Genomic DNA, 111,399 nt, shown 5'->3' with positions numbered 1-111,399 from the left:
GGCTTGTGTTCGATCACCAGCCGCTCAAGCACGTCGTTGTCGATACCCGCGGGCGTGCGCGGCACGCCCAGCACGATCAGGCCGCCGAGTTGAAGGATCTGCAGCAAGTTGCAATAACCCGGATCTTCGACAATGACCGTATCGCCGGGACGCAGCAGCGTGCGCACGATCAGGTCGAGCGCCTGCGTGGCCCCGGCGGTCAGCAACACGTTCGTGGCGGGATCAGCGGGCAGTCCGTGGCGATCCAGTTGCTCGGCAATCCGCTCGCGCAACGGCGCAAAACCGTACGGGTGCCCGTAGTCGGCCATGCGTGCAGCCGGCACGCGGCTGATCGCGCGCAACGCATGATGCAGGCCGCCTTCGTTGACCCATTCGTTGGGCAGCCAGCCGCAGCCGGCCTTGATCGGCACGGAATGATCGGCGAATACGTCGGACAGGAGCCAGGTCGCGGTGAGGCTCGGCGGTTGCCACGCCACGGCGCGCTTGTGGGCTGCCTGGGCCCGCGCCGCCACGCGATACCCCGAGCCGCGCCGCGCGACCACGAGCCCCATGGACACAAGACGTCCATATGCTTCCGTTACCGTGAAGGTGCTTAGCCGCTCGGCCTGCGCGAGCTGGCGCACCGAGGGCAGCAACGCGCCCGCACGCAGCGCCTGCTGCTCGATGGCGCCCGAAAACGCCCGCACGAGTTGTTCGACGAGCGTGGCTTGCGCGCGGTCACGGTCCAGTTGAAGTTCGATCATGAGTCGTCGGAAGGAGGATCATCGGGTTAGCTGGCCAAGCATAAGACCAATACAGTTTGCACCATTTTGCCAGCACGGTTCTCTGCGTGACAGGACAACTGTCTATGCCGCGGGTTTTTATCGAGGGCTACATTGCGTGTTCTAACAGGAGATTTCCCCATGACTTCGCGCCCCGTCATCGACGACCTCTCGTCGTTCTGGATGCCCTTCACCGCCAACCGGCAGTTCAAAGCTGCACCGCGCCTGATCGAGGGCGCCAAGGGCATGTATTACCGCGCGACCGATGGCCGCGAGATTCTGGACGCCTGCGCCGGCCTCTGGTGCGTGAACGCTGGCCATTGCCGCGATGAAATCGTCGCCGCGATCCAGCAGCAAGCCGCCACGCTAGACTTCGCGCCGACCTTCCAGATGGGCCACCCGCTCGCGTTCGAAGCGGCGTCGAAGGTGGCTGCGATCATGCCGGACGGGCTCGATCGCATCTTCTTCACCAACTCGGGATCCGAATCCGTCGACACCGCGCTGAAAATCGCCCTGGCCTACCATCGGGCACGCGGCGAAGGCCAGCGCACGCGGCTGATCGGGCGCGAACGCGGCTATCACGGCGTGGGTTTTGGCGGCATTTCAGTCGGCGGCATTGCGCCGAACCGCAAGACGTTCTCGGGCGCGTTGCTGCCAAGCGTCGATCATCTGCCGCACACGCACGCACCTGAACACAACGCGTTCACGAAAGGCCAACCGGCATGGGGCGCGCATCTCGCCGATGAACTCGAGCGCATCGTCGCACTGCACGATTCGTCGACGATCGCGGCCGTCATCGTTGAACCGCTGGCGGGATCTACCGGTGTGCTCGTGCCGCCGCAGGGTTATCTGCAAAAGCTGCGCGAGATCTGCACGAAGCACGGCATCCTGCTGATCTTCGATGAAGTCATTACAGGCTTCGGGCGGCTGGGCAAAGCGACGGCAGCCGAATATTTCGGCGTGACGCCGGACCTGATGACGCTGGCAAAGGCCATCAACAACGCCGCCATTCCGATGGGCGCAGTGGCCGCGCATCGCAACGTGCATGACACGATCGTCAATGCAGGTGCGGCGAACGGCATCGAGTTGTTCCACGGCTACACGTACTCGGCGCATCCGATGGCGGCCGCTGCTGCCATCGCCACACTCGACCTGTACGCACGCGAGCAACTGTTTGAACGGGCAGCGTCGAAGGCATCGAAGTTCGAAGCTGCTGCCCACGCGTTGCGCGACGCGCCTTACGTGAAGGACGTGCGCAATCTCGGCATGGTGGCCGGCATCGAGCTGGAATCGCGCGATGGCGCACCGGGCGCGCGGGCGTATGAAGCGTTCGTGAAGTGCTTCGAGGCGGGCGTTCTGGTGCGCTATACAAGCGATATTCTTGCGTTCTCGCCGCCGCTGATCATTGAAGACGACCAGATCGAGCAGATTTTCAGCACGGTGCGCAAAGTGCTCGAAACGGTTAAATAACGCGGTTTCGACCGCAGCGTACAGTCATTGGCGTACTAGCAAGAAGGCCGTTCTGGAGTCATCCGGAACGGCCTTCTTTCATTGAAGCTGCAAGCAACCGCACCGCGATCTAGCGCGCGTGCCGCACCGCTCCCGCCTTGGATGCCGCCTTCCTGCGCGTCTGCCAGCCCTTCTTGGCGGACGCCGACCGGTCAGCCGCGGAACGCCGGCTTGCACTTGCATGCGCCTGCTTCGAGAGCGACTTGTGCGAAGCGGCCTTGGTGCCCTCGCGTTTCAGAACACGCGTGGACGTGGCGGAGCGCGTCAACTTCGATTCCGTGCTCGCGCTGCGTTGAGTCTTGTGCTTGCCCGCCTGAGTGTCCTTCCCGGCTTTCTTGCGAGTGGTAGCGGATGCCGTGCCCTTCTTCGGCGCCTTCACGCCAACACCCGCCCTGCGTGCCTCCGACAAGCCGATCGCGATCGCCTGCCTGGCGGACTTCGCGCCGTGCTTGCCTTCGCGAATGTGATCGATCTGCTCCTTGACGAACGCGCCGGCCTGCGTGCTGGACGACTTCCCTGCGCGCCTGGCCGCCTGCGCGCGTTCGATGGTTTTCTTCTCAGCCATGATGACTCTCCTTTGAGAGAACGTCGTGGGTGTTGCACTAACTCGCTCAGCAACGGCCGTGCCAAATGTCCTGATCAAGCGGCAACTACGCTTCGACTTGCACCGACCGTTCATCGACATCAAGCTGTTCCTTCAATCCGGCCCATCCCTTCGGCGTGACCTGAACGGCACGCGAGGACTTTGAACGCCGGACCCATCCGATCGCGCAAAGCCGGCTCAGCAATTCGATGCCCAGCGGCCCGGCCAGATGATGCCGCCGCTCGGTCCAGTCGAGGCATTGCCGCGCAAGCCCGCGCCGGGTCGGCTTCAACGCAGCCACGTCCAGGCCCATCGCGCTGAACCATTCCATGCCGGCCTGCGTCACTTCGAACTGTTTATCCGCTGCGGCAACAATAAACGTGCGTTCCTGCAATGCCTGCGTCACCGCTACGCCGAGACTGCCGGCGAGATGGTCATAGCAGCATCGCGCGAACTGCAATTCCTGGGCTTCCCTGCTGCGCGGCATTCGACGCACCGCTGCACCTGGCGCAATCGATGCAAGATTTTCAAGCGCCAGCGCAACGTGCGATCCGGCAAGCCGGTAGTACCGATGCCGCCCCTCCGTCTCCACCGACAACAGCCCTCCGGCCAGCAGCTTCGCGAGATGCGAACTGGCTGTCTGCGCCGTCACGCCGGCCGCGTAGGCAAGCTCGCCGGCGGGTTGCGCGCGGCCATCGGCCAAAGCCATGAGCATGGTCGCTCGAGTGGGATCGGAGATAAGAAAAGCGGCCGACGAAACCGCGGGATGACGCGACATACGAACTCTCCGTTCATGACCTCGCCATGATAGTCCGCCCGCCTGTCCGCATGCTTCGATACGCGTCGAAGCATGCGGCATGCAGACGCCCCTACACTGAACTTTCCGCCTCACTGCAAACATTCCCCTGTGCCCAATACCCGAACGCTTCAGCGCCGTGTCCTCGCCGCGACCAGCATCAGCTATGTCGTGGTTATCCTCGATACATCCATCGTCAATGTCGCGCTGGGCAGCATCGCCGATGCGCTCGCGACCGATACGGCAGGCCTTCAGTGGGTCGTCAGCGCCTACACGCTGAGCTTCGCGAGCTTGCTGTTGACGGGCGGCGCGCTGGGCGACCGACTGGGCGCGAAGAACGTTTATTTCGCCGGCCTCGCTGTGTTCACGCTGGCCTCCGCGCTCTGCGGCCTTGCCCCCAATCTGGCTGCGCTGACCGGTGCTCGCGTGTTGCAGGGGATCGGTGCGTCGATGCTGGTGCCGTGTTCGCTGATGCTCATCAACCGCGCTTATACCGATCCGGGCGAACGCAGCCGCGCTATCGGCCTATGGGCAGGCTGCGGCGGCGCGGCGATGGCCGGCGGTCCCTTGGTCGGCGGTTTCCTGATCCATGTGTTCGGCTGGCGCAGCATCTTCCTGGCGAATCTGCCGATCGGGTTGATCGGCTTGTGGCTGACGTCGCGGGTTGCCCGGCATGAACGAGCGCTGGTGACGCGGCATCTCGATCTCGCCGGTCAGGCGACGGCCATCGTTGCACTCGGTACATTGATCGCGGTACTGATAGAAGGGCATTCGTTTGGATGGCGGTCGCCGTGGATCTTGAGCGGGATCGCTGTGAGCGTGCTTGCAGGAGGAGGCTTCGTCGCGATTGAATCGAAGCGATCGCAACCCATGCTGCCCCTGTCCCTGTTCGAGAACCGGGTCTTTTCCGGTGCCGCGTTCGTCTCCATGGTGTCGGCGCTGAGCTTCTATGGCTTGATCTTCACGCTCAGCCTTTATTTCCAGCAAGTTCGGGCTTACTCGCCATTGATGACCGGCCTCGCCTTCTTGCCCCTGACCGCGCTGGTGACGGCGGGCAGCATGTCGGCGGCGCGTGTTGTCAGGGTTTGGGGTCCGCGTTGGCCGATCTGCGTTGCGCTGGGTTTCTACACGACGGGTTTTCTCGCGATGCTGATGTCGACGGACACTTCGCCGTACTGGCTCATCGCGCTGCCCATGCCGGCGATCGGATTTTTCGCCGGCCTGATTACGCCGATGGCGACAAGCTCGCTGATGGATACCGTCGATAAAAACCGCGCAGGCATTGCGGCCGGTGTTCTGAACTCGGCGCGGCAAACGGGCGCGGCGTTGGGCGTCGCGGTTTTCGGCACGATGATCGCGTCCTTGCATCGCTTTGAAAGCGGCATGCATACCGCGATGGCAATGGCCGCCGCCGTATCGCTGACGGCGGCGATGGTGTGGTGGTTTGCATCGAAGGGGATGGCGCGGGAGCGAATTCGTCGGGCGATTTAGTTCGATCGCGGCGGGGTGGGATTGCTGGCGAATGTGGGCTTCCCGCGCGGTCTGTGGGGCGGCAAAATCCAGTCTTACACTTCCGGTGCGGACAGAAAAAACCTTGCCGCCGCCAGAACCCGCCGAGCAACCCCCTAGTGCGAACTCTCCTTTCAATGACGCTCAATCCATCCCGCACTGCAGCACCCATCGATTTCGCCGCGCCTTCCGAACATGTCGCGCGTCGCCTGATCGGCGCGATGTTCACCGTCGATGGCGTCGGCGGCAGGATTGTCGAAACCGAAGCCTATGATCGCGAAGATCCGGCATCGCATAGTTTTTCCGGACCCACCCCTCGCAACGCCGTCATGTTCGGCCCGCCCGCGCACGTGTACGTGTATCGCTCATACGGAATCCACTGGTGCCTGAACTTCGTTTGCCGCGAAGAAGGCCACGGCGCGGGAGTGCTGATCCGCGCAATCGAACCGCTGACGGGTCTTGATGCAATGCGTCAACGACGCGGCCTCGAACCAGCAAGGCTGCTGTGCTCGGGGCCGGGACGCGTCGCGCAGGCTTTGGGCATCACGCATGGGAACAACGGCATGTCGCTGCTTGAAGCGCCGTTTTACATCGAAAGGCCGGAAGAGGAATATGCGCTGATGAGCGGACCACGAATCGGCATCTCAAAGGCGATGGACGTGCCCTGGCGCTTCGGGCTCGCCGGATCAAAATTTCTCAGCAAGCCATTTCCAGCAGGAACTTAACCGGGCGTTATTTCCTGAATAGCACCTTCATTTACGCCCTCCCTGCTTTTTACGCCAAGAGTTGGCGTCTCCCGATACTGCGGCATCCTTATTGCTCCACCGGAACAGACTCGCCATCCCGTACCCGACCGCCGGCCCCACATGCTTGAGAAAGGGGAATGCACATGAAACACCCGTATCCTCCAGATCGTCTCTTCGCGGTGCTGCTCGTGGTTGTACTTGCCGGATGCAGCGGCGGCGGTGGCGATTCGGCCACCAACGCTGCTGCTACGTCCGGTGGCGCCAGTCCCGCCAGTGCATCCACTCCTGCATCCGGCACTACGGCAGCCTCGGGCACGACCACTACGCCCTCGGGAACAACGACTTCTTCCGGCACGGGCACGGGCTCAACGTCGGGCACGGGCACAGCGGTCATCAATGTGGCCGACGTCACGACCTACCACAACGACATCGGGCGCACTGGCCAGCATCTCAGCGAGACCGCATTGACCCCGGCCACGGTGAACTCCACGACGTTCGGCAAACTCGGGTTTTACTCAGTGGACGGCCTGGTCGACGCGGAGCCGTTGTATCTCGCGAGCATGACCATTGCGGGCGGCACGCACAACGTGCTCTACGTCGCGACTGAGAACGCGAGCGTTTATGCATTCGACGCCGATACGGGCACGGTATTATGGAAAAGGACCACGCTCGCTACGGGCGAAACGCCCAGCGACAGCCTCGGTTGTTTCCAGATTTCTCCGACCATCGGCGTGACCGCGACGCCCGTTATCGATCGTTCGCGCGGCCCGAATGGTGCGATATATGTAGTCGGCATGTCAAAGGACTCGGGGGGCGCATATCACCAGAGGATTCATGCGCTGGACGTGACAACTGGTGCGGAATTGTTCGGCGGTCCTACGGAGATCACGGCGTCGTATCCGGGCACCGGCGCGAACAGCTCGAATGGGCGGGTTATCTTCGATCCGAAACAATATGCCGAGCGGCAATCCCTGCTGTTGCTGAACGGCGTGATCTACACGGGCTGGACATCGCATTGCGATATCCAGCCTTACACGGGCTGGGTCATCGCGTACAGCGCCGACACACTCAAACAAACCAGCGTGCTGAATCTCACGCCGAACGGTTCCGGCGGAGCGATCTGGATGAGCGGCGCGGGCATGGCCTCGGACGGCAGCTCGATCTATCTGCTCGATGCAAACGGCAGCTTCGATGCCACGGTCAACGCGGCAGGGGTGCAGATATCCGGCGATTACGGCAATGCGTTCCTGAAGCTGGGCACGACGACGGGCCTGACGGTAGCCGATTACTTCGAAGCGTCGAATACGATCCAGGAATCGAATGCCGACGAGGACCTGGGTTCAGGCGGAGCGCTCGTGCTGCCCGATCTCACCGATGCCAACGGCACCGTTCATCATCTCGCGCTTGGCGCGGGCAAGGACTCGATCATCTACGTGGTCAACCGCGATTCGATGGGCAAGTACAACCCCGTGGCGGACGCCATTTACCAGGAGCTGGCCGGGCAAATCAGCGGACCGGTCTTCAGCATGCCGGCGTACTTCAACAACACCGTCTACTTCGGCGCCTGGGGCGACAAGATCAAGGCGTTTGCGATCAGCGGGGCGCGCCTGTCGACGGCGCCGGTCAACCAGACATCGAACACTTTCGGCACGCCCGGCGCGACACCGAGCATCTCGGCCAACGGGACGTCGAACGGCATTGTGTGGGCAGCGGAAAACGGCAATATTGCCGCGCTGCACGCGTACGATGCGACCAACCTCGCGAAGGAGTTGTACAACAGCAATCAGGCGGGTTCGCGCGACCAGTTCGGTCCGGGCAACAAGTTCATCACGCCCATGATCGCGAACGGGAAAGTGTATGTGGGGACGTCGACTGGCGTAGCGGTGTTCGGATTGCTCGGCGCGCATTGAACATCGTGTTCGCGTTCACATGGGCGCCGGGCATTCGTTGGTATTAGCCCTGCATTAATTGTGCGAGCGCTGTGAGTTGCAAGCCATCGGGTTTGGCCAGGTCATAGAGCACGGAAAAATGGTCCGCACCCGGCAACGGCACGTAGACCACGCGCTCGCCGGCGTCAACGCATGCCTGTGCGTAGTCATGCGAATGGCGGATGAGTTCGGGCCGTTCGGCGTCGCCCACGCTGACGACCATCGGTGCACCGTGGGTGATATGGCGGATTGGACTGCAGCGCGCGATTTCTTCCTCCGACAACCGCAGCTTGGTGTTCAATCGGCCCGCGCTGATGGGCTCGAGATCGAAGAGACCGCTGACGGGCAGCGCGTGCCTGACCGCCGGATGAGCGCGATGCATGGCCGTGAGATGACCGCCGGCGGAATGGCCGCCCAGCACGAGCGTCGAGTGGCCGCGTTCGGCGAGAAAGTCGAGCAGCAGTCCAATCTCTCCGACAATCTGTGTCATCGACACATCCGGCGCCAGTGTGTATTCCGCGATGACCACGTTCATGCCGAGCCCGAGTGGCCCTTCCGCCACGAACGCGCAGAGTTCTTTATCGCAGCTTTGCCAGTAACCGCCATGGACGAAGACAAAGGTCGGTGTGTGCGTCCGGTCGCCCTTGTTTGCCGGGAAAAAATCGTAGCGCTGGCGCGGGGCGGGTCCATATCTCACATCGAGTTCGCCGTGATGCGCTGCGTAGAATGCGGCGCCGCGCGTCTTGAAGTCCGTCGGCGGATCGCCGTTGTCATAAGCCGCGTCGAGGGTCGCGCGATCCATGTTGCGCCACGAAGGATTCATGCATTTATCTCCGGTTTTTTCGTTCGCACTCGGGGGTGATGCCGGGTTGCTGCTACCCAGGCTTGTGGTCATTATATTTTGGCTGATTTCTTTATCACGATTAGCCACTGTGCGCGGCGGCCAGCCCCGACCAATCCAGTGCGAACAAAAAAGCAAAAGGGCCACCAACCCTCGGCAGCCCCAAAAAACCAAAAAAACAAAATATTCTAAGTAAAAAACAGCAGCGGGTCCTGCGGCCACACCATCCATCGATGGTCCTCGGGGTCACCGGCCCGCTACTGCCCTAAGCAGCCTGTGCAATCAGGCTTTCTGTGCGCGGCTGTAACATCGTCGCGTTTTCGAGTACCGTCGGTTCCGGCACTTCGTTAGTCATTGCCATACTCAACTCCACCAGCGCGGTCTCCTGGCTCGCCTGACGGGCGGCCGCCGCTTTCTTGGTCTTCCCCGCGCGTGACGGCGGCTGGCAGGCCCCGCACACCACGTTTTCTTGCAAATCATGTTTGTGCGCTATGAACTTTCCAGTGCAGCGGCAGCATTTCGTGAGCTGCAGCATGCCCGCGTCGAAAAAGCGCACAAGGGTCCAGGCCCGTGTCAAATCAAGTACCGCCTCGACATCGCTATTCCTGCAATGTTCGAGATACAGCCGATACCCCTTCGTCAGGGCATCGAGGTGCGAGCAAGCCGCTTCTTTCTTCAAGAACACATAGGTGTTGTAGAAGAGCGAAGCATGGATGTTCGCGAGCCACGTCATATACCAGTCAGCCGAGAACGGCAGCATGCCCTTCGGCGGCGATACGCCCTTCACCTCGCGATACAACCGGATCATCCGGTCACGCGACAGTGTCAGTTCACTTTCGAGCACCTGCATCCGCGCCCCGAGTTCGATCAATGCGATCGCGCGGAAAACTTCCTGTGCATCTTCGGTGAGGCTCTTCTTAAGCATGGCGCGCTCTCGTGCTTAGAGGAACTGTTCCGCTGGCTGGCCGGCCAGCAAAATGGCTGCATGTGTCGGCGCGATATCCGCATGCTTCGCGGGCGACGTCAGTGCGGCCAGCATGGTGTGATCGTTGAACCGGAAAAAGCACAGCAACTGGTCGGAAGCCGCCAGCTTGACGACCTGCGCGAGCGTCAGCCCGGACAGAAGGTCGGCGAGTTCCTTAGACAAACCCAGTCGAAACATCCCGATAGCACGGTCCTCTCGCAGCATGCGCTGCGCGAGCATGATGTACGACAAGTTGATTTCTCGAATCGAGTCCAGCGTTTCGCGACCGTTCATGATGTTCCTGCGTTCGATATAAACCCCGAGCACCACGCCGGCATTTTTACCGGCTATCTTTTTTTGCCTAGCCAAACGTTTGTTCTGTTCGGCTACGTTTAAACTTTGTTTCAGTGAGTTACATCTTGTAACAACACTGTGAAACGGATTGTAAGTACGGCGGAGCGGGAAATCAAGAACATCTCAATAATAAATTTCCATAAAACAACAGAGAGAAACGGTAATTTTTTCCCGAAGTTGTAACAGGAAAGTGTTGCCGCTTTTTGGCGTTGTTTTTGGAGCGATGCGGAGAACCCCGATCGGTAGAAGCTGCGCTTGACGGTTGATTTGCTAGGGGAAAAACGGATGGAGCTGAAACTCGGTTGACACGCTCCGGCGAATTAGCCGGATTGCGAAGATGGAGTAGTTGTAACAGCGCCGCAGTGAACTTTACGGTATTGAGGCGATGGAAAACCCTCGGATAAAACTGTCATTTTGCTTTCATTTTTATACGGAAATTCGACCGGCTGCGGAGACAAATAAAGCTCCATCGGAATATGTTGCATCCAGTTGTAACGGCTGTAACCAGACTATCGAAATCATCAGGTCAATAGCAAATCAATGGGCCACGCAATCCATCGGTACCGCCAGTCTTCCCTGCGAGCGCGCCAAGGCGGAAGACCGGTGGCCGGATTCACGACGGCAATCGTTAGCGTTGCGGCACGCCTTCGCGCCACTCACTCCAGTGCGTTGCAATGTCCTGCACCAGCGGATTGCCCGCGCGATACAAATTTTCGATAGCCGGGGTGAAGCCGCCCTGAGCCGCGTAGTTGAGCAGGTTATCGGAGGCGGATTGCCCGTCGTAAGGCCGATCGAAATCCGAACCCGCACGCACCGCGGCCACCCGGTTCAGGTCCACTCGATGCGCACTCGCCGCGCGTTTCAATGCCTCATAGGTCGCGTTGTCCTCTTGCTGCGTCGTGCAATAGACACCCTTGCCATCGGTCAACAACTTCGTCCAGGCACGCGCCCGCTCGCCAATGTATTTCCCCGACCACCACGTATCGCCCGCCAGCGTGTCGCACTGGATCACTTTCGGCGCCTGGTTCGCCGGCGCATAGCTGAATTTGGCGCGCGCGGCCTGGGCTTCGGGGCTGTCGGAAAGCACTACGTTCTTCGACAACGCATAAGCCGCGTCGGCCAGATCCGGGTTCAACTGAAACACCTCGGTCCTGTAGTCGAGCGGCGGTTTATCGTCCGGGCTTTTCGTATTGATGCCGAGAAAACCGCTCGGCCAGCTATCGGGTTTTTCGCGAGCATCGAGTTCCCACTGGATGCCGAAATCGACGAGATACTTCGCCCACGCCGCGGATCCGAGCGTGCCTTGCATCGGGTCGATGCCCGCAATCCCCGCGATCATGAAATAGGTGCGGCGCAACTCGAATTTATCGGAGAACGTGAGGGCCATCAGCGACGCTGCCGCGTTCGAGTGCCCCATGCCCGTGGTCATCACGCAGATTTCCTGCCGGTTGCAGTTCACGACCGGATAATCCGGCGAAAGTCCGGTCACGCGGATGGCCTTCCACGGTCCGAGCTTGTCGAGCCAGACCTGGCCTTCGGGGCCGAACATGGAAATAATCATGACCTTGACGGGCTGGCCTCCGCCATCGCCGCTGCGGAAGCTGTCGGAGTCCTGCGCAAACGTTGGCGCACAGGCGCTGAAAGCGAGCGTCGCCGCTGCGGTGGCCAGGCTCAATGCAGGGATTCGTGCGGGAATTCTGGTAGGAATTTTGGCAGGGATGCGAGCGGAACGAAGGAACAGGTCGAGCGAGGAACGGACGATTGATTTCATCTTGGCGGCACCGTAAGTGGAAGGGGAACGCGAGGTGAAACACACGGCATGACGCACGACTCAACACACGATCCAACCCGCCGATACAAGCTGGCGGACGTTCATGCGTTGAGCGCATTATAAAGGGGCAAAAGACGTCTTTGTAAGGAACAAAAAATGTCCCGGTAATAGCCACCAAGCACTAATCTTGCTGTCTTGCCGGTTACGTCCACTTGTCTGCAAGGCGCCCATGTCCGCCACCGCCGCTTCAAGAATGATCGATGCGTTTCACGCCAGCCGTGTCGAGGACCGGCAGCACGTCGAGATGTGGATCGAGGCGACCGGCGACTGCGCCGTCGCGCTCGAGGCCTTGTGGTCCGAGGGCGAGCATCATCGGGGACATGCGCGGGCGGCAATGGAACGGCTGGTTGCGCTGGCGGACCTGCACGGTGTCATGCTCTCGCTCGTGCCACGGCCGCTCACGCGACAAGGGCAAGGCATGGCTGTGCCTTCCATCGATGACACCGCACCCGACAGCACGGCGCTCGAAGCGTTTTACGTGCGGCTGGGTTTCGAGCGCTCGGGCGGCAAGTTCGAAGGCTCGCCGGTAATGGTGCGCTCGCCGCGTTGATCCGGCTCGCTCGTGTGTGAACCACCGTCGCGCTGATCCGTCTTTATCGCTACAGCCAACTCGCCCTCGCCGCCTTTCACGATCAGGAAACTGCGCTGCGGATTGGCGATCTCGATGCCGCGTTCAGTGAAGCGATCGACAACACGCCGGTTGAACTCGCGCTGAACGCCCCAGCGCGCGGTATCGCGGCACTGCATCTGACCGGCGAGCGTGACCGTCGAACCATCCATCGCGTCCACGCCCCACAGGGCGAAGTCCGAGAGAATGCCGTCCTTGAATGCATCGTCTTCACGCAACGATGCCCCGATCTCCTTGAGCGTATCCGCCGCCAGATTCACGTCCTGCCCGAGCGCAATGCTCACGCGCACCGCGGCATTGCCAAGGCCGCGATTCGTGTTATTCACCGTCGATACCGAACTGAACGGCACCGTGAACAGCGAACCGTCGCTGCCTCGCAAACGCACCGTACGGATCGACAGATACTCCACCGTTCCCGACACCCCCGCGAGCGTGACGGAGTCGCCGACTTGCATCGCGTTCTCCATCAGCAGGAAGATGCCGGTGATCAGGTCCTGCACGAGCTTTTGGGAACCGAAACCCAGCGCCACGCCGAAGATACTCGCGCTCGCCAGCAGCGGCCCGGTGTTCACGCCGATCTCGCTCAACCCCGTCAACACGACGACCATCGCGATCACGATAAACAGCGCGCTGCGCATCATCGGCAGCAGGGTTCGAAGGCGCGCGGCACGCAAGAGGTCGCCGCTCGACGTCCACCTTTCCAGCCGCTGCTCGACCATCACGTTTGCGCCTTCCCATACGATCACGGCGAACGCAGCGGCGACCCCGATGGTGACAAGCGCGGACGCAAGCCGATGCCCAACGCCGCCCGACGAGAACAGCGTGAAGACGTGAAGCCCCCAGAGTTGCAACAGCGCGAGCAACGTGACCACGATGATCGCCGTACGGATCACGCGCCGCAGCAGCGGGTAATAGCGGTAGGCATGCCGATGCACGATCGACTTGTCCGACAGATCGCCCTTTCCGCCCGCCGTATGAAAGAGCCGGCCGAGCGCACCGAACGCGACGATAGCCACCACGCGCGCGGCCACCAGCACAAGCACGGTGACGCTGAACAGATGGAACAGCGTGCGATAACCGTTGCGTACATCGAGCGCCCAGACGAACCACAGCGCCAGAATAAGAAACACCGAAAGCCCGGCCCAGACATCGGCGATCCAGTTGCCCAGCAGCACGAACGGGCGGCGCCCCTGCATGTTCTCGCGAATCCAGGCCGCGACCGGCACGCGGCATTTGAGGATCACGATCGCGATCAGCACATGCACGACCAGCGCGATGGCCTTCAGGAGCGAATCGTGGGCGGTGTCGGTCAGACCCAGCGGCGCTGCGGCTTCAGCGAGCGCCGCGCCCGCCCCCGCCACGCACACGATGCGCACCAGCCAGCCGTGCGCGAAGCGGGCGGCATCGTCGTGCATCTGAAGCAGGCGCAGCCCCGGAGCACGAGGCGCGAGAAAAAATCCGCTCGCGATCACAATGCCGCGGCACACCAGGTACACGTCGATCAGCGCACCGACGGAACGGCCCTGCGGCGTGTTCTCGTCGACGAAAATGGACATCAGCACCGCTGTCACGATCATGAACACGACCAGCGGCAGCAAGGCGAACAAGCCGTGCAAGACGGCGCTTGGCAGCCGCTGCAGCAAGGTCCAGTGACGCGCTGCATGGTGCACGCCACGCGCGGTTTCGGTCTTGCGTTCAGCGACATCGATGGCCGCCTCGTTGCCCGAACGCTCGGCCACGGCCTCGGCGTGCGCCGCCGCCTCTTCGTTCTTCGCGAGTTCAGGCTGGGTCGCGTCGATATCCACGATCCCGCGCGCCGCGATCCGCGCGCGCGGCCGGCGCGCCCATCGCGCCGTCAGGTATTCGAGCACCAGCGCGGGCAACAACGAGATCGCAATCGACCAGATCATCTGACCGATCAGCTCGCGACCGCTGGCGGTTACGGTGCGCTGGCGCCACCACTGCACGACCGAGCCGTAATCGAGCAGCGCGGCGACGGAACGGCGCAAGCCGCCGCTCATCTGCACGAGCCAGTAACTCGCCTCATGCGAGATCTGCGACGCGAGGCCGTTGCTCGTCAGCGACTTCGCCAGCACGCTCGCCGCACCCGATGCGCCGCTCGCGGCCGAGGCGGTCAATGCCGAGCTGCCCGATGCCGCCTGCACGGGCGCAGCGAGTGCTCCAGCGGCCGCGACGGCGCGCAGCGTGTCCTCAATCTGACTGCGGCGCGCGGGATCGTTGAGGACGGCCAGCGCGGCACGTGCCTGTTCAGGGGTAAGCGTGACGGATGATGGATTAGTGACCGGACTGGCTGCGCCGGAGGCGGCGTTCGTGGCAGACGGAAGCGTGCTGCTCAGGACGCTCAGGACAAAAAGAAAGAGGACGAGAACAATTTTGCGCATGGGCGGAGATGAGGAACTCGGTTAGGGATTCCGCAACGGACGCGCTTGGGGCCACAGCGCGATGAACCAGCGGTGATCACTCTCAAGCTGAACAAGCTGGAATGGTTGATGCATCAAACGTCTGATCAAAAACAACCGGACATGGGCATGCACATCCAAATTACGACACCGGAATCGAATCAACGCGATGTCGTGCAGTTTAGTGGAACGCGTATTCGTGGTTAAGCGCTTGGTTAAGCGCCCGTCTCGGCCGCGCGGGGAATATCCGGCTCGAAGAATACCCAGCGCGCTTCGGGAAACGCACGCTGCAGATCGGCTTCGATCACGTTGATTGCATCGACCATCGCGCGGCCGCTGTCGTATTCCACCATTTCGGCCTGCACAGCCACGACGATCTGCTTGCCCCACTGCAACGTAATCAGGTTGATCACGCGAACAATTTCCGGGCGTGCGCGCAAGTGAGCGTCGATAGCTCGGCGCACTTCCGGACTCGCCGATTCCCCGACGATCATCGACTTCACTTCGCGTGCGACGATGTACGCGATCACCATCAGCAGCACACCGACGCCGATCGAACCCGCTGCATCGTAGACGGGATTGCCGGTGATCATGGTCATGAGCACAGCGCAGAACGCGATAGCGAGACCAGCCAGCGCAGCGACATCTTCGCCTGTGACCACGATCAGTTCGGATTCCCGTGTCTCACGAAACCAGCGCCACAGCGACTTATTCCCCGATGACTTGCGAATCTCACGCAACGCACCGGCCAAGGAAAACGCTTCGAGCACAACCGACACCCCGAGCACCACCAGCGCGACGACCGGATTGCTGACCTCCTCATGCCGGGCGAGCCGATGCACGCCTTCATAGACCGAAAACGCGCCGCCGACAAAGAACAGCAGCAACGCGACGAGCATGGAATAGAAGTAGATCTCCCGGCCCGAGCCGAGCGGATGCAAAACGTCGGCGGGAGCCTGTGAACGCTTGAGACCGAACAGCAGCAAGAGTTGATTGCCGCAGTCGGCGGTGGAGTGGATCGCTTCGGCGAACATGGAGCCGGAACCCGTAAACGCGGCCGCTCCAAACTTGCAGACGGCGATGCCGAAATTGGCTGCAAGCGCGTAGAAAATGGCCTTCGGCGATTCTTCTTTCATCGTGCTCCTGGCGGGAATGAATCAGGGACGCGCTAAACGACTTCGACGCGGCTCGCGCCATCGATCATTTCACCGATCACAGCGGCGTCGTCAAAACCGTCCGCGCGGAAGATGGCGAGCACTTCATCCACCGCTTCGGGCGCGCAGGAGACCAGCAGGCCGCCCGAAGTCTGGGGGTCGGTGAGCAGCGTTCGTGCCACGTCGTGCAACGACGAGGCCAGCACGATGTCGTGCCCGTATGCCGTCCAGTTGCGACCAGAGGCGCCTGTGAACACGCCCGCCTTGGCAAAGTCCTGGACGCCGGGCAGCCACGGCAAGTCGGCGTATCGAAGGCGTGCGGTCAGTTTGGCACCGCGGCTGAGTTCAAGGGTATGGCCGAGCAGGCCGAAACCGGTCACGTCGGTGAGGGCGTGCACGGCGTCGAGCGCGGCGAGGTCCGTGCCGGGCCGGTTGAGCTTCGTGGTGGCAGCGATCATCGCGGCGTAGCCGGTGGCATCGAGTTGATCCTTCTTTAGCGCCGCCGACAACACACCCACGCCCAGCGGCTTGCCGAGGATCAGCACATCGCCCGGACGCGCGGCTGCATTACGTTTCACGCGTAGCGGATGCACGATGCCAAGCGCCGCGAGGCCGTAGATAGGCTCAACCGAATCGATGGAGTGGCCGCCCGCAACCGGGATGCCCGCCTCGGCGCAGATCGACTCGCCGCCCTTCAGCACGGCCGCGATCACCTCGTGCGGCAGCACGTTGATCGGCATGCCGACCAGCGCGAGCGCGAGGATCGGCTTGCCGCCCATCGCGTAGACATCGGACAGCGCGTTGGCCGCGGCGATGCGGCCGAAGTCGAACGGGTCGTCGACGATCGGCATGAAGAAGTCCGTGGTCGCGACAATCGCCTGCTCGTCGTTCAGGCGATACACCGCCGCGTCGTCGGCGGTGTCGTTGCCGACCAGCAGATCGGGGAACAGGGGTAAGGGAACATTGCGCTTCAGCAAATCCGCGAGGATGCCCGGGGCGATCTTGCAGCCACAGCCGCCGCCGTGAGACAGGCTCGTCAAACGTGGCGACGGGTTCGAATTCAGCTTGAGTTCAGTCATTCGGGAACGATCCGGCAAAGTAGCGATGACCGATATTATGAGGGGATGAGGGTTTCACGTGGTCCCACGGTATACTTTCTCCCGTCTGCGGCTCCGCTCGCAGGCCACCTCCTCCCGTGAATTGAAAATCGTCTGCATGAAAAACTCAATTCGACCCCTGCCGCACTACTTGCTCTACTGCTTGTCGCATCGTTTTATCAGTTAGGCCACGCGCAGGAAACCCCGGACCCGTCGCAGGAAGACTACGCCTACCTCAAGCGCATGCATGTGTCGGACCCGGTGATCCGCTGCGTCGCCGCGTTTGACCGCTGGGTTGCGCTCACGCCGAAGTACGACACCTTCATCGTGCCCGACCGGCGTGTGCTGAGCGCGAAAGTCGATGGCGACACCACCATCTTCAGCGCCGGCAATCCCATTCCAGTGGATGAAGTGATCATCATGCGCGCCTTCGCCAAAGCTCGCGGCCAGTCGCAGTGGACCCGCGTGGACAGCCGCTGCGGTGTGCGCGATGGCCGCGTTGTAGGGGTCTCGCTCACGCCAAATGTAAGGCCGAAGATCGTTCGGTAACAGCGCACGGCACACAAGCCTTCGCCGCCTTTGCCGAATATTTCGGCACACACGTTTCCTTACAAACGCAAACGGCTTGTCATTTACCTAATCGCTACATTGATTTCACGGATTTCACTTGGAGAAACCGATGAAACGATTAGCGATTCTCGCCACGCTCGCAGTGCTTCTCGGCAGCGCCCTCGGTGGTTGCATCATCGTGCCGGAGGGCGGCGGATACCACCATCACGACTATTACGGCCGCTATTAAGCCCGCCAATAACACCGTGATCGACAGCCGATGATGCACAGCGATCAAGCGGCAAACCGACAAAACAAACGCGAAGGAAACCATCATGTTGACAGTCAGGAAAGTGTTGGCAGCCGCATCGCTTGCGGCTGCGGCAGCGATGAGTCTCGGCTTCACGAATACCGCATCCGCCGACGACCGTTACCACCCCGGCTACGTTCACGCAGAGAGCCGCGGCTGGCACGGCGACCGGTATTACGACGGGCATCGCTACTGGGAACGGCGCGAGTGGGAACGCCATCACGCGCCACGCTATGACGGGCCGGTGCACCGGGGCTATTGATCGTTCCTGACCGGTCGCGCAGGCGTTAAAAAACGAAAAAGCCAGGGACGTCCCTGGCTTTTTCGTTTTTGCTGGTTTTAAACCTTGCGCTTTAAACCTTCATCACGCGCTCGCTGACTCGCGCCATTTGCGGGTATCGCGTAATGGCGGCGCGCCGAACAACCGGCTGTACTCGCGGCTGAATTGCGACGCGCTCTCATAGCCCACGCGATGCGCCGCCGTCGCTGCATCGGTCATGTCGATCAGCATCAGCCGGCGCGCTTCCTGAAGCCGCAACTGCTTCTGGTATTGCAGCGGGCTCATCGCCGTGACCGCCTTGAAATGATGATGGAGCGATGACACGCTCATATGCACGTCGCGTGCGATCGACTCCACGCGCAACGGCTGATCGAAGTGCTGGCGCAGCAGCATGATCGCCTTCGCGATGCGCTGCGTCTGGCTGTCCTGCAGCGCGATCTGACGCAAGCGCGCGCCCGGACCGTTCATCAGCAGCCGATACAAGATCTCGCGCTTGACCAGCGGCGCGAGAATCGGAATGTCCTCGGGTGTATCGAGCAGGCGCAGCAGCCGCAACACGGCATCGAGCAGCGACGTGCCCAGCCGGTTGACATACAGGCCGCGTGACGCATCGGCAGGAGTCGATGGCGGCAGGCTTTCGTCGCGAATCAACTTGGTGATTTCCTCCACATCGAGATCGAGGCGCACGCCGAGATACGGCTTGTCCTCGGTCGCGCCAGTCACCTGCCCCATCACCGGCAAGTCCACTGACGAAACGAGATAGTGCATGGGATCGTAGACATACAGCTCGTCGCCGACCATGATCCGCTTCGAGCCTTGCGCGATTACGCCGAGCGCAGGCGTCTGGATGCCGTGGCTCGGGCCGCCGCAATGCGTGATCCGGTGCAGGAACAAACCCTGCACCGCAGTCGCGCACGTGCCCGCGGTATCGGCGGTAAAGCGGTCCAGCAACGCGACGAGATCGAGCCGGGCATGGTCGAGGCCGGGATCGAGCGGCGTTGATGCGCCATTGATAGCGTGGTTCGAAGGATCGATGGCGGAATCCGCCGTCTCATTCAGGGCCATGATTCGCAGTCAGTGAGTTTGCGTGTCTGTCGCCCGATGAACCGGCCGCAGCCTTGCAAGGATGGAGAAGGGTTGCCGTCAGCCAGGTGAGCGCGTGCTGTCGGCGAATTCCAGTTAGCTTACTCGCGCGCGAGTATTTTCGCCCATAGGCGCGCGCGGCCTTTGCAGAATCGGGCAATGATCCGACAGGATCAGGCTAGCCCGGCGAAGCGGCGCAGGCAGATACTGCTTGATCGCGGTGTCGCTGAAACATCGAACGGGCGTTCGATAGTCCCGCCGCGCGGCGGTTTGCTTCGATCGGGCAAACCACTGACTGAAGCACGAATTCTAAGGAACCCAGCATGCGTAACAGAAAATTCGGCAATACCGGTTTGTTCGTCTCGGAACTCTGTCTCGGCACGATGACCTTCGGCGAAGGCGGCATCTGGACCAATATTGGCGGGCTGCAACAGGCGGACGCGGACAAGCTCGTCGGCCGGGCGCTGGATGCAGGCATCAACTTCATCGATACCGCCGACGTCTACGCCGACGGCACCTCGGAGATCATGACCGGCCAGGCGCTCAAGAACCTGAAAGTACCACGCGAAAACGTGGTGATCGCGACCAAGATCCACGGCGAAACCGGCACGAAGGGCATCAATTCGCGCGGGGCGTCTCGGTATCACATCATCGACGGCGTGAAGGCGAGTTTGAAACGCCTGCAACTCGATCACATCGATCTGTATCAGTTGCATGGTTTCGATCAGGCCACGCCAATGGAAGAAGCGTTGCGGGCGCTCGACACGCTCGTGCAACATGGCCATGTGCGTTATATCGGCGTATCGAACTGGGCGGCGTGGCAGATCGCCAAGGCGCTCGGCATTTCGGCGCGCCTCGGCCTCGCGCGTTTCGAGTCGCTACAGGCGTATTACACGATTGCCGGGCGCGATCTCGAACGTGAAATCGTGCCAATGCTGAAGAGCGAAAACGTCGGCTTGATGGTGTGGAGTCCGCTCGCGGGCGGTTTGCTCAGCGGCAAATACAAGCGCGACGGCAGTTCGAGCGAGCAAGGCCGCCGCACGAACTTCCAGTTCCCGCCGGTGAACATGGATCGCGCGTATGACTGTATCGACGCCATGACGAAGATGGCCGAAGCCAAGGGCGCGACCGTCGCGCAGATCGCGCTCGCGTGGTTGCTGCATCAGAAGGTGGTGACCAGCGTGATTATCGGGGCGAAACGCGTCGAGCAACTCGATGACAATATCGCCGCGACGCAAGTGAAGCTGAACGACGACGAGCTCGCCGCACTCGATGAAGTCAGTCAGCTCGCCAGCGAATATCCGGGCTGGATGTTCGCGCGCCAGGGCGAGTACCGGGCAAATCAACTGCGGGAATCGAGCGGCGGTTAGTCGCTTAATTTAGCTGCTTGGATTAGCTACTTAGTCAGTTTGAGCGGCAGGGTCGAACGGCAAGGTCATGAGCAGCGAGTCATGATACTTGCCGTCGATTTTCAGCGAACGCGGTTCACGCGCGTACTCGACGAAACCCGCTGCGCGATACAGCTTCTGCGCTGCTTCGTTGTGCGGTGCGACCGTCAGCTGGATTTCCTCCACGATGGTGCGTGCGTGGCTTATGACAGCCTGCACAATGGCCGCCGCCATGCCCGTTCCACGAGCGCTCGGCCGCACGTACATCCCCATCAGCACGCCCTTGTGCCGGAGTTTCGCGCCTTGCGGCACGATCAGGCCCGCCACGCCCGCCAGGTCGTTTTCATCGTTTAGAAAACCGCCGAACACGGCGGCGTTTGCGATCCGTTGCTCAAACGATGCAAGCGGTTGTTCGACCTCATCTTCCCACGCCGAACCGAAGCCGTCAGGGTGCAGGGCGAGACCTTCGAGCCTGATGTCGCGATAGGCGGAAGCATCGGCGGGAGTGAGACGGCGAATGGTGAAAGGCGTGGGCATGAGCATGGGCGTTTGAGCAGCGCGTGGTGCCCGGTAACCTGAAAACGCCAGTTTCGCACGCACAGCGCGTCTGCTCCAAGCAGGACGGCCCGTGGCAACTACGCTTCCAAACTCCAACGCCACGCCAGTACCTTTATCCAAATTCAGAATACGACGTATCCACGGTATCGCGTTGCGCGATACCCAGCCCATGCGCAAGACTGTGTCCACAAAATCAACACGCATTCCGGAGACATTCATGCGTACACAAGTCGGCATTATCGGTGCGGGCCCTGCGGGCCTCCTGCTCTCTCATCTGCTCCATCTTCGCGGTATCGAATCGGTCGTGCTCGAGGCACGCAGCCGCGGCGATATCGAATCCACCATCCGTGCCGGCGTTCTCGAACAAGGCACCATGGACCTGCTTAACGAAGCCGGACTCGGTGCACGGATGCTGGCCGAAGGCGCGGTGCATCACGGTTTCGAACTCGCCTTCGAAGGACAACGCCGGCGCATCGCGCTGACCGAACTTACCGGCCATTCGATCACCGTCTACGCACAGCACGAAGTCATCAAGGATCTGGTCGCCGCACGCGTAGCGGCCGACGGCGCACTGAAATTCGGCGTCACCGACGTGTCGCTGCACAATTTCGACGACGCCCCCGGCTCCGCCCGACCTAGCATCCGGTATAAGCACGAAGGCTTCGAGCACGAACTGGAGTGCGACTTCATCATCGGTTGCGACGGGTCGCAAGGCGTCGCACGCGGGTCGATGCCCCAGGCTGTGAGGCACGACTATCAGCGCATCTATCCGTTCGGCTGGTTCGGGATTCTGGTCGATGCGCCGCCTTCAGCACACGAACTCATTTACGCTCGCCACGATCGCGGTTTTGCGCTCATCAGCACGCGCTCGCCGAACGTGCAGCGCATGTACTTCCAATGCGACCCGAAGGACTCGGTCGATGCCTGGTCCGACGACCGCATCTGGTCCGAACTCCACGCACGCGTAGACACGCTCGACGGCTGGCAGATCACCGAAGGCCGGATTTTCCAGAAGAACATTGTCGGCATGCGCAGCTTCGTTTCCACGCCGATGCAAGCCGGCAAGCTGTTCCTCGCCGGCGACGCCGCGCATATTGTCCCGCCCACCGGCGCAAAAGGCATGAACCTGGCGGTATCCGACGTCCGTGTGCTGACCGCGGCGCTGCAAGCGTTCTACGAAGAAGGCGCGAGCGACAAACTGGACCGCTACACCGAAACCGCCTTGAAGCGCGTGTGGCGCGCCGAGCATTTCTCGTGGTGGATGACCCGGATGCTGCACAAACTCGACGACACCTCGCCGTTCGAACAACGCCTGCAAGTGGCCGAGCTCGAACACGTGACCACCTCGCGCGCCGCCGCCACGGCGCTGGCCGAAAACTACGTCGGCAGCGTCGCGGTTTAAGCGGTGGCGGTGGCGGTGGCGGTGGCGGTCGTGGCTCTTACGGTGCGTTCAAAGCACCGCCACTACCCGGATATCGCCTTCGATGGACGGCACAACCTGCCCGCCCACGCGCCGGAAGGTAATGGACACGGTCTTGTTGCCCACCCGCAGTTCGCCGATTTCGAGCCAGTCGATACCATCGGGCAACTGCGGCCGGTCGATCCGCACTTCCTCGTGCTCGGCATCGATTGTGATCCCGAGACAGGCCTCCAGGATCATGAACGGCGATCCGGCCGCCCACGCTTGCGGCAAACACGCGACCGGATACCCGATCGGCCGCTCGCCACGTTGCCGGGTGAAACCGCAGAACAACTCGGGCAGGCGCATGTCGAAGGTGACGGCCGCTTCGAATAGCGCCTGCAACAAACGCACCGCGCCGCCGCGATCGCCATAACGCGCGAGTCCGCGAGCGCACATGGCGCTGTCGTGCGGCCACACGGAGCCGTTGTGGTACGACATCGGATTGAAGCGTGGCTGGCCTGCTGCCAACGTGCGCACGCCCCAGCCGGTGTTGAACAAGGTCGATTCGAGTTGGCGCGCGACCGCTTCGCCGCGGCTGCGCTCGACCAGATCGAAGGCCAGCAAGTGTCCCGCATTCGACGCCAACACCTTGCACAACTCGCCCTTGCCGTCGAGTGCGATGCCGTAGAACTCCGACTCAGGCATCCAGAACATCGTCTCCACGCGCTCGCGGATGTTTTGCGCGCGCAGCTCGAAAGCCAGCGCTTGCTCGGGTGCTTTGCGTTGTCTGGCGAAGCGGGCCATGGTGGAGAACGCGGTCGATGCATACGCCTGGACTTCGACCAGCGAGATCGGCCCGACCGGGAAACTGCCGTCGGCATGAAACACGGAGTCGCCGCTGTCTTTCCAGCCCTGGTTGGCCAAGCCTGCTTCGGTTGCGCGCTGGTAGCTCAGCAAGCCGAATTCGTTTTTATCGCAGTGACGCGCGATCCATTGGCCAGCCAGTTGCAGCGCGGGCCACAATTCGTCGATAAGCGCGGAGTCGCCCGTTCGCTCGGCGTACGCGCCGGCCAGCGCGACGAACAACGGAGTGCTGTCGACGCCGCCGTAGTACATCGCGAACGGCACTTCGCCCGTTGCGGCCATTTCGCTATTGCGCGTCTCATGCATGATCTTGCCGACTTCCGCGTCGCGAAACGCCGAATCCTCGCGAGCCTGGTGCGCCGCGAGAAAACGCAGCACACCGCGGGCAAGCGACGGATCGATCCACAACATCTGCAAGGACGTAATGATGGCGTCCCGGCCAAAAGCCGTTGAAAACCACGGGATTCCCGCGTACGGATACGGTCCCGTTTCAAGATCCGTAGTCAGCAAGCCAAGGTCGGCGAGCGAACGGTCGATCCATTCGCTAAACAACGGATTGCTGGACCGCACTCGCGCCACGGACCGCCGCCGCTCGCGCATGCGCCGGTGGGCATCGACGAGCGCTTCACGAATGGCCGGGCGGCCCGACTCCGGTGCGCATTCGGCGCCTTCCTCGGCAATCTTCTTGCTCTCCGCGCTAGCCTCGCTCAATGCATGTGTCACCGCCGTGATCGACAAGTAGATCGACATGGCGGTTTCCGACTGGATCCGCAGCACGTAATCCGCGCGATTGACCGAGAGCGAATGGGGTGCGGGCGAAAACTGGATGCGCGCGGTCCGCTCCACTTCATCGAGACCCGTATAGCGCAACACCACCTCGCCATCTTCGATACACGGCTCGCGCATCTCCCCGCGTTTCGGACGGGTAGACCCACGCACTTCGAACATGTCGTGGAAGTCGGCGGCGAAGTTGATGGAAAGCGGCACAGTGGCCGGTTCCGTGCCGTAGTTGGTCAGCACGATCGCTTCGTGCAGCACGTGCCGCGACAACACCCGCCGACGCTCGACGTGGATCACGCCTTCGGGCGTGGTCGCGCCGCCGATGGGCGGCAGCGGCCGGTTGGTCAGATGCGCGGTGAAGACGGCGTTGTCGCTCGACACGCTGCCGGACAGGAGCGACGGCGAGCGTCCGCCGAAGGTCAGGCGCAACTGCGACAACACACGTGTGTCGTTGACGAAAAGGCCGTCGTCATTGCCGCGGATGTCGCCGTTTGCGTCGTTGACGACGAAGGTATTGCCCGCCTTGAGCACGAACTGGCGCTCGTTCGCGTAGTTCGTATGCTCGGTCGCGATAAACGCGCCATCCGTGACTGCGACGGGCGTCGACGGAGGAACCTCGCGAACGCCGGCCGTGCTGCGAATCGGATCGGGCAGGTCGTCATGAGCGGGGCCGTGGGCAGCTTCGCGAGCAATATCACGGTCCTCTCGGTCCTTGAGCGCCTGCTTTGCTTGCTGTTGTTCCTTCGTTTCCATTACACCTTCCTGAAAGAGTTGCCTGGACACCCGGCCGATTGTACGGCCGGAGCCTGCGAATCAATTTGCACGATCCGGAAGCAAGCGCACCGCGGACCCGCTATCATCGACCGTTTTTCGACCGACGCTCACTCAACCGGTTCTCCGCGCCGCATGCCTTTTCCACACATCGACTTACTTTATTCAGCATCCGGCCTGGCCGTCGGCTTCCTCGTGGGCCTGACCGGCGTAGGCGGCGGCTCGCTGATGACGCCGTTGCTCGTGCTCCTGTTCGGCATCCACCCTGCCACCGCGGTGGGCACGGACTTGCTCTACGCGGCCGCGACCAAGGCGACCGGCACGCTGGTCCACGGCATCAAGGGTTCCGTGGACTGGCGTATCACCGGCCGGCTCGCGGCCGGAAGCATACCGGCGGCGGCAATCACCCTGGTCTTGCTCAACCGGTACGGTTTGAACACGCCCGCCGCGGCCCGCGTAATCCAGCTCGTATTGGGCTCCGCGCTGCTCGTCACCGCGGTCTCGCTCGTGTTCCGGCCGCAGCTCGCCCGCTTTGCGTACAAGACCGGCATGGCCCGCGAGGCAAGCGGAAAATTGGACGCGGCAAGCCGCGAGACCCGCACGGCGGCCTGGACGGTGCTCACCGGCGCAATCCTCGGCGTGCTGGTGTCCATTACCTCGGTCGGCGCGGGCGCCATTGGCGTGACCGTGCTCTTGCTGCTTTACCCGCGTTTGCCGACCGCGCGGATAGTCGGCTCCGATATTGCGCACGCTGTTCCGCTTACCCTGATTGCGGGGACCGGCCATTGGCTGCTCGGTTCCGTCAATTGGGACCTGCTGCTGTCCCTGCTCGTGGGCTCGCTGCCGGGTATCGTGCTGGGCAGCCTGCTCTCCACCCGGGCGCCGGAAGTGCTGCTGCGCAACGTGCTGGCCGCGACGCTCGTGATTGTCGGCGTGAAACTGGTGCTCAGTTGATTCTCGGGCAGTTCGAACGATAGTAGTCGCCCAGCGTGACGCTTTCCAGTAGACCAAAAGGCATAGGAGGTCTGGGCAGACGCGTTTTTGGGCGCATAGGCCGTTCGGTCAGCTATCCGGAGCCGACGTTTTCGCGCAGGATTCAGGTGGACGAATGTTGATGAAGTAGCGCATACACGCACTTGCCCGCTACGGAGCGGGTAGCGTCTCGCGCTTTGATTCGCTTTCGTGCTTGATTCACAATGGTTAGCCACGAGATATCCAGGAGCCGCGTATGAGCCACACCGACGATCCCCGCGACGAAGACGAACTGCCCGCCTCCGACCTGCCCCACGATCCCGTGCGCCGTCGCCTGCTCGCGGCTGGCGTTGGTCTGGCTGGCCTGACTGGATTGTCGCTGAGCGGCTGTAATCTCTTCGATTCGCGTCCCACCACGCCCAAGACCACCGCTGACATCGCGCTCGACCGGACGCTGCAGGCCAAGGTGCGGCATATCGTTGTGATCTACGCGGAAAATCGCAGCTTCAGCAACCTGTGGGTCAATTATCCCGGCGTGCAATATCCGCTCGAGGGCGTGCCCGCATCGCGCTATGTGCAACTGGATCGCGACGGCCGCACACCCCTGCCTGTCCTGCCAAAAATCTGGGGCGGGCTCGTGCCGCAGGCGCAGGAAGTGGACGGCAAGCGCTACATGATCTCTGAGAAACAGATCGACAAAGTGCCTAACGGACCGTTCCACCTTGTCGACGCGGAAGGACAGCCCTTGCCGAACGGTGTCATCACGCGTGACCTCGTGCACCGTTTCTATCAGAACCAGATGCAGATCAACGCGGGACGCAACAACCAGTTCGCCGCATGGGGCGATTCCGGCGGGCTGGTCATGGGGCATTACCGCAATTCGGCTGAATCGCTGAAGCTCTGGAACATCGCGCGGCAAAACGTGCTGTGCGACAACTTCTTCATGGCTGCGTTCGGCGGTTCCTGGCTCAATCACATCTTCTTGATTTCGGCACAGACCCCGCTTTATCCAGACGCGCACAGCGGCCCCGCGAAAAAGCTCCTGTCCGTGCTGGACGGCGAGGATCCGCTCGGCACGCGCCTGAAGCCCGCGGCCGACTCCCCGGCGTCGGCACTCGACGGACCGCCGTCCTACGTCAACGACGGTGCGCTCACAGCCGACGGCTACGCGGTCAACACAATGGCGCCGCCCTATCAGCCAAGCAACGTGCGCCCCGCGGAAGGCGGCGATCCGGCGCTGGCGGACCCGTCGAATTATCGCGTGCTGCCGCCGCAGACTTACGCAACCATCGGCGACCGGTTGTCGGATAAAGGCGTGGACTGGGCGTGGTACAGCGGCGGCTGGGACTATGCGCTCACGCATCGCGACACCGGCATGGTTCCCGATTTCCAGTATCACCATCAACCGTTCAACTATTTCCGCAGCTTTGCTCCTGGCACGCAGGCGCGCACTCAACACTTGCGCGACGCCGGTCTCGGCGACGATCCGTCGATCAACAAGTTCATTGCGGATATCGACGCCGGGCGGCTACCGGCTGTGACGTTCTACAAGCCGCAAGGAAATCTGAACATGCATGCGGGTTACGCCGATGTCGAATCGGGCGACCGGCATCTTGCCAACGTGGTCGAGCGGATCCAGCGCGGACCGCAATGGGAAAACACGGTCGTGATCATCACGCACGACGAAAACGGCGGCTGGTGGGATCACGTGCCGCCGCCCCGGGGCGATCGATGGGGACCGGGATCGCGGGTTCCCGCACTGGTGATCGCGCCCTTCGCGAAGAAGGGCATCGTCGACCATACGGTCTACGATACGGCCTCGATCCTGCGATTCATCACGCGCGTCCACGACCTGGTGCCGCTCGACGGCGTTATCGCGAGGGACCGGGCATTCGCGGCAAACGGCGAAGCGCCGCTGGGGGATTTGACGGCAGCGCTCGATCTGGCCTGAGCCACGAACTCGGGCCACGAGTCGCACGTCGCGAGGTCCGCTAAGGCGCTAAGAAGCGCGCGAGCCGTCCATCCGGCCTGCGCGTGCATCGGCGGCATCGGACGCTTCCTGTCGCCATTCGCGCCGCGAACGCAGCATCTTGCGCACCGCGAGCCGCGCCATTTTCAGATAGCCAAATGGCCGCGGATCGGCCAGCATGCTCAGCGCCCTCGCGTAGTCGAGCGTCAGGCCAGGTGTCCAGGCCATCGTGGCGGCGCGTTTGCGGATCTGCGCGGCGACCCACAACTCCGGCGTCACGATCAGACGCAGGAACGCCCGCCAGCCGGCATCGTGACCGTGAAAGGTGCCTACCGTCCCTTCCAGCGCCGCTTCCAGCGCCTTGGACACGGTGCTCGAACAATTCCGGTAGGTCAGGTTATAGGTCGGATCCTGCCGGTATTTCTCCCAGAACGCCTTCAGCCGTTCCGGCCGGTAGTTGCGAATGCGCACGCGAGTCGTGGACTCGCACCATGCCTTCGATTCCGTCAGGTAGTCAGGCTGGAACGTGCCCGGCACATTGTTCTCGCGGGTCGCACGCAGGATGCGTCCGAACTCGTCCGGCGAACGGTCGATTTCCACGCCCGGATACAAGCTGATGTAAATGCCCTCGGGCGACTCCAGCGCCGCGTGGCCCGTCGAGATGACGCCGTTGGCATCAATGGCGGCAATGTAGCGGTCAACGATCAGACGCCGATGCGCCTGCGCCCGCGCGGACCCGACCGGTGTCCACACGTGAACGGTGAGCGCTTTTTCATCGGCGGCGGGTGGGCCGTCCCATTCGAAAGGCCCGTCGGCCTCTATCGCTGCCGCACCGGCGACGGCTTGCGCTGCCGCGGTTTTTTCGGCATGAGCGGGATCGGCGATCACGTCATCGGAAAGCGCCAGGGTCTTTTCGTTTTCCGGCGGCAGGCTTTCCATGCGACGCACGCGAAATGCGATCCACAGCATGTTCCAGCCGCCGAACGCGAGTCCGAGCCCAACTGCGTAGGGTGCCGTGCCGACGTAATGCGTCGGATACGGTTCGAAGAAAAAAATCGCAAGCAGGATTTCGACAATAGCCAGTGCCAGCACGATCCTCCATCGGCTGTAGCGCACGACGACAGCCGACACCGTCTGCAGCAAGCCATCGGCGAGAAAAATCGTACCGAAGATCATCGACAGCACAAAGTTGCCGTGATGATTGCCCGCCATGATCAGCAGCGCAGCGAGCGTGAACGCGCCGCCTTTCACATAACGCAACGTGCGCTGCCCGCCCACGCCAATATTCGCTATAGCGAGAGTCGCGAGACCTTCGGCGAGCAGCAGCCAGGCGAAGACGTGGATGGGAAAATAGAGAACACCGTCGAGGGCATCGATGAAAACCGAGATTCCGATCACCAGCCAGATGCCGCCCACCACGGCCAGCGTGCGCCAACGGCGGCGCAGGTAGTCCACACCTAGCAGAAGCATCACGAGATGGATCATCAGGTTACCTGCGAGAACACGCGACCCTGCCATGATAAAAGCGATGCCGCGTTACGCCAACGGCTTCGGGCTCCCGACGCACGGGCAAACGCTCAACCCTCCGCCACCCAGGCCCGCGCCGCTATTTCCAGCAAATAACCATAATGCAGCGCGCCGACGGGAACGACCGCACGCGCCGGTTTCCAGTCGCCGAAATGTCGCGCGTAGATCTCATTGAAAGTCTTCCAGTGATCCACGCCGACGAGGTAAACCGTCACTTCGATGACGTCCTTCAACCCCGCGCCGGCTGCGGCCAGCACCGTGCTCACATTGTCCAGCGCCTGCCGAGCCTGTTCTTCGAACGGCAAGTCGCCGGTATGCGTGCCGTCGGGACGCATCGGCAACTGGCCCGAGACACAGACGAGATTGCCCGTACGGGTCGCGTGGCTGTAGTGGCCGGCGGGAACGGGAAGACCGGGCGCGTTAATGAGCTGAATGGGCATGGTGACGTTCACGAATTAACAAAGGAGGAGCCGGCAGCATACGTCGGACAGCTCAAAGCACCAACCGTCCGGCGAGGAAATCGAGGAAGGCTTTCGCCCGTCCGGCCATTGATGCGCTCTGGTAGAACACCGCGCTGATCGGCTGCCGGACGTCCAGCAAAACGCCGTTCATCACGGGGTGCAGGCGTCCGCTCGCCACGTCGGCGTGAGTCAAGTATGCAGCCAGGCATACGATCCCGCCGTCTGCCAGCGCGAGTTGCCGCATGGTCTCGCCGCTCGATGCCGCGATTTCGGGCACGATCCGAAAACGCGCGCCGGCGTCGCGGTGGTCGCTGTCGTCATCGATCAAGGGCCAGTCGTTCAGGCTCTCCGGCGCCGTAAAACCGATCAGCCGATGCCGCCGCAATTCAGCCACCGTACGCGGTTCTCCACGCTCCGCCAGATACACCGGACTCGCCAGGATGCGCAGCCGGCTGCTGCCGAGCGAACGCGCGTGCAGCGTGGAATCCTGCAGCGCGCCGATCCGGATCGCGATATCCACACGCTGCTCCATCAAGTCGACGATCCGCTCGTTGCTGCTCAATTCCAGCAGGATTTCCGGATACGCCGCCGCGAACGCCTGCACGTGCGGCACGATGCAATGAAGGACGAATGGCGACGCCGCATCCACCCGCAATCGCCCCGCGGGACGCTCGCGTTGACGGGCAATCGACTCCTCCGCGTCTTCCATCGCGGCGAGGATGGCGCGGGCGCGCACCAGGAAGAGTTCACCTTCGTCGGTGAGTTGCAGGCGGCGCGTGGTCCGCCGTACCAATGTGGCATCGAGCTTGTGTTCCAGCCGCGTCAACGCCCGGCTCACGCCGGAAACGGTTTGCTGCAATGCTTCGGCGGCCGCCGTGATCGAACCGCTGTCGATTACGGTGACAAAAGCCAGCAGCTCTTCAGTGGTCGTCTTCATCTATCGATTATTGATTCTGGATCAAGAGTGATTTGAGACTAACACCGTTTTTGCGAAAGTCGAAGACGTGGATACTGCCTGCATCGACTCATCCACGGGTTTTAAGGAGAACGGACATGAAGATTTTTGTGACTGGCGCAGGCGGTTTTATCGGCGGCTCGATTGCGGCGCGTCTGGTTCGCGACGGCCATCAGGTCAGCGGCCTCATCCGTCGCCCGGAGCAGGCGGACGAACTCAAGGCGCTTGGGATTGAACCCGTGATCGGCAGCCTGGAGGACCGGGCGTTGCTGGTCGCGCAGGCCAAGGCCGCCGATGGCGTGATCAACGCCGCCAGCAGCGACCACCGCGGCGCGGTCGAGGCATTGATCGAAGGGCTCGAGGGCTCGAACAAACCGCTGCTGCATACGAGCGGCTCGAGCATTGTCGGCGATGCGTCCGGCGGCGAAGGATCGGACTCGATCTACTACGAGGACAACTTGCCCGAACCGACCGCTGACAAAGCGCCGCGCGTAGCCATCGATAATCTCGTGCTCGATGCCGCCAAACGCGGCGTGCGTTCGTCCGTGCTGTGCAACACGCTGATCTACGGCCACGGCGCGATGACAACCGCGAAAAGCGTACAGTTGCCGCGTTTGCTGGCTCAGGCGAAAAAGAGCGGCATCGTGCGGCACGTGGGGCCGGGACGCAATATCTGGTCGAACGTGCATATCGACGATGTCGCCGACCTGTACGCTCGTGCGCTCGAAAAATCCCCGGCGGGAACGTTTTATTTCGTCGAAAGCGGCGAAGCGGCCTTCCGCGATATGACGATCGCGATGGCTAAAAGACTCGGCCTCGGCGCGCCTCAAGACTGGCCGCTCGAGGAAGCCAAGAAGGAATGGGGCTACGAAATGGCGTCGTACGGGTTGGGATCGAACAGCCGGGTGCGCGGCAAACACGCGCGCGAACTGCTGGGATGGGAACCGAAGCGGACGTCGGTGACTGACTGGATCAGCAACGAGATGGTTCGAGCGAGCTAGCCTTGAAGCCTTAAAAGCAAAGTTTTTGCGTAGCGCGCGGCCCGAGCTTTTGCCCTCGGCCGCGCGACTGCTTTTGAAGCTTATGCACCTCGCGCCAAGCTCACTTCAACGCTTGCACAAACTCCTCGATCTTCCCCGCCGGCATGCCCGAGCGCACCGCGGCGTCGCGGATTTGCTGCCACGTGGTTGGATCGATTGCTACACCGCTCGCTTCGAGCTCGGCGCGCCGCGCCTGTTCCGGCTCGCCCGGCACCATGATCTTGTCTGTATTTGCCGCGAGCGGCGACGCCTTCACCCATTCGACGAACGCATCGGCTTCGGCCTGTGCGTTGGGGGCATCGAAGGCGTTCGGATCGACGATCACCGAAGTCATGCAATTGATGATCGCGTTGGTTTTAACGAGCGTGTCTTCGTGCGTGGTGAACCCGCCGGACAGCGCGCCGCCGAAGATCTCGCACATCGCGGCGAGGCCGTACCCCTTGTGCGCGCCCATCGCTGTTAGCGAGCCGAACGGCGCTTCGTGCATGACCTTCGGTTCGATCGTCGGCACGCCGGCGTGGTCGATCAGATAACCCGGCGCGACCGTCATGCCCTTGTTGTAAGCCACGCGCGTCTTGCCGTAGGCAATTCCGGCCGTCGCAAAGTCGAGCACCAGTGGCGTTTTACCCTCGCGCGGAAACGCGGCGCAGAACGGATTTGTGCCGAAGCGCCGGTCGATACCGCCGAACGGCGCGACCAGCGGATCGCCCGCCACATTGACGAAGTGAACCGATACCAAGCCCGCCGCCGCACACTGTTCAGCCCAATGTCCGATGCGCCCGATATGATGCGCATTGCGCAAGCCGACCGCGCATACGCCGAGCTTTTTCGCACGCTCGATGCCGTGTTCCATCGCCTCGTAAGCCACGACCTGGCCAAACCCCTTTTTCCCGTCGATAGTCAGCACCGCGCCGACATCGCGAACTATTTCAGCGTGCGTGTTGAGCTGCAATTCGCCGTCCGCAAGCGAGGCCATGTAACGCGGAATCATGCCAACGCCATGCGAATCATGCCCCGATAGATTCGCCATCACCAGGTGATCGGCCACTAGTTGCGCTTCGCGCGGCGTGCTGCCTGCGTGGGTCCAGATCGCGCTGACAAAGGCGTGCAAGGTGCTTGGGGCGATGCGCGATTCGCGCGTTTTTTCAGTGCTCATGCGACTGCGTCTCCTGACAGAAAAATGCTGCGTTTCAAGGTCAACGGCGAAGATCAAAGGCGCGCCGGTTCATCACCGTTCCGCCCAAATGAAACGGCGCGCAAAAACTGCGCGCCGCCCTTAAGCTCACTGCCGATAACAAAACATCAAGGCGTCGCCGCGATCACCTCGGCGACCGTCGCCGTCAATTTCTTTGCGAAAGGCACGTGCAGGAACTCATTCGGCCCGTGCGCGTTCGACCTCGGTCCCAGCACGCCGCATACCATGAACTGCGAACGCGGGAAGCCTTCTTGCAAGGTGCTCATCAACGGAATGGTGCCGCCCTGCCCCAGGAACGCGACGTCCTCGCCGAAGTGCCGGCGTGATGCATCGTTCAACGCACTATCCAGCCACGGCGCGAGTTCAGGCGCGCTCCAGCCCGTCGCCTCGCCGCGTTCGGGCTTGAACGTCACCTTCGCGTTGTAAGGCGGATCGGCTTCGAGCATGGCCTTGAGTTCCGCCAGCGCCTTCGTTGCCTCGACCAGCGGCGGCAGCCGCAATGACAACTTGAACGCGGTGCGCGGACGCAGCACATTGCCGGCATTGATCAGTGACGGCAGTCCCTCCGCGCCCGTCACCGCCAGCGATGGCCGCCACGTGGAATCGAGCAGCGCTTCACGCGGATCGGTGGTAACAGGCAGCACCGTGCCGCCGTTCTGGCCGCAGCTCCACGGAAGTTTCTTCCATACATCGTCACCGAGAATTCGTGCCGTCGCTTCCGCTTCGCTCAGGCGCCGCGACGGGATATCGCAATGAAAACCCTTCGGCAACAGGTTGCCGGTGCTCGAATCCTCGAGCCGTTCCAGCAGCCTGCGCATGATGCGGAATGTAGATGGCGCGATGCCGCCGTTTGTGCCCGAGTGGATGCCTTCGTCGAGAACCTGCACTTCAAGGTCGCCCGACACCAGGCCACGCAGCGACGTGGTCAGCCAGAGCTGATCGTAATTGCCCGCACCGGAGTCCAGACAGATCACGAGGCTCACGTTGCCGAGCCGGTCACGCAGCGCATCGATATACGGCAGCAGATCGTAGCTGCCCGATTCTTCACACGTTTCGATAATGCCGACGCAGCGCGGCCGTTCGATGCCTTGCGCGTCCAGCGCGGCGATTGCGCTGATCGACGCATACGTGGCGTAACCGTCGTCCGCGCCGCCACGGCCGTAGAGCTTGCCGTCTTCGAATTTCGGCGACCACGGACCGAGGTCCCGACGCCAGCCGTCGAACTCGGGTTGTTTGTCGAGATGACCGTACAGGACGATAGTGTCGCTGCTGTTCGAACGTGTAGCAGGTGCTTCAAAGAAGATCACCGGCGTGCGATTGGGCAAGCGGATGACTTCGACTTTCAGGCCGCGAACGGGTTGCCGTTCGGCCCATTGCGCAGCATCCGTAATGACGCGTTCGATGAATCCGTTACGCACCCAGTCGGGGTCGAACATCGGGCTTTTAGCGGGCACTGCGATGTAGTCGGTGAGTGCGGGAAGAATCTCGTCGTCCCATTTCCGGTCGACGAATTCCCGCAGTGCTTGACGGTCGATTTGGTCGATGCGCTGTATTTCTTGAGTAAGATCGTCTGAGATCATGACGGGCGTCCCGGCCGTTTAAATATCAATGATAGCCGTGTTTAGTGGCAGTTCGAACGCACAGTTTCTCATGAGCCGAATGTCGGCGGCGCGGCTTTTTCGCCTTTAGCAGCGCGCGCGACAGCCATTTCGCAAGCTTGAAGAATGGCACGCGCGTGCCGGGAGAATGCGGCGCTCAAGCTGCGGAAAAAGCGCTATGGGCGACGTCCCGGTATGCTTATGGCCCGTTCAATCAGGAGCACCATCATGTCCGTTTCAATGTATCGCGCAACCATTCCGGTTTTCATCCGAGGCCTCGACGTGCTCGTTTCCCTGCTCGATAAAGCCACAGCGCATGCGAAAGAAAAAGGCTTGAGTGACACGGACATGACGGGCGCGCGGTTGATCGACGACATGCTGTCGCTCACAGGTCAGATCCAGCGGGCAAGCGATACATCGAAGCTGTCGGCACAACGTTTGTCGGGCGTCGCGGCGCCTGCTTTCGACGATACCGAAACGACCTTCGCCGAATTGCGGGAACGCGTTGTGAAGACGGTGGCGTATTTGAAAAGCATCGATGCAGGGACGTTCGAAGGCAGCGAGACGCGTGTGGTGACCCTGAAGCAAAAGAACTTCGAGCCGAAGTTCAGCGGCGAAGATTATTTGTTCTTGTTCGCGCTGCCGAACTTCTATTTCCACATCGTTACCGCTTACGACATCCTACGGCATCTGGGCGTGCCGGTAGGAAAGATGGATTTCCTCGGCGCGTTCCAGGCGGCATAACGAGCGCTTAAAAGCAGGCCGCCGCCCGGCTCAAGTCCGTGCGGCGATCTGCTTCTGCCAGCTAGCCAAGATCCGTCGTGCGAGCACGTTGTAATCGCCGCCGAAATGGTGATCGCCACTGGTCTTGACCACCTCCATACCCGTCTTCGTCAGCGACGGGCACAGCGTATCTTCCTCGGCCTCGCCGTAGATGCACTGCACGATCGAGGGCGGCAATTTCGCGAGTTCGGGCTGCACTTTCAACGCGTCCTTGCTCGCGGGCATGCCGAGCCAGCCAGTCACGCGAATCTGGAAATCGGCGTCGGGCGCAAAGCCCATCAGCGATACCAGCGACACCTTCGCGCGCACCGCATCCGGCAGCCGGTTGTAGGCGAACGGCATCACGTCCGCACCGAACGAATAGCCGATCAGCGCGATGTGCTCCGAGTGCCAGCGCGCGCTGTACGCCTGAATCACCCGCGTGAGATCGTGACTCGTCTGTTCGGGCGTCTTGGCGCTCCAGAAATAACGCAAGCTGTCGATGCCGATCACCGATACCTCGTCCTTCTGCAACGACTCCGCGACGGTTTTATCGAGATCGCGCCAGCCGCCATCGCCGGAAATCACGATGGCAAGCAGGTTCGTCGGATGCGCGGCGGGCAGTTCGATCAGCGGCAGATCCGATACATCTTCATCGCGTGTTTGCTCGACCTTGAGATGCGGCGCGGCAAGCGCGAGCAGCGCATCGGCCTTTGAAGCGGCGGCGGGTTGCGTGGTTTTATCGAAGAAACCGGGCAGGCCCTTCGCGTGCGTGATGGTCGGATCGGGCGGGCACAGGTTGAAACGTGCGTCCAGTTGCGAATCGGGGTTCAACGCAAGCGCGCCCGCCACCGTGTTGTCCGGCGCCTGCGCCAGGATCTTCGTGGCAAGCACCCCGCCCTGGCCCGTGCCCATCAGGATCGGCGCGAAATAGCGGCTGGATTGCACTTCGCGTTCCAGTTGATGGCTCACCGCCTCGGCGTCGCCAACGAGGTTGTGACAGCTTTCCTTCTCGCCAGGCAGTTTCGCCGCGTAGCGTGCCGTGTCCACGCCGACAACCATCGCACCATTTTTTGCCAATGCATCGGCGGCTTGCTGGTCAGCGGGGGTCCAGTTTTTATCGGAGAAAAGCACGACGAAACCGCGCATCGGACCGGCGGGTTTGGTGAACGCTACGTCGCCGTAACGACCGCCGGGTAGCGTGGCGGCATGCACCATTGACATCGATAACAGCGAAACGACTGCGAACTTCCTGAAAAATGTCATGAACGCCAGCCTCCCGCCAGCAACGAGAGATCTGCGAGCGTGAAAAACACGCCGACCGAGCCGGATGCCGCCAGATAACGCGGCTCCCAGCGCGGCTGGAACTTGCTCTTGAAACCGCGCAAGCCCCGGAAATTATAGAAACGCCCGCCGAACCGCCATACCAGCCCGGCCAGCCGATGCCAGGGCGAAGCCAGTGGCGTCGGCTGCATGCCGGACAACGGCGCAATGCCGAGGCTCAAGGTCTGGAAACCGGCCTGCTTCAGATGCAGCGCGAGCTTGGTGAACAGGTATTCCATGGCGTACGGCGACGCATCGGGGAGATGACGCATCACGCCGACCGTCGCTTCGGTGTTCAGGTCGGTCGTCATGAAGGTCACGAACGCCACCGGCGTGCCCTGCTGGCGCACCAGCAACACGGATTGCGCGGCGAGGTAATCGTCGGTGAACGCGGCGACCGAGAAGCTCTTTTCGCGCGCCTCGCGGCTCCCGAGCCACGCGTCGGAAATCTCGCGCAGGATCGGCATGCATTCGGGAACACGCGGCAAATCGATGGCTTCTACGTCGAAACCATCGCGTTCGCCGCGCTTCAGCGCGTATCGCAAATGCGCACGATGTGAGCCCTTCAGGTCGAAATCCTCCAGCACCACGTGTGCCTCCTCGCCGAGTTTCATCAGCGTGAGGCCGGCATCGAGGTAAAGCGGCAACGCGTCGGCGCGGACCTGATAGAAGGCGGCGCGACCATTGTGCGCGTGCGCCATTTCCACGAACCGGCGAATCAGTTCCGCCCATTCGCGGCGCGGACCGACGGGGTCGTGAAGCGCCGCCCACGTACGGCCGTGTTTGGCGTACATCAGGAACGCCTCGCGCGAGGTCGAGAACAGGAAACTCTTGTCGCCCATCATCGCCAGGCCGGCGTCGCTGCGCTCCTGCGCACGAAAAATGCGCGCGGCGTCCAGCAGATCCTGCGGCGCGGGTTTCTCGAAACGGCCGGCGGCCGGGCGCAGCAATTGCCACACGGCGAACAGCGCGGCGAACAAGCCGGCGGCCAGCGTCGCGCGCAGCGCGCGCGGGGCGCGTTCATCGAAAGCGAATTGCCACCAGAGATCGCGGCTGTAATTGACATCGCGAAAAGCGAACAGGAAGATCCAGACGGCCAGCCCGATCACAATAGCCACCGACACCAGCCAGCTCCCCGTGAACCGCTCCGCCAGCAGCGACGAGCGGCGGTTGAAGCGGTCCCGCGTGGCCAGCAGCATGACGATAAGCAGCGCGAGCACCCCGGTTTCGACAAATGCAAGCCCCTTCGCCATGGACAGCGCCAGGTTCGCCACCGCCAGCGTGATGGAGAGCCACCAGGCGGCGTCGAGCCGGCGCAGCAAACCGCGCGCGACGAACAGCAACACCACGCCCAGCACGCTTCCGAGCAATTGCGAGCTTTCGAGCACCCACAGCGGCAACACGGCTTGGAGCACCGCGATGCGTTTGCCGAACGCGGGTGTTGCGCCGGAAATCACGAGCATGCCACCGACCACGAAGGTCACCACGCTCAGGAACAGCGGCGCGAGTTGCGACACATTCGATGGATTCAGAAATGCGAAGCGCCCCTTGAGCGCCCGGCCTTCGAACGCCGCCAGCACGAACGTGGCCACGATCAGCGGCAGACCAAAATAGATCGCGCGATACGCGAGCAGCGCCGCCAGCATCTCGGGCGTCTTGACGCTGCCGCCGAGCGCAAACACCATCGCGGCCTCGAACACGCCGACGCCGCCGGGCGTATGACCGATCATGCCAAGCAGCATGGCCGCCGAAAACACCGTGAGAAATTCACCGAAACCCACCTGGGCATGCGGCAGTACGGCCCACAGCGCGAGCGCGGCGGCAAACACGTCGAGCGCGGCAAGCACGAGTTGTGCGACCAGATCGCGACGCGCCGGAATCGTGACGACGAGCCAACGCCACCGCCCTTGCAGGGTTCTGGGCGCGGCGCCGCACAGCGCGATCATCACGGCGAATCCGGCCAGGATCGCGCCGCCGCTCCATCGCAGGATGTCCGGCGATGCATGCAGCATGGCGGCGAGGGTGTCGGCGGCGCACACCATGCCGACGGCCGTCATCAGCGCCAGTGCGAGCGCCAGCGTCACGCTCGTGAACACGGTCAGGCGGCCGACCTGCGCGGGCGTGACGCCCGCTACGCCATATACGCGGCAGCGTACGGCGCCCCCTGTCAGCGCTCCGAAGCCCGTTGCGTTGCCAAGCGCGGACGCGACCGTCGCCCCGACCCACAGCACGGAATGCGGCACTTTGGCTTCGAGGTAGCGCAAGCCGACGGCGTCCCGGCCGACCAGCGCCGCGTAGCTCAGCGCGGTGGCGAGGAGCGCACCAGCCCACGCCTCGAAAGGAAGCGCACGTAATTGGTGAACGACCGTTTTATAGTCGACGGCGTGGGACAGATGCTGGAAAACCACTAGCAGCAGCCCGCACACGACCATCGCGAGGACTGGCGCGGTGAAACGCTGCAGCCGCCACGACTTCGGCACACGAAGCAGCGGTTCCAGCAAAGAGACTGAATGAACAATATTTCTGCGAGACATGCGGATTACCGGACTTGCTCCAACGCTTTCCGGCCTTTCGGCCCTTTTAGCGTTTTTGTTGGTTCTTGGTTCTGATCGGCAAATGCCGGACCGTATCGCGTGTATCCGGCGTTCATTCAGATTTCAAATTCCTGAACAGAACGTTACGGTTAGCAACGGCTGTATAACGGCCTAGGTTGACGGGACTTAAGAAAAGTCTGGGAGTCTAGCCGTTCGGGAGGGGCGCGGCGGGCGTTTCTTACCGGTTTCGGTCGTTTCCTTCACACCAGAACGGGCGAGCGGTTAGCATCTTGGCTCCGATGCACGCCTTCGGGCGCCGCATTTATCATCGATAAAAAGGTTCTACCGTATGAAAAAGCAACGCCTCGCAGCGGCAGCCGTGACACTTACCGTCGCCGTCCTCGCCTTGAGCGCCTGCACGACACAATCCGATTCGCTGATCAAGACAGTGCCGGTCGGCTCGGGAACGTCGCATCTCACCACGCTGCCGTTCGTCGCTTGCGTGAAAGCGAAATGGGCCGCGCGGCCGCTGAAGATCGCCGAATACTCGCCGAGCGCAGACGGCGACGTCATCACCGTACACGGCGCGAACGGGCAAACCATGCTGATGATCGATGCGGAACCGTCGGCGACCGGCACGGGATATACGATCTACGGCGATATCATCAGCGCGTCCGCGTATGTTGCCGACGCCCACAAGTGCGACTAAACGCCGCGGGGCGGGATCAACTCGCGCCGCCCTTCAAGTCGGTGTAAGCCCGGTGTGTGCCCACGATCCGCCCGATGAGATATCCATCCGACGCACACGCGTTCACCCGCTGATCGCCGTTCCACACGATCTTGTACTGCTCATCCTGTAGCCGGATGGTGGAGGGATCGAACTGCTGCTGCGGCGGAGTGGCGGTCTTGCCGCCATCGCGCGCCTTTTCCATCACGAGACGATTCCACGTGTAGGCATAACCGTACTGGACACCGTCTGCGAAGGCGTCGAGATCGCATACCTGCTTCGGCGGGGTCATGGTGACCACGGTGTGGTAACCATTAGCGCCGCCGACATCAATGCGCTGTTCGCCGGGAACGCCGGAAGCATTGGCTTGCGCGGAGCGTTTCGAGGCAGGCTGAGGTTTGGCGGCCGCCACGGACGCGGTGGCCGCGCCCGGCAGCGAGTTGCCGGCGCTGCCGTCCGGCGGCAAGGGTGCACAGGCGCTGAAGAGAAGAATCGATGCGGCGAGGGAAACGCCTAAAACCCTGGAATGGCTGGTGAAAATCACGCTTTTGCTGTCCGTCTCAAAATAAACCGAGCACTACCTTAACATTTTGAGACGAAGGCGGAGAGTGTGTCGCGTTTGGAACGGATTTGGAACAGATTTGGGACGGATTCTTGAACGGCAGCGCCGCCAGGAAAAACAAGGGGTGTTCCGGCGCTGTGTTTGATTTGCCGGTTTGCAAGCGATGAAGAGAGGCGACCGGTCTCGCCCGCCCCTTTCGAACTGACGCGCCGGTCATTGTGTTCAAGCCGCCTGCAACGGATGCTCGCTCAGATAAGTGCGCAGCGCGTTGTTCATCCGCGTTTGCCACCCTTCACCGGTCGCGCGAAAAGCGGCAATCACATCCGCGTCGTAACGCACGCTGACCTGCTCTTTCCGATGCTCTTTCGGGGGCCGGCCCATGCGGCGTTCGGCCATCACCTCGGGGAAGGGACGCAGCGCCTTCATTTCTTGCGTTGACAGTGCCGCGGTGTCGGGATCGGCAGCGATACCGCGATTGATCGCGGCTTCTTCTTCCGGCGTGTTCCGCCTTAGTTTAGTTTTGCTCATAGTCGTGTATCGCCCGGTTATTTGCTTTTCGGAAGCTGATAACCCGCATGGTGTCGTCACGGGGTGTGAACGCCACGAGGTACAACCGGCCGCCGATAACTCCAAAGCCCTTGTCACGATCTTCGCCGTAATCGCGGCGTGTATCGGTCGCAATCAACAGGCTCGACCAGTCAAGATGAACTGCATCCGCCAGCGAGACGCCGTGCTTTTGCAAGTTGGCGGCGTCTTTCACGCGATCGAATGCAATTTCCATCTACTTATTGTAGATGCAAAAATGTTTGAGGGCAATTACTTTTTGTAGCCACAGAAAGTAATGCTTTGAAGATACGGCCCCGATCGCGGGGCGAAGAAAAAGCCGCTTGCACAATGCGCAAGCGGCCTTCTCTGAAACAGTGCGCCTACCTACCGTTAATTAACGATCAGGCACCCTCTTCCAGCACCAGCAGATTCTCATGCGAGAACCCGAGCGCCACGGGTTGTCCCCGCTCCGGCAATCGTCGATTCGGGTCGTTGAATACATCGAGTGAAATCACGGACTCATCCACGCGTGTCCTGATCCGCACCACCGCGCCGAGGAAGTTGACCTCCTCAACAGTCGCCGCGAGCGTATTGCGTCCGTTCGCCGGCGCCTCCAATACGATCGCTTCCGGCCGGACGGCAAGCATGCGCAGCTTGCCGGCGTCGCTGGAATTGAGTGCGTGCGAGGTCCGCAACTCCTGGCCACCGACCACGATCTTCCCGCTCGCCGGGTCCACCACCTGCCCCGACAACAGGTTCAACGTGCCGACAAACGACGCCACGAAGCGTGTGCGCGGAAAGTTATAAATCTCCGACGGCGTCCCGATCTGCTCCACGCGCCCTTCGTTCATCACCACGATACGGTCGGAAATCGACAGCGCCTCTTCCTGATCGTGCGTGACGAAAATCGATGTAATGCCAAGCTCGCGCTGCAGGTTGCGGATATCTTCGCGCAAGGAAACGCGTATCTTGGCATCGAGGGCGGACAGCGGTTCGTCGAGCAGCAGCACCTGTGGTTTGCTGGCCAACGCACGCGCCAGCGCCACGCGCTGCTGCTGGCCGCCCGACATTTGCCACGGATACCGGTCCGCGAGCTTGGGCAGCTTGATCAACGCGAGCATTTCCTCCACCCGCGCCTTGATCTCCGCCTGCGGCCGCCCCAACACCTTCAGTCCGAAGCCAATGTTGTCCGCCACCGTCATGTTCGGAAACAGCGCATACGACTGGAACACCATGCCGACCTTGCGTTGCCGCGTACGTACATGGGTCACGTCGCGGCCGCCGAGCTTGATCGTGCCGCGCGTGGGCGTTTCGAAGCCGGCAATCATTCGCAGCACCGTCGTCTTGCCGCAACCCGAGGGCCCGAGAAAAGTGATGAATTCGCCGCGTTCGATCTGCATATCGAACTGATGCAGCACGGTATTCGTGCCGAAAGTCTTGGAAAGGTTTTCGATCTCGAGAAGTGCCATGACAAGCCTGCCCTTTAAATTTTTTGTCCGGCGAGAGAGCGCGCCGAGCCGAAGACCTGAATAAGCCCCATCGAGGCCCACGTGATAGCGAACGCGATGATCGCGAGCGCCGAGGGTTCATACGCCCGGTTCGCACCGATCAGTTGCAGATACGGTCCGAACGCCGGACGGTTGAGCAGGCTCGCCAGCGTGAATTCGCCGATCACCACCGCGAAAGTCAGGAACGCACCCGACAAGATCCCTGAGCGAACATTCGGAAAGATGATCTTGAAGAGGATGGTCGGCCAGTTCGCCCCGAGGCATTCGGCTGCTTCGGTGAGCGAGCGGACATCGACGGCACGCAGGCCTGCATCGACGGATCGGTACATATAGGGCAAACACAGCGTGACGTAACCGCAGATCAGCAGGAAGTCCGTTGCGCGCTCGTTGCCGGTCAGCGGCAGGAACGAACTGCTGTTGTAGATATGCAGATAACCGAACACGATCACGATGGCCGGAATCACAAGCGGCAACAACGTGATGAACTCGATCAACGGACGCAGCTTCGGCAAGCGCAACTGCACCCAGTAGGCGGTCGGAACAACCAGCAGCACCCCAAGCACGATGGCGAATACGCCCATCATGATGGAATAGCCGAACGAGGCCTGGAAATGCGGGTCGGTGAGCACGACGCGGTAGGCGTCGAAGCTGTATTCACCGCGCCGCATCTTCAGGCTGAACTCCACTGTCGCGAACAGCGGCAGCAGGAAGTACAGCGTGCCGATCACCATCGCGATCCACGCGCCCGCCCGCGTCTGAGCCCGAACCTTGTTGTCCGGAGTGACTGTGGCAACGGTGCTCATCGACGTCCCCTTTCAGCGCGCGAACGCAGCCAGATATAACCGCCGTTGGACAATCCCGTCACCAGCACCATGCCTAGCGCGAGCGCATAGCCAAGATTTTCGTTGTGCAACACGTCACCGCGAATCTGCGCATACAGCACGATCGGCACGATGTTGAGCGAGCTGCCGGTGAGCGCATAAGCCGTTGCCACAGCGCCGAACGCGTTCGCAAACAGCAACAGTGTTGCGCCGAGCACGCTCGGCCAGAGCACAGGCAACGCAACGAACATCCAGTAGTGGTACGCACTGCCGCCCAGGCAATCGCACGCCTCGCGCCATTCGCGCTTCAGGCCGTCGAGCGCGGGCGTGATGATGAGAACCATCAGGGGAATCTGGAAGTACAGATAAGTCAGCGTCAGCCCTGTGAAGCTCAGGATGCTGAAGCCCGTGGAATACAGATTGATGCCGACGTACTTCTTCAGCAGCACCGTGACGAGCCCGACGCGCCCGAGCGTACAGATGAACGCGAATGCGAGCGGTACGCCCGCGAAGTTCGACGCCACGCCGGAGAACGTCATCAAGGTCGGACGAATCCACACGGGCAACTTGCCCTGCACGGCGGCCCAGGCGAGCAGCAGTCCGAGAAATCCGCCACCCAGTGCCGATGCCGCGCTGACCTTGAAGCTGATCCAGTAGGCATCGAGCACACTGGGCTGCAGCAGTTCGCGGAAATTACCCAGCGTGAAATGACCCTGCGCATCCTGGAATGCGCCGACCATCAGCCACGCGGTAGGCAGCAGCAAGAACAATACGGCAAACGCAAAAAACGGTAAGACGCCGAGATAATTCCACGCGGGCGACACGCGTCGCGCCGCCTTCGTGCCGGGGCCGAGCGACGGGTTCGACTGCTCCTCGCGCTCCTCATGTCCGGACATGGGCGTGGCGATCTTCGATGAAGTGCTCATGATGTCGCTCTTGACTGACAGGCGGCGCTGGGAACAAGCACAAAGCGCGAGCCGGAAGGGTAGCCGGACCTCAAGTCCAGCTACCCGTGCACTACGTTACTTCGTGTGACTACTTCAAGCAGTTACTTCACGTTGGCGCCGACCACCTGATCCCACTGCTTCGTGATGAGCGCCTTCGAAGCGTTCTGCTCGTCGAGCGTCGGGAACACCACGTTTTTGTACGCCGACGGCGGCGGCAACTTGGCGAGCAGCGCTGCCGGGATCTTCTTGTTGGCTTCCAGGTCCTTGAAGCGGATCGGATGGCAGTAACCCGTAAGCCAGCCAATCTGGCCTTCGTCCGAATACAGGTATTCCATCCACAACTTCGCCGCGTTCGGATGCGGTGCGTAAGCACTGATGCCCTGCACATAGACGCCGGCCACTACGCCCGTCTTCGGCACGACCACCGCCACCTTCGGATTGCCCTTCAGCGTATCGCGATCCGATAGCGCGTTGTAGTCCCAGCGCACGACGATCGGCGTGGTGCCCTGCGCCAGCGACGCCGCTTTGCCGATCACCGGCACGAAATTGCCATTCTTGTTCAGCGTACCGAAGTAGCTCAGGCCCGCAGCGCCGGCCTTCGATGCATCGCCCTTGCTCTGCGACAACCCGGCTGCGTACACGGCCTGAATGGCCTGATTGGCCGAACGCGGATCGCCCGCGAGCGCCACGGCATTCTTATAGTCGGACTTGAGCAGGTCGGGCCAGTCGGCGGGGACCTTGTCAATCATGTCGGTGTTTACTTCGAACGACAACACGCCGTAATAGTCGCCGTACCAGTAACCGTCCTTCTCCTTGGCCGAATCGGGAATCGTCGCCCAGGTCGACACCTTGTAAGGCTGCAGCAAGCCCGCGGCTTGTGCTGTCGGTCCAAACGACAACCCGACGTCGATCACGTCCGGCGCCTGCGGCCCCGTGTTGCCCTTGTTCGCCTTGATGGCTTCGACTTCGTCACCCGAACCAGCGTCCGGATTCAGTTCGTTTACCTGGATACCGTACTTCGCCTTGAAGCCCTCGATCACCGCGCCATAACCGCACCAGTCGTGCGGCAACGCGATCGTGGTCAACTGGCCTTCCTTCTTCGCAGCAGCGATGAGCGAAGCCGGCGGTGCCGCCACGGCTTGCCCCGCCACCGCGGTCAACGCGGCGATAGCTGCCGTAATGGATGCCTTGCCGCCAACCCGGCGAAATGTCGAGATCACTCGCAACCCGTCTTGATTCATGGTGTTTCCATCCTCTGCCTGCGTGCTTACGTTTTTGGAAAGTTGCGTGCTGCGTGGTTCCGAAACTTGTTTTAATGCGCACTCACATCTGGCGCGCACGCGACTCTGGCGGCCAAATGTTTAAGAACAATGACGACGGTGAAAAAGACAGCAATCCAGGACTATTTTCAGGCACTGCGGACAGTCGAAGGGAACTATCCGATAGTGTGACGGAGAGACTAAGTTCAAATACCCAAATTCGCAAGTATCCAAAAAAATGCAACATCGACAGCGCCGGTTCTTGTTAATCTTTCAGCTGGAATCTGCGATACATCCAGCCGCGGGGAGAGAATTAATATTGGCGACACACGGGCGACACATAGTTCGCTCACAAGATTTCAAGGGCTGCTGAACTTAAAGATCCGCTGAATCGGCGGCCCGGGGTTTTCACTAGTTTTAGCTCGACCTCAACCCTCAGGAATACAGCATGTGGCAGGAAGATCGTCATCAGAGAATTCGCGCGCTGCTCGCCACGCTTGAACGCGTGTCGACCGAACGCATCATGGCCGAACTCGGCGTGTCGCGCGAGACGGTCCGGCGCGACCTGGTGGATCTGGAAGCATTGGGTGAATTGCGGCGTGTGCATGGCGGCGTGACGCGCCCCGCTGATGAAGCGCCGATCGCAGAACGCAGCCACACGCACGTCAAGTCGAAGAACGCCATTGCACGCGCGGCCACCGCGCTGGTGAGCAGCGGACAAACTTTGTTCATCGACGCCGGCACGACCACCGCCATCCTTGCCGAGGAACTGGCCAAGCTCGCTAACCTGACCATCATTACCAACTCTATCGACGTCGCGCAGAAAATGCGGGCGACCGGCGAGAAGACCGACGCGAGCAACGAGATCATCCTGCTAGGCGGCTCGATCAGCGACCGTGCATTTGCCACGGTGGGCGGCACGACCGTAGCCGAGATTCTCCGATACCGCGCCGACCTCGCGTTGCTCTCGCCGGTCGCCATCGATCACCGGCATGGCGCGACCAATTTCGATCACGCTGAAACCGAAGTGGCGCGCGCGATGGTCGCGCATGCCGATCGCGTGGTGATCCTGGCCGACTACAGCAAGATCGGGCAGTGCAGCAGGATTGCGTTCTGCCCGATCAATCGCGTGGATACACTTATTACCAACAAGAAAGGCGCCGAAGGCCCGGCGCTGCTGTCGCTGCGTAAAAAGCTGCCGCAGGTGATTCTCGCCTGAGACGTGGTGTTTAAGCGCTGTCGTTGCCGTAGGTAGCGTCGAGCACACGACGACGCAGCCGAGTGTCGCGCAACGCACCGGCTGCATCGAGCACCGGGTACGCCGTCGAGCAGAACAGCGAGTTGAGGCGCTTGAGGTCGCTGATGATGTCGAGATGCAACGCGCTGGTTTCGATGCTGCGCGCGCTCTGCCCGGCCAGCCGGTCCAGGTGCGCATATGAATAACTGCGTTCGAGATCGCGGAACCTTTCCTTCTCTGCCAGCAGGCGCTCGGCGCTGCGCAGATCGCTGTTGAGAAACACGCTCAGGCCCAGTTGCAGAGTCAGGATCACGCGTGCATGCAAGTCCTCCAGCTCGGCCAGTCCCTCCGGCGAAAACGCCAGCCGGTGCATGATCTTCTTCTCCTGGATGTTGGTCACCACCCGCTCGATGATGTCGCCGGCATGCTCCAGATTGATCGTCAAGGTGATGATGTCGGTCCAGCGGCGGCTGTCCGCTTCATCGAGCTGTTCCCGTGAAATGCGCGCCAGATAGGTCTTCACGGCGGTATATAACTGATCGACGTCGTCGTCCATGCGGATGGTCGAGCGCGCCTTGGCCGGATCGTTGGCACGCATCAGCTCGATCAGGTTGTCGAGCATTGTGCGGATGATGTCGCCGATCCGCAGCGCTTCGCGCGCGGCATTCGCCAGCGCCAGAGTGGGCGTGGTGAGCGCGACGGGATCGAGATAGAGCGGCCGCAATTCCGGGTTCGCTTCGGGCCGGTCCGGCAACACGCGGTAACACAGGCGCGAGACGAGATCGATCAGCGGCATGCACGCGACGCATCGCACCATGTTGTAGACAAGATGGAACGTGATGACCGACTCGCGTGGATACGGGATCAACGCGCCAATTCCTTGCGCGATCCACGGAGCGAACGGCAGCACGATCAATGCGCCGGCCAGCTTGAACAGGACGTTGCCGAGTGCGAGGCGCCGGCCGGCCGGGTTTTGTCCCAGCGTGCCGATCACGGCAAGCAGGCCGCTGCCCAGGTTCGCACCAATCACCAGGCAAACGGCCACCTTCAGCGAAATCACGCCCGACGACGCCAGCGTCGCGGTCAGCAGGACCGCCGCGAGACTGGAATAGGAGATCATGGCGAAGGCCGCGCCCACCAGGGTGTCGAGCATGGAGTCGCCCGTCAGCGCCCCGAACATGACCTTCACGCCTTCGCCCTGCATCACGGGCTGCGCGGCTTCCACAATCAGATGCAGCGCCAGCAGGATCAGCCCCAGCCCGATGACCGTGCGCCCCACTTGGCCCGTGCGAGTCTGTTTGAACGATAGGAACGCGATCACACCGCCCAGCAGCAGAATGGGCGACAACCACGAGAGATCAAGTGTGAGTACGCGCGACATCAGCGCCGTGCCAACGTCCGCGCCAAGCATGATCGCGAGCCCGGGCGCGAGCGGCAGCAGGCCCTGCGCCGCGAAGGACGAAGCCAGCACGGCAGTTGCGTTGCTGCTCTGGACCAGGCTTGTCACACACAAGCCCGCGCCGAACGCCCTGAAGCGGCTGTTCGCGCTGCGTCCCAGCACGCGCCGCAATTCGGCGCCGAAGACCCGCAGGATGCCGGTCCGGACAATGTGCGTGCCCCATACCAGCAACGCCACGCCCGACAGAATATTCAAGAGAATCAACATGAGGCCGCGTCCGTTGTTCGTTCCGACTGTACTGCGATTCGTGCCATGATGCCACGCAAATGAGTTGTACAATTTTGCTTTGTTGTAGTTTTGGGTATTTAACTATACGATCGAATCGGGTTGCGCATCGTGCGCCGGACAGTGGGGTTCTGCGCACTTTTTACCGGTATTAAAGGACTATACGGATGAGTCGTACTCTGGCGCTGTTCGATCTGGATCACACGTTGCTGCCGCTGGATAGCGATCAGTCGTGGGCACGTTTCTACGCCACACTTGGTTTCGAGGGCAGTGCGGACCATGCGGAGGAAATCGATGCGTACTACCAGCAATACGTAGCTGGCACGCTCGACATGGACGCGTATCTGGGCCTGACGCTCGCACCGCTCGCATGTCATCCGCGCGCGCAGCTCGATACATGGCACGTGGCCTTCATGAAGACGGTAATCGAACCGGCCATCCGCCCTGAAGCGCTTGCGCTGCTGCGCCACCATCTCGACGCGGGGCACTTGTGCTGCATTGTTACCGCGACTAACGCGTTCATTACGGCACCTATCGCGAAGGCTCTTGGCGTCGAGCATCTGCTGGCCATCGAACTGGGCACTGAAGGTGACGATCCGCTCGGGCGTTATACCGGTCGCTCGGTGGGCGTGGTGACCTTCCGTGAAGGCAAGATCGTGCGGACCGAGCAATGGCTTGCATCGCAGGGATTGAAGCTGGACGACTTCGAGGCGAGCTATTTCTATAGCGATTCCGTCAACGACGTGCCCTTGATGGAGCGTGTCACGCATCCTGTTGCAACGAATCCCGATGCGAAATTGCGGGTGATTGCTGCTGAGCGCAACTGGCCGGTAGTCGAGCTGTTCGCGTAGAGGTTCTACAGGCGGCGGCAGGCGCAATCGGCCGCCCTATTCTCTAAACCCCACACATGGCGTAGCATCCGGCCATTCCTCTGATAAACATGAATCAAGAGACATGGCCCTGATCGTACGCAACCTGCTAGGCATCGCCGTACTGCTGCTCATCGCTTTCATCTTCTCTACCAATCGCCGCGGCATTCGCCTGCGCACCGTCTTACCCGCGCTGCTGGCGCAGGTCGGCATCGGCGCATTCATCCTGTTCGTGCCCATCGGCAAAAGCGTGCCCTCGGCCGCAGCAGCGGGCATCAATCACGTGCTCGGCTACGGCAACGCAGGAATCGAATTCCTGTTCGGCGGCCTCGTTCAATCGAAGATGTTCGAACTCTTCGGCAACGGCGGCTTCGTCTTCGCCGTACGCGTGCTGCCCGCTATCATCTTCGTGACCGCATTGATCTCGGTGCTCTACTACCTCGGCATCATGCGCTGGATCGTGAGTGTGCTTGGCACGATCTTCCAGAAGCTGCTCGGAGTGTCGAAGATCGAATCGTTCTCGGCGGTCACCACCATCTTCCTCGGCCAGAGCGAAATGCCCGCGGTCGTGAAGCCGTTCGCGCGCAACATGACAAGCGCGGAACTGTTCGCCGTGATGTCGAGCGGCATGGCGGCAGTCGCGGGTTCGGTACTCGCGGGTTATGCGGGCCTCGGCGTGAAGGTGGAATACCTGCTCGCTGCGTCGTTCATGGCAGTGCCGGGTGGACTGCTGTTCGCCAAGATCATCCATCCTTCAACCGAAGCCAGCCGTGTCACGCTCGATAACCTGAACTTCGACGAAAAACGCCCGGCGAATGTGATCGAAGCAGCGAGTTCCGGTGCGACCGTCGGCCTGAAGATCGCGGTCATGGTCGGCGCCATGCTGATCGCGTTCGTCAGCCTGATCGCGTTACTTAACGGTATTGTGGGCGGCATCGGCGGATGGTTCGGCGACCCCAATTTGTCTATGCAATCCGTGCTCGGCGCCGTGTTCGCACCGCTCGCGTATCTGATCGGCGTGCCGTGGGATCAGGCCACGCTCGCCGGCAACTTCCTCGGTCAGAAACTTATCCTCAACGAGTTCGTGGCCTACGCGTCGCTGTCCCCGTACTTGAAGGACTCCGCCAGCGTCGCCGCGGCTGGATTGCAGGTGCTCGATCCGCGTACCATAGCGATCTTGTCGTTCGCTCTGTGCGGTTTCGCAAATTTCTCGTCGATCGCCGTGCTGACCGGCGGCTTCAGTGCGGTCGCGCCCGAGCGGCGCTCGGAAGTGGCGCGCTACGGCCTGCGCGTCGTGCTCGCGGCCACACTCTCGAACCTGATGAGCGCGACCATCGCGGGGATGTTCCTGACGCTGAATTAAGGAGAAGATCATGACGATGGAGCAGTTGCTCGAACGCGCGAAGAACGCACGCGAACACGCCTACGCCCCCTATTCCAGGTTCAAGGTCGGCGCCGCCTTGCTCACGAAAGACGGCCGCGTTTTCGATGGCTGCAACGTCGAGAATGCGTCGTATGGATTGTGCAATTGCGCTGAACGTACGGCGTTTTTCAGCGCGATCGCCGCGGGTTACGCGCGTGACCAGTTCGCGGCACTTGCGGTGATCGGCGACACGGATGGACCCATCGCGCCCTGCGGCGCGTGCCGTCAGGTAATCATTGAACTGGGCGGCCCCGAGTTGACTATTCGCCTCGGCAATCTGAATGGCGCGATCCGCGACACTACCGCCCGCGAACAACTCCCGGACGCGTTCTACCTATGACAATCCATAAGGTTATCTACGACACGGATCCCGGTGTCGATGACGCCATGGCGCTAGTGTTCCAGGCGCTGCATCCCGAGATCGAACTGCTTGGCATCACGAGCGTGTTCGGCAACGCGACCATCGATACGACCACGGCCAACGCGGTCTATCTGCGCTCGCGTTTTGCGCCCGGCGTGCCGGTGGCGCGTGGTGCGGCAGCGCCGTTGCATCGCGCGCCGCCTGCACCGCTCGGCTGGATCCACGGCGACAACGGTCTCGGCAATATCGAACTGAGCGAACCCGCCGATACTTCGCTCGACGCGCGCCCGGCACATGAGTTCATCGTCGATACAGTGCGCGCACATCCCGGCGAAGTGACGCTGATCGCGGTCGGTCCGCTGACGAATCTTGCGCATGCGCTGGAAGCCGGCCCGGACATCGCCCGGCTAGTGAAGCAAGTCGTCATCATGGGCGGTGCATTTGGCATCGCGGGCGTGCTCGGCAACGTGTCGCCCGCCGCCGAAGCCAACATCATGTGCGATCCCGATGCAGCGGATATCGTGCTCGGCGCTGCGTGGCCGGTGACACTGGTTGGCCTCGACGTCACGCAAGACACGATCATGCCAAACGAATGGCTTGCAACGATTCGCGATGGCGCGGGCGACGCCGGCCGTTTCGTGTGGGACGTGTCGCGTCATTACGCGCAGTTCCATCATGACAGCGCCGGACTTGAAGGCATCTACGTCCATGATGCGTCGGCGGTGGCGTACGTGCTGGCTCCGCATCTCTATACCGTGCGCAAGGGTCCGGTGCGCGTTCTGACCAGCGGTATCGCGACCGGTCAGACGATACAAAAACCCTCGACCATGCGCGTTCCCGCGCCGGACTGGGACGAACGTCCGGCGCAGTCGGTCTGCATTGGCGTGGATGCCCCAGGCATGCTCGAGTTGTACAAAAACACCTTGTTCAAGGCATTTTAACCGCGCAGCTTGTCGCCCAGCCACACTCGCAAGGCCTCGACTTCCTCGGCGCAAACCGAGTGCTGCATCGGGTACGTATGCCACTCCAGCTTGCAGCCATGCGCAAGCGCAAAGTCGCGGCCCTGGGTGGCCAGCTCGATCGGTAACACCGGATCCTGCGTGCCGTGCGCGGCGAAGATCGGCGTGTCGCGGTTCGCCTCGCTGAACGCCGCATCGATCAAAGCAGGCGACGGCACGTAACCGGACAGTACGATGAGTCCCGCCAGTTTCTCGGGGTGCGTGAGCCCGGCCGTGTAAGTCATCGCTCCGCCTTGCGAGAATCCCGCCAGGAATATCTTCGAGGTCGGAATACCGCGCTCGTTCTCACGCGCGATCAGTTCGCGAATCCGCTCGCACGATACCTTCAACCCGCCTTCATCAACGCGGCGGTTGACGCCTTCGAACGACAAGATGTCGTACCACGCCCGCATCACATAACCGTTGTTGCCGGTCACAGGCATTTCGGGGGCATTCGGAAAAACAAAGCGCACGCCCGGCAAATCGCCCAGACGCAGCTCGGGCACGAGCGGAATGAAGTCATTGGCATCGGCGCCCAGGCCGTGCATCAGGATCACGGCGAACTCGGGATTCGGCGCGGTTTCCACGTCGATCGTGGCAAGCAAAGCGGTCATTGACTGGACTCCGGTTTCAGATGATAGGAACGAGGACGAGAAGGATACCGAAGAGCGACACGAGCCATACGAGCGAGCGCAGGAACGGAACCCCGGCCGCATACAAGGGCAGGTAGACCACGCGCGCGATGATGTACAACCACGCGCCCCACAGCGTCAGCGTGCCTTCGCGGCCAGTCAGATGCGCAATCAGGATGGCGATGGCGAACACGGGCAAGGTCTCGAACAGGTTGCTCTGCGCACGCATCAGCCGGCCGGTCAGCTTGCCGACTGGCGGTCCGGGTTGGTCCCGGGGACCGCCATTGTGACCAAGGCCCGTCTCGCGGCTTCGAATCACCGATGGCAGCAGCACCTGAATCAGGGCGAGAACAAGCGCCCAGGCGAGGATGTGAAGTTCTGTCGTCATGGGAAATGTCAGTTTGAGTGCATGAATTCAGGGGGCTTTGCGTGAACCGGGATCATCATGCCATCATTGAAGCATCGCGTACCCCGTGGACATTCACTTATGCAAACACTTCCCGTGCGTCTTGTTCCGGGCGACGACTTGCGCGGCGCGCTTGAAGCCATTGCGCGGGACAGTCCGATTGGCGCTGCGTTCGTGATGCAGGGCATCGGCAGCCTGAGCGTTGCGAACCTTCGCTATGCCGGTCTCGATCAACCAACCCGGCTCACAGGCGACCTCGAAATCCTCACGCTCGCAGGTTCTCTTGCTGCCGACGGCGCGCATCTCCACATGGCCGTCTCCGATGCCCAAGGCCACGTGTCCGGCGGCCATGTATCGGCGGGTTGCATCGTGCGAACGACGGCGGAAATCCTGCTCGTTCGCCTGGCCGGCTTCCGCTTCTCACGCGAGTTCGATCCCCGCACCGGCTTTCCCGAACTGTCGATCCACCCTCAGGCCTGACGCCGCGAAGGCCAGTACCTGCGCGTCAATTCGATGCTCAAGATACACGCCACCAGCCAGAGCGTTCCCAACGCAAAGCCCGCCAGCACGTCGCTCGCAAAGTGCACGCGCAAAAATACGCGGCTGCTCGCGGTCGTGAACGCAATGACCGTGGCAGCGATGACTGTCGGCAAGCGCCAGCCTTCCGGCAAGACGCGCACCAGCACATACGCAATGATGCCGTACGTGACGAGAGAGCCCGATGAATGGCCACTTGGAAAACTCCATCCGCTGGCGGTGGCGATCGATTGATCATGCACTGGACGCACACGTTCGAAGACATGCTTCAAGGTGTTGTTGAGCAGGCCGTTGCCGACTATTGCGAGCACAAAACCAAGGGCGAGCGCGTACTTTCGCTGCACCGTCAGGATGGCTGCGCCGAGCACGCACCAGATGCCGAGCAGCCATGCATCGCCGAGATGCGTGATCAGCGCGAACGTCCGGATCATGCCGATTGGAACAGCGCTCGCGATGCCGTCGGCAAAAGCCTGATCGACACGGCCAAGTGTTTCGCCTACGCCGATTTCGTCGGCAATTGCGGCGAACAACGCACCCGCTCCAACGATGACGCCAAAGCTCACCGCGAGGTGAATAACCAGCAGAACCTTGTGCGACGGACCGCCTTCTTCGCGTGGCATACCATAGCGATGCACGATCCCCCAGACACTGAGTACCACGACCATCACAAGAACCAGCGACACCGCAAACAACAAAACTGCGTGCTCGCCCGCCAGATACGCCACGCTAACCAAACCGGCGTACGGCTCGTCAATCTGTTTCATAAAACCGTCGCTAAAGAAGTCTTGAGTGACTGAGTATCCAAGTCCAGTTCGTGTTGCACGACAGATTCAAACGATGCGCGCGCCTGGTTGAAATCCCAGCGCGCAACGCTCACGTGGCGCGCGTCCGTACGCGATGCGTCGTAGTAGATCACATTCACCGAATTGGGCACGGCGCCACGCACGCGCGAGGACAACGACGTCCCCGCCTGCACCGCCCACATCTGACGCGGCAGGTCCTTGTACGCAACGTGCAGGGGTGAAACATAAGGGAGATGAATATGGCCGCCCAGGATCAGGTCCGCGCCCGCCTGCGACCAGCGTTCGATCGCATGTTCGCGGCCGTGCAACAGGTTCCTGATGTCATTGGCGCGTGCAGCCACCACCGGCTGATGTGTCACGACAACGCGCAATTGCTGCGGCGTGGCGCGTTCGAGCCGGCGTCCCACGCGCTCGACCTGCTGCACCGATACTTCGCCATCCTTATGACGATACGCCCGCGTCGAATTGACGCCGATCACCAGCAACTCCGCCGATTCGAACACGGGTTCGAGATCGTAACCGAACACACGGCGATGGTTCGCATAGGGATGCGCCACACGGGCGAAAAGATTGTAGAGCGGAATGTCATGATTGCCCGGCACGACAACAAACGGCGTCGCATCGAATCGGTCAACAAACGCGCGCGCTGCATTGAATTGCGTACGCCGTGCGCGCTGTGTGATGTCGCCGGACATCACCACGAGGTCGGGCCGCAGGGTAGTGGCGAGACGCAGCAATGCTTCCACGACCGGCGGTTGTTCGGTGCCAAAGTGCGGATCTGAAATCTGGAGCAACAGGGTCATGAGCGATTTGCGTTGGCCACTTCGGCCTCGGGCTTGAGCAGGAATAGCGGCTCCGGGGCGACACGAAATTCGAGCGGCATGTTGAGCCAGGTTATTTCGCCATCGGTGGCTACCTTGACGGGCCGGCTGCGCTTCGACGCACGCGTCACCGTGATGCGCTTGAACGCGAAGCTGATCACGTTGTCCGCGTCGCTCATCCTGCCCGCCGCGCCCCGCAACGTGAGGACGAGTTGCGCAAGCCGCCCGATTGCCCGCGGTGCGATGGCGGCGAGCAAACCGCGTTCCAGCAGCGGCGCTTCCGCCATGCCGATTTGTTCAAGCTGCAAGCGATTGTTGCCGACAAAGAGCGTTGAAGTCCGGACCTCTTGCATTGTGCCATCGTGCTCGATGTGCAGGCGCAATTGACGGTGCGGGCGCAGCAGCGTCATGGCTGCGGACCAGAGCGCGATCAGGCGGCTGCGGCCAAATTGCCGCTTGTAGATCTCGCGGTCTTCCAGCAGCTTCGGATACAAACCGAGACTCGCGTTGACGAGGAACATGCGGTCATTGACGAAGCCGACCTGCACCGGAAACGCTCGCGCGGTGAGCAGCAAAGGAATCGATTCGGCCGGATCGGCGGAGATGCCGTGGTCGCGGCTGAAGTAGTTGAACGTACCACTCGGCAGCACGGCGAAAGCACACCCGCTGCCGAGCACCGCTTGCGCCACCGCACACAGCGTGCCGTCGCCGCCTGCACCGACCACCACGCCGTTTTGCGCTTTCGCGTCGCGCACGGCTTGGCGGGCGGTATCGGCAAGCTGGGAAGGTTCCGCGACTACGCGAATCTCAAACTTGCGCCCGGCCCGGCCCAGTGTCTCTTCCAGTGCCGCACGTGTTTCGTCGCTTTGCTTGCGCCCCGAGCCCGCGTTCATCACGATAAAAAACGGTGCATCGGCAGCGATGGTGCGTGGCGCATGGCCACTGGAACCGGCAACCGAAGATGACGTGAAAAGCTCGGCGGGCTTCACTAATAGCGCTCCTCTCAGGTCGGATTGAGTGTTACTCGGCGATGAATCGGGCGCATCGAAGTCAGGCCCATGCGCAGTACCTGACAATTATAACAATCAGCTTACAGATTGATTGGCCGAACGAACGCGATGCGGGGACGCGCGCTGGAGCCTTAAAAGAGGAAGGACTTTGAACAACACGAGTTGACACCCGCTGCATTGGCGCGATGCACACGCAGCGGCACAAACAAAAACACAAACAACAAAAAACACAACGCGGCGTTCCTACGCCGCGTTGCGTCCCTCCCGGGCGAGCTACACGTGCTCGCCTCGTATATATCCCTCGAGCTGATGAATCGTGAACTGCTGCTCGGAGATAATATTTTTCACCAGGTCGCCGATTGAAATCATTCCCACCAGCTTCTCTCCATCGATCACAGGCAAATGCCGCATGCGCCGCTCGGTCATTAACGCCATGCAGTCGTCCGTGGTCTGGTCCGGCCGCACGAAACGCACCTGCGCCGTCATGATCTCGCGCACCGGCGTCTGCCGCGAAACACGGTCCATCAGCACGACTTTGCGCGCGTAGTCGCGCTCGGTCACGATGCCGACGATCTCTTCGCCGTGGGTCACGATCAGCGCGCCAATGTACTTCTCCGCCATCATCGCGATGGCCTCGTAGACCGATGCCGTGTCGGCGATCGTAAAGACGGTGTGATCGGATTTCGAATTAAGAACTTGTGCGACTGTTGCCATCGAACGCCTCCGTTGAACCGCGCGACGCCTGCCGGCTGGCGGGCGTTCCTGTGCCTTACATCCGCATTACCCAGCCCATTCAAAAAGTATAGGCCAGACGCCTGCTGCGTGAACGCTGGAAAACACTGCTTTTTACGCGTCTGAGGGTCTATCCCGATGCCGCCGGATGTGTGACGGACCCGGCCTGAAACGGTCCCGTCATAAAGCATCGAAAAATGCTTCAGTTTCCCGACGCCGCGCCGCTAATCAGGAACCGGCTACTAAGAAGCCCGGCATAAATCGATCAGGAGAACCACCTTGAGCAGTTCACAACACGATATCGAACAGCGGGTTCGACTCGCCGGCAACAACATGTTCGAACTGCTCCTGTTCCGCCTGGGCGAAGCACCGGACTCCGAACAACGCGAGCTATACGGTATCAACGTGTTCAAAGTGCGCGAAATCCTCGCGATGCCAACGATCACCATGGTCGCCGGCGCAAACGAGGAGATTCTCGGCGTAGCCGATATCCGCGGTCAGATCATCCCTGTGATCGACCTGGCGAAAGTCACGGGCTGCCGGCCGAAAAACGGTCCGAAGATCCTGCTGGTTACGGAATTCGCGCGCACGACGCAAGGTTTCGCCGTCGAGGAAGTCGACGACATCGTGCGGCTGGAATGGAATCAGGTTTTGTCGGCGGAATCGCATTCGAGCGGGGGGACCGTGACGAGTTTCGCGCGCCTCGATGGCAACGTGGACGGCTCGCGGCTCGCGCAAGTGCTTGACGTCGAACAGATTCTGCGCGACGTCTTGCCCTCGACGGAAGTGGAAATCGACGAATCGAGTACCGGCCGGCTGATTCTGAAACCCGGCACCAAAGTGCTGGCTGCAGATGATTCCGGTGTCGCTCGCAGCCTGATCGCGCAAAGCCTGAACGCGATGGGCGTGTCGTTCATCATGACCAAAAGCGGCCAGGAAGCGTGGAATGTGCTGGAAGACTTGCAGCGCAAGGCGGAAAAGCACGGCGGTTGTGCCGCCGACGAAATCGCGCTCGTGCTGACCGATCTGGAAATGCCGGAAATGGACGGGTTCACGCTGACGCGCCGCATCAAGGCGAACGCCGGAATGCAGGCGATTCCCGTTGTGATCCACTCGTCGCTGTCGGGGTCTGCAAACGAGGAGCACGTGCGCAAGGTGGGCGCCAACGCTTACGTCGCCAAGTTCGCCGCGGGGGAACTGGCGACCGTGATGCGCGATGCGCTCAAGCTGACGGGCACCTGAAGCGGTCTTTCTCCACGCTTCACGCTTCGCTCGCAAACACAAACGCCCGCTGAACTTTCGTTCAGCGGGCGTTTGTGCGTTACCCGGTCATCAAGCTTGGCGCGTTCACGACGGCACGCGTACTGCCGGCCGTGCGCGTAGGAGCTCGAAAATTACTGACCGAAGAAAACAGCTTGCGACTTGCTGGTGCGATCGTTGCTCGAACCCGATTGCGACACCGTCGTCTTCGCGCCACCGTAGGCGTTCACGTCAGCGTTGTTGTTTTGAGCAGCGATAGTTTGCACGTTCATACCTTGTTGCGAAGCCGGTGCGCCAACCTGCGGACGATACGAAGGTGCCGGGCCGTAGCCGCTGGCAAATGCCGGAACAGCGATAGAAGCGGTAGCGGCGATAAGTAACGATGCGAGAAGATTCTTTTTCATGATGAGCTCCGATATACGTTGGGACGTTCGACTGGTTCATATGGCGTCGCAGCGATCAAACTTTGCGTCGGGGGCTGCTTCGTCGATGAAATGCAGTGTATACCCCTACTATCGGTTTTTTATCCCCATAAACTTCAATACACTTTTCGGGATAGACCAATAATGGGGTGGCGTCCGCATCGGCTAAAAACGGCGCGCGCGGGCCTGCAAAAGGCTCACGCGGAAGTTGGGGCAAGCAAGATTTTTTGGGGGTCGAAACCTGTCGAAGCCAACTAATCTTCGATCAGGCAATCAATGAACCTGGACGAGCCGGCTGATCAGGTCCACCAGCACACCGGGCGCGTTGCCCTTCTGGCAGTAGCCGTCGAACCCTGCGTGCAGGCCTTTCGAGCGCACGTAATCCTCTCCCAGCGCCGTAAACGCAATGATTCCGGCATTTCGAGTGGGAGAAATCCGGCGCAGAACCCGCGCGGTCGCAAAACCGTCGTGCTCCGGCATGCTGATGTCGAGTACCACGACGTGCGGCACCCAGCCATCAATAGCCTGCAGCGCGTCCACGCCGCTCAGTACATAACGCGCGTCGCAACCGTCCGCGTTCAGCGCCGCGGCCAGGCCTTCGGCGCTGGCAGCGTTGTCGTCGACAACCAGGATTCGCCAGCGCTCGGCGTCGGCGTCAACGTTGCGGTTGGTCCACAACACGCAGCTTGGGGTAGAGGAGACTGAAACCATGGCCGCTCAGAATTATGCATGTGCAGCAAAACCAGCATTTTCCGCGCCATGCTGGGCACATCTTGCGAGCGGCTTGCGTCGGCGTAATGAAAAAACCGCCAGCTCTCTTGTCCGATAAAGCCTGACGCACTTAAAACCGGCGCCTCGACGGCTTGCCCGGACAGCGCACTGGCCGCGCTTCAGGCTTTGGTTTTGATCTTTTTGCCGGGAGATTCGTCCGTCGAGCGTAGTTTTGCATTCGCCGATACCAGCAAATTCGCATCGACCTGATTCAGCGCGCGTTCGAGTCCGTCCAGCGCGTCGCGCAAGGTGCGCTTTTGCGTCTTGTTCAGCGGCTGCGGCCCGGATTCCGCCACCAGCTTCGCTTCCTTTTCCAGCCGCTTCAGCAATTTGTTACCCAGACGGCTGTCGATAGCCTGCTCGCCCAGCAATTCGACGATGCTCGTCGCGAGCCGCGTCAGTCCATCTGCCGTGGTTTGCGTAGGTTCGTCCTGCTCGACGCGATCTTCCATATGTGTCCCCGATGAGGCGAAAAGGGTCGGGCTACGCCTGACAGCCTTCTCGCGCCGCGCGAGTCTACCCAGAAGGCGTGACAGCCAAAAGTATTTCCAATGACACGCGGCATTTCTCCAACAGTAACGCAAATCCGGGCGACCGTCGTTTGATTCCAGTTGTGCGGCGGGGACAATCGAACTCCAAATTACCTTTCAATTGCCGATGACCACTGCCCTGCCCTACGCCTCCGATTTTTCCGGCATCGTGTGCGGCTTTCATTTCGTGCCAGACTCGGCCGGCGTTCCGATCGACTCCTCCGGTGCGCTGGAGTGGCTGGCGCAATCCAGCGCAGAACGTGCGGTAAACGATTTTGTCTGGCTGCACTTCGACCTGGCGAACGGCGCAAGCGAACGCTGGATGCGCACGCAGCTCGACCTGCCGGACGCCTTCTTCGAAACCCTGCGCGAAGGCTCGCATTCCACGCGGATCGAACATCAGGAAGGCGCGCTGCTCGCCGTCATCAACGACGTGATGTTCAATTTCGACATAACGCCGTCCGAGATCGCGACGTTATGGGTCTACACCCGCGAAAAACTGCTCGTCACCGCGCGGCTAAAACCGCTGCGCTCCATCGATACGCTGCGGGAATCCGTACGCAGCGGAGAGGTCTTCAGGTCGACAGCCGAGTTGCTCATTCATCTGCTGCGTGACCAGGCCGATCTGCTTGTGCAGATCGTGCGGCGCACGAGCATTGATATCGACCAGATAGAAGACCGTTTTCTCTCGATGCGCTCTCCCGCCACCCGCTCTGAACTCGGTGCGTCGCGGCGTGTGCTCGTGCGCTTGCAGCGTTTGCTCGCGCCCGAACCTGGGTCGATTTTCCGGTTGCTGGCACGGCCGCCGCACTGGCTGGAAACGCTCGACCTGCAGGATCTGCGCGATGCCACCGAGGAATTTTCGCTGGTGCTGGGCGATCTGGCCGGGCTCGTCGAACGCATCAAGCTGCTGCAGGAAGAGATCGCCGCGCGTATGGACGAGCAGAGCAATCGCACGCTTTTCACGCTGACGCTGGTCACCGTACTGGCGCTGCCGATCAATATAGTCGCCGGCATTTTCGGCATGAATGTCGGCGGGATTCCGCTCGCCGAAAACAAGCACGGTTTCTGGGTGATGATGGCGATCGTCGCGAGCTTCACCGTGCTGGCGGGATGGTGGGCTTTTTACCGGCGGCGAGGCAAGTAGCATTCCGGCAGTCAATCGATGCAATCCGTCTTCGTGAGCGATGAAGGGGCAGCGAAGATCGATGAGACTGCCGGCCACGCGCCAATCAAAAACCCAGGTCGCTCAAGCCCGGATGATCGTCTGGACGCCGGCCCAGCGGCCAGTGGTATTTCCGCTCCGACTCATTGATCGGCAAGTCGTTGATGCTCGCGTGCCGAAAGGTCATCAAGCCCGCTTCATTGAACTCCCAGTTCTCGTTGCCGTAGCTGCGGAACCAGTTTTTCGAATCATCGTGCCATTCGTAAGCAAAACGCACCGCAATCCGCGATCCAGTGAACGCCCATAGTTCCTTGATCAGCCGATAGTCGAGTTCACGCGCCCACTTTCGAGCCAGGAACGCTTCCACTTCCGCACGTCCCGACACAAACTCCGCACGGTTGCGCCAGCGCGTGTCTTCGCTGTAGGCCAGCGCGACGCGCTTCGGGTCGCGGGAATTCCAGCCGTCTTCCGCGAGACGGACCTTTTGCCGGGCAGTTTCGGCATCGAATGGCGGGAACGGCGGTTTGCCTTCCATGACGTTTCCTTTTGATCGTGGATTGTTGATTGGCGGTAGACAAGTCTGTCTACTTCGCCACTCTAGCGCAGGGAGACAGACCTGTCTACAATGACGAAATCATGGATATAACCACTCCCGACGCGGACCTCTCACCCGCTGAGCGCATTCTCGTCACCGCCCACGCGCTGTTCTATCGCGACGGCATTCGCGCGACCGGAATCGATCGTGTGATTGCGGAATCGGGCGTCGCCAAGAAGACGTTTTATCGCTACTATCCGGCGAAAAACGATCTGATCGTGGCATTTCTGGAATATCGGCATCGCAACTGGATGACGTGGTTCGAAGACGCGGTCCAGCGTCATGGCGCGGATGCAGATGCGCTGGTCCCGGCGCTGGCGGAATGGTTCGAGAGCGATGTGTATCGCGGCTGCGCGTTCATCAACGCAGTGGTGGAAGTGGGTGGGACCTTGCCCGAAGCCGTCGATATCTCACGACGTCACAAGCTGGACATGGCCGCGGTCATCAGGACGCTGTTGCCTGCATCGTCGAGAACCGCGAAGGCCGATGCGCGGGCATTGGCGATGGCGGTGGACGGAGCCATCGTGGGCGCGCAGTTCGAAGACTCGCCCGAGGTGGCGTTGAAATCACTGGCGCGCGTGGTCAAAGCAATTACGGATACCGCAGCCTGTGCAAAAACGTCACCGCGCAATCCATAGCGCTTGACTCGCAAAAAACGAGGCCGGTCCAACTCGCGTTGGACCGGCCTCGCTGTCTCGACACGCGGCGTTCCCCGCTATGAGAGCGGTCCGCGAATACCGGTTGCAGTTATCGTCCGTTGCTCAGCACGATCTGCGCGATCACGCCTGTCGCGATAGCCGCGAGCACGTAGTCGCCGTTTACGCCCACCCAGTGGTAGCCGCGCGGGGGCTGATGCAATCCGTAGCCGCGATAATCCTCGACCACATACTGGCGATCACGATAGTCGTCCGGCAAGCGGTCACCGCGGTGCCAGTCGTGCGGACCGTCGCCATGCGCGTAGTCGGGGCCGTGTCCCCGGCCATTGTTTGCGTGCATCGGGGGATGGCCGTCGTCGTGATGCTGGCCGCCTTGCTGACCGTGATTCTGATCCTGATGACCGCCGCCATTGTGACCTTGCATGCCAGGGCCACCTGGGCGCTGTTGTTGTTCGCCGTGATTGTCGTTGTTTTGAGCGAACGCGGCCGATGTCAAACCCAGGCTTGTAAACACCAATGCAGCAGCAATACGATTTTTCTTCACGAATACCTCGTTCAACGTTGTAAGTGCGCCGCTAGTATGAACCACGCAAGTTGCAATTCACGGCCTTTGGCTAAAGTTGACACCTTACGTAACCTATACATTTCTTGTCGCGCCGGCATCGTGGCATCTGTCTTTTGCTGTTGATCCTTGCCCCTATCGATGTCATTAAAACGTTCAATGAAACGCAAATATGACTTCCGTTGCGGCGCAATATCCCGGAAAGCCTTATTGGATAACGCACTGATACGATTATTCGCGCTGATAAGACAGTGTATTCACCTTAACGCTATTTATCGGAACTGGCTGATTGCGTAAGTTCGAGCGTGAACCATGCCAGGAACGAACCATGACAGCGTTAGCGAGAAGCGCGGACCCGTGGCTGCAAACGGTCCGCTCATTGACAGCGACCCACAGCGGCGCCGGAGAACCTGCACCGCAGCAAAAGGCCGCGCACCCGTTTCTAGAGCGGCTCACGCGAGCGTGGGAGCGTGATCACCCGCGCGCAGCCTCCCCGCAATCGCAGCAATCGCCGCGGCCATTTCCTGAGGCCGTTGTGCGTGTGATCGAGCGGCCAAGCAGTGCGACAGCGATTGTCTATTGGTCCGACGCCGCGACCTGCCACTATGGCTATCAGGGCTGGCGCGTTACCACGGCCACAATGGAGGGCGCATGCGCACTCACCGGCGCAGCCATTCACCGAGGCGACTCGGTGTATCGGCCGTCGCAGCGCGATCCGAAACCGCAAAACGCATCGGCGATGATTCTTGCGGCTTCCATGCCACAGGACGAGACGAGCGACGCAGATTTGCAGGACCAGCACGCCTGACAGATTGGTCGAGCACGCTTGCATAGTCAAAAAATGCGACCGCACCATGCGGTCGCATTTTCCATTATGTGGAACAGCGTCACCGTGTACGTCGACCTTGAGAAAGTGCTTTAACTTTTCGCGCCAAGCGTAATGCTCAAGCGGAAAGCGTAAGGCTGTGTCGATTCTCACCCTCCTCTGGAAACGGCGTTTGTTTTGACGGGCGCTTTCAGGCCACCTCCGCACGCGCTTTCTGCAAACGCAAGTTTCAAGCCCAATTCTGCGCTGCACACTGATACAGCCTGCATTGTTTCATAAGCCAGAAGTATGAATCCCCCATCGCGACGCTATTAAACTGTAGAGCCGCGCTTTCATTGCAGGATGCGCAACACGGACAAGGCGAGCGGCCCGCCCGCCGTTCCAGTCGCGCACCAAAAAGCGCCAAGAGTCGTAAATCTGTCACGGCAGTTCCGTAGCATCGCAGTCTCCCGCCGCTCCATCACTGCAAGGAGTTCATCGTGAAGAGTTATCAAGCGCAGCGCGTCGAAGCCAGAGACACCATCCGGTCCGCAGACACAGCGTACGAAGCGCCGATGCGCCGCGAATCGCAAGAAGCGCGTGCACAAGCGGATCAGGACGTCTATGGCGATTCACTCGACATTCCGCTGAATCACGGCGGCATGATGGACGCCGTCCGCGACGCAGTCCGGGCCAATCTATAATAGAAGTGTGAAAAAGCGGCGCCTCAGAAATGAGAGCGCCGCTTTTTTTGTCGCTGCGTTTTAACGTTTGCTTGCGTTGCCTGGTCAGCGCGAGAGGACGTTCATCATGCTCGTAGCAATCGCTGCAACTCGCCGCAACGTTCCGTATGCGCGGGTGTCGCATTACCGCGCACGCTCAAGGTTTGGTCCTCATCTCACCGCCGGGCCCAGCCGCCTGATCACGCCCTCGTGCTGTGGATACGCTTTTGCCAGCGCCGCGACATCGGCGAGTTCAAACTCGCTGAATTCGAAACCCGGCGCCACCGTGCAACCCACCAGCGCGAACGCCGACTGAGCACATAGTTCAGCCGCAAACCACTGCCCCGCCGGAACGACCGCCTGAAACACGGCGTCGGCATGCGTCAGCGCGTTGCCCAACCGATGCGTGAGCAACTCGCCGGCGGTATTGATGACATGGATATCGATTGGCTCGCCTGCATAGAAATGCCACACCTCGTCCGAGCGGATCCGATGCCACGCCGAATGTGCACCGTCGCAAAGCATGTAGTAGATCGCCGTCGAAGCCGAGCGCGTCGCGCCCGGTGAAGCCTCGCGCATGACGTTTTCCGCGCCGCGAAAGGTCTCGCGGAAATAGCCGCCTTCGGGATGCGGCTGAAGCCCGAATCGTTCGATCAACACGTCACGCATAAGCCACGCTCCCTATGATTTCAGCCTGTAGCCTGTCTTGAAGATCCACGCGACCACGCCGATAAACACCGCGAGAAATACCAGCGTCATGATGAGGCTGATCTCGACACTGACGTCGGCGGTACCGTAGAAACTCCAGCGAAAGCCGCTGATCAGATACACCACCGGGTTGAACAGCGCGACGGCTTTCCAGAATGGCGGCAGGATGTCGATGGAATAAAAACTTCCGCCGAGGAACGTCAGCGGCGTGATGATCAACAGCGGAATCACCTGCAGCTTCTCGAACCCGTCCGCCCAGATGCCGATGATAAAACCCAGCAGGCTGAACGTCACCGCCGTCAGCAGCAGGAACACGATCATCCAGAACGGGTGATCGACGTGCAGCGGCACGAACAAGCGTGCAGTCGCGAGAATGATGAGGCCGAGGATGATCGACTTGGTGGCGGCCGCGCCCACGTAGCTCAGCACGATCTCCAGATACGACACCGGCGCCGACAGCAGTTCGTAGATGGTCCCGGTGAACCTGGGGAAGTAGATGCCGAACGACGCGTTGGACACGCTCTGCGTCAGCAGTGACAGCATCACGAGTCCCGGCACGATGAACGCACCATAACTCACGCCGTTCACCTCGGGAATGCGCGAACCGATCGCCGCGCCGAACACCACGAAATACAGTGAGGTCGAGATCACCGGCGAGATGATGCTGCCCATGATGGTGCGCCAGGTGCGCGCCATTTCGAATATGTAGATCGCGCGGATTGCGTGAATATTCATTTCTTCTCTCCGACCAGGCTCACGAAAATGTCTTCAAGCGAGCTTTGCGTCGTTTGCAGGTCCTTGAACTTGACGCCGTTATCGGCGAGATCTTTCAGCAGCGTAATGATGCGTCCCGGTTCGTCCTGCGCGTCGTAGGTATAAGTAAGTTCGCTGCCGTCGGCGGACAGGTCGAGGCGGTAAGCATTCAAGCCGTGGGGAATCCGCTCGATCTCGTCTTCCAGTTGGAGCGCGAGTTTCTTCTGGCCGAGCTTGCGCATCAGTTCGGCTTTTTCCTCGACCAGGATGATCTCGCCGCGGCTGATCACGCCGATCCGGTCGGCCATTTCCTCTGCTTCATCGATGTAATGCGTCGTCAGGATGATCGTCACGCCGCTCGCTTTCAGGCCGCGCACGAGATTCCACATGTCGCGCCGCAGCTCGACGTCCACGCCCGCAGTGGGTTCGTCGAGGAACAGGATTTCCGGCTCATGCGCGAGTGCTTTGGCAATCAGCACGCGACGTTTCATGCCGCCCGACAGCGTGACCAGCTTGTTGTCCTTCTTGTCCCACAGCGACAGCGATTTCAGCACTTTTTCGACGTGCGCCGGATTCGGCGGCTTGCCGAACAGGCCACGGCTGAATGAAACGGTCGCCCAGACGGACTCGAAGGCGTCGGTGGTGAGCTCCTGCGGCACGAGGCCGATCATCGCGCGCGCCGCCCGGTAGTCGGAGATAATGCCGTGACCGTTGACGCGCACCGTGCCTTCCGTGGGATTCACAATCCCGCACACAATGCTAATAAGCGTGGTTTTGCCGGCGCCGTTCGGCCCGAGCAGTGCGAAGATTTCGCCACGGCGGATACCGAGCGTGACGTTTTTCAGCGCCTTGAAGCCGGACGCATAGCTCTTCGACAGATTCGAGATTTCGATGATGTTTTGCATGGCCGTGAAGATAGCAGAAAGCGGCATATCGTTCGCAGACGGCCGGGATTGCAGGTGAGCCCGTGGCCGCCAAACGCGACGGGAACTCAGCTTGCAGCGCTTTCCGGCCAGATCCAGCAAGACCCCGGAGGCCGTCATGACCGATCCTTTCAATTTGCAGCGTTTTATCGATGCCCAGGATCCGCTGTTCGAAACGATGACGGCCGAACTCGCGGCCGGCAAAAAACGCACGCACTGGATGTGGTTCGTGTTTCCGCAAATCCAGGGATTGGGCCACAGCGAGATGGCGCGCCGGTACGCGATTTCATCGGTGGATGAGGCGCGGGCCTACCTCGAGCATCCCGTGCTCGGCGAGCGTTTGCTGGTGCTTACGCAGATCGTGAACACGCTCGAAGGCCGCTCGGTAGAGCAGATTTTCGGTTACCCCGACGACCTGAAATTCCATTCATCGATGACGCTCTTCGCCCACGCCGCCCGCGACAAGACGCCATTTGAAACGGCGTTGAACACGTATTTCGGCGGGGAGCCGGATCCGGGGACGGTCGCGCGACTGACGTAGGGACGCAATAGGCCGTCGCGGTTTTTGAATCGCTCGCATGAGGCTGCCTCGGCGTGCCGTGTTCGCTACCACTGCTTGACGGGCGCGGAGCACCGTCGCCTGCTTCGCGTCGTTTCAACTTATATTAGTGGGTGAGGAAAGCGCGGGGAGAAGGGGAACGATCATGGAACGCGACGATTTCATTGAAATGCTCGTACGCGAGGGTTTTCAGACAACCGTGCTGGTGGAGCGCGAAGCCGGCGCGTCTCTCGACGAGCATGCACATTCGTTCGAAGCCAAGGCCCTGATTCTTGAAGGTGAATTGACGCTGCGCATCGCCGATAAGGAAACACGCTATCAGACAGGCGATGTGTTCCATCTGAAAGCGAACGAAACACATAGCGAGCGTTACGGCTCCGAAGGCGTCTGTTTTCTCGTCGGCAGGAAATAACGAACGGCTGGCTTCATCACCGGCCATTCTTTGTCAGAAACGAGCAAGGCTCAACCACACATTGGCTTCTGCCAGCCGTCGCGTTACTCCTTCAAGACCGAACCAAACGGCATGTCGACTGCCGCCGACGCGTGTTTCTGCCTGTGAGCCTGCCGCATCGGCTTGAGCACGAATAGCGCGAGCAATGCCGACGCCGCCGCCATGCCCGACGCCAGCATGAACACCGCGTGCCAGCTGCCGGTCGCCGCAGTAATCACGCTGCTGAACGGCACGAGCAAGGCTGCCGTCCCCTTCGCCGTATAGAGCAGGCCCGCATTGGTGGCTGCGAATTTTGGCCCGAACGTATCGCCGCAAGTGGCCGGAAAGAGGCTGTAGATCTCGCCCCAGGCGAAGAAAACAATGCCCGTCAGCACCACGAACGCCACCGGGCTCTGCCCATATTTCGACAGCAGCAAGATGCCGATCGCCTCGATGGCGAACGCCATGAACATCGTGTTCTCGCGGCCGATGCGATCCGAGATCCAACCGAAGAAAGGTCGGGTCAACCCGTTGAGAACCCGGTCGATAGTCAGCGCGAACGTGAGCGCAGGCAACGTCAGACCGAGCAGCGAAACAGGCGAATCATGCAGGCCAAAGTCCTTCGCAATGGGACCCAGTTGCGCGGTCGCCATCAAGCCGCCGGCCGCCATCATGACGAACATGAGGTACATGACCCAGAAGATAGGTGAGCTCACGACCTGCCTCGGCGTCGCGTTGTAGACCGCGCTCTTCAAGGCGCTCTTGATCGATGCCAGCAGGCTGGCCGGCGGTGCGAACAATGCCATCCCGAGCAAGAACACTACGAGCCCCTGCCCAAGACCGAACCACAGGAAGGTGGCTTCGTAACCGCTGCTCTTGATCATGTGCGCGATCGGCACGACGGTTGCTGCCGACCCCGCGCCGAAACCGGCCGCTGTGATACCGGCAGCCAGACCGCGGCGAGTGGGGAACCACTTCAGCGCGTTGCCGACGCACGTGCCATACACGGCGCCCGCGCCGACGCCGCCGACAGCTGCCGCGAAGTACAACATCGGCAACGATTCGGCAACCGAGTTAAGCACCCATGCAATGGCGCAAAGCAAGCCGCCCGCCACCACGACCGGCCGCGGACCGTACTTGTCGACGAGATAACCTTCGACAGGAACCAGCCAGGTTTCCGTCACCACGAAGATCGTGAACGCCACCTGAATCGCCGCGCGGCCCCAGTGATGCTTTTCATCGATTGGATTCACAAACAGGGTCCAGCCGTACTGCATGTTCGCGATCATGGCCATGCAGATCACACCGAACACGAGCTGCACCCATGGCGACGCTAGCCGCGACGCTCCCACCTGGCGATCCGTTTCCATTACTGCCTCCTTGGCCTTCGCTGCCTTATATGCGGGACGCCGAATGGACGTCTTCCTCATCGCCTGCCTCTGGTTTCAGATGGCGATGGAACAAATGATATGTGATATATCATGTAAGTAAAGAGAAAGAATTGACAGGGTTTTTACCAGATCGGGTTAATACTGAAAGAAATATGAAAGTATTTTTCCGATTGCCACGCAGGGCAAAAAAAAGCCCGCAGGCAAGCCTGGCGGGCAGAGGCGTGATGCGTGACATGGCAGTCCGCAACACGTATGACATTTATAGATGAAAGTTAAACGTAATATAAGTGTTTTTTTATTCGCGGATTGAAAATGCGCGTACGTAGAGGATAAAACGTTGGAGTTTTGGCCTTACACATTGAACAGCTTGCTCCGCGCCGCGCTCATGATCGACGAGATGGCGGGATGACTGATCCGCCGTTCGATGGAGATGGCGAAGAACTCTTCAACGATGGTGTCGATGTGTCCGACCTCGATCAAACCGTGCTCACGTTTGAGTTGTGCCGCCAGGACCGTTGGCGCGAAAAGTACTCCCCGCCCTTCGCGGCCGAATGCGAGGGTCAGCGCGCTGTCGTCGAATTCTCCGACAATGCGCGGCGATATCATGCGCGACTTCAGCCAGTGATCGAGCTTCCTTCGGACTGCTGATTCTGTGCCGGGCAACAGCACCGGCATGTCGCTCAGCGACGCGGGAAAAGCCTTGGCGGCACGTGCCGCCAGCGCTTTCGGTGCAAAACAACTGAGCGTCGAGCGGCCAAGCGAATGATTGAACGCCTTGACGTTCACGTCGGGCGGGATCGGTGCATCGGCAATAATCAGATCCAGCCGATGCACAGCCAGTTGCGACAGCAGCGCATGCAGCTTGCCCTCATGACAGATCAGCCGCAGCGAATCTGACAGGTTCAATGCCGGCTCGAGCAGCCGATAAGCCACCGTCTTCGGAACCGAATCCGCCACCCCCACCCGCAGTTGCGTCCTCGCGGCTTCCTTCTCCTGCCGGACCGCGCTTTCCAGTTCGGCGCCTAGCGAAAAAATTTCATCGGCGTAATCAAGCGCGAGCCGGCCCGCATCCGTCAGTTCGAGATTGCGGCCGCTCTTCTTGAAGAGCTTTTTATTAAGCGCGTCTTCAAGCAGTTTGATCTGACCGCTCAGGGTTTGCGGCGTGATGTGCAACTGCGTGCCGGCGCGCGCAATGCCGCCCGCATGCGCCGCGGCCCAGAAATAATACAAATGCTTGAAGTTCATTCATGCCCTCGCAGCAATGACGAAACCATCGGTTTTCTCGAAGTATCGACACCTAAAATACGAATTTTACATTAAGCCTACATCCGATACATTAAGGCCTCGCTAAGGTGTTTGAAGAAGGAGGCAAGGCAATGAAATGTCCAGTGTGCAAGACGCCGGATCTGCTGATAGCGGATCGCCAGGGCATCGAGATCGACTATTGCGCGGCCTGTCGCGGCGTGTGGCTGGATCGTGGCGAGCTCGACAAACTAATCGAGCGCGCGGCGGGTGGATCTGCCCCGCAACCGGTAGAGGCTCTGGCGAGTACGACAGCCGAGCGCCGCCATGATGAAAGGCGGCACTACAACGACCATGATCGTCGCCACGGTTACAGCGACGACGATTATCGCGACCGGCGTTATCCGTACAAAAAGAAGAAGTCGCTTCTCGGCGACCTGTTCGACTTTTGATTGATGCAAATGCACCACGAGCAACCGCTCAAACCTATTTCCTGATTGAGGCACATGATGACAACAGTCGCGCAGTTGCTGAGTTCGAAAACAGATCAGACATTTCATACGATCGAGGCGTCCGCAAGTGTCTTCGATGCCATCAAGCTGATGGCCTATAAACAAATCGGCGCACTTGTGGTCACGTCGGGGGAGCACATCACCGGCATCGTGACCGAGCGTGACTATGCCCGCAAGATCGTGTTGCACGACCGGTCGTCAAAAGAGACGCCGGTCAGTGAGGTCATGTCGAAAGCCATCCGCTACGTTCGCTTGAATCAAACGACGGACGAATGCATGGCGCTCATGACGGAAAACCGGATACGTCATCTTCCGGTTATCGACGGTGGATTGCTGATCGGCATGGTGTCGATTGGCGATCTCATCAAGAACCTGATCGCCGAGCAACAATTTACGATTAACCAGTTGGAACACTACATTCGCGGCAGCAGCCACGCAGCAGTATTGGAGGTCGAAACGCGCTAGACATGCGCTGCGGTTCTTAGGAAGAACTCACCCCCATGCACTAGCATGGACGGAGCTTCGCACGCTTTTCCGTCATTTCCGCCCAGTGCCTGGCCACACGGGGGGACGCTATGCATACGACATCGTTGGTCACCGCGGTAACGGCGCGTTCAAGTAACTGAATATCTGCTTCGTGCTGGCGCGCAACGTGCGGGTCCTCAAAAAAGAACAAGCGATCACAACGCTGCTCGAATATCAGATTGGCAATTTGCGCATCGCCACCTATCGGACCGCTCCGGCAGCACTCAGTCCATAGCCTGCCTTGCGGCCAGCCAAGTGCCCACGCCAGCGCGTTGAGATTTCCGCCGGTGGTGCCCGTGGACACACGATGAGCGAACTGCGATAGCAGCTCGAAATGATCGTCGACGAACGACGCCATCTGCGACTTAAGTGCGTCGTGAGCGATCAAGGCCAAGGTCTGCGATGAAATCGCATGGAAACGATCAGCCGCGTCATCCGGTGCGAGTCCTGCTCGGATGCGTTCCATTTCTATCCAATCGAAGGCTGAGGCGACGGTTGAAATGAACGGCTTCTGATAAATCACGCACTGGCGCTTAAGGGCGATCGCCTCAGGAAGGATCGAGGACGAGTCGATCGGATCAACCAGATAAATCATCCCGTCCAGGACGTTATCGGATTCATCAAGCGCCACCACGTCTGCCACGAGCTTTACCAATCCGCCATCGCGGCCGCGAGGGTAACGCTGCAATCGCGCATACCCAACCAGCAAGCCGTGACGGACTATCGCATCGTAAGTACCCCCAACCGCACACAGGTCAAGGTCCAGCTCCCGAATTCCTGCTTCGGTATGGCGCAACCAGTCGAAGAGCGGCGAGCCCAGGCGGCTGTGATGTAGCCGGTTTGCTGCAAGACCTATGCGCATGGGTTTCGCTTCAGTGAGGGTACGTGAGAAAAGTGCCACGGGGTCGAACGCTACGCGCTCAGGCCCCGCTCAATCGGTACTGTCATGACGGGCGGCTCGCTTGAGCCAGCGGCACCTCCCGTTCTCTGCCATAATAGCGTTTTGCTGATTGCCACTTTTTGCCATCAAACGCCTTATGTTGCCACGCATGCCGTTACTCTTCCCGTGGTCCTGATGCAGCCCTTCATCGTCCTGCTCGTCCTGTTCTCCGCGCTGCTGCACGCCACCTGGAACGCCTTCCTGCACACCAGCGGCGACCGTGTCTGGCAGTTCGGCATGATGTCTTTTCCCTACCTCGTGTGTTCGGCGATCGTGTTGCTGTTCGTCCCCGCACCGGCGCGTGAGAGTTGGCCGTACATCGCGGCATCGGCGGCTTTGCAACTCGGCTATTGCGTAGCGCTCGCGAAAGCCTACAAGGCCGGCGACTTTGGGCAGATCTACCCGATCGCCCGCGGTCTCTCGCCCCTGCTCGTGTTCGCAGGCGCGTTCGTCTTCGCGGGAGAACACCTCCGGCCGCTCGCGCTTGCAGGCGTAACGCTGGTGTCGGCCGGCATTATTTCGCTGGCATTCCGCCAGCGCCGCTTCGCGACCGCTAGCGTGCCGGCAGCGCTCGTGACGGGCGCGTTTATCTCGGCCTATACGATCGTGGATGGCATCGGCGTGCGCCTCGCCGGCAGCGGCTTCGGATATATCGCATGGGCGTACATACTCTTCAACGTGCCGCTCGCCGTAATCGCTTTTCATCGATACGGCAGCCCGCGCCGCCTGTTCTTCGACGACCCGCGCCGCTCGCTGCAAGCCTTAAGCGGCGGCGCGATCGCGATGGTCGCCTACACCATCGTGATCATCGCGTTTCGTTATTTGCCCATTGCGATGGTGTCGGCGTTACGCGAACTCAGTTCGATCTTCGCCGTCCTGATCGGCTGGCTGTTCATGCGCGAAAAGCTGACCGCGCGGCGCGTGCTGGCATGTGTGCTCGTCACGGCCGGCGCGGTTTTGATCCGCATTTGAGCGGCAGTTTTTCGATGCACATCACAGCCGTGGGTTATTTCGCCGTGGGCGTGACCTCCACTGCCGTTGCTGAAATCATTGCGGCATGAATGGTATCGCCCGCTTTGAGTTTATAAGCGGCTATCTCGGAGCTTAAATCGAACGTCTCCGTATGCCACGGGCCGCGCAGGGTAATTGTTTTCTTCTTTTTGTTAATACTCTGCACCGTTGCGATAACCTCTATTTCGTGTACCGCAGCAAAACCCACGGTTCCTGATGCAGGTGCATAAACCTCGGTATCGACTCGCTTTCGCAGTCCGTCATCCTTCGCCGATGCTTTAATCGCCTTGACCAGTATTGCGTCCCTGATCTGAACATCCACACGATCGCCGACTCTCAAGGTGTCGAAGTTCGTGACTTCCTTGTCTACCACTACCGGTACTATCCGACCTTTGGCACCTTTGAGCGTCAAGGTCCGCGTACCGGAATCGATGCCGGTAATCTGCGCCTGGATCTGCTTCGGAGGCGCGCTCAGCACGGATTGTATGGCGGCACGGGAGAGTTGCTGATCGGTTTGCGCGCCGACATGCGCTGTCATCGTTAATAAGGTGAGCGATAAAGCCACAATCCATCTTGCGTTCATGCAGTTTCTCCGGGCGAATGGGAATTAAATCGCATACCGAATTGATTGATTAATTCAATTAAAAGTCGCCAGCGCATTAAGGTACGAGCGCTACTTATACAGCGCGCACCAGAGCGTTGTCCACGAAACCGCATTAATTACTGATTATCGAGCAATCGACAATAATATTCAAAAATCGGATTTATTCTATTTTATAATAACCGCTTCGATTCAACACAAACTCGACGCGAGGCCGGCATCCCTTGCGAGAATGCCGGCCGAACCTCGAATAGTTAAATTTTTGACCCGGGCGCTCAGGTCGGATGCTCGCCGTTCCCGTTCACCAGACGCAAACGCGTGATTTCAGACGGTGCGCCGATCCGTATCGGCGGTCCCCAGTAACCGGTGCCGCGGCTTGTATAAACCCACAGGTTGTTGAGCTTCTCGAGTCCCGCAACGAACGGCTGCTGTAGCCGGACGAAGAAATTCCACGGCAAAAACTGGCCGCCATGCGTATGACCTGACAATTGCAGCGTAAAGCCCGCTTTCGATGCAGCCGGCGCGCTGCGCGGCTGATGCGCCAACAGCAGGCGAAACGCAATGTCGGAAGGGGCGCCGAGCATGGCTTTGGCCGGATCGCTTTTGTGCGCCGGGTCGAAACTGCCTGCGCCGTAGTCGGTCACGCCGGCCACGACCGCACGCGCGCCGTCGTGATTCACAACCACATGTTCGTTGATCAGAACCTTCAGCCCAAGCCGGCGGAATTCCGCAATCCACTTGTCCGCACCCGCGTAATACTCGTGATTGCCGGTGACCAGAAATGCGCCGTGCCGCGCTTTCAGATCCGACAGCGGTCGCGTGTGGGCGGCAAGATGCGGTACGGAACCGTCGACTACATCGCCGGTCACGGCGATCAGGTCCGGCGTCAACGCATTGACCGCTGCCACGATCTTTTCGACGTAATGACGCTTGATGGTCGGGCCGACGTGAATATCGCTGATCTGCACGATGGTGAAACCGTGCAACGCGACAGGCAGGTTGTCGATAGGCACGTCGACGTTTTTCACCCCGGCACGCCGGCGGGCGCTGTAAATACCGAGTAGCGTGGCCAGCACCGCAAGCAGCGGCACGCCAAGCGCGCTCCAGGCAATGAAGGCAGGCCAGCCGCCGGTGTCCTTTTGCACGCTGCTGATCAGGTGCAAGACGAGCAACACGACATCGCGGAGAAACGTCAGCACCAGCAGCGAGGAGAAAAAGCCCATGGTGAGCAGGCCGATCCACGCAAGGCGATCGGACAGCGGCTGCTGGCTGATATTGCGCGCGGCCATGCCGAGGGGAATCAGCAAGCAGGAAGCCACAAGTGCGAGCACTGCGAGCCATCGCAGCGGTGCACCGACGGGTGCAGCCGGAATCAGGCGCACGCCGATATACAGATGAAACAGAATTCCGATGCCGATTACGCGGATAAAAAACGCGGAACGTCGCATAGACCGCCTGGTAGAAGGTGAAGCCGGTGTGTTCAGACCGGAATTGAAGCTGGCGACCGGATACGTCTGAGGACAAACGTGGTCTGAAACGGCACCCGATTCTACCGGTTCGCCAAAAAGCCTGCCGGTGCGTGAGCCGGCGTCAATAAGGCTTGAAACGCGCATGCCATAAAGGATTCGTCAAGCCTCGCACTTCGTGAAGGCGACGGCAAGTGTGACCAGGCAACTCTGCTTGAAACCGGAAAAAATCAGTTGGCCAATCGTTCGCGCGGCTACCCGGCCGAGAAAAAATAACCCGCTTTCAGCGGGTTATTTTCATGCGATCAGACTACGTTCAGAGTCCTCGTTCAGGGCGCGGAAGCCGCCTTCGCTTTAGCTGCCGCCGACTTCTTCTCCGCATTCTGAATATTTTGCGGATAGTTGGTCTGGTCGCCGCCCGGCTGGTAGCCGTTCTTTTCCAGATCCTTCAGTTCGGCGTTCTTCTTGGCGCGGGCAGCCTTGCGGGCGGCCTTGCGTTGCGCCTTCTGCTCCTGCTTCGTTGCGGAAGCACCCGTGTCGGAAGCGGCGGTTTGCGCCATCGCGACAGGGACAGTGAGCCCGGCGATCGAGACTGATACGACAAGAGCCATTGCAGCCATGCGGATACGGTACATAACGAGATTCTCCACGAAAAGCGGTTCTTTTTGGAGCGGCAGCGCCCTTGGCGTCCGCCGCGTTTGTCGTGCTGGACCTGCATGCTTCGTTACGTGCCAGAAGGTCCCGCGCCTAAGACCTTGTTTGTGAGCCAACGGGCACGCGTGGGTATCTTAACCAACTCTTTGAAAAAACGTGTAGTACATCCGTCAGATCTAAAGCAGTAAACCGTCATTTTTGCGGTGTGGATCAAGTCGGGGCGCGGGCCAGACCGGTAGTCCGCTGCACGATTACCCGCCGATGCACCGTTTTGGTCACATCAAAAAGCGTACGAGGTCGCCGACCTCTTCCCGTTTGCTGACGAGCGCATTTTCGGGCTGCGATGGATCCGCGCAACCGATACTCATCCCGCACACCACGATCTCATTGTCCGGCAGCGCCCGATGTTCCGTGACAATCTCCGGTGATAGCGATTGAACGCCGCTTTGCCGCGATTAAGCGTCTTGCGCAAGTTGTCGGCCACACCGCACTGGATCAGCCCGACGAGCCCGGGCGTGAGCAACTCCGTATGAATTTCCAGATGCCGATGGCTCGCCAGTGCATTGCACACCGCGTTCGGCAATGCTCGTGCTGATCGTCCGGTCGTGTTCGGTCGAGGCTTTTGGCCTCAATTCGGGTAACGGCTGATTCGACTCGACGATTGCATCGACGTCCGACACGTGCAGCAGCGAGTCGCCAAACCCGCGCGGCATGCTCAGGTTCACTTCCACGATCAGCCGTCGCGTCGCACGCACCACGGAGCGCTTCGAGCCGCGCGCGGCTGCGACATTGCCATGCCGAGTGCGATCGACGAATCGCTGCGCAATGCGGCCACCGCATCTTCCGGCAACGTGAGCTTGCTCTGGTACATCTTCTCAACTTGCATTCTGACGTTCATACTTAAGCTTCCTAAGAAAATACCTGCATCAGTAGTTAGCGGCTTCTTCCGGTGAATGGCCGCGTTTGTAGATCAGCATGTCATTTCGAATGTCATCACTCTTTTTCCATCCTTATTAATTACCCTAGTCTCCACCGCGACAATGCCCTGCGTCGGTCTGCTCGCCGACTCACGCTTTGACAACACTGTCGATCCCGCAGCCACGCGACAACGCACGACTTGCAGCGCCAGCGCATCGGGATGAGCCCGTACATCGGAGGCGTAATCGGCCGCGCCGAACATTAGCGCAGCGACGCGTGGACCGGCAATGGCGATCGACTCCACTGCGGCAAGAGCGCGTGCCGATTCGATCTTTGGCAGCAGGATAAAGCACGCGCAATGGCACGCCGACAGCTTCCTCCATTTGCTTGATGCGTCCGCTTGCAGACCCGAGCGCAAGGTTCGCGCGCGTCGCGCCTTGCGTGATACTGCCAGCTTTCACCACGGCCGCGAACATCCGTAGGTCTGGTATATCGAAACGCATTGACTGGCTCCGTTGTAAGCGACGCCAAGAGAAACGCCGGATGCCTACGGGAAACTCGAAGGACGCCGCCGGGTTTTCGCATGCGGCCCCAAACAACGCGGTTGCCAACCGGACGGCTATGCGCGACGCATAAAAAAAATCCATCCGGCTTGCGCCGAATGGATTTTTTGAGCGATGACCCCTGGTCGCAGAGGAACCTTGATTGCAAGCGTCAGCGCACTTCCGGAGAAGCTTGAAACCAGCCGGTTTTACCTGGATGATTCGCCGTTCGTCATCCAGCGGGGATCCGGATCACCAACGAAGTGCGCATCATGAAGTTACGACGGGTCAGCGGCTATCGGACGAATCCGACTGCTTTACCGGAGCGCCTGGCCTGACGACAGCGGAGTCGCGCTGACGACATCGACCAGCACACGCGTGCCCGGGACGACCGTGGCTGCTGCCTTTGGCGAATTTGCCTGGACCGTCAGCTCGGCGCCTTGCGTGTCCTTGAGCATCATCACGCCGTGTTCGCGGTCAACGCGCGTTCGCTGGCCACGGTCTGATCACCGGCCGGCGACGGGACCGCTGCCAACGACGACGAATCGAGCACAGTCAGCCTGACCGCGCGCTGGGTCACGCCGAACACATTCGTGCCGGCTTTCAGTTGGTCGAGGTTAGCCACGTTGCTGCCTACCTGGAACGATTCCGTCGAGCCTTATGCATTGACGACCGTGACCTGGTGCGTGGCCACATCCACCGACTGCACCTTCCCGCCGACACGCACCGACGTGGTTCCGTCGATAGCCGCAGCGAATGCGCCCGTCATCACCATCGACGATGCGGCCGCAATAAGAGCGGACTTGAAAGACTTGACGAGTTTTCTTGACTTCGATTTCATTGTGTTGCTCCTGCCGGACAAATAGGGGTCTGCTCATGCGCCGTCCGATCCAATCGCACAAACTATTTAATAACGTGAACCCAGTTTGTTTTTCGAGATGAGACCTGTCAATTGATCCGGCTTATTTTTAGGTATCCTCCTATTTCAAGATATCGGTTTAAGATGTGCACCAAAACAATCAATTTCAAAGCGTGTCGGACGATGTGAAGCTTGATGGTCGTACACTGTTGCAATCATGCCCCGCGTACTTATTTAGGATGACGCAGTCCATCACAATACGCGCCTGCAATCTTTGCCCGGCATCGGGCGCTGGGGAAATACCATGTCTCTTCTCGACGTGGATACAATCGATTACGTCGGCGTGAACATTTTGTTCAAGCGCGTGTATGTCGGCATTTTCGACGACCTCGACTGGGACGAGGAAGCCGCGCATTTTGCGCTGCTGACCAAAAAGATCGATCGTTACACGCAGTACGTCCGTTCCGGCCAGTTGCTTACGGCTTATCCGCAGGTGCGCGGTTATCCGGTGATTATCGAATACGTCGCCATGCGGCCGATGACCCGTTCGGCTGAAGCCTTCTGGAAGACGCGCGAGACGATCATCCGCGCGGTCGGTTTCGATGTCCGGTGCCGCACCGTGGACGTGCGGCATGCGCTGGCCGCAGATGCCGAGGTGGACGGCGCGGACGTTGCCGCCGATGCGCGGCTCGAATCGGTCGTCAACGCGCTCGATCTGGCCACGCGCCCGGTTCCTGAGGAGAAACATCGTGAAGACATTGTGCACGCCGGCCGGCGCGCAGTCCTGGTAATACGCAAGAAAACGTCCACTGGACGATGACAACGTTTAACCGTCCGTACGCGAAGTTTGTGACGAAACGGTGAAAATATTACGCACCAACAAGAAAGGCGAGGCCCGAATCGGGCTTCGCCTTTTTTACGTGCTTTGTGCGCAACGAGTCAGCGTTCGCTGGGTTGCCGCGGTCTTTCCGCCCGGAAAGTTGCCAGGCTCGCGCCGCTTAAGCCATCCGCTTAACCCATCATTTCGGTGGCCATGGGGCAAAGAACTGGATTTGAAGTGGCCGCTTCAATTGCGCCCTACGCCTGGCCTTTCACCAATCAGCCACACCCCAAAGCCGATTCTTCCCTCGACAGCCGTGGTTCACGCGCCCGTCTACCCGATGCGCTATTCAAGACGGCTTTACTCGCCGCCGATGTTCGTCGGCAAGCGCCGCTTGTGGGATATTGCGACTGGACGCTTTGAATCTCCGTCTCGTGGGGCGCCCGCGCCGGTACGCGCGGTTCCGGCGGTGAAAGCTTTGCCGGTGTCTTCCTGGATGGTCGAAATCGAATGCTTGTAGACCGCCTGGATGCCAGCGGCCGAGCTCAGCATGACCAGATACTGATCGAACGATTCGATGTGGCCAACCAGCCGTACCCCGTTCACGAGGAAAATTGCGACACGCTTGCGCTCTTTGCGAGCGGCGTTCAGCACGTCGCTCTGACTTTGCTGCTGGGGTTCTGTAGCCATTTTCATTCGACCTGACGTTAGTATTTCGGACTGTTCCGGCGGACATCCACCGAAATCTTGATTCATTAAACAGTGCGCAGCAGCAGGCTCGCTATCCGGCTTCGGCGAATTCCAATGCAACGGCTTGCGCTGACTGAATGCTACCGTTTCTTACCGTTCAATAGCACGGAAGCAGCTACGCGGGCTCCGCTAATCCGGCGTGCTTTCATGATGCCAGATCATGGCACCGCGCACTGTTTGCCCACGTTCGAGCAACGCTGCTCCGTGGAGTTCAAACTTTGCCTGAAAAATCGATTTCGCAATCTTCGCAAGCCCGATAAATGCACCCGCAACAGCATGATCGATATTAACCCGCTGAAATAACACACGCGCACGGCGATTGAAGCTCAACAAGATCAAAAACGGACAAACTGTCGCCGGCCAGCGCCGCTTCGCGGGGTGTGCAACTTCGGAGCATTTGCTGAAAAGTCGTGCGTCAGCTAGGTCCCGCGGGACGTCCGGCCAGCTCGCATGAACATTTCCAGGCGTCGCGCCATCGGTACGAGTGGAAATGTCAAAAAAAAGCCGTCGCGGCCGGTTTACCGAACCGCAACAGCTCTTTGTGTTTGCCGCCGCTTAACCGACGTAACTTAGCTGACGCAACTTAGCCGGCAAATCGACGGCTGGATTCTAACGTCAAGCGTCATTGCGCGGGGGCGGCTACTGGCGGCTTCTTTTTGTGCTTGAAGTGGAGCTTGCCCTTTGAACTGCCGGGCGTGGATACATTGTCGCCACCCATGGTCGGACCGGCCGTTGCTGCACCATGCGCGTTGCCGCCACCCGAGCCACCGTTGCCGTTGCCGCCACCACTCTGGGCAGCGGCCATGCCGGACGCGCCAAGCAGGATTGCGGATACGCAAATCAGGTTAAGTACTTTCATCGACAGTCTCCAAAGAGCACGATTTCGCATTTGATTACCGGCCACCAGACTCATGCCCGATGGCCGACATCGATACGCAGACAACGCGTCGAATGTAATAGATTGACCGCATCGCTTCAAGACTTGTTTCTACCAACGCCACGCGCGCCTCACTACGGCACGGCTGACGTCGACGCCATGTTCAGGCCGGTGGCCCCGGCAACAAGGGAATCAGTTGCCCAGCGACGCCATCCAGAATCTCCTTCGATAAAACCGGGTCCGACACCGCTCGCGCCAACCCGATCGCTCCAACACAGGCGCTCAGTTGCAGCATTGCGCGGGCGCGGCGTTCGGCCGGATCCTTGATGTCGAGCAAACCCTCGGAGAACGCGAGATTGTGTTTGACACGCTCCGTGAACACGTCGCGCGTGGCTTCGTTGCTGCGCCCGACATCACCGAGCAACGCGCCCAATGCACAGCCCTTGCCGGGCGCATCCCGATGCGCTTCGCTCAGGTAATCCCGCACCGCCTGCGCGAGGTTTTCTGCACGTGCTTCCCATGCGTCGAGGCTCTTGAACGCAGCGCCGAGTGCCTCGGTCACGAGTTCATCGCGCGATTCAAAATGCTTATAGAAACCGCCGACTGTCATGCCGGCTTCCTTCATGACATCGGCGACACCAATGCCGTCCAGTCCAAGTTCCCGAAAGCGCCGCGCTGCCACGTCGACGATCCGCTGATGCGTTGCTGCCTTCTCTGCCTGTGAATGTCCCATGACCTGCGTTTGTCCTGTGATGGGGTGGCTACGGGCACCCCCGGACATCAATCTTAATGCAGAACCGAGGTGAACCGATCGCTGGCCGGTCAGACGCCGCATCTGAATATAAATTAGGCATACAAAATAATCATCCAGGAAGGCCCTATTGATTCAACATGGCGCCCCGGACACAAGGCGCCATTCACTCCTCAAGCCTTGAAAAACCGGTTCTCCGGTCTCGGCAACCCAAGATTCTCCCGAAGAGTGACACCCTCGTACTGACGTCGAAAGATTCCTCTTGCCTGCAATTCTGGCACGACCTTGTTGACGAAATCGTCGAGGCCTCCCGGAAGGTAGGGGAACATCACGTTGAAGCCGTCCGACCCCTCCTCCACGAGCCATTGCTCCATCTGGTCCGCGATCATCGCGGGCGTACCGATCATTTCAAGTCCCGAATAACCGCCGACCCGCTGCGCGAGCTGGCGGATCGTGAGCTTGCCGCGCGTGGCCCATTCGATCACGCGCTCACGGCTACTTTTGCTCGCGTTGGTTTCAGGGATTTCGGGCAGCGGACCGTCGGGATCGAAGCCGGATACGTCGTGGCCAAGCAGGATGGAAAGCGAGGCGATGCCGCTGTCGTAATGCACGAGGCTGTCGAGACGGGCACGCTTTTCCCGCGCTTCGTCCAGCGAGTCGCCAACCACGACGAACGCCGCCGGCAAAATCTTGAGGTGTTCCGGATTGCGGCCGAGCTTCGCCATGCGGCCTTTGACATCGGCGTAAAACCGTTGACCATCGGCTAATGTGGTCTGCGCCGTGAACACGGCTTCCGCTGTCTCGGCCGCAATCTGACGTCCCGCTTCCGAGGACCCGGCCTGCACGATGACCGGCCAGCCCTGCACCGGCCGCGCAATATTGAGCGGCCCGCGCACCGACAGGTTCTCGCCCTTGTGGTTCAGCACATGCACCCTGGCGGGATCGAAGAAGGTCCCGCTTTCAACGTCGCGAATGAAGGCGTCGTCTGCCCAGCTATCCCAGAGGCCGGTAACCACGTCGAAGAACTCCCGGCCTCGCTTATAACGCTCGCCGTGCTCCACGTGTTCGTCCAGACCGAAGTTGAGCGCGGCATCCGGGTTGGCCGTGGTGACCAGATTCCAGCCCGCGCGCCCGCCGCTCAGATGGTCGAGCGAGGCAAAGCGGCGAGCGACGTGATAAGGCTCGTCGAAGGTAGTGGATGCCGTCGCGATCAGACCGATGCGCTCGGTCACCGCCGCGAGCGCCGACAACAACGTGAGCGGCTCGAACGACGTGGCCGTATGACTTCGCCTCAACGCCTGGGTGGGCATGTTGAGCACAGCAAGATGATCTGCCATGAAGAAAGCGTCGAACCGGCCGCGCTCCAGCGTCTGTGCAAAACGCTTGAGATGCGCGAAATTGAAGTTCGCGTCGGGGAACGCGCCGGGGTAACGCCAGGCTCCGGTGTGAATAGTGGCCGGGCGCATGAAAGCGCCGAGCCGCAAGCGACGTTGCGTGATCATAAAGCTCCGTTTCAGCGTTGATAAAAGCGCCCCGACGACGAGGCAAACGCTTCGTTCGTGGACGCAGCGTCGTCGATAAAATACGTCGAATGGCGAAAGCGTGCACAAACGGCAATCGACGCAAAAACGGCTTGATCAGTCGTCAGTCTTTGGTAAGCGTGCCGAGACGCCAATGCGTTCAATCTCATTGGCCAACGCTGCGTATCAGTGTCAGCCTGCTGCGTGCACGTCGAACGTATCCACGCGATCGGTATAGAACGCCAAATGATCCTTGATCTGCGCGACCGCGGGATAAGTGTCCTCGTAAGTCCACACCGCGTTCACGGAGCGTTCGCCACCCAGCGGAATGCTGTAGTAGGCACAGTCGCCTTTGTATGGGCAATAGGTCGCGTGGTCCGTGCGCTGCAACAGCGACATGTCGACGTCCTTGCGCGGAATGTAGTGAACCGCGGGATACGACGCTTCACGCAGCGTCAGCGCCTCGCGCGTGTCTGCGATAACCCGCCCGCCGATAGAAACGGTGATGCGCGCCGAGTTAGGCTCGATCGTGATGGGGTGATCGGGCCCAGGAATCTTGACTGTTTTGGTCTGCATGGCTTCGTGCTCCTTGAGGCAACGATGAACGGTTTCATGACTCCAGAAATAATACGTCTGTCCGTATTAAAGTCATCTAAACTCTCGATGTCAAGCGATGGTTGCCGCGCCGGCCGGCCGGCGGAAACCTTGACCCCCAATATGTACGACCGTACAATATTTCCACTATGCCAAGACCATCACATCGCACGAAGATCCTGACCGAAGGCCTCAAGGTCGTCCACGAACGAGGCTTCGGCGGAGCGAGCGTGCGGGACATCGTTCAGGCCGCCGGCGTGCCGCAGGGCTCGTTCACGAATCACTTTGCGTCGAAGGAAGCGTTCGGCCTGGAAGTCATGGATCTTTATTTCGCCAACAGCCGCGAAGTAATCCGTGAAACGCTGTGCAACGACCTGCTTGCGCCACTACGGCGACTTGAGGATTACATCGACGCCAACATCGCGCATATCACGCGGAACCACAGCAAGAATGGTTGTCTGTTCGGAAACTTCGCGGTCGAAGCAAGCGATCACAGCGAGGTGCTTCGTACCCGGGTGGTCGAGATATTCGCGGAAGTGCAGAAGTGCGTCGCTTATTGTCTCGGCGCAGCGGTAGAAGTGGGCGAGTTGCCGCCGAAAACGAATTGTGACGAGCTCGCGCAGTTCGTTGTGTCGTCGCTGCAAGGGGCCATTTTGCTGGCAAAGGCGCAACGTAATCCGGCTCCGGTAGAAGGCTTCAAACGTCTGCTGTTCACCACGGTTCTGCGCTGAAGCGGCGCGATCGAGGGCCAATCCTCAAGGCTTTTGCATGAACATGGCCGGTCGTCTTTTGCGGGACGACCGGCCATAGTTTTGTTGACGTGAGAAGGAAGAAGGATTCGGATGAATCGAACGAACGGGGCCCGTCGCGGCCAATTCATCTCATTCGTCCGATCAGGCGATTCACACCGCAACCGCCGGGTGGGTCACGGAACCGCTACGCAGGGCGGCCTACACATAACCCTTACTGTCTACATAAGCCTTACGCCAGCGGGTAATCGTCACGCGCTCGAACAAGCCGGCGCACGCGAATGGGTCGTTAGCAATGAAACGCTCGGCTTCCTCGCGCGTGTCGAGATCTACAACATACAGCCCACCGCCCGCGTTACTGCCGTCGTCCTCGAGCTTCGCGCCGCACGCAAGCAACAGCGACTTGTTGGTGTCGAGATACGCCAGATGCATGTCACGCTCCCGGGTGCGCATCGACGCGTGACCAGGCTTGTCCCACGTTTCGATAATAAACGGCATCGCACCTCCGGTTACCGGAATCAGTTCTGCGCGATCGCCGACGGATGCTGGGCAAGTGGCGTGACCTCGATCGCCATGTAGGGAAAGAGCGGCAGCGAGCTGAGCAACGTGTGCAGTTCGTCGTTGGATTCGACGTCCAGGACACTGTAGTTCGCGTACTGCCCGGCCACGCGCCACAAGTGACGCCACTTCCCCTCACGCTGCAGTTTTTGCGAGAACGCTTTTTCGTCCGCCTTCAGGCGATTGGTGAGCTCGGTGTCGGCGTCGAGCGGGATCTGCACCACCATATGAACCAGGAACAACATGATCGAACCTCCGGAAGATAAGTGGGCCGTTTAGCCCCATGCAAGGATCGCGACCGTATAAACAATACCGATCCAGAACATCATGATGACGGTATAGCCCATGATGTCCTTCAGTTTGAGCTTCGACAGCGCGAGCGCCGGCAGGATCCAGAATGGCTGGATCAGGTCGTTCCAGGCATTGCCGAGCATGACTGCGGTCGCTGTATGACCCACGGAGGCGCCAATCGCCTTTGCCGCCTCGATCATGAACGGTCCCTGAATGACCCAGTGGCCGCCGCCGGACGGCGCAAAGAAGTTGATGAAAAACGAACTAATCAGGCCCCAGAACGGCAACGTATGCGGCGTCGCGATCCCGACAAAAAACTTGGAGAACGTATTGACCAGTCCAGACGACGCCATGATCGCCATGATGCCCGCATAAAACGGATACTGCAGGATGATGCCGCTGATCGTACGGATGCCTTCGTTGAGCTTCTCCACATAACGGATCGGTGTGCCCAGCAAAATGATGCCGAGAAACAGGATGATGAAGTTGATCAGGTTCAGATCCATCGAGCCACCGCCGTGGAAATACAGCACCACGTAGACCACGCCGATCAATCCGATCAAACCGCTCAGCACGCGACTGTTGTTGAGACGGCTGGCTAGTGTGCGGTCATCGGCGGCGGCGGCGGGAAGCGCCGGTTTAGCTCGCGAGTCATCTTCAAGCGTACGGTCGATCTCGGTTACCGGCTGGCCCGGCTTCGGATGCAGCCATGCGTTTAGCAGCGGCAACGTGATCAGCACGACCAGGCTGGTAATAAGCATCGTCGGTGAGAAGATTGTTTCAGAGAGCGGAATCACGCCCATCTGCGCTTCCATCGGGTGGCCTTTGGTGGAGATGAGCACGGGGATACTCGCCGACAGACCGAGCCCATAGAGCGTAAAGCCGCTATACGCCGACGCGATGATCAGCGGGTAATGCACGCCCTTCACGCTCAGCGCCAGTTTGCGCGCGACAATGCCGCCGATCACCAGCCCAAAGCCCCAGTTGAGATAACTGCCAATGCCGCCCACCAGCGTTGCGACAATGATCGCCGTGCGCGGATCGTGCACCCGCATGACGATGCGATCGAGGAACCGCTCCGTCAGCGGCGCGGTGGCGAGCACATAACCCATCGCGAGGATCACGGCCATTTGCGTGGTGAACGCGAGCAGCGTCCAGAAGCCCTTGCCCCAGCTTGTTGTAAGTGCCACGATGCCCTGACCCTGCACAAGTACGGCGAGGACCATGGTGAGAAGCGTCAGCCCGATGGCGAATACGAACGGATCGGGCAAATATTTGCGCATCAGTTCGGTGAAGAATCCCGTTATTTTCTGCATGCCAATGTCTCTTGGGTTTTATTTAGTTAAGCAAACTTCTTTGTCCGATCAATCGTCAGGAATCGCTGCCTGAAGCCGCTGCCTTCCGGTGGCGGGCCAGCGCCATCAAAGCGCGATCTCGCCATGCCACACGTTCCTCCCATTGTTCGAGCGGCACTACTGCACGTCGTGCCTGAGCCACTTTCCCGACGAGCTCCGGTGTCCATGGATCGTGTTGGCCGCGTTCGGCGCCCATCCGTTCGTATGCGGGCCCCATCTTCTGCGCATGCGAAGTTATGCCGCCGCGGGTATTCAAATCCACTGTTTCGAACGGACCGATTACGGACCACCGCAAGCCGAGACCGTCGCGCATGACGGTGTCAATGTCCTCGACCGTCGCCACGCCGTCGCGCACGAGGCAATACGCTTCGCGCAGCACCGCACCCTGCAACCGGTTGAAAACGAAACCCTCCACCTCTTTCGATACGAGCACGGGTTGCAGGCCGGCATCGCGGAAAAGTTGCAGCGTGCGTTCGGTGACGTCCGGCGCAGTAAAAGGCGCGGGCACAATCTCGATGACGGGAATCAAATACGGTGGATTCCCCGGATGCGCGATCAGACAACGATTTCGCCCCGGCAGATCGCCAACGAAGGTCGATGCCGTCATCGCAGATGAAGCGCTCGCAAAGACCGCCGTCGCGGGAGCCGCCGCATCGAACTGCGCGAACAACGCGCGCTTGACGTCGACGCGCTCGGGCGCGCATTCCTGCACGAGATCGGCGCCTGCAACCGCTGTTTCCACCGACGTTGTCATCTGGACGCGTGCCGCCACGGCTTCCGCGGTTTCATCGAGTAAGCCGAAGCGCGCCAGTTCGTTCAGACGCTGGGTGATCTCTCCCGGCGCGGCATCACGGCGTGCCGCATCAGGATCGAACAGGCGCACGGGCCAGCCAGCGCGTGCAAACACCACGGCGAACGCAACGCCAATGCTCCCTGCCCCCACGATGGCCACGCGCCGGATTTCAGGCGTGCTCATCTCAGACTCCTGCTACGCCGACCGTCATGCCGCCACACACATAGAGCACCTGGCCGGTGACGAAACCACTGCGGGAATCGAGAAAATAGGACACAGCATGCGCAATATCTTCCGGCGTACCCACGCGTTTCACCGGGACGCTCTCCACAATCGCTCGCGTACGCGGACTATCCGGCGGGTTCGCACGATTGAAGAGTTCAGTGCGAATTGGGCCCGGTCCAATCGCATTCGCCGTGATGCCATGACGGCCGAGTTCGAGCGCCCATACACGCGTCATGCCGATCAACGCTGCCTTGGTCGCCGAGTACGCGGTGCGTAATTCCTTACCCAGCGCCGCTCGAGAAGACATGTTGACGATCCGGCCGAAACCCGCCACCTGCATGCCCGGCAGTAGCGCTTGCATACACTGCATCGCACAGCGCACATTCAGCGACCACGCGAGTTCGAGTTCTTCAATGCTTTGCTCGGCTGCGCCGGCCGGCACCACCACACCGACGTTATTGATCAGCCGGGTGATCGGACCGCCGGTGAGCGCCTGATCGAGCGCTTTAGTCGTTTCTTCGGCATCCGAAAGGTCGGCGATAAAACCGCTGCCCACACGGTCGATCACCACGGCTTCGAAGCCGTCTGCTTCACAGCGATCGGCGCAGGCTGCACCGATTCCGGCCGCACCACCTGTAATCAAAACTCGTTCTCGTATCATGTCGTGTACTTTAGAAATCAGACGGTTGCGATCGGTGTCACGGGCGAACCCATCGCGCCCGGCAAACGCAGCGGCGGCGCTGTCAACATGAAGTGCGACCGTCCGTTAGCGCGCAGCCACGCCGCGAGATCGCGCAAATACCAAAGCTCGCCGAGCGGTAAACCGAGCTTGAACAAACAGTGGTGATGCAGCGGCATCAACGGATAGCGACCTTCCGCCGGACGCGCGGGATAACGCTCGACCGCGTAGTTATCGGCGACCAGCGCCGCAATGCCCGAATCGGTCAGCCATTGCAACAGCCGCTGATCGCGGCCATCGAGCGCGCAACACTGGCTGTTGAGCACGGCTTCGTCGGGATGACGGTTCATTTCCAGCACCAGTTCGGCGAAGCCGGTCCGCAGCAGCAGCATGTCGCCGCGATCTATCTGCACATGGTCGGCGTCGATGGCGAACATCAGGTCGTCGTAGCCCACAGTGCGATGCTCACGCCCGTAGTGCGCCACAAGATCGACAAGCACGCCGCGCCCCTGCATGCCCTTTACCGCAAGATTTTCAATGCCGAGCGCGTCCGCGTGGCTATGTTCGTTACCGCAGGCGTGCGGCGCAAACGCGTCGTCACGACGGTATTCCATCGGCCCGACTACGTCCGTATTCGCCTTGTAGCCGTTGTAGTAGACGCTTTCCGCCACGCCGTCGCCGTCGGCGTCGAAGAGCGCGCCCACATGCGCGAGCGAGTCCCATTGGGTGGAATATTGCAGACTCATCAGGACCTGGTCGTCGCTGACCACGTCGGTCGCCTGCTCTTCCATGCGCGCGAACGGGAAGTTCACGTAGGGCAATCCGTCCTTCGTCGTGGGCCGCAAAACCGGCGGATGACGGCGCACGTTCAGCTTGCTGTCGCCGGGATAATCCAGCGGCAGGGACAGGCAAAAACTCAAGCCCGCGCGAATCTCGCGCGCGCCCTTCAGCACCTGTTCCGGAGTGATCAGATTGGGTCGTCCGAGTTGATCGTCGAGACCGAAATCGCCCCAGTTCGAACCGTCAGGCCTGTTCTTCCAGCGCCTCTGATCCTGCATCTTCTTCTCCCTGCACGACGTCTTGAGCTCGTCAGGTCGACCATGACGTACATGATCACCGCGGCCGCGCCGCTAGCCGATCAACGTCTGTGGAATCCGTTCGAAAATATCGAGCAGCGCTTCGACCGCGCGCTCCTGGTTCTTCAGCAAGCGCGCTTTCGGACCGCCGATAACGAGCGCAAACGCCTCGCCGTGGATCGAGAATCCCTTGGCTAGCCCCGCAACATCCTCGACGTTTTCTCCAGTAGAGCGATGCCAGCCGAGCGTCACGCCCTGCTCCACTTCCACTTCGAGCGACGCGCGATCGATTACCGAACCATCCGTCGATGCCGTCAGCGGCTCGCAACTGTCGAGCAGGCGCCGGCGTGCGTCGACCGGGAGCGCACCCAGCAGCGCCTTGCCCGCCGCGCTGGCGTGGACATACATGAAACCGCCGGGTTCGTCGCTATAGCGAATCTTCTGGCGCGATTCCATGACATCCAGATAAACGACCCGCGTGCCGGCGAGCGTCGCGAGCGCGGCCGTTTCACCGGTCGCGTCGCGCAATGCGCTCAGCAGCGGCTGGAACAGCAGCGTCAGCGGGTCCTCGCTGCAGATGTCACGAGCGACATGTAACAAGCGCTGCGTCGGGTAATAACCCGCCTTTACGCCCGGCGCGTAGAGATAACCCTTTGCCACCATCGTCTGCAAAAGCGCATGACAACTCGACAAAGGGATTTCGGTTCGACGCGCAATCTCGCTGTAGATCATCGGTTGCCGGACTTCGGCAAAGAGGTTGATCACGTCGAAGACGCGCACTGCAGTTTTCACATCCATGACAATATTATCGGTATATCGATAATGCGAGCGCAAGAGATCGCGGGTATACACCTATGTGATGATCCTCGTAGATCCCGGGACCGCCCGCGTAACCCCGCCCGCTCTTCATCACATGCGACGACTCTGAAATCATTAGTGATCCTTCAGATTCACGCTGACGGTAGTACTCGACCATCATCTCGCTCGGACTATCGTCAGGGTCTGAACGCAGGCGCGTCATCGGCGCATGCACCACACGGTGCGAGAGTTCATATCGGCCGAGTTTGAACAGCGAAAAAAAGCTTGGACATGGTGGCTTTTTGTTTGGGTAAGTAGTGGATTCGGGGAACATCGGCCGGATACAGGGCTTCACATTCGCGCGATGGCATGAAGCGTATAGGCGCTCAAGGGGAATGGGGTTCCCTTTAAGCGCGACCCACTGGCTGGGATGGCTGTCCTGGTCGAGGCTGCGGTAAAAACCCAAGCACCGCTTTACCCGCTGGATTAGCAACAGTTTCTTACCCAAATAGGTATTTTTACTGGCGCTTAGTCCGAATAACATCAAATCAGATACTGAAACAAGCGATGCCGGCCAGTCTTCCAGACGCGCCGGAACACGAACATCGCAAGCTTCATAGTCGACAAATCAAATGGAGATTTCATCATGTTTAAAGCACTTATTCCCGCAGTCGTCATCGCCGCCGCACTGGCGGCACCGAGCCTTTCTTTTGCTCAGGACAATGGCCCTGTCACGCGCGCACAAGTGCGCGCGGAGCTCGCTCAACTGGAACGTGCCGGCTACAACCCGACTGGCGACCAGACCGACTACCCGCTGAACATTCAAGCCGCCGAGCGCCGCGTCGCCGCGGAAAATGGCGTGTCTCAAAGCAGCTATGGCTCGTCGGTCAGCGGTACGTCGGCAGGGGTCAACGCCAGCGGCCAATGATGGTGTGAAGCGTTGTAAGGCAAGCACGGCAGCGATATGACATCAACGCTCGCTGCGGGATCAAAGCGCTACGACCGGTGAGAACCTGCGGGATGCAAGCGGTGAGCCTATTCGGGAGTCTGACTCGCGCTCACGGTGAGTCTTCACGGGAGGTGAAAGTGAGCGTATCCGGGAGCTATAAAAAAGCGGCGAAGCCTCTTAAGGCTTCGCCGCTTTATCAGCTTCAATTCAACACAACGTCACGCGCGCTCTTCGAGCGGCCTACAGCTGACGCGCAATCACCATCCGTTGCACTTCGCTTGTGCCTTCGTAGATCTGCGTGATGCGGGCGTCGCGATAATGACGCTCGACCGGATAGTCTTCCAGATAACCATAACCGCCATGAATCTGGATAGCCTGCGAGCACACCCGCTCCGCCATCTCCGACGCAAACAGCTTCGCCTGCGATGCTTCGCTCAGGCAAGGCAAACCTTCCGTGCGCATCCGCGCTGCGTGCAACACAAGCAAACGCGCCGCGTTCAGGCTGGTCTGCATATCGGCGAGAAGATTTGCTACCGATTGATGCTCCTTGATCGGTTTGCCGAACTGCACGCGTTCATGCGAGTAAGCGCGCGCTGCATCGAACGCCGCCCGCGCGATGCCCACCGCCTGCGCCGCGATACCAATACGTCCGCCCTCCAGATTCGCCAGCGCGATCTTCAACCCTTCGCCGCGCGCGCCCAGCAAATTGCCGGCCGGAATCGTGCAGTCTTCGAGTGAGATCGGACAGGTATCGGAGGCGCGAATGCCCATCTTGTGCTCGGGCCGCCCAACGTTAAAACCCGGCGTATTCGTCGGCACGATGAACGCCGACAAACCCTTCTTCCCAAGCTCGGGATCCGTGACGGCGAACACGATGGCCATGCCCGCGCGCGCGCCGTTCGTCGTGAACTGCTTGGCCCCGGAAAGCACCCACTGGCCGTCCCGTTCAATGGCTCGCGTCTTCAGGTTGTTGGCCTCCGATCCCGCTTGCGGCTCCGTCAGACAGAACGCGCCGATCATCTCCCCCGTCGCCAGTTTCGGTAAATATTCGGCCTTCTGCGCTTCCGTGCCAAAGGCGAGAATCGGTCCGCAGCCGACGGAATTGTGCACGGCCATCAGCGTCGAGCACGAGGCACACCCGGCCGCAATTTCTTCGATAGCCAGCGCATACGCAACGTAGTCGCTGAACGTGCCGCCCCATTCCGCGGGCACGATCATGCCGAGCAAACCGAGCTCGCCGAGTTGCCGCACGACTTCGTCGGGCAGGCGTGCATCGCGGTCCCATTGGCCCGCATGCGGCGCCAGCACTTCGGTGGCGAAGTCGCGCGCGGCGTCGCGGATCATGCGTTGGTCGTCGGTCAGGAAGCTGTCGATCATGGCGGTCTGGCTCGTGAGAAATACTTGAAAACGCGCTGGGTTTACACTGCTGCGCTTAAGCGATGAAGCGGATGGCAAATAACATCACGCCCGATTCTAGGCGCTGTGAAGCCATCTGCCGATGCCTGAAACGATCAAGCTTCCTGAGCGATTCCGCCACCTAGTGACTACCCCAACATCGAAGAACCCGCGTGATCGGGAACGGCAAACAGACCGGCGGCCACGGCCGGCCGTAACGCTAGCGCCAACGCCAACCGTGCCCAAGACACCACGCGGCCAGGGCAACGAACGCGGGACCATAGCGGGGGTTCTCGTCGAAGAAGCGCTGCGTTGCGCCGAGCGTCGCGGCGTCGCACGTATCGCGATGCTGGCGCTTGCGGGTATCAAGCCCGCCACGCTCGCGGCGCCGCTCGCCCGCGTATCGGCGGCGCAATACGGCCGCTTGTGGAGCGCCGTCGCAGATGCGCTCGACGATGAATTCTTCGGCCAGGACAGCCACCCGATGCGCCGTGGCAGCTTCGCGCTGCTCTGTTATGCCGCGCTGGGTTCGCGCGACGGCTGCCAGGCGCTGACCCGCATCGCGGGTTTCCTGCGGCTCGTACTGGACGACTTGCGATGCGAGATCGACACCGACACAACGCGCGTGAGAATTCGCCTCGCCGATGCCGATGCCGACACCACCGCACCCCGCCCGATGTTCGCCTACGCGACCGCATTCATCATGATCTACGGCCTGTTGTGCTGGCTCGTCGGCCGGCGCATCCCGGTGCTGGCCGCGCATCTGCGCTGCCCGGAACCCGCGGCATCCGACGAATACCGGCTGATGTTCTGCGACGCGATGTTCTTCGATCAACCCGTGTCGTATGTCGATCTCGCACCGGATTGCGTCGCGTTGCCGGTCGTGCAGACGGCCGCCACAGTGAAGGTTTTTCTGCGCGAGGCGCCGGCGAATTTCATCGTGAAGTATCGCAATCCGGATTCGCTCGCTGCGCGGATTCGCCGCAAATTAAGGCAGTCGCCACCGGTCGACTGGCCGGACAGCGAAGACATCGCCGCCGCCCTGAACATGGCCGAAGCAACGCTGCGACGGCGCCTGAAACAAGAAGGTGCGACCTATCAATCCATCCGCGATGCCCTGCGGCGCGATCTCGCCATCGCACGGCTTGCGGACACGACGCAGACCATCGCGGAGATCGCGCACGCGCTCGGCTTCGCGGAGCCAAGCGCGTTTCATCGTGCATTCAGGAAGTGGACGGGCGTGCGGCCGGCGGCGTATCGCGGCATGCGTGCCAATGCGTGACTGCACGCACGCCGCCCCGCTGCTATAGTGAAAATCTGCTGGTTCACTGAAGGAGCGCCGCTATGTCGCAACCGAAAGCAAAGCCGCACCACGAGCCGAAGAAAGCGCCGGTGGCCGCACATGATCTCGAAGCAGCCCTCGACGAAGCGCTGGACGAGAGCTTTCCCGCAAGCGATCCGGTCGCGATCACGGTCGATCACGAACCTGCTTCCGAACCGCAACATCACGGCAAACGGACGCGTTAAGCCGTGTTAGCCCCGTGTTAGCCGCTACTCGTCGAGACCGGCCAGCAGCATGGCCAGCTTCTCCACATGCTGCATCAGCATTGCGCGGTGCTTATCGATCTGCTCGATACGGCCGGCAAGATCGGCTTTGACCGGATCGTCCAGTTTGCCCGACGCGCGCAAATCCTCTGCTTTCGCATTGATGCCGTCGAGCTGAACCATCGAAAGCTGCCGCTCCACGCGGCGCAGGTCGGCGAGCAACAGGTCGCGGTTGCGGCGGAACATCTGATCCCGCCGATGCGTTTCCACCTGCTGCAGCGCCTGATCGGCGATGCGACGGGTCGCTTCCGTCTGCGACAGCAACGGCTCCGGCCCACGCAAGACGGGCCGCTTCGGCGCGGGATGCGCGTTGCCGCGAAACACGGCGGCGGGCGTTTCCTCGTCCATCAAGCGCTGGGTCTCGGGCGGAATGTCGCGCCGGTCGCGGCGCTCGTCCAGCCAGCGTGGCGGCAAACCGGTCACGGTTTCCACCCCGCGCACGAACTCCTCGCTGAAATCGCGCCTTCCGGCCAAAATCAGTTTCATGTACGACGGGGAAAAACTCATCATGCGGGCAATCCTCGCACCGCCAGCCGGCGATCCCGCGAGCACATTCAGGTTGGCTCGCCACACGAGGTACAACGTTTCGTCGAAATCTTCCATGGGCTAGTCTCCAAGCAGACGGACTCGCAAACGCCGCGCAGCCGGTTTACGTGCGCTTGACGCTTAGGTCCTGGCGAGCCCGTTATTGCAGCGACGAGCCGGATCGTGATCGGGGACGTCGCCTAAGTGGGCATCTGACCGCAATCTTACCGTCATCTCAATAATGCGCGTTTTGTCCGCGCAGGCGGTGAAAACCCGCAGAATCGACAGAAAGCACGTGGTTTAAGGGCAACCCACGCCAAAAAAGCGTGGAGTGTGGGTAAAACGGCGGGGTCAGTCCGCTCGAATCCCGGTCATCGTTCGATGTTGGGGATTTTTGGGTCAAGAAAATCTGCAGCATAAATAAAGCCAAATTATTCGTGTGAGAGATAATATGCAAATATCTGCCACACGAATATTTGACAAATATCTGTCACAGACATAAACTGCATTTATTCGTGTGAGAGATAAATGTCATGCAACAGACTATCGCCACGCCCTACCAGATGGGTCAGATTCTCGCGGCCGGCCGCCGGCGCACGGGCCTCACCCAAACCGAAGCAGCCGCAAGGCTCGGTGTGAGCCAGAGCCGTATCTCGACTCTCGAGGCGGATTCCGGTGCGCTTACGCTCAACCAGTTGCTGGCGCTTCTTGGCGCGTACGGGCTGCAACTTCAGGTTCAGGACAAGGGTTCTTTTGCCGCAACGCCAACCGCGTCCGCGCTGGAGTGGTAATGGCGGGACGCAAGCCACATTCCCGGGCGCTCTCGGTATGGGTCAACGGCGTACGCATGGGTGTCTGGAGCATTCCCACTCGCGGCCCGATGGAACTCGCCTACGACCCCGCGTGGGCCGCCTCCGAGGTCGGCCGTCCGCTTTCCCTGTCGCTACCCATCCCGCTCGATAACGCTCCGCTCAAAGGTGACAGGGTACTCAACTATTTCGACAATCTGCTACCGGACAGCGAAGCCATCCGAAAGCGGATTGGCCAGCGATTCCGGACGGACACGCTGGATGCGTTCGATCTTTTGCAGGCCATCGGCCGGGATTGCGTGGGCGCGGTCCAGCTCCTGGGCGTCGACAAGGAACCTGCGGGTGTCGAGCAAATCGATGGCACCGCGCTCAGTGAAGGAGAAATCGAGACGCTCCTGAAACAGACGGCGGGCGGTGGCACTTTTGGCCCTCAAGACGACGAAGACGACTTTCGGATTTCGCTGGCGGGTGCGCAGGAAAAGACGGCGCTCCTCTGGCACGAAGGCCAGTGGATGAAACCCCACGGCGCCACGCCTACCACCCATATCCTGAAGCTTCCGCTCGGCCTGGTGGGTAACCGGCGCGCTGACCTCACCACGTCGGTCGAAAACGAGTGGCTATGCATGCATCTCCTGCGTGCTTACGGCTTGCCGGTCGCCCAAACGGACATCAAGACCTTTGGCCGGCAACGCGTGCTGAGCGTGCAGCGCTTTGACCGCCAGATGCACTCGAGCGGCAAGTGGATTTTACGGCTGCCGCAAGAGGACTTTTGCCAGGTGATGGGGCTGCCCTCGCACAAGAAGTATGAGAACGAAGGCGGCCCGGGTGTGATCGACCTGGCGCAGGTGCTCCAGCAGTCCGAGACAGCCAAGGAAGACATAGAAACCTTGCTGACCGCGCAGATACTCTTCTGGCTGTTAGCTGCCCCGGACGGGCACGCGAAGAACTTCAGCATCCGGCTGCTTCAGGGCGGACATTACCGGTTGACGCCGCTTTATGACGTCATGTCCATCTGGCCGGTCGAGGGGATGGGAGCGAGCCAGTGGTCGTGGTTCAAGGCCAAGCTCGCGATGGCCGTATCGGGCAAGAACCGTCACTACGCTTTCCGCGATATCCAGCGCCGGCACTTCAACGCAATGGCGCCGCGATGCTCATACGGACAGGATGCAGAGCCGATCATCCAGCGGTTGATTGAAGAAACACCCGGTGTTATCGAGCGTGTATCGGGTGAGTTGCCCGAGGGGTTTCCGGCCAGGGTCTCCGACCGTATCTTCGAGGGGCTGCGCAAGTCAGTCGCCGCACTCGACGCAATGCCCGCCAAGGCAGTTGCTTGAGGAGCGAGAACCGTATTGAATCCCGCGGCGCACTAGCATCGGCGTCAGCTTCAGCACAATGCGCCGCGGGCGATGCTTGGCAGAACCCTGCCTTGCGTCAAATCAGTCAAATCAGTCGAATCATCAAGGGACGTCGCGCAAATACCCTTCCTTGGCGGAATCGCGCATCCGGAACGAGACAATTCCGGCAATCGCGCACAGCGCCGTCACGTACCAGTAGAACGTCGACTCGCTGCCGATCGACTTCAAGAACAGCGCGACGTATTCCGCCGAGCCGCCGAACACCGCGTTTGCCACCGCATACGACAAACCCACGCCGAGCGCGCGCACTTCCGCAGGGAACATTTCGGCCTTGATCAGTCCGCTGATCGACGTGTAGAGACTCACGATAGCCAACGCAATCACCACCAGCACGAACGCCATCACCGGGCTCGTGACGTCCTTCAGCGCATGCAGGATCGGCACCGTGCAGAGAGTAGCGAGGCAGCCGAACCAGATCATCGACTTGCGCCGGCCGATCCGGTCCGACAACGCGCCGAACGCCGGCTGCATGATCATGTAGACAAACAGCGCGGCCGTCATCACGTTGCTGGCCGTCTTGGCATGCATGCCGGCCGTGTTCACCAGGTACTTTTGCATGTAGGTGGTGAACGTGTAGAAAATCAGCGATCCACCCGCCGTGAAACCCAGCACGGTCATGAACGCGGCCTTATGCTGCATGAGGCCGCGCAGCGTGCCGGCTTCCTTCAGCTTGCGGCCTTCGGCCGTGGTGGTTTCATCGAGTGATTTCCGCAGATACAGCGACACCACCGCCGCGAGCGCGCCAATCCCGAACGGAATGCGCCAGCCCCACGCCCTCAGCTCTTCCGTGGTCAATACTTGCTGCAGCACGACCAGCACCAGCAACGCGGCGAGCTGACCGCCGATCAGCGTCACATACTGGAACGACGCGAAGAAACCGCGCCGCCCCTGCAGCGCCACTTCGCTCATGTAGGTCGCGCTCGTACCGTATTCGCCACCCACCGACAAGCCCTGGAACAACCGCGCGATCAGCAGGCAAAACGGCGCCCACGCACCAATGCTTGCGTAGGTCGGCAGGAAGCAGATCACAAGCGAGCCGGCGCACATCATCAGCACGGAGATCATCATCGAGGTGCGGCGGCCGTGCTTGTCGGCGATACGGCCGAACATCCAGCCGCCGATCGGCCGCATCAGGAAACCTGCCGCGAACACGCCGGCGGTGTTGAGCAACTGCGTGGTCGCATTTCCGCTTGGGAAGAACGCCGGCGCGAAGTAAAGCGCGAGGAACGAGTAGATATAGAAGTCGAACCACTCGACGAGATTCCCCGATGAAGCGCCAACGATCGCGAAGACGCGTCGCCGGGTGTCTGCTGCAGTTGAGAGGGCGATGTCGGCCATGCTGTTGAGAACTCCTGTCGCGTATTGAAAACGGCGGCTTGTGGCCGCTCTTGAGCCGGTCGGATGCCGGCGACGATCACACCCTGAGGGCGTTCGGGCGCAAGTTTATACGACGGGCAAGGAGTTGGCGCAGTATGACGGTCAGCAAAATTTCAGCTTACGTTGGTGTTTATACAGAAAGTTTTTCGTCAGAAAAAGAATCTGGCAGATATCCACAAGGCCTTTTTCGAAAGGGATTGCTGGTAGATCAACGGCCTGCAGCAGACCCAGCAAGCGTGATGAACGGAGCGAACAAAAACTTACAGTCATGCAGATCGAAAGTTCTTGGTAATTACCCTGAGTCGCAAAAAAAATGACCGCTCAACGCCGCATCGCATGACATCGATCGCCGCTCGATTCACTCGTTCCGTGAGCCGAAGTCTCGCCATAATTGCGGACGACTTGTTTTCTGGAGAACCGCATGAACCCGCAGTCATCGACACCACCGCTCGACGCCGCCCTCGCGTCGAAATTCGCCAGGCTCGCGCTCGACCACCTGACGCGCGAATACCCGAACAAGCTCGACCACGTGATGGGAAGCGCCGCCGACGCGCAAGGCCCGCGCACCCTCCACCCGATCTTCTATGGCAGCTTCGACTGGCACTCGTGCGTTCACGGATACTGGCTGATCGCGCGGCTTGTCGACCGCTTCCCCGAGTTGCCCGAAGCGCCGGCAATCCGTGTGTTGATCGACGCCCATTTCACCGATACCAACGTCGCCGCCGAAGTCGCGTATTTGCAGCGTCCGGAGGCGCGTGGTTTCGAACGTCCATACGGCTGGGCGTGGCTGCTCGCGCTCGCCGGCCAGCTTCGGTCGATGCAGTCAACTGACGGCCAACGCTGGGCCGCGGCACTCGTGCCGCTTGCGCACGCGTTTGTCGAGCGTTTCACGGAATTCCTGCCGAAATCGACATATCCGCTGCGTGTGGGCACGCATTTCAATACGGCGTTCGCATTGACGCTGGCTATCGGTTATGCGCGGCAGGTGGGTGATTCTGCGTTTGAAACGCTGATCGTCGATACCGCGCGCCGCTGGTATCTGAACGATGCCGGTTGTCAGGCGTGGGAACCGGGCGGAGATGAGTTTTTATCGTCGTCGCTGATGGAAGCCGAGTTGATGCAGCGCGTGTTGCCCGCGGCCGAATTCGCCGGCTGGTTCGACCGCTTTCTCCCCCAGTTGGGCGCGCGCGAACCCGCCACGCTGTTCACGCCCGCCACCGTCACGGATCGCAGCGACGGCAAGCTTGCGCACCTCGATGGCCTGAATCTCAGCCGCGCGTGGTGCCAGCGGTCACTGGCCCGCTCGCTGCCCGCGGGCGACGTGCGCACAAGCTTGCTCGATGCCACGGCGAACGATCACCTTGCAGCGGGCCTGGCGCATGTGGCGGGCGACTACATGGGCGAGCACTGGCTCGCGACGTTTGCGTTGCTGGCACTGGAGGCTTAAGGCTTAAGGCGCAAAACGGCCCGCCGGCTTCATCCGCGCGGCTGAAACGCGATCACGCTCATGCCGGCCAGTGCGATCGCCACACCGGCCAGATCCCAGGTCGTCGGGCGAATCCGTTCGACGATCCACAACCACATGATCGCCACGAAGATATACACGCCGCCGTACGCCGCATAAACGCGGCCGGCAGCGCTGGCATGTAGCGTCAATAACCACGCGAAGAGCGCGAGCGCGAACGCACCGGGAATGAGGAGCCACGGCGAGCCGTCCTCCTTTAGCCATCGATAGGGAAAATAGCAGCCCACTATCTCTGCGATGGCAGTTACAACGTAAAGAAGGAAGGTCTTCATATTTTTGGCAATGGTGATTCGTTCGCACGAGAGATTGACAGGCCCGGTTCCGCCAGCGGCCAGAACGCTCCACCGGCGCCGACAAAACCCTCAGTTGCTCTTCTCACCGAGCGCTGCCAGCCCCGCGAGCAATGCCTGATGGAACGCGTGCGGGTCCTGCATCTGGGGTGCATGCCCCAACTCCGCAAACTCGACCAGCCTCGCTCCCGGGATCGCCTCTGCTGCGCGTTTGGCCACCTCCGGATAACGCCCAAGCGTCGACCGAATTTCCGGCGGAGCGAGATCCTTGCCGATCGCAGTCGTGTCCTTGTCGCCGATAAGCAGCAACGTCGGTGTCCTGATCTGCCCGAACTCGTACACGACCGGCTGCGTATAGATCATGTCGTACAGCAACGCCGAGTTCCACGCGACAACCTCCTTGCCCGCGCCGCGATACATTCCCGCCAGCATCTGCACCCACGGCTCGTAACGCGCGTCCCAGTGACCCGCGTAATACGTGGCCTGCTCGTAGTTGCGAATGCCGTCGGCGCTTGTCTTCAACTCGCGCGTGTACCAGTCATCGATCGATATCGACGGTACGCCCTTTGCCTTCCAGTCCTCCAGCCCGATCGGATTCACCAGCACGAGCTGCTCGGTCTCCTGCGGATACATCAGTGCGTAACGCACGGCAATCATGCCGCCTGTAGAGTGCGCGACGAGCGTCGCTTTTTTCACGCCAAGCGCCGCGAGCAACGCGTGCGTATTGCGCGCGAGCTGCTGGAACGTGTACTGATAACGCACCGGTTTAGTCGATTTGCAAAAGCCGATCTGATCCGGTGCGATCACTCGATACCCCGCGTCGGTGAGCACATCGATGCTCTCCTTCCACGTCGCCGCGCAAAAGTTCTTGCCGTGCAGCAGGACCACGGTTCGCCCGTTGGGCCGTTTCGGCGCAACGTCCATGTACGCCATGCGCACGATTTGCCGCTGCGATGAAATCCCGAACCGGCCAACCGGATACGGGTAGTCGAAGCCCTGGAGTTCAGGGCCGTAGACGGGACCGTCGTTGTCGGCCGGTGCCGGGGACGAGGCGACCGTTGGGGAGGACGCCACCTCGTCGGCGAATACGGGCGATGCAATCGATACGGCTAAAGCAACAACAGCGCAAAACATGCGGCTGATCGAGGTCATGGGCGCGGAAGCTCGCAAGTAGGAAATCAAAGACAGAAAGGGTCGTCGCGGCCGCACACTACGCGCACGCACGCTGCGGCGGCGCGGGAATTTTATCGCGTGTGTGTTTTCGCCTCCGATAGCCACCGATGCTCACCGCCACACAACGCACCTCAGCGCCTTATACTCCGGCCTCGACGAAATTAGCCCACTACACCCCGACCTCGCCTTCCGCATGAAAATCCGCTTCACGCATTTCGCATCGTTCCTGGCGGCGCTCGGCGCCACTGTCTCCCTCAACGTCCTCGCGGCCGGCGACTGTCCGCAGTTCAGCCCGGGTGGCCGGGCGCCGATTATCGCGAATGCGAAGATGCGCGTATCGACGCAGCAACTTTGCTATTCCGACTTCGCCGTCCTGCATTCCGGCGTCACGCACGGTCCGCTGTGGTCGGCGGAGCACTTGACGGCGCAACATATTGACGATGCCCGCGACAACACGCGCACGAACCGTTTTTTTGTCGATAAGAAACTGCCGCCCGGCGACAGTGCCACGCTCTCGGACTACAAGAAAAGCGGCTACGATCGCGGACACATGAGTCCGGCCGGCGACCGGTGGGACAAAAAGGGCATGGCGGAATCGTTTTCGCTGGCGAACGTCGTGCCGCAAGATCCGTCGAATAACCGGCGCATCTGGTCGCGGATCGAACAGGCGGTGCGGCGGCTCGTGGAACAATCCGGCGATTCTTATGTCGTCACCGGACCGCTGTTTTCCGGACGGCAGTTGCAGACCATCGGCGAGTCGCGTGTGCTTGTGCCCACGCAGTTGTATAAGGTCGTGTATCTGCCGAAGCGCGAGCTGGCGTTCGCCGTGGTGGTGGACAACACGCCCACGAACGAATACACGGTCAAGACGGTTCGCGAACTGGAAGCAATGAGCGGGCTCCAATTTCCAGGCATTCCGGACACGCTGAAAGACCAACGCATTGGAGGACTGAAAGGTGTTTAAGCCATTTTCCAACGGTACCGATACGCTCAACATCAACGGCGACGCGCTTGTGATCGCCAACGACACCGCGCGCCTCTCCATTTCCGGCGACCTGACGATCGCACGCGATAAAACGGGCTTGACGACGGCGCTTGCGCTGCAAAAAGCGGTGAACGCCATCGTCGATGCCCTGCAGAACGACACAAGCTTACCCACGAAACTCGCCGACGAACCGCCGAAGCCAGCGGGCAAGACGGATAATCCGTTCATCTGAGCGTTAAAAATTGGCCGGAGACGACCCTTGATCGAATGCCACGTTGCACCGAGTCCGCTGGGCCACCTCGCGTATCGCGCGGAAGACGATTTCCTGACGGGATTGTTCTTCGTCGGACAGAAGCACTTTCCGGCCGGTCTCATCGATACAGGACCGCCGAAGTCGCGGGCGATTATCGAGGCGGAGGAACAGATTGCCGAGTATTTCGCCGGCGAGCGCACGGTGTTTTCCGTGCCGTTACGGCTCAACGGCACCGAGTTCCAGCAACGTGTGTGGGCAGCGTTGCAAGAGATCCCGTTCGGCACATCCTGGACCTACGGCGATCTCGCGCGCCGGATCGGTGTGGCTCCGGGAGCATCGCGCGCCGTGGGCGGAGCGAACGGGCGCAATCCGGTGGGAATCATCGTGCCGTGTCATCGGGTGATAGGCGCGGACGGAGAGTTGACCGGTTATGCCGGTGGCGTGGAACGCAAGCAACATTTGCTGACACTTGAAGGCGGCCCGGGACGCGCGCAGCTCACACTATTCTGAAGGTTCCGAAGCGCGGCCGTTCTATCCGCGCGAGTATGAGAAGCCCTGCAAACAAAAGCCCCGCAAACGCGCTACGCGCTTGCGGGGCTTTTACGCTTCTGGACGCTTCGAAACAACGACCGAAGCGTTCAAGCTCTGACGTCGATTACTGCGTGCTGACGCGAATTTCCACGCGGCGATTCTTCGCGCGGCCAGCGTTCGACGAGTTCGGCGCGACCGGATTCGCGGCACCGAAACCTTGCGCTGTGTAGTTTTGCGAACGCAGACCGTGGTCCTTCAAATACTGCATCACCGATTCCGCACGGCGTTGCGACAACTGCCGGTTATGCGACGCGGAACCCGTTGAATCGGTGTAGCCCGCCACGGCGACTTGCCGCAACGTCACGCCCTGAGCAGCCGCCACGAACTCGTCGAGCGTGCCGGTTGCTTTCTGCGTCAGCGTGGCGCTGTCGGTAGCGAAATTCGCGTCGCCGCTCAGATCGATTTGACGGGGCATTTCGGGAGCGCGCTGCGGCGCGGGAGCCGGGGCTTCAGCTGCGGCGGGTTCCGGTTGAGCCGGTGCGCCGCACTGGTACGTCAGGACACGCGGATCGGCAGGGTCGTCGGACGGGGAACGCAGGCGTTCCATGGTCTCGAGCTTGTACGCGGGCTTGTCGCCACAAATTTTCTGAGCCTGCTTCACGCATGCCGCGACACCTTCGAACAAACCATGACATTCCACGCGATAACCTGCGCGCCAGTGGCCGTCTGGATCTGATTGGCGTTGAAAGTCGGGCCCGAAGCTGTCGAGCAGCCAGCGAGCACTCCGATTGACAACAAACCTGCAGCGATTAATTTATTAGACATCCTGTTTATCATTCTGACTCATGATAAAAATGTCTAAAGCCTTATCTGATAAGACTCTTCAAGCGTGCGTCAGAGAGAAAAACGAAGATTTACCCGCCACTTACCCGCACCGAAAATTTACCTGCTTTACAACGGCACGCATGGGCCGTGCGATGGATCCCCGCGCAGAGCTGCTAGCAGAACACGGACACCCATGGCTGCCCAGGGAGATTGTTTCGCCTTCGTCAAAGTTTGTAGTCGTTTAGCTGATCGAAATTCATCATGCACCGCGGTAGGATAAGCGGTCCTTCGCACACGTCCTCTCAGGGACCACAGCGGCCCCGCCCCTCACATGGCGGGATTTTTTTCGTTCCCGGTACCATCCCTACTCCAGCCACCCGAAACCTTCGATACTGTGGTTATATAAACAATATCGGGCTTCGCGATGTCACCTAAGAAATCTTCGCTAGAATACGTTCCCGCCTAGCCGCGCCTCGTTCCATCGGATTTTCACGAAAACCCACCGATGATGTCGCAATGATGCAACTTTCCGTCGGCGCAACGGAGGGCAATATCAATCCCGCTCAAGTCGCCTTTTCGCCTTCTCCACGCGACAGTCGCTGGCAACTCGGCCATTCCCACTCGATTGTCAATTACGCTTTCAGCTGCCTGAATTTAAAAAGAATTTGTCAGGCACAGTAGCTCGTATACCCATCATATGCACCATCAATTCCGGTTGACCTTCCGGCCGGCGACATGATCCAAAGATGGGATTCATATTGAGGGCCCTCGATCTGTCCTTCGTATCTGACCATCAACGCTGGCGGCATCATCACTGATACATGCCGCCACAGATGGTCACTCGGGTATCCAACATGCGTTTGTTCTGGGGATGAATTGAATCATCGCAACCAGCCAAGACTCGAAACCCTAACGCGCTGTAGTCGCCACATTGGCCCGCGCCTTATGCAATTTTTTGTAACTGTCAATCAAGCGGTGGTGCCTATCCAGACCCTCTAGTTTCATACTTGTTGGGGTTAAGCCATAGAACCGCACGCTGCCGTCTACTGACCCCTTTACTGCGTCCATCCGAGCGTTGCCAAACATCCGACGGAAGTTGACCTCGTAGTCGTCCAGTTCCAGGTCGTCATCGAGCAGCACCTCCAGCACCACATTCAAGGCCTGGTAAAACAGTCCGCGCTCGACCGTGTTGTCGTTGTACTGCAGGAAAGCTCCCACCAGCTCTTGCGCCGCCTCAAATTGCTGCAAGGCGAGATGAATCAGCAGCTTCAACTCGAGAACTGTTAACTGCCCCCAGTCCGTATTCTCGTCAAATTCGATGCCGATCAAAGTGGCGATATCGGAGTGCTCATCTAGTTCATTGTTATCCAACCGCTCAAGCAATGCTGCCAGGCCGGCATCGTCCAGGCGATGCAAGTTCAAAATATCGGCGCGGAACAACAGCGCCTTGTTTGTGTTGTCCCAGATCAAATCCTCTACCGGGTAAACTTCCGAATACCCGGGCACCAAAATCCGGCAGGCCACGGCACCCAGCTGGTCATACACCGCCATGTACACCTCTTTGCCCATGTCTTCGAGAATTCCGAACAATGTTGCGGCTTCCTCGGCATTAGAGTTTTCACCCTGGCCAGAAAAGTCCCACTCAACAAACTCGAAATTCGCTTTGGCGCTGAAAAAGCGCCACGACACCACACCGCTCGAATCAATGAAGTGCTCAACGAAGTTATTGGGCTCGGTCACGGCGTTACTGACAAAGGTAGGCTGAGGTAAATCGTTCAGGCCTTCAAAACTGCGCCCCTGTAGCAACTCGGTAAGACTCCGTTCCAGCGCCACCTCGAAGCTTGGGTGTGCGCCGAACGAGGCAAAGACGCCGCCCGTCCGCGGGTTCATCAATGTGACGCACATCACCGGGTAGGTCCCACCCAGCGACGCATCCTTTACCAGCACCGGAAAGCCCTGCTCTTCCAACCCCTGAATTCCGGCCAGAATGCCTGGATATTTCGCCAGCACTTCGTGCGGCACATCAGGCAATGCGATTTCACCTTCGAGAATTTCACGCTTTACCGCACGTTCGAAAATTTCGGACAGACATTGCACCTGCGCTTCGGCCAGCGTATTACCGGCACTCATGCCATTGCTGACGAACAGGTTTTCGATCAGGTTGGACGGAAAATAAACCACTTCGCCGTCCGACTGCCGCACATACGGCAGCGAACAGATACCGCGCTGCACATTGCCGGAGTTGGTGTCGTACAGATGCGAGCCATGCAACTCGCCATCGGGATTATAAATTTCCAGGCAGTACGCATCCAGAATTTCAGCCGGCAGCGCATCCTTTCGGCCAGGCTTGAACCAGCGCTCGTTCGGGTAATGTACAAACGCCGCATTGGCGATGTCTTCGCCCCAGAACGCACCGCCATAGAAATGGTTGCAATTCAGGCGCTCGATAAACTCTCCCAACGCCGACGCCAAGGCGCTTTCTTTGGTCGCTCCCTTGCCATTGGTAAAACACATAGGCGAGTGTGCGTCGCGGATATGCAGCGACCACACATTGGGAATGATATTGCGCCACGAAGCGATTTCAATCTTCATGCCCAGGCCCGCCAAAATGGCCGACATATTGGCGATGGTTTGCTCCAACGGAAGGTCCTTGCCCGCAATATAGGTGCTGGCGTCAGAAGCCGGCTTCAACATCAGTAAGGACTGAGCATCGGCATCCAGGTTCTCTACCTCTTCAATTACGAACTCGGGTCCGGCTTGCACCACTTTTTTCACCGTACAACGGTCTATAAAGCGCAAAATGCCGCGGCGGTCTGCTTCCAGGATATTTGGAGGCAACTCAACCTGAATCTTGAAGATCTGTCGGTAACGGTTTTCCGGGTCAACAATATTGTTCTGCGACAGGCGAATATTTTCGGTGGGAATATTGCGATTTACACAGTACAATTTCACAAAGTAAGCTGCGCACAAGGCCGATGAGGCCAGAAAATAATCGAAGGGACCAGGTGCAGAGCCATCGCCCTTATAACGGATAGGCTGGTCGGACACTACCGTGAAGTCATCGAACTTGGCTTCAAGACGTAGCTTATCGAGAAAGTTGACTTTAATTTCCATGGGGAAATTCCAAAAATGGTGCTCAAAACAAAATATAAAGCCCTGTAAAAAAACAGGGCTTAATTAGTCAATCAACTAGCGAATGATGTTTCCTAGCGGGAATTCTACTCCCAATCGATCGTCAATCGTGGGGCTGAACCCTTGTTGAGACGGCGTTTTCTCTCGGGTCGGGTAGCGACCATACCGCCAGGATATCGAAAAATCAGGTCGGCAATTATCGGCTTTAGACAGACAACATTGGAGATTGCGACGTGCCCTTACGTCGTCGAGCGGCCGCCCGGTGTTCGCTTGTTGAAGGGCAATTCGATCTATCGTTGTGCCGGGAAGACCACGTGGCGGTGCTCCGCAGAGCATTGCGAGCAGGTAGAGCGCTGCGACCTGCCCTTCAAAGGGTGCGCCAGCAGGCCCACAGGCAGCCGTACTCGTTCCATGTTGACAAGGGATACTACGGACATCGCCTTCCGATTGCGTCATTTCCATAAGTGATCTTTCCAGGCCGGCTTGGAGCCCCGTTATTCTCGCTCGATGCGCCGCTGGACCTTGACGAACAGCAGTTCAACCTTCGCGCGCCGGGTGAGTAGTACACCCGGCGACGCTGCTGACACTCTCGTATGCAATCCCAAGATGCCACGCCAGCTCTTAGTTTCAACTCTGCGATAAAGCTGTGCCTAGCTCATGCCATTTTTGGGTCAGATAAGTCTGAATACCAAACCGGGTTTGTACGCAGGATACAGCTTTTCGAATCCCATCTTCGCCGCTGCATAGGAACTGTTATCCAACGCCTGCCGACACTTGGCGAGGAAAAGTAGCGCAAGGGACGGCGCTCGAGATTCTCCCTGGTTGCAGTGGATCAGCAGCTTACGTCCAACTAACCACTCTCTGTCGGCAAAGGACAAAAACACATTGAAAGAAGCCGGCATGAATAATGGCTTAGGTGGATCAATGATATTGAGGAAGAGATCTTGCCCATTGCTCAGGACACGATAGTTCGCATGCGTATTAGGGAGACTTCCCTGATAGCCGACAGCACGAAGGCGTGACCACGTCGGAACGCGAACGCCTCAAGACGCTGGAACGTGAGAACAAGGAACTGCGCCGCGCCAACGAGATTTTGAAGTTGGCGAGCGCGTTTTTCGCCCAGGCGGAGCTCGACCGCCGTCTGAAGTCCTGAAGGCCTTCGTCGATCAGCATCGCGACACCTTCGGGGTCGAGCCGATCTGCAAGGTCTTGCGGATTGCCCCGTCGGGCTATCGGCGTCATGCCGCACAGCTTCGCGATCCGTCGCGGCGCTGTGCTCGCGCGATACGCGATGAACGTCTGCAACCCGCGATCAAGCGTGTCTGGCAGGCCAACATGCAGGTCTACGGCGCGGATAAAGTCTGGAAGCAGATGAACCGGGAGCGCATCGAGGTGGCTCGCTGCACCGTTGAACGATTGATGAGGCGACTGGGCTTGCGTGGCGTGATGCGAGGCAAGCGTGTTCGCACGACCGTCCCCGATGCCTGCGCCCCGCGCCCGTTGGATCGGGTCAATCGCCAGTTCAACGCTTCGCGGCCAAACCAGCTTTGGGTCTCGGACTTCACCTACGTCTCGACGTGGCAGGGTTGGTTGTACGTCGCGTTCGTGGTCGACGTGTTCGCTCGGCGGATCGTTGGCTGGCGCGTCAGCACGTCGATGACCACGGACTTCGTTCTGGATGCGCTTGAACAGGCGCTTTACGCGCGGCGACCAGGCAGCGACGCAACGCTGATACACCACTCCGACAGAGGTTCGCAATACGTCAGCATTCGCTATAGCGAGCGGCTCTCCGAAGCGGGCATCGAACCGTGGGTCGGCAGTCGGGGCGACAGCTACGATACGCCCTCGCTGAAACGATCAACGGCTTATACAAGGCTGAACTGATTCATCGCCGCACCTGGAAAACACGCGAGTCCGTCGAGTTGGCAACGCTGGATGGGTGGCCTGGTTCAATCACCATCGGCTGATGGAACCGCTCGGCTATATCCCGCCTGCTGAAGCTGAGGCAAACTACTACCGGCAACTTGAAACACCTGCCGTTGAACCCGCTTTAACTTAAACCAACCAGCCTCCACGATTCCCGGGGCGGTTCAAAGTGCCCTCTGAAAAACCTTGACTGACCACCTCAGGGCGTGACTCCGACATACGAGGTCAATCAAGATCTCCGGCCGCTTTTAGAATTGCAACGGCCGTTAATCAATACAGTTGAATCGTACTGGAGGTTCAATCTCCCGAAGTGGGCTTCCGCGATAGCTCATCCGCGGCCTCAACTCACATCATTTCAGGGCTGCTCAATTTCGTTCCGTCGGAAAAGCGGGCCAGTCTGTAGGGACTAATGTCGAACTGCGGCGCCTCGTCCATTACCAGCCGGCTCACGAGCACGCCTGCGCCTGGCCCTAGTCCAAAGCCGTGTCCGCTGAAGCCGGATGCGATCACGAGACCGGGTTTCGCATTAACCTTCGAGATGACGGGGACGAGGTCCGGCGTCGTGTCGATCGCGCCCGCCCATGCGTGAGCGATCCGCAAGCCCGACAGCTCGGGAAACACGCTGGCCACGTTTTGCAGGGCACGGTCGAGCCATTCGGTATCAGGCCGGGGATCCAGCACCCGTGTTTCTTCGAACGGCGAGACGTCATCGTCGCGCCAGGTCGCGCTTGCCTCCGGTCCGTGGAAGAAGCTGGCACCAACGCGAATCTTCAGTTTTTTCTTCAGCTTGCTGCGGAACACGGTGCGGAACTTCACCGAATGCCGCAGGTTTTGCGGCGCGAGTTCCACGCGTCCATAGCCGGGAACAGCGATGGTGTAGCCGCCGTCCAACCGTCGCCTCAGCGCGAAGTTAGGCCCGGAGAAACAGCCTTCGATGACCCCCGGCGCCTCAGCGGTTCGCAACGCCGTTCCCATCACGTTGATGGCGGGCAGATCGATGCAGTGATGCTGGCAGAACAACGCGCTCCAGGCGCCTCCCGCGAGAACGACGGTGTCGGCTGCGAGCCGGCCGCGCTCCGTCCAGATGCCGGAGACACGCCCCGCACTCGTGTCGAGACTTCGTACCGCGCAGTTCTGATACACCTTCGCGCCGAGACCTTGCGCGCCGCGAGCAATCGCAGGCGCGGCTTTCGACGGCTCGGCGCGGCCGTCCGAGACCGACCACAGACCTCCAGCCCACTTCGCACGTCCGGACGGAATGCGCGCTGCCAGTTCGCGCGCACTGAGGATCTCGCTGTTAAAGCCGACTTCCCGGGCGCGGGCAAGCCACGATTCCCATTGCGCGACGTCAGATTGATGCTCCGTGCCGTACAGGATGCCCGCCTTACGAAACCCAATGTCCTCGCCCAGTTCTTCGCTTAGTTCGCTCCAGCGCTTGAGGCTCTGCATCGCGAGCGGCAACTCATAGAGGTCGCGGTTCTGCTGACGCACCCAGCCCCAATTGCGCCCCGACTGCTCGCAGCCGATGACGCCCTTTTCGAGCAGAGCCACCTGGACGCCGCGTCGCGCCAGTTCATACGCGGTGCTGACGCCAACGATGCCGCCGCCTATCACCGCGACATCGCATCGCTCGGGGAAACCTTCGCTATCCGTGACTTCGTCGATCCTTAGCATTTCATAGCCGTTGGTTGCCGCTTCTCGGTAGGTAACTGCAGTCAAGACGGAAATGCGCACCTAAAGCGGCGATTTCGCCATCCGCAGATAGTGGCTACGATTTTGGTATCTTCCACCGCTTCGCTGATAGGACGATCCTGTTGTATCTGAAAGGGATACAACGATGATCCACCAAGGGCTGAGGCAAATCTTGAATTGCAATCTTGCTGACTGTTGCCGAGACTAGTACAACATCCCGTAAATGTGTTTAATAATTATTTGGCTGCAAGTAGGGCGCCAGGAGCGTGACGACGACCTGAGCCATCTCATCGAGCGGGCCTGAGCCCG

115 protein-coding genes, 6 pseudogenes and 1 other annotated feature (1 of these 122 only partly in view) are annotated in these 111,399 nt (G+C 60.4%); of the genes and pseudogenes, 43 read left to right on the top strand and 78 right to left on the bottom strand.

The window, feature by feature from the left end:
• Positions 1-743, bottom strand: partial view of a PLP-dependent aminotransferase family protein gene (locus tag M0D69_RS06860; RefSeq protein WP_301781304.1) — the 5' portion only. Its footprint begins 667 nt before the window's first position; the window shows 743 of its 1,410 coding nt (coding positions 1-743); it begins with the start codon at positions 741-743; its stop codon lies off the left edge, out of view.
• A gap of 159 nt (positions 744-902) precedes the next feature.
• Here M0D69_RS06860 and M0D69_RS06855 point away from each other — a divergent pair, with 159 nt between their 5' ends.
• Positions 903-2,231, top strand: coding sequence for an aspartate aminotransferase family protein (locus M0D69_RS06855; protein ID WP_301781303.1), 1,329 nt, complete (start codon positions 903-905; stop codon positions 2,229-2,231).
• Positions 2,232-2,340: 109 nt separating this feature from the next.
• Here the strand turns inward: M0D69_RS06855 and M0D69_RS06850 are convergent, their stop codons facing one another.
• Together M0D69_RS06850 and M0D69_RS06845 are read right to left on the bottom strand one after the other, a co-directional pair.
• The gene (locus M0D69_RS06850) at positions 2,341-2,835 is read right to left on the bottom strand and encodes a DNA-binding protein (protein ID WP_301781302.1); all 495 of its coding nucleotides are present in this window, start codon (positions 2,833-2,835) and stop codon (positions 2,341-2,343) included.
• Between the two features lie 85 nt (positions 2,836-2,920).
• Positions 2,921-3,631 carry a helix-turn-helix transcriptional regulator gene (locus M0D69_RS06845; protein ID WP_301781301.1) on the bottom strand — a complete coding sequence of 237 codons (711 nt, stop codon included), beginning with the start codon at positions 3,629-3,631 and terminating at the stop codon, positions 2,921-2,923.
• 129 nt (positions 3,632-3,760) lie between these two features.
• On the opposite strand from M0D69_RS06845, the gene M0D69_RS06840 reads away from it, so the two are divergent.
• From M0D69_RS06840 to M0D69_RS06830, 3 genes are all read left to right on the top strand, one after another.
• Complete coding sequence (locus M0D69_RS06840) at positions 3,761-5,140, top strand: MFS transporter (RefSeq protein WP_301781300.1); 1,380 nt, start codon at positions 3,761-3,763, stop codon at positions 5,138-5,140.
• A gap of 155 nt (positions 5,141-5,295) precedes the next feature.
• Positions 5,296-5,883: a DNA-3-methyladenine glycosylase gene (locus M0D69_RS06835; RefSeq protein WP_301781299.1), complete on the top strand. Its 588-nt coding sequence runs from the start codon at positions 5,296-5,298 to the stop codon at positions 5,881-5,883.
• Between the two features lie 164 nt (positions 5,884-6,047).
• A complete protein-coding gene (locus tag M0D69_RS06830) occupies positions 6,048-7,814 on the top strand; it encodes a PQQ-binding-like beta-propeller repeat protein (protein WP_301781298.1) in 1,767 nt (588 codons plus the stop codon).
• Between the two features lie 43 nt (positions 7,815-7,857).
• Here the strand turns inward: M0D69_RS06830 and M0D69_RS06825 are convergent, their stop codons facing one another.
• The 4 genes from M0D69_RS06825 to M0D69_RS06810 form a co-directional block, all read right to left on the bottom strand.
• The gene (locus M0D69_RS06825) at positions 7,858-8,655 is read right to left on the bottom strand and encodes an alpha/beta hydrolase (protein ID WP_301781297.1); all 798 of its coding nucleotides are present in this window, start codon (positions 8,653-8,655) and stop codon (positions 7,858-7,860) included.
• A gap of 283 nt (positions 8,656-8,938) precedes the next feature.
• Positions 8,939-9,598 (bottom strand): flagellar transcriptional regulator FlhC, encoded by a 660-nt coding sequence (gene flhC / locus M0D69_RS06820; protein ID WP_301781296.1) that lies wholly within the window; start codon positions 9,596-9,598, stop codon positions 8,939-8,941.
• Positions 9,599-9,613: 15 nt separating this feature from the next.
• Complete coding sequence (flhD, locus tag M0D69_RS06815) at positions 9,614-9,931, bottom strand: flagellar transcriptional regulator FlhD (RefSeq protein ID WP_047845882.1); 318 nt, start codon at positions 9,929-9,931, stop codon at positions 9,614-9,616.
• A 688-nt stretch (positions 9,932-10,619) separates the two neighbouring features.
• Positions 10,620-11,666 (bottom strand): purine nucleoside permease, encoded by a 1,047-nt coding sequence (locus tag M0D69_RS06810; RefSeq protein WP_301781295.1) that lies wholly within the window; start codon positions 11,664-11,666, stop codon positions 10,620-10,622.
• A 325-nt stretch (positions 11,667-11,991) separates the two neighbouring features.
• On the opposite strand from M0D69_RS06810, the gene M0D69_RS06805 reads away from it, so the two are divergent.
• Positions 11,992-12,372, top strand: coding sequence for a hypothetical protein (locus M0D69_RS06805; protein WP_301781294.1), 381 nt, complete (start codon positions 11,992-11,994; stop codon positions 12,370-12,372).
• On the opposite strand, the gene M0D69_RS06800 is transcribed toward M0D69_RS06805, so the two are convergent.
• From M0D69_RS06800 to selD, 3 genes are all read right to left on the bottom strand, one after another.
• Complete coding sequence (locus M0D69_RS06800) at positions 12,297-14,852, bottom strand: mechanosensitive ion channel family protein (RefSeq protein ID WP_301781293.1); 2,556 nt, start codon at positions 14,850-14,852, stop codon at positions 12,297-12,299. The two genes, M0D69_RS06805 and M0D69_RS06800, sit on opposite strands and share 76 nt — an antisense overlap.
• Positions 14,853-15,085: 233 nt before the next feature.
• Complete coding sequence (locus M0D69_RS06795) at positions 15,086-16,006, bottom strand: cation diffusion facilitator family transporter (RefSeq protein WP_301781292.1); 921 nt, start codon at positions 16,004-16,006, stop codon at positions 15,086-15,088.
• 32 nt (positions 16,007-16,038) lie between these two features.
• Positions 16,039-17,103, bottom strand: a complete 1,065-nt coding sequence (selD, locus tag M0D69_RS06790; RefSeq protein ID WP_301781291.1) for a selenide, water dikinase SelD — start codon at positions 17,101-17,103, stop codon at positions 16,039-16,041.
• Positions 17,104-17,364: 261 nt separating this feature from the next.
• Between selD and M0D69_RS06785 the strand changes: the two genes are divergently transcribed.
• Positions 17,365-17,670: a hypothetical protein gene (locus tag M0D69_RS06785; RefSeq protein WP_301781290.1), complete on the top strand. Its 306-nt coding sequence runs from the start codon at positions 17,365-17,367 to the stop codon at positions 17,668-17,670.
• Between the two features lie 335 nt (positions 17,671-18,005).
• Entirely contained in the window at positions 18,006-18,242 is a 237-nt protein-coding gene (locus tag M0D69_RS06780; RefSeq protein ID WP_301781365.1) for a hypothetical protein, read from the top strand.
• A 102-nt stretch (positions 18,243-18,344) separates the two neighbouring features.
• On the opposite strand, the gene M0D69_RS06775 is transcribed toward M0D69_RS06780, so the two are convergent.
• A complete protein-coding gene (locus M0D69_RS06775) occupies positions 18,345-19,325 on the bottom strand; it encodes an AraC family transcriptional regulator (protein ID WP_301781289.1) in 981 nt (326 codons plus the stop codon).
• A gap of 341 nt (positions 19,326-19,666) precedes the next feature.
• On the opposite strand from M0D69_RS06775, the gene M0D69_RS06770 reads away from it, so the two are divergent.
• Positions 19,667-20,713: an aldo/keto reductase gene (locus M0D69_RS06770; protein WP_301781288.1), complete on the top strand. Its 1,047-nt coding sequence runs from the start codon at positions 19,667-19,669 to the stop codon at positions 20,711-20,713.
• 30 nt (positions 20,714-20,743) lie between these two features.
• Here M0D69_RS06770 and M0D69_RS06765 read toward each other — a convergent pair whose 3' ends face one another.
• On the bottom strand, positions 20,744-21,268 hold the full coding sequence (locus M0D69_RS06765; protein ID WP_301781287.1) for a GNAT family N-acetyltransferase: 525 nt from the start codon (positions 21,266-21,268) through the stop codon (positions 20,744-20,746).
• Between the two features lie 238 nt (positions 21,269-21,506).
• On the opposite strand from M0D69_RS06765, the gene M0D69_RS06760 reads away from it, so the two are divergent.
• Positions 21,507-22,691 (top strand): 4-hydroxybenzoate 3-monooxygenase, encoded by a 1,185-nt coding sequence (locus M0D69_RS06760; RefSeq protein ID WP_301781286.1) that lies wholly within the window; start codon positions 21,507-21,509, stop codon positions 22,689-22,691.
• Between the two features lie 48 nt (positions 22,692-22,739).
• Here the strand turns inward: M0D69_RS06760 and M0D69_RS06755 are convergent, their stop codons facing one another.
• Positions 22,740-25,088, bottom strand: coding sequence for an amylo-alpha-1,6-glucosidase (locus M0D69_RS06755; RefSeq protein WP_301781285.1), 2,349 nt, complete (start codon positions 25,086-25,088; stop codon positions 22,740-22,742).
• Positions 25,089-25,241: 153 nt separating this feature from the next.
• Here M0D69_RS06755 and M0D69_RS06750 point away from each other — a divergent pair, with 153 nt between their 5' ends.
• Together M0D69_RS06750 and M0D69_RS06745 are read left to right on the top strand one after the other, a co-directional pair.
• Positions 25,242-26,060: a sulfite exporter TauE/SafE family protein gene (locus M0D69_RS06750; protein ID WP_301781284.1), complete on the top strand. Its 819-nt coding sequence runs from the start codon at positions 25,242-25,244 to the stop codon at positions 26,058-26,060.
• A gap of 274 nt (positions 26,061-26,334) precedes the next feature.
• On the top strand, positions 26,335-28,029 hold the full coding sequence (locus M0D69_RS06745) for an acid phosphatase (protein ID WP_301781283.1): 1,695 nt from the start codon (positions 26,335-26,337) through the stop codon (positions 28,027-28,029).
• Between the two features lie 48 nt (positions 28,030-28,077).
• Here M0D69_RS06745 and M0D69_RS06740 read toward each other — a convergent pair whose 3' ends face one another.
• From M0D69_RS06740 to M0D69_RS06730, 3 genes are all read right to left on the bottom strand, one after another.
• A complete protein-coding gene (locus M0D69_RS06740; RefSeq protein ID WP_301781360.1) occupies positions 28,078-29,532 on the bottom strand; it encodes an HdeD family acid-resistance protein in 1,455 nt (484 codons plus the stop codon).
• Positions 29,533-29,624: 92 nt separating this feature from the next.
• Positions 29,625-30,014, bottom strand: coding sequence for a RidA family protein (locus M0D69_RS06735; RefSeq protein WP_301781282.1), 390 nt, complete (start codon positions 30,012-30,014; stop codon positions 29,625-29,627).
• A gap of 52 nt (positions 30,015-30,066) precedes the next feature.
• Entirely contained in the window at positions 30,067-30,972 is a 906-nt protein-coding gene (locus M0D69_RS06730) for a LysR family transcriptional regulator (RefSeq protein WP_301781281.1), read from the bottom strand.
• 116 nt (positions 30,973-31,088) lie between these two features.
• Between M0D69_RS06730 and M0D69_RS06725 the strand changes: the two genes are divergently transcribed.
• Entirely contained in the window at positions 31,089-31,991 is a 903-nt protein-coding gene (locus M0D69_RS06725) for an NAD-dependent epimerase/dehydratase family protein (RefSeq protein ID WP_301781280.1), read from the top strand.
• 100 nt (positions 31,992-32,091) lie between these two features.
• On the opposite strand, the gene M0D69_RS06720 is transcribed toward M0D69_RS06725, so the two are convergent.
• The gene (locus tag M0D69_RS06720) at positions 32,092-33,186 is read right to left on the bottom strand and encodes a malate/lactate/ureidoglycolate dehydrogenase (RefSeq protein ID WP_301781279.1); all 1,095 of its coding nucleotides are present in this window, start codon (positions 33,184-33,186) and stop codon (positions 32,092-32,094) included.
• Positions 33,187-33,332: 146 nt separating this feature from the next.
• Entirely contained in the window at positions 33,333-34,805 is a 1,473-nt protein-coding gene (locus M0D69_RS06715; RefSeq protein ID WP_301781278.1) for a M20 family metallopeptidase, read from the bottom strand.
• A gap of 246 nt (positions 34,806-35,051) precedes the next feature.
• Between M0D69_RS06715 and M0D69_RS06710 the strand changes: the two genes are divergently transcribed.
• The gene (locus tag M0D69_RS06710) at positions 35,052-35,567 is read left to right on the top strand and encodes a DUF1993 family protein (RefSeq protein ID WP_301781277.1); all 516 of its coding nucleotides are present in this window, start codon (positions 35,052-35,054) and stop codon (positions 35,565-35,567) included.
• Between the two features lie 30 nt (positions 35,568-35,597).
• Here the strand turns inward: M0D69_RS06710 and M0D69_RS06705 are convergent, their stop codons facing one another.
• Both M0D69_RS06705 and mprF read right to left on the bottom strand, forming a co-directional pair.
• Positions 35,598-36,851 carry a virulence factor family protein gene (locus tag M0D69_RS06705; protein ID WP_301781276.1) on the bottom strand — a complete coding sequence of 418 codons (1,254 nt, stop codon included), beginning with the start codon at positions 36,849-36,851 and terminating at the stop codon, positions 35,598-35,600.
• Positions 36,848-39,442, bottom strand: coding sequence for a bifunctional lysylphosphatidylglycerol flippase/synthetase MprF (gene mprF / locus M0D69_RS06700; protein ID WP_301781275.1), 2,595 nt, complete (start codon positions 39,440-39,442; stop codon positions 36,848-36,850). The genes M0D69_RS06705 and mprF overlap by 4 nt, the downstream gene beginning before the upstream one ends.
• A 349-nt stretch (positions 39,443-39,791) precedes the next feature.
• Here mprF and M0D69_RS06695 point away from each other — a divergent pair, with 349 nt between their 5' ends.
• Positions 39,792-40,151 carry a hypothetical protein gene (locus tag M0D69_RS06695; RefSeq protein ID WP_301781274.1) on the top strand — a complete coding sequence of 120 codons (360 nt, stop codon included), beginning with the start codon at positions 39,792-39,794 and terminating at the stop codon, positions 40,149-40,151.
• A gap of 16 nt (positions 40,152-40,167) precedes the next feature.
• Here M0D69_RS06695 and M0D69_RS06690 read toward each other — a convergent pair whose 3' ends face one another.
• The 7 genes from M0D69_RS06690 to M0D69_RS06660 form a co-directional block, all read right to left on the bottom strand.
• Positions 40,168-40,713: a hypothetical protein gene (locus tag M0D69_RS06690; protein WP_301781273.1), complete on the bottom strand. Its 546-nt coding sequence runs from the start codon at positions 40,711-40,713 to the stop codon at positions 40,168-40,170.
• 240 nt (positions 40,714-40,953) lie between these two features.
• Positions 40,954-41,259, bottom strand: coding sequence for a BrnA antitoxin family protein (locus M0D69_RS06685; protein ID WP_301781272.1), 306 nt, complete (start codon positions 41,257-41,259; stop codon positions 40,954-40,956).
• A complete protein-coding gene (locus M0D69_RS06680; RefSeq protein ID WP_301781271.1) occupies positions 41,246-41,512 on the bottom strand; it encodes a BrnT family toxin in 267 nt (88 codons plus the stop codon). Before M0D69_RS06680 ends, M0D69_RS06685 begins: the two co-directional genes overlap by 14 nt.
• A gap of 166 nt (positions 41,513-41,678) precedes the next feature.
• Complete coding sequence (locus tag M0D69_RS06675; RefSeq protein WP_301781270.1) at positions 41,679-42,746, bottom strand: ABC transporter ATP-binding protein; 1,068 nt, start codon at positions 42,744-42,746, stop codon at positions 41,679-41,681.
• A gap of 14 nt (positions 42,747-42,760) precedes the next feature.
• Entirely contained in the window at positions 42,761-43,588 is an 828-nt protein-coding gene (locus M0D69_RS06670) for an ABC transporter permease (protein WP_301781269.1), read from the bottom strand.
• The gene (locus tag M0D69_RS06665) at positions 43,585-44,532 is read right to left on the bottom strand and encodes an ABC transporter permease subunit (protein ID WP_301781268.1); all 948 of its coding nucleotides are present in this window, start codon (positions 44,530-44,532) and stop codon (positions 43,585-43,587) included. Before M0D69_RS06665 ends, M0D69_RS06670 begins: the two co-directional genes overlap by 4 nt.
• Before the next feature lie 122 nt (positions 44,533-44,654).
• The gene (locus tag M0D69_RS06660) at positions 44,655-45,794 is read right to left on the bottom strand and encodes an ABC transporter substrate-binding protein (RefSeq protein ID WP_301781267.1); all 1,140 of its coding nucleotides are present in this window, start codon (positions 45,792-45,794) and stop codon (positions 44,655-44,657) included.
• Positions 45,795-46,260: 466 nt separating this feature from the next.
• On the opposite strand from M0D69_RS06660, the gene M0D69_RS06655 reads away from it, so the two are divergent.
• The gene (locus M0D69_RS06655) at positions 46,261-47,031 is read left to right on the top strand and encodes a DeoR/GlpR family DNA-binding transcription regulator (protein ID WP_301781266.1); all 771 of its coding nucleotides are present in this window, start codon (positions 46,261-46,263) and stop codon (positions 47,029-47,031) included.
• Positions 47,032-47,041: 10 nt separating this feature from the next.
• Here M0D69_RS06655 and M0D69_RS06650 read toward each other — a convergent pair whose 3' ends face one another.
• On the bottom strand, positions 47,042-48,715 hold the full coding sequence (locus M0D69_RS06650; RefSeq protein WP_301781265.1) for a Na/Pi cotransporter family protein: 1,674 nt from the start codon (positions 48,713-48,715) through the stop codon (positions 47,042-47,044).
• 185 nt (positions 48,716-48,900) lie between these two features.
• Between M0D69_RS06650 and M0D69_RS06645 the strand changes: the two genes are divergently transcribed.
• The 4 genes from M0D69_RS06645 (at position 48,901) to M0D69_RS06630 (ending at position 52,327) form a co-directional block, all read left to right on the top strand.
• A complete protein-coding gene (locus M0D69_RS06645; protein ID WP_301781264.1) occupies positions 48,901-49,584 on the top strand; it encodes an HAD family phosphatase in 684 nt (227 codons plus the stop codon).
• A gap of 103 nt (positions 49,585-49,687) precedes the next feature.
• Positions 49,688-50,965, top strand: a complete 1,278-nt coding sequence (locus M0D69_RS06640) for a NupC/NupG family nucleoside CNT transporter (RefSeq protein ID WP_301781263.1) — start codon at positions 49,688-49,690, stop codon at positions 50,963-50,965.
• 10 nt (positions 50,966-50,975) lie between these two features.
• Positions 50,976-51,365 (top strand): cytidine deaminase, encoded by a 390-nt coding sequence (locus M0D69_RS06635; RefSeq protein WP_301781262.1) that lies wholly within the window; start codon positions 50,976-50,978, stop codon positions 51,363-51,365.
• Entirely contained in the window at positions 51,362-52,327 is a 966-nt protein-coding gene (locus M0D69_RS06630) for a nucleoside hydrolase (protein ID WP_301781261.1), read from the top strand. The genes M0D69_RS06635 and M0D69_RS06630 overlap by 4 nt, the downstream gene beginning before the upstream one ends.
• Here the strand turns inward: M0D69_RS06630 and M0D69_RS06625 are convergent.
• Positions 52,324-52,998, bottom strand: a complete 675-nt coding sequence (locus M0D69_RS06625; protein ID WP_301781260.1) for an alpha/beta hydrolase — start codon at positions 52,996-52,998, stop codon at positions 52,324-52,326. The genes M0D69_RS06630 and M0D69_RS06625 overlap by 4 nt on opposite strands.
• A gap of 16 nt (positions 52,999-53,014) precedes the next feature.
• Complete coding sequence (locus M0D69_RS06620) at positions 53,015-53,404, bottom strand: MAPEG family protein (protein ID WP_301781259.1); 390 nt, start codon at positions 53,402-53,404, stop codon at positions 53,015-53,017.
• 99 nt (positions 53,405-53,503) lie between these two features.
• On the opposite strand from M0D69_RS06620, the gene M0D69_RS06615 reads away from it, so the two are divergent.
• Positions 53,504-53,902 carry a PPC domain-containing DNA-binding protein gene (locus M0D69_RS06615; protein WP_301781258.1) on the top strand — a complete coding sequence of 133 codons (399 nt, stop codon included), beginning with the start codon at positions 53,504-53,506 and terminating at the stop codon, positions 53,900-53,902.
• Here M0D69_RS06615 and M0D69_RS06610 read toward each other — a convergent pair.
• From M0D69_RS06610 to M0D69_RS06595, 4 genes are all read right to left on the bottom strand, one after another.
• Positions 53,893-54,723 carry a phosphatase PAP2 family protein gene (locus tag M0D69_RS06610; RefSeq protein ID WP_301781257.1) on the bottom strand — a complete coding sequence of 277 codons (831 nt, stop codon included), beginning with the start codon at positions 54,721-54,723 and terminating at the stop codon, positions 53,893-53,895. The two genes, M0D69_RS06615 and M0D69_RS06610, sit on opposite strands and share 10 nt — an antisense overlap.
• Positions 54,720-55,565, bottom strand: coding sequence for a metallophosphoesterase (locus tag M0D69_RS06605; RefSeq protein ID WP_301781256.1), 846 nt, complete (start codon positions 55,563-55,565; stop codon positions 54,720-54,722). Before M0D69_RS06605 ends, M0D69_RS06610 begins: the two co-directional genes overlap by 4 nt.
• Positions 55,562-56,476, bottom strand: a complete 915-nt coding sequence (locus M0D69_RS06600; RefSeq protein WP_301781359.1) for a diacylglycerol kinase family protein — start codon at positions 56,474-56,476, stop codon at positions 55,562-55,564. Before M0D69_RS06600 ends, M0D69_RS06605 begins: the two co-directional genes overlap by 4 nt.
• 390 nt (positions 56,477-56,866) lie before the next feature.
• The gene (locus M0D69_RS06595; RefSeq protein ID WP_301781255.1) at positions 56,867-57,307 is read right to left on the bottom strand and encodes a CBS domain-containing protein; all 441 of its coding nucleotides are present in this window, start codon (positions 57,305-57,307) and stop codon (positions 56,867-56,869) included.
• Between the two features lie 297 nt (positions 57,308-57,604).
• Between M0D69_RS06595 and M0D69_RS06590 the strand changes: the two genes are divergently transcribed.
• Positions 57,605-58,567: a chemotaxis protein gene (locus tag M0D69_RS06590; protein WP_301781254.1), complete on the top strand. Its 963-nt coding sequence runs from the start codon at positions 57,605-57,607 to the stop codon at positions 58,565-58,567.
• A gap of 152 nt (positions 58,568-58,719) precedes the next feature.
• Here the strand turns inward: M0D69_RS06590 and M0D69_RS06585 are convergent, their stop codons facing one another.
• From M0D69_RS06585 to M0D69_RS06575, 3 genes are all read right to left on the bottom strand, one after another.
• Positions 58,720-58,989 carry a hypothetical protein gene (locus M0D69_RS06585; RefSeq protein WP_301781253.1) on the bottom strand — a complete coding sequence of 90 codons (270 nt, stop codon included), beginning with the start codon at positions 58,987-58,989 and terminating at the stop codon, positions 58,720-58,722.
• 291 nt (positions 58,990-59,280) lie between these two features.
• Positions 59,281-59,718 carry a response regulator gene (locus M0D69_RS06580; RefSeq protein ID WP_301781252.1) on the bottom strand — a complete coding sequence of 146 codons (438 nt, stop codon included), beginning with the start codon at positions 59,716-59,718 and terminating at the stop codon, positions 59,281-59,283.
• A 179-nt stretch (positions 59,719-59,897) separates the two neighbouring features.
• The gene (locus M0D69_RS06575) at positions 59,898-60,230 is read right to left on the bottom strand and encodes a hypothetical protein (RefSeq protein WP_301781251.1); all 333 of its coding nucleotides are present in this window, start codon (positions 60,228-60,230) and stop codon (positions 59,898-59,900) included.
• A 205-nt stretch (positions 60,231-60,435) separates the two neighbouring features.
• Between M0D69_RS06575 and M0D69_RS06570 the strand changes: the two genes are divergently transcribed.
• Positions 60,436-61,455 carry a transporter gene (locus tag M0D69_RS06570; RefSeq protein WP_301781250.1) on the top strand — a complete coding sequence of 340 codons (1,020 nt, stop codon included), beginning with the start codon at positions 60,436-60,438 and terminating at the stop codon, positions 61,453-61,455.
• 85 nt (positions 61,456-61,540) lie between these two features.
• On the opposite strand, the gene M0D69_RS06565 is transcribed toward M0D69_RS06570, so the two are convergent.
• Complete coding sequence (locus M0D69_RS06565) at positions 61,541-62,008, bottom strand: nuclear transport factor 2 family protein (protein ID WP_301781249.1); 468 nt, start codon at positions 62,006-62,008, stop codon at positions 61,541-61,543.
• Between the two features lie 101 nt (positions 62,009-62,109).
• Here M0D69_RS06565 and M0D69_RS06560 point away from each other — a divergent pair, with 101 nt between their 5' ends.
• On the top strand, positions 62,110-62,706 hold the full coding sequence (locus M0D69_RS06560; protein WP_301781248.1) for a TetR/AcrR family transcriptional regulator: 597 nt from the start codon (positions 62,110-62,112) through the stop codon (positions 62,704-62,706).
• Between the two features lie 109 nt (positions 62,707-62,815).
• Here M0D69_RS06560 and M0D69_RS06555 read toward each other — a convergent pair whose 3' ends face one another.
• Entirely contained in the window at positions 62,816-63,268 is a 453-nt protein-coding gene (locus tag M0D69_RS06555; RefSeq protein ID WP_301781247.1) for an RcnB family protein, read from the bottom strand.
• Between the two features lie 346 nt (positions 63,269-63,614).
• Between M0D69_RS06555 and M0D69_RS06550 the strand changes: the two genes are divergently transcribed.
• Together M0D69_RS06550 and M0D69_RS06545 are read left to right on the top strand one after the other, a co-directional pair.
• Positions 63,615-64,094, top strand: a complete 480-nt coding sequence (locus M0D69_RS06550) for a DUF3331 domain-containing protein (protein ID WP_301781246.1) — start codon at positions 63,615-63,617, stop codon at positions 64,092-64,094.
• A 497-nt stretch (positions 64,095-64,591) separates the two neighbouring features.
• Positions 64,592-64,795, top strand: coding sequence for a hypothetical protein (locus M0D69_RS06545; protein ID WP_047845793.1), 204 nt, complete (start codon positions 64,592-64,594; stop codon positions 64,793-64,795).
• A 189-nt stretch (positions 64,796-64,984) separates the two neighbouring features.
• On the opposite strand, the gene M0D69_RS06540 is transcribed toward M0D69_RS06545, so the two are convergent.
• From M0D69_RS06540 to M0D69_RS06530, 3 genes are read right to left on the bottom strand one after another with little or no spacing between them, the layout of a single operon-like run.
• The gene (locus M0D69_RS06540; protein ID WP_301781245.1) at positions 64,985-65,482 is read right to left on the bottom strand and encodes a cupin domain-containing protein; all 498 of its coding nucleotides are present in this window, start codon (positions 65,480-65,482) and stop codon (positions 64,985-64,987) included.
• A gap of 12 nt (positions 65,483-65,494) precedes the next feature.
• Positions 65,495-66,256, bottom strand: a complete 762-nt coding sequence (locus M0D69_RS06535) for an ABC transporter permease (protein ID WP_047845791.1) — start codon at positions 66,254-66,256, stop codon at positions 65,495-65,497.
• Positions 66,253-67,179, bottom strand: a complete 927-nt coding sequence (locus tag M0D69_RS06530) for an ABC transporter ATP-binding protein (RefSeq protein ID WP_301781358.1) — start codon at positions 67,177-67,179, stop codon at positions 66,253-66,255. Before M0D69_RS06530 ends, M0D69_RS06535 begins: the two co-directional genes overlap by 4 nt.
• Before the next feature lie 136 nt (positions 67,180-67,315).
• Here M0D69_RS06530 and M0D69_RS06525 point away from each other — a divergent pair, with 136 nt between their 5' ends.
• Both M0D69_RS06525 and M0D69_RS06520 read left to right on the top strand, forming a co-directional pair.
• Entirely contained in the window at positions 67,316-67,738 is a 423-nt protein-coding gene (locus M0D69_RS06525; protein WP_301781244.1) for a DUF1810 domain-containing protein, read from the top strand.
• Positions 67,739-67,901: 163 nt separating this feature from the next.
• Positions 67,902-68,168 (top strand): cupin domain-containing protein, encoded by a 267-nt coding sequence (locus tag M0D69_RS06520; RefSeq protein WP_301781243.1) that lies wholly within the window; start codon positions 67,902-67,904, stop codon positions 68,166-68,168.
• An 83-nt stretch (positions 68,169-68,251) separates the two neighbouring features.
• On the opposite strand, the gene oxlT is transcribed toward M0D69_RS06520, so the two are convergent.
• Both oxlT and nhaR read right to left on the bottom strand, forming a co-directional pair.
• Positions 68,252-69,556, bottom strand: coding sequence for an oxalate/formate MFS antiporter (gene oxlT, locus M0D69_RS06515; RefSeq protein WP_301781242.1), 1,305 nt, complete (start codon positions 69,554-69,556; stop codon positions 68,252-68,254).
• Between the two features lie 372 nt (positions 69,557-69,928).
• A complete protein-coding gene (nhaR, locus tag M0D69_RS06510; protein ID WP_301781241.1) occupies positions 69,929-70,822 on the bottom strand; it encodes a transcriptional activator NhaR in 894 nt (297 codons plus the stop codon).
• A 131-nt stretch (positions 70,823-70,953) separates the two neighbouring features.
• Between nhaR and M0D69_RS06505 the strand changes: the two genes are divergently transcribed.
• Together M0D69_RS06505 and M0D69_RS06500 are read left to right on the top strand one after the other, a co-directional pair.
• Entirely contained in the window at positions 70,954-71,271 is a 318-nt protein-coding gene (locus M0D69_RS06505) for a zf-TFIIB domain-containing protein (protein WP_301781240.1), read from the top strand.
• A gap of 57 nt (positions 71,272-71,328) precedes the next feature.
• Positions 71,329-71,796: a CBS domain-containing protein gene (locus M0D69_RS06500; protein WP_301781357.1), complete on the top strand. Its 468-nt coding sequence runs from the start codon at positions 71,329-71,331 to the stop codon at positions 71,794-71,796.
• A gap of 40 nt (positions 71,797-71,836) precedes the next feature.
• On the opposite strand, the gene M0D69_RS06495 is transcribed toward M0D69_RS06500, so the two are convergent.
• Positions 71,837-72,718, bottom strand: coding sequence for a methylglyoxal synthase (locus tag M0D69_RS06495; protein WP_301781239.1), 882 nt, complete (start codon positions 72,716-72,718; stop codon positions 71,837-71,839).
• A gap of 213 nt (positions 72,719-72,931) precedes the next feature.
• Between M0D69_RS06495 and M0D69_RS06490 the strand changes: the two genes are divergently transcribed.
• Positions 72,932-73,768 carry a DMT family transporter gene (locus M0D69_RS06490; protein ID WP_301781238.1) on the top strand — a complete coding sequence of 279 codons (837 nt, stop codon included), beginning with the start codon at positions 72,932-72,934 and terminating at the stop codon, positions 73,766-73,768.
• Between the two features lie 34 nt (positions 73,769-73,802).
• Here the strand turns inward: M0D69_RS06490 and M0D69_RS06485 are convergent, their stop codons facing one another.
• The 11 genes and pseudogenes from M0D69_RS06485 to M0D69_RS06435 all read right to left on the bottom strand — a co-directional run bounded on the left by M0D69_RS06485 (position 73,803) and on the right by M0D69_RS06435 (position 78,829).
• Entirely contained in the window at positions 73,803-74,390 is a 588-nt protein-coding gene (locus M0D69_RS06485; protein ID WP_301781237.1) for a hypothetical protein, read from the bottom strand.
• 293 nt (positions 74,391-74,683) lie between these two features.
• Positions 74,684-75,856 carry a metallophosphoesterase gene (locus M0D69_RS06480; protein ID WP_301781236.1) on the bottom strand — a complete coding sequence of 391 codons (1,173 nt, stop codon included), beginning with the start codon at positions 75,854-75,856 and terminating at the stop codon, positions 74,684-74,686.
• A 347-nt stretch (positions 75,857-76,203) separates the two neighbouring features.
• Positions 76,204-76,509, bottom strand: a complete 306-nt coding sequence (locus M0D69_RS06475) for a DUF4148 domain-containing protein (RefSeq protein WP_301781235.1) — start codon at positions 76,507-76,509, stop codon at positions 76,204-76,206.
• A 455-nt stretch (positions 76,510-76,964) separates the two neighbouring features.
• Positions 76,965-77,289: pseudogene (locus M0D69_RS06470) on the bottom strand (4-hydroxybutyrate CoA-transferase); the annotation flags it as partial.
• Positions 77,262-77,426, bottom strand: a complete 165-nt coding sequence (locus tag M0D69_RS06465) for a hypothetical protein (RefSeq protein WP_301781234.1) — start codon at positions 77,424-77,426, stop codon at positions 77,262-77,264. The gene M0D69_RS06465 and the pseudogene M0D69_RS06470, both read right to left, overlap by 28 nt.
• A gap of 28 nt (positions 77,427-77,454) precedes the next feature.
• Positions 77,455-77,630 (bottom strand): annotated as a pseudogene (locus M0D69_RS06460) (MaoC family dehydratase); the annotation flags it as partial.
• A pseudogene (locus tag M0D69_RS06455) lies at positions 77,622-77,777 on the bottom strand (aldolase/citrate lyase family protein); the annotation flags it as partial. The pseudogenes M0D69_RS06460 and M0D69_RS06455, both read right to left, overlap by 9 nt.
• Positions 77,722-77,949: pseudogene (locus tag M0D69_RS06450) on the bottom strand (LysR family transcriptional regulator); the annotation flags it as partial. The pseudogenes M0D69_RS06450 and M0D69_RS06455, both read right to left, overlap by 56 nt.
• 356 nt (positions 77,950-78,305) lie before the next feature.
• Positions 78,306-78,449: a hypothetical protein gene (locus tag M0D69_RS06445; RefSeq protein ID WP_301781233.1), complete on the bottom strand. Its 144-nt coding sequence runs from the start codon at positions 78,447-78,449 to the stop codon at positions 78,306-78,308.
• Positions 78,449-78,613 carry a hypothetical protein gene (locus M0D69_RS06440; RefSeq protein WP_301781232.1) on the bottom strand — a complete coding sequence of 55 codons (165 nt, stop codon included), beginning with the start codon at positions 78,611-78,613 and terminating at the stop codon, positions 78,449-78,451. The genes M0D69_RS06445 and M0D69_RS06440 overlap by 1 nt, the downstream gene beginning before the upstream one ends.
• Positions 78,614-78,646: 33 nt before the next feature.
• Entirely contained in the window at positions 78,647-78,829 is a 183-nt protein-coding gene (locus tag M0D69_RS06435) for a hypothetical protein (RefSeq protein ID WP_301781231.1), read from the bottom strand.
• A 322-nt stretch (positions 78,830-79,151) separates the two neighbouring features.
• Here M0D69_RS06435 and M0D69_RS06430 point away from each other — a divergent pair, with 322 nt between their 5' ends.
• Complete coding sequence (locus M0D69_RS06430) at positions 79,152-79,667, top strand: DUF6572 domain-containing protein (protein ID WP_301781230.1); 516 nt, start codon at positions 79,152-79,154, stop codon at positions 79,665-79,667.
• Positions 79,668-80,150: 483 nt separating this feature from the next.
• Here M0D69_RS06430 and hfq read toward each other — a convergent pair.
• From hfq to M0D69_RS06400, 6 genes and pseudogenes are all read right to left on the bottom strand, one after another.
• Positions 80,151-80,357 (bottom strand): annotated as a pseudogene (hfq, locus tag M0D69_RS06425) (RNA chaperone Hfq); the annotation flags it as partial.
• A gap of 189 nt (positions 80,358-80,546) precedes the next feature.
• Complete coding sequence (locus tag M0D69_RS06420; RefSeq protein WP_301781229.1) at positions 80,547-80,750, bottom strand: hypothetical protein; 204 nt, start codon at positions 80,748-80,750, stop codon at positions 80,547-80,549.
• A 289-nt stretch (positions 80,751-81,039) separates the two neighbouring features.
• Positions 81,040-81,222 carry a hypothetical protein gene (locus M0D69_RS06415; protein WP_367619691.1) on the bottom strand — a complete coding sequence of 61 codons (183 nt, stop codon included), beginning with the start codon at positions 81,220-81,222 and terminating at the stop codon, positions 81,040-81,042.
• A 235-nt stretch (positions 81,223-81,457) separates the two neighbouring features.
• A complete protein-coding gene (locus M0D69_RS06410) occupies positions 81,458-82,027 on the bottom strand; it encodes a TetR/AcrR family transcriptional regulator (protein WP_301781227.1) in 570 nt (189 codons plus the stop codon).
• 191 nt (positions 82,028-82,218) lie between these two features.
• Positions 82,219-83,547 (bottom strand): LLM class flavin-dependent oxidoreductase, encoded by a 1,329-nt coding sequence (locus M0D69_RS06405; RefSeq protein WP_301781226.1) that lies wholly within the window; start codon positions 83,545-83,547, stop codon positions 82,219-82,221.
• A 210-nt stretch (positions 83,548-83,757) separates the two neighbouring features.
• On the bottom strand, positions 83,758-84,141 hold the full coding sequence (locus M0D69_RS06400; RefSeq protein WP_301781225.1) for a DUF427 domain-containing protein: 384 nt from the start codon (positions 84,139-84,141) through the stop codon (positions 83,758-83,760).
• 167 nt (positions 84,142-84,308) lie between these two features.
• Here M0D69_RS06400 and M0D69_RS06395 point away from each other — a divergent pair, with 167 nt between their 5' ends.
• A complete protein-coding gene (locus tag M0D69_RS06395; protein ID WP_301781224.1) occupies positions 84,309-84,890 on the top strand; it encodes a TetR/AcrR family transcriptional regulator in 582 nt (193 codons plus the stop codon).
• A 219-nt stretch (positions 84,891-85,109) separates the two neighbouring features.
• On the opposite strand, the gene M0D69_RS06390 is transcribed toward M0D69_RS06395, so the two are convergent.
• From M0D69_RS06390 to M0D69_RS06355, 8 genes are all read right to left on the bottom strand, one after another.
• Complete coding sequence (locus M0D69_RS06390) at positions 85,110-85,406, bottom strand: YciI family protein (RefSeq protein ID WP_301781223.1); 297 nt, start codon at positions 85,404-85,406, stop codon at positions 85,110-85,112.
• Positions 85,407-85,426: 20 nt separating this feature from the next.
• Positions 85,427-85,711 (bottom strand): muconolactone Delta-isomerase, encoded by a 285-nt coding sequence (gene catC, locus M0D69_RS06385; RefSeq protein WP_301781222.1) that lies wholly within the window; start codon positions 85,709-85,711, stop codon positions 85,427-85,429.
• Between the two features lie 30 nt (positions 85,712-85,741).
• Complete coding sequence (locus M0D69_RS06380) at positions 85,742-87,073, bottom strand: short-chain fatty acid transporter (protein ID WP_301781221.1); 1,332 nt, start codon at positions 87,071-87,073, stop codon at positions 85,742-85,744.
• A 55-nt stretch (positions 87,074-87,128) separates the two neighbouring features.
• On the bottom strand, positions 87,129-88,088 hold the full coding sequence (locus M0D69_RS06375) for a 3-hydroxyacyl-CoA dehydrogenase (protein WP_301781220.1): 960 nt from the start codon (positions 88,086-88,088) through the stop codon (positions 87,129-87,131).
• A gap of 1 nt (position 88,089) precedes the next feature.
• Positions 88,090-88,791, bottom strand: coding sequence for an SDR family oxidoreductase (locus tag M0D69_RS06370; RefSeq protein WP_301781219.1), 702 nt, complete (start codon positions 88,789-88,791; stop codon positions 88,090-88,092).
• 17 nt (positions 88,792-88,808) lie between these two features.
• On the bottom strand, positions 88,809-89,867 hold the full coding sequence (locus tag M0D69_RS06365) for a cyclase family protein (protein WP_301781218.1): 1,059 nt from the start codon (positions 89,865-89,867) through the stop codon (positions 88,809-88,811).
• 72 nt (positions 89,868-89,939) lie between these two features.
• On the bottom strand, positions 89,940-90,683 hold the full coding sequence (locus tag M0D69_RS06360) for an IclR family transcriptional regulator (protein ID WP_047845772.1): 744 nt from the start codon (positions 90,681-90,683) through the stop codon (positions 89,940-89,942).
• 7 nt (positions 90,684-90,690) lie between these two features.
• Positions 90,691-91,017, bottom strand: coding sequence for a hypothetical protein (locus M0D69_RS06355; protein WP_301781356.1), 327 nt, complete (start codon positions 91,015-91,017; stop codon positions 90,691-90,693).
• A gap of 312 nt (positions 91,018-91,329) precedes the next feature.
• On the opposite strand from M0D69_RS06355, the gene M0D69_RS06350 reads away from it, so the two are divergent.
• On the top strand, positions 91,330-91,611 hold the full coding sequence (locus M0D69_RS06350; RefSeq protein ID WP_301781217.1) for a DUF4148 domain-containing protein: 282 nt from the start codon (positions 91,330-91,332) through the stop codon (positions 91,609-91,611).
• Positions 91,612-91,872: 261 nt separating this feature from the next.
• Here the strand turns inward: M0D69_RS06350 and M0D69_RS06345 are convergent, their stop codons facing one another.
• A complete protein-coding gene (locus M0D69_RS06345) occupies positions 91,873-93,006 on the bottom strand; it encodes an acyl-CoA dehydrogenase family protein (RefSeq protein ID WP_301781355.1) in 1,134 nt (377 codons plus the stop codon).
• 259 nt (positions 93,007-93,265) lie between these two features.
• Between M0D69_RS06345 and M0D69_RS06340 the strand changes: the two genes are divergently transcribed.
• Entirely contained in the window at positions 93,266-94,309 is a 1,044-nt protein-coding gene (locus M0D69_RS06340; protein WP_301781216.1) for an AraC family transcriptional regulator, read from the top strand.
• 62 nt (positions 94,310-94,371) lie between these two features.
• The gene (locus M0D69_RS06335; RefSeq protein WP_301781215.1) at positions 94,372-94,554 is read left to right on the top strand and encodes a hypothetical protein; all 183 of its coding nucleotides are present in this window, start codon (positions 94,372-94,374) and stop codon (positions 94,552-94,554) included.
• A 24-nt stretch (positions 94,555-94,578) separates the two neighbouring features.
• Here M0D69_RS06335 and M0D69_RS06330 read toward each other — a convergent pair whose 3' ends face one another.
• Positions 94,579-95,235 carry a hypothetical protein gene (locus tag M0D69_RS06330; RefSeq protein WP_301781214.1) on the bottom strand — a complete coding sequence of 219 codons (657 nt, stop codon included), beginning with the start codon at positions 95,233-95,235 and terminating at the stop codon, positions 94,579-94,581.
• A 455-nt stretch (positions 95,236-95,690) separates the two neighbouring features.
• On the opposite strand from M0D69_RS06330, the gene M0D69_RS06325 reads away from it, so the two are divergent.
• A complete protein-coding gene (locus M0D69_RS06325; RefSeq protein ID WP_301781213.1) occupies positions 95,691-95,948 on the top strand; it encodes a helix-turn-helix transcriptional regulator in 258 nt (85 codons plus the stop codon).
• A complete protein-coding gene (locus tag M0D69_RS06320) occupies positions 95,948-97,300 on the top strand; it encodes a type II toxin-antitoxin system HipA family toxin (RefSeq protein ID WP_301781212.1) in 1,353 nt (450 codons plus the stop codon). The genes M0D69_RS06325 and M0D69_RS06320 overlap by 1 nt, the downstream gene beginning before the upstream one ends.
• A gap of 123 nt (positions 97,301-97,423) precedes the next feature.
• On the opposite strand, the gene M0D69_RS06315 is transcribed toward M0D69_RS06320, so the two are convergent.
• A complete protein-coding gene (locus M0D69_RS06315) occupies positions 97,424-98,719 on the bottom strand; it encodes an MFS family transporter (protein ID WP_301781211.1) in 1,296 nt (431 codons plus the stop codon).
• A gap of 134 nt (positions 98,720-98,853) precedes the next feature.
• On the opposite strand from M0D69_RS06315, the gene M0D69_RS06310 reads away from it, so the two are divergent.
• Positions 98,854-99,075: a hypothetical protein gene (locus tag M0D69_RS06310; protein ID WP_301781210.1), complete on the top strand. Its 222-nt coding sequence runs from the start codon at positions 98,854-98,856 to the stop codon at positions 99,073-99,075.
• A gap of 104 nt (positions 99,076-99,179) precedes the next feature.
• Positions 99,180-100,205 carry a DUF2891 domain-containing protein gene (locus M0D69_RS06305; protein WP_301781209.1) on the top strand — a complete coding sequence of 342 codons (1,026 nt, stop codon included), beginning with the start codon at positions 99,180-99,182 and terminating at the stop codon, positions 100,203-100,205.
• Positions 100,206-100,234: 29 nt separating this feature from the next.
• Here the strand turns inward: M0D69_RS06305 and M0D69_RS06300 are convergent, their stop codons facing one another.
• Complete coding sequence (locus tag M0D69_RS06300; protein ID WP_301781208.1) at positions 100,235-100,555, bottom strand: YnfA family protein; 321 nt, start codon at positions 100,553-100,555, stop codon at positions 100,235-100,237.
• Positions 100,556-100,645: 90 nt separating this feature from the next.
• Entirely contained in the window at positions 100,646-101,725 is a 1,080-nt protein-coding gene (locus M0D69_RS06295) for an alpha/beta fold hydrolase (RefSeq protein ID WP_301781207.1), read from the bottom strand.
• A 214-nt stretch (positions 101,726-101,939) separates the two neighbouring features.
• Between M0D69_RS06295 and M0D69_RS06290 the strand changes: the two genes are divergently transcribed.
• The 3 genes from M0D69_RS06290 to M0D69_RS06280 are packed head-to-tail and all read left to right on the top strand — an operon-like array spanning position 101,940 to position 103,494.
• Entirely contained in the window at positions 101,940-102,710 is a 771-nt protein-coding gene (locus M0D69_RS06290; protein WP_301781206.1) for a DNA/RNA non-specific endonuclease, read from the top strand.
• Positions 102,703-102,963, top strand: a complete 261-nt coding sequence (locus tag M0D69_RS06285) for a hypothetical protein (protein WP_301781205.1) — start codon at positions 102,703-102,705, stop codon at positions 102,961-102,963. The genes M0D69_RS06290 and M0D69_RS06285 overlap by 8 nt, the downstream gene beginning before the upstream one ends.
• A gap of 27 nt (positions 102,964-102,990) precedes the next feature.
• Positions 102,991-103,494 (top strand): methylated-DNA--[protein]-cysteine S-methyltransferase, encoded by a 504-nt coding sequence (locus M0D69_RS06280; protein ID WP_301781204.1) that lies wholly within the window; start codon positions 102,991-102,993, stop codon positions 103,492-103,494.
• Positions 103,495-103,639: 145 nt separating this feature from the next.
• On the opposite strand, the gene M0D69_RS06275 is transcribed toward M0D69_RS06280, so the two are convergent.
• The gene (locus M0D69_RS06275) at positions 103,640-104,200 is read right to left on the bottom strand and encodes an OmpA family protein (protein ID WP_301781203.1); all 561 of its coding nucleotides are present in this window, start codon (positions 104,198-104,200) and stop codon (positions 103,640-103,642) included.
• 1,049 nt (positions 104,201-105,249) lie between these two features.
• Complete coding sequence (locus M0D69_RS06270) at positions 105,250-107,454, bottom strand: OsmC domain/YcaO domain-containing protein (RefSeq protein WP_301781202.1); 2,205 nt, start codon at positions 107,452-107,454, stop codon at positions 105,250-105,252.
• A 1,030-nt stretch (positions 107,455-108,484) separates the two neighbouring features.
• On the opposite strand from M0D69_RS06270, the pseudogene M0D69_RS06265 reads away from it, so the two are divergent.
• Positions 108,485-109,531, top strand: a pseudogene (locus M0D69_RS06265) (IS3 family transposase); the annotation flags it as partial.
• Positions 108,580-108,696 (top strand) — a sequence feature (AL1L pseudoknot). (Overlaps the previous pseudogene by 117 nt.)
• Positions 109,532-109,743: 212 nt before the next feature.
• Here M0D69_RS06265 and M0D69_RS06260 read toward each other — a convergent pair.
• Positions 109,744-111,072: an FAD-binding oxidoreductase gene (locus tag M0D69_RS06260; RefSeq protein WP_301781354.1), complete on the bottom strand. Its 1,329-nt coding sequence runs from the start codon at positions 111,070-111,072 to the stop codon at positions 109,744-109,746.
• Between the last annotated feature and the right edge of the window lie 327 nt (positions 111,073-111,399).

The organism is Caballeronia sp. SEWSISQ10-4 2 (assembly GCF_030464885.1).
Lineage (GTDB): Bacteria > Pseudomonadota > Gammaproteobacteria > Burkholderiales > Burkholderiaceae > Caballeronia.
This window is presented reverse-complemented; position numbering and strand designations above follow the sequence as displayed.

Bases quoted from the DNA above. Each gene is read 5' to 3' on its own strand.
- M0D69_RS06365 (WP_301781218.1), bottom strand. From the start codon at position 89,867: ATGCAGGATCAGAGGCGCTGGAAGAACAGGCCTGACGGTTCGAACTGG.
- M0D69_RS06580 (WP_301781252.1), bottom strand. From the start codon at position 59,718: ATGGTTTCAGTCTCCTCTACCCCAAGCTGCGTGTTGTGGACCAACCGC.
- M0D69_RS06720 (WP_301781279.1), bottom strand. From the start codon at position 33,186: ATGAGCACTGAAAAAACGCGCGAATCGCGCATCGCCCCAAGCACCTTG.
- M0D69_RS06520 (WP_301781243.1), top strand. From the start codon at position 67,902: ATGGAACGCGACGATTTCATTGAAATGCTCGTACGCGAGGGTTTTCAG.
- M0D69_RS06660 (WP_301781267.1), bottom strand. From the start codon at position 45,794: ATGAATCAAGACGGGTTGCGAGTGATCTCGACATTTCGCCGGGTTGGC.
- M0D69_RS06465 (WP_301781234.1), bottom strand. From the start codon at position 77,426: ATGAACGTCAGAATGCAAGTTGAGAAGATGTACCAGAGCAAGCTCACG.
- M0D69_RS06750 (WP_301781284.1), top strand. From the start codon at position 25,242: ATGCCTTTTCCACACATCGACTTACTTTATTCAGCATCCGGCCTGGCC.
- M0D69_RS06495 (WP_301781239.1), bottom strand. From the start codon at position 72,718: ATGCGCATAGGTCTTGCAGCAAACCGGCTACATCACAGCCGCCTGGGC.
- M0D69_RS06600 (WP_301781359.1), bottom strand. From the start codon at position 56,476: ATGAACGCGGGCTCGGGGCGCAAGCAAAGCGACGAAACACGTGCGGCA.
- M0D69_RS06410 (WP_301781227.1), bottom strand. From the start codon at position 82,027: ATGGGACATTCACAGGCAGAGAAGGCAGCAACGCATCAGCGGATCGTC.
- catC (WP_301781222.1), bottom strand. From the start codon at position 85,711: ATGTTGTTCCTGGTTCATATGGTGGTGCAGATCCCGCTCGACGCCGAC.
- M0D69_RS06300 (WP_301781208.1), bottom strand. From the start codon at position 100,555: ATGAAGACCTTCCTTCTTTACGTTGTAACTGCCATCGCAGAGATAGTG.
- M0D69_RS06785 (WP_301781290.1), top strand. From the start codon at position 17,365: ATGCATGTGTCGGACCCGGTGATCCGCTGCGTCGCCGCGTTTGACCGC.
- M0D69_RS06565 (WP_301781249.1), bottom strand. From the start codon at position 62,008: ATGGAAGGCAAACCGCCGTTCCCGCCATTCGATGCCGAAACTGCCCGG.
- M0D69_RS06570 (WP_301781250.1), top strand. From the start codon at position 60,436: ATGACCACTGCCCTGCCCTACGCCTCCGATTTTTCCGGCATCGTGTGC.
- M0D69_RS06635 (WP_301781262.1), top strand. From the start codon at position 50,976: ATGACGATGGAGCAGTTGCTCGAACGCGCGAAGAACGCACGCGAACAC.
- M0D69_RS06655 (WP_301781266.1), top strand. From the start codon at position 46,261: ATGTGGCAGGAAGATCGTCATCAGAGAATTCGCGCGCTGCTCGCCACG.
- M0D69_RS06645 (WP_301781264.1), top strand. From the start codon at position 48,901: ATGAGTCGTACTCTGGCGCTGTTCGATCTGGATCACACGTTGCTGCCG.
- M0D69_RS06400 (WP_301781225.1), bottom strand. From the start codon at position 84,141: ATGCAGACCAAAACAGTCAAGATTCCTGGGCCCGATCACCCCATCACG.
- M0D69_RS06260 (WP_301781354.1), bottom strand. From the start codon at position 111,072: ATGCTAAGGATCGACGAAGTCACGGATAGCGAAGGTTTCCCCGAGCGA.
- M0D69_RS06855 (WP_301781303.1), top strand. From the start codon at position 903: ATGACTTCGCGCCCCGTCATCGACGACCTCTCGTCGTTCTGGATGCCC.
- flhC (WP_301781296.1), bottom strand. From the start codon at position 9,598: ATGCTTAAGAAGAGCCTCACCGAAGATGCACAGGAAGTTTTCCGCGCG.
- M0D69_RS06745 (WP_301781283.1), top strand. From the start codon at position 26,335: ATGAGCCACACCGACGATCCCCGCGACGAAGACGAACTGCCCGCCTCC.
- M0D69_RS06500 (WP_301781357.1), top strand. From the start codon at position 71,329: ATGACAACAGTCGCGCAGTTGCTGAGTTCGAAAACAGATCAGACATTT.
- M0D69_RS06560 (WP_301781248.1), top strand. From the start codon at position 62,110: ATGGATATAACCACTCCCGACGCGGACCTCTCACCCGCTGAGCGCATT.
- M0D69_RS06730 (WP_301781281.1), bottom strand. From the start codon at position 30,972: ATGAAGACGACCACTGAAGAGCTGCTGGCTTTTGTCACCGTAATCGAC.
- M0D69_RS06610 (WP_301781257.1), bottom strand. From the start codon at position 54,723: ATGAAACAGATTGACGAGCCGTACGCCGGTTTGGTTAGCGTGGCGTAT.
- M0D69_RS06835 (WP_301781299.1), top strand. From the start codon at position 5,296: ATGACGCTCAATCCATCCCGCACTGCAGCACCCATCGATTTCGCCGCG.
- M0D69_RS06685 (WP_301781272.1), bottom strand. From the start codon at position 41,259: ATGAGCAAAACTAAACTAAGGCGGAACACGCCGGAAGAAGAAGCCGCG.
- M0D69_RS06360 (WP_047845772.1), bottom strand. From the start codon at position 90,683: ATGGATGTGAAAACTGCAGTGCGCGTCTTCGACGTGATCAACCTCTTT.
- M0D69_RS06390 (WP_301781223.1), bottom strand. From the start codon at position 85,406: ATGCCGTTTATTATCGAAACGTGGGACAAGCCTGGTCACGCGTCGATG.
- M0D69_RS06670 (WP_301781269.1), bottom strand. From the start codon at position 43,588: ATGAGCACCGTTGCCACAGTCACTCCGGACAACAAGGTTCGGGCTCAG.
- M0D69_RS06740 (WP_301781360.1), bottom strand. From the start codon at position 29,532: ATGATCCATCTCGTGATGCTTCTGCTAGGTGTGGACTACCTGCGCCGC.
- M0D69_RS06715 (WP_301781278.1), bottom strand. From the start codon at position 34,805: ATGATCTCAGACGATCTTACTCAAGAAATACAGCGCATCGACCAAATC.
- M0D69_RS06735 (WP_301781282.1), bottom strand. From the start codon at position 30,014: ATGCCCATTCAGCTCATTAACGCGCCCGGTCTTCCCGTTCCCGCCGGC.
- M0D69_RS06765 (WP_301781287.1), bottom strand. From the start codon at position 21,268: ATGCCCACGCCTTTCACCATTCGCCGTCTCACTCCCGCCGATGCTTCC.
- M0D69_RS06330 (WP_301781214.1), bottom strand. From the start codon at position 95,235: ATGGAAGATTTCGACGAAACGTTGTACCTCGTGTGGCGAGCCAACCTG.
- nhaR (WP_301781241.1), bottom strand. From the start codon at position 70,822: ATGAACTTCAAGCATTTGTATTATTTCTGGGCCGCGGCGCATGCGGGC.
- oxlT (WP_301781242.1), bottom strand. From the start codon at position 69,556: ATGGAAACGGATCGCCAGGTGGGAGCGTCGCGGCTAGCGTCGCCATGG.
- M0D69_RS06325 (WP_301781213.1), top strand. From the start codon at position 95,691: ATGCAACAGACTATCGCCACGCCCTACCAGATGGGTCAGATTCTCGCG.
- M0D69_RS06350 (WP_301781217.1), top strand. From the start codon at position 91,330: ATGTTTAAAGCACTTATTCCCGCAGTCGTCATCGCCGCCGCACTGGCG.
- M0D69_RS06680 (WP_301781271.1), bottom strand. From the start codon at position 41,512: ATGGAAATTGCATTCGATCGCGTGAAAGACGCCGCCAACTTGCAAAAG.
- flhD (WP_047845882.1), bottom strand. From the start codon at position 9,931: ATGAACGGTCGCGAAACGCTGGACTCGATTCGAGAAATCAACTTGTCG.
- M0D69_RS06780 (WP_301781365.1), top strand. From the start codon at position 18,006: ATGTTGACAGTCAGGAAAGTGTTGGCAGCCGCATCGCTTGCGGCTGCG.
- M0D69_RS06320 (WP_301781212.1), top strand. From the start codon at position 95,948: ATGGCGGGACGCAAGCCACATTCCCGGGCGCTCTCGGTATGGGTCAAC.
- M0D69_RS06485 (WP_301781237.1), bottom strand. From the start codon at position 74,390: ATGAACGCAAGATGGATTGTGGCTTTATCGCTCACCTTATTAACGATG.
- M0D69_RS06505 (WP_301781240.1), top strand. From the start codon at position 70,954: ATGAAATGTCCAGTGTGCAAGACGCCGGATCTGCTGATAGCGGATCGC.
- M0D69_RS06480 (WP_301781236.1), bottom strand. From the start codon at position 75,856: ATGCGACGTTCCGCGTTTTTTATCCGCGTAATCGGCATCGGAATTCTG.
- M0D69_RS06620 (WP_301781259.1), bottom strand. From the start codon at position 53,404: ATGACGACAGAACTTCACATCCTCGCCTGGGCGCTTGTTCTCGCCCTG.
- M0D69_RS06625 (WP_301781260.1), bottom strand. From the start codon at position 52,998: ATGACCGCTTTGCTTGCCACGATCGACGTGGAAACCGCGCCGAATCCC.
- M0D69_RS06375 (WP_301781220.1), bottom strand. From the start codon at position 88,088: ATGAGCACGCCTGAAATCCGGCGCGTGGCCATCGTGGGGGCAGGGAGC.
- M0D69_RS06710 (WP_301781277.1), top strand. From the start codon at position 35,052: ATGTCCGTTTCAATGTATCGCGCAACCATTCCGGTTTTCATCCGAGGC.
- M0D69_RS06595 (WP_301781255.1), bottom strand. From the start codon at position 57,307: ATGGCAACAGTCGCACAAGTTCTTAATTCGAAATCCGATCACACCGTC.
- M0D69_RS06770 (WP_301781288.1), top strand. From the start codon at position 19,667: ATGCGTAACAGAAAATTCGGCAATACCGGTTTGTTCGTCTCGGAACTC.
- M0D69_RS06430 (WP_301781230.1), top strand. From the start codon at position 79,152: ATGTCTCTTCTCGACGTGGATACAATCGATTACGTCGGCGTGAACATT.
- M0D69_RS06335 (WP_301781215.1), top strand. From the start codon at position 94,372: ATGTCGCAACCGAAAGCAAAGCCGCACCACGAGCCGAAGAAAGCGCCG.
- M0D69_RS06630 (WP_301781261.1), top strand. From the start codon at position 51,362: ATGACAATCCATAAGGTTATCTACGACACGGATCCCGGTGTCGATGAC.
- M0D69_RS06355 (WP_301781356.1), bottom strand. From the start codon at position 91,017: ATGTTCCCCGAATCCACTACTTACCCAAACAAAAAGCCACCATGTCCA.
- M0D69_RS06490 (WP_301781238.1), top strand. From the start codon at position 72,932: ATGCAGCCCTTCATCGTCCTGCTCGTCCTGTTCTCCGCGCTGCTGCAC.
- M0D69_RS06540 (WP_301781245.1), bottom strand. From the start codon at position 65,482: ATGCGTGACGTGTTGATCGAACGATTCGGGCTTCAGCCGCATCCCGAA.
- M0D69_RS06760 (WP_301781286.1), top strand. From the start codon at position 21,507: ATGCGTACACAAGTCGGCATTATCGGTGCGGGCCCTGCGGGCCTCCTG.
- M0D69_RS06830 (WP_301781298.1), top strand. From the start codon at position 6,048: ATGAAACACCCGTATCCTCCAGATCGTCTCTTCGCGGTGCTGCTCGTG.
- M0D69_RS06525 (WP_301781244.1), top strand. From the start codon at position 67,316: ATGACCGATCCTTTCAATTTGCAGCGTTTTATCGATGCCCAGGATCCG.
- M0D69_RS06405 (WP_301781226.1), bottom strand. From the start codon at position 83,547: ATGATCACGCAACGTCGCTTGCGGCTCGGCGCTTTCATGCGCCCGGCC.
- M0D69_RS06615 (WP_301781258.1), top strand. From the start codon at position 53,504: ATGCAAACACTTCCCGTGCGTCTTGTTCCGGGCGACGACTTGCGCGGC.
- M0D69_RS06535 (WP_047845791.1), bottom strand. From the start codon at position 66,256: ATGAATATTCACGCAATCCGCGCGATCTACATATTCGAAATGGCGCGC.
- M0D69_RS06315 (WP_301781211.1), bottom strand. From the start codon at position 98,719: ATGGCCGACATCGCCCTCTCAACTGCAGCAGACACCCGGCGACGCGTC.
- M0D69_RS06575 (WP_301781251.1), bottom strand. From the start codon at position 60,230: ATGGAAGATCGCGTCGAGCAGGACGAACCTACGCAAACCACGGCAGAT.
- M0D69_RS06530 (WP_301781358.1), bottom strand. From the start codon at position 67,179: ATGCAAAACATCATCGAAATCTCGAATCTGTCGAAGAGCTATGCGTCC.
- mprF (WP_301781275.1), bottom strand. From the start codon at position 39,442: ATGTCTCGCAGAAATATTGTTCATTCAGTCTCTTTGCTGGAACCGCTG.
- M0D69_RS06435 (WP_301781231.1), bottom strand. From the start codon at position 78,829: ATGAAATCGAAGTCAAGAAAACTCGTCAAGTCTTTCAAGTCCGCTCTT.
- M0D69_RS06675 (WP_301781270.1), bottom strand. From the start codon at position 42,746: ATGGCACTTCTCGAGATCGAAAACCTTTCCAAGACTTTCGGCACGAAT.
- M0D69_RS06585 (WP_301781253.1), bottom strand. From the start codon at position 58,989: ATGAAAAAGAATCTTCTCGCATCGTTACTTATCGCCGCTACCGCTTCT.
- M0D69_RS06475 (WP_301781235.1), bottom strand. From the start codon at position 76,509: ATGTACCGTATCCGCATGGCTGCAATGGCTCTTGTCGTATCAGTCTCG.
- M0D69_RS06795 (WP_301781292.1), bottom strand. From the start codon at position 16,006: ATGAAAGAAGAATCGCCGAAGGCCATTTTCTACGCGCTTGCAGCCAAT.
- M0D69_RS06825 (WP_301781297.1), bottom strand. From the start codon at position 8,655: ATGAATCCTTCGTGGCGCAACATGGATCGCGCGACCCTCGACGCGGCT.
- M0D69_RS06755 (WP_301781285.1), bottom strand. From the start codon at position 25,088: ATGGAAACGAAGGAACAACAGCAAGCAAAGCAGGCGCTCAAGGACCGA.
- M0D69_RS06640 (WP_301781263.1), top strand. From the start codon at position 49,688: ATGGCCCTGATCGTACGCAACCTGCTAGGCATCGCCGTACTGCTGCTC.
- M0D69_RS06290 (WP_301781206.1), top strand. From the start codon at position 101,940: ATGAAAATCCGCTTCACGCATTTCGCATCGTTCCTGGCGGCGCTCGGC.
- M0D69_RS06550 (WP_301781246.1), top strand. From the start codon at position 63,615: ATGACAGCGTTAGCGAGAAGCGCGGACCCGTGGCTGCAAACGGTCCGC.
- M0D69_RS06775 (WP_301781289.1), bottom strand. From the start codon at position 19,325: ATGGCCCTGAATGAGACGGCGGATTCCGCCATCGATCCTTCGAACCAC.
- M0D69_RS06270 (WP_301781202.1), bottom strand. From the start codon at position 107,454: ATGGAAATTAAAGTCAACTTTCTCGATAAGCTACGTCTTGAAGCCAAG.
- M0D69_RS06310 (WP_301781210.1), top strand. From the start codon at position 98,854: ATGACGGTCAGCAAAATTTCAGCTTACGTTGGTGTTTATACAGAAAGT.
- M0D69_RS06295 (WP_301781207.1), bottom strand. From the start codon at position 101,725: ATGACCTCGATCAGCCGCATGTTTTGCGCTGTTGTTGCTTTAGCCGTA.
- M0D69_RS06695 (WP_301781274.1), top strand. From the start codon at position 39,792: ATGAAAAAGCAACGCCTCGCAGCGGCAGCCGTGACACTTACCGTCGCC.
- M0D69_RS06445 (WP_301781233.1), bottom strand. From the start codon at position 78,449: ATGATGCTCAAGGACACGCAAGGCGCCGAGCTGACGGTCCAGGCAAAT.
- M0D69_RS06650 (WP_301781265.1), bottom strand. From the start codon at position 48,715: ATGTTGATTCTCTTGAATATTCTGTCGGGCGTGGCGTTGCTGGTATGG.
- M0D69_RS06800 (WP_301781293.1), bottom strand. From the start codon at position 14,852: ATGCGCAAAATTGTTCTCGTCCTCTTTCTTTTTGTCCTGAGCGTCCTG.
- M0D69_RS06395 (WP_301781224.1), top strand. From the start codon at position 84,309: ATGCCAAGACCATCACATCGCACGAAGATCCTGACCGAAGGCCTCAAG.
- M0D69_RS06380 (WP_301781221.1), bottom strand. From the start codon at position 87,073: ATGCAGAAAATAACGGGATTCTTCACCGAACTGATGCGCAAATATTTG.
- M0D69_RS06850 (WP_301781302.1), bottom strand. From the start codon at position 2,835: ATGGCTGAGAAGAAAACCATCGAACGCGCGCAGGCGGCCAGGCGCGCA.
- M0D69_RS06665 (WP_301781268.1), bottom strand. From the start codon at position 44,532: ATGAGCACTTCATCGAAGATCGCCACGCCCATGTCCGGACATGAGGAG.
- M0D69_RS06705 (WP_301781276.1), bottom strand. From the start codon at position 36,851: ATGACATTTTTCAGGAAGTTCGCAGTCGTTTCGCTGTTATCGATGTCA.
- M0D69_RS06725 (WP_301781280.1), top strand. From the start codon at position 31,089: ATGAAGATTTTTGTGACTGGCGCAGGCGGTTTTATCGGCGGCTCGATT.
- M0D69_RS06415 (WP_367619691.1), bottom strand. From the start codon at position 81,222: ATGGCCGCTGCCCAGAGTGGTGGCGGCAACGGCAACGGTGGCTCGGGT.
- M0D69_RS06805 (WP_301781294.1), top strand. From the start codon at position 11,992: ATGTCCGCCACCGCCGCTTCAAGAATGATCGATGCGTTTCACGCCAGC.
- M0D69_RS06305 (WP_301781209.1), top strand. From the start codon at position 99,180: ATGAACCCGCAGTCATCGACACCACCGCTCGACGCCGCCCTCGCGTCG.
- selD (WP_301781291.1), bottom strand. From the start codon at position 17,103: ATGACTGAACTCAAGCTGAATTCGAACCCGTCGCCACGTTTGACGAGC.
- M0D69_RS06370 (WP_301781219.1), bottom strand. From the start codon at position 88,791: ATGATACGAGAACGAGTTTTGATTACAGGTGGTGCGGCCGGAATCGGT.
- M0D69_RS06845 (WP_301781301.1), bottom strand. From the start codon at position 3,631: ATGTCGCGTCATCCCGCGGTTTCGTCGGCCGCTTTTCTTATCTCCGAT.
- M0D69_RS06605 (WP_301781256.1), bottom strand. From the start codon at position 55,565: ATGACCCTGTTGCTCCAGATTTCAGATCCGCACTTTGGCACCGAACAA.